This is a genomic window from Streptomyces sp. B8-7 (assembly GCF_058833805.1).
Genome location: NZ_JBYRRL010000004.1, coordinates 742,197 through 854,982, shown reverse-complemented (window position 1 = coordinate 854,982; position 112,786 = coordinate 742,197). Strand labels below are relative to the sequence as shown.

Genomic DNA, 112,786 nt, shown 5'->3' with positions numbered 1-112,786 from the left:
GGGCCTGGTGCCGGACGGCGCCGCCACGGCCGCGGACCCCGAAGGTCAGCCGCCGGTTGGCGGCCGTGTTGGCGATCGCGGACACCAGCAGGGCGAACGCGTTGGCGGTCTGGGAGCCGGTGAAGGCACGGAATCCGGTGTAGAGCAGCAGGTAGAAGAGCGTGGACAGACCGCCCACGACGCAGAAGCCGACCAGCTGGCGGGCCAGCCCCCTGGGCACGTCGGGCAGTTCGCGGTCGCGGGGGTCGTCGCCGAACGGCCGGACGAGCCGGTCCAGCGGCAGCGAACCGGTCGCCAGGGCCCGGCCGACCCGCCAGACGCCCCTGAGGTCCTCGGTCGCCGTACGGACGATGTGGACCGTGGAGTCGGGGTCGTCGACCCAGTCCACGGGAACCTCGTGGATGCGCAGCCCGGCGCGTTCGGCGAGCACCAGCATCTCGGTGTCGAAGAACCAGCCGCTGTCCTCCACCAGCGGCAGCAGCACCCGGGCGACGTCCCGGCGGATCGCCTTGAACCCGCACTGGGCGTCGGAGAAGCGGGCCTGCAGCGAGCCGCGCAGGATGAGGTTGTACGAGCGGCTGATGAACTCCCGCTTCGCCCCCCGCACCACGCGCGCGCTGCGGCTGAGCCGGGAGCCGATGGCGAGGTCGGAGTGGCCGGAGATCAGCGGCGCCACCAGCGGCAGCAGCGCGTTCAGGTCGGTGGACAGGTCCACGTCCATGTAGGCCAGCACCGGGGCCTCGGACTCGGACCACACCTGCCGCAGCGCCCGGCCGCGGCCCTTCTGCTCCAGCCGCACCGAGCGCACCTGGGGCAGGCGGGCCGCCAGCCCGGCCGCGACGTGCGGGGTGCCGTCCGTCGAGGCGTTGTCCGCGACGGTGATGCGGAAGGGGTAGGGGAAGGTGCGGGCCAGGTGCTCGTGCAGCCGCGCCACGCACGGCTGGAGGTCCTTCTCCTCGTTGTAGACGGGGATCACTACGTCCAGGACTGGCGTACCGGCGGTGACGGCCGGGAGGTGCTCCCGCGCCGGCAGGGTGCCGGGAGAAGAGTCGGTTCGCATGGATCCGACTCTCGTCAGGCGCCCTGTTCCACCCATGTGGTGAGGCTGTGGCCGGCCTGTGAGTGAGGCCCGGGTCCGTTCCCGGCCGGGGCGGGCGCGGGCAGAGTGCCCGCCCCGGCGGCGGTGACCGGCGCGAACGCGGGCGGCAACGGATGTGCGGCCGCGGGCAGATGCACGGTGAAGACGGTCCGGCCGGGCGCGCTGTCCACGGTCACGGAGCCGCCGTGCGCGGTCGCCACGGCGTCCACGATGGCGAGGCCGAGACCGGTCGAGCCGGAGGCGCGGGAGCGGGAGGAGTCGCCGCGCGCGAACCGCTCGAACACGTGCGGCAGCAGCGCGGGCGGGATGCCCGGCCCGTCGTCCCGCACGTCCACGCACAGCCATGGTCCGGAGCGCCGCACGGCCGTCGTGACGGTGGTGCCGGGCGGGGTGTGGGTGCGGGCGTTGGCCAGCAGGTTGACCAGGACCTGCTGGAGCCGGGCGGCGTCGGCGGTCACCACGGCCGGCTCGTCGGGCAGCTCCAGCCGCCAGCGGTGGCCGGGACCGGCGGCGCGCGCGTCGCTGACGGTGTCCACGACCAGCGGCACGAGGTCGGTCTCCTCGAACTGCAGCGGCCGGCCCGCGTCGAGGCGGGCGAGCAGCAGCAGGTCCTCGACCAGCAGCGTCATCCGGCTCGCCTCGGACTCGATGCGGCCGAGTGCGTGCCGGGTGTCGGGGCCGACCTCTTCCCGGCCGCGCCGGGTGAGTTCGGCGTACCCGCGGATGGAGGCGAGCGGGGTGCGCAGTTCGTGGCTGGCGTCGGCGACGAACTGTCTGACCCGGGTCTCGCTCTCCTGCCGGGCGTGCAGCGCGCCGTGGACGTGGTCGAGCATGCGGTTGAGGGCCACGCCGACCTGGCCGACCTCGGTGTGCGGGTCGCACTCCCGCGCCGGCACCCGTTCGTCGAGGTTCACCTCGCCGGTGTGCAGGGGCAGTTCGGAGACGCGGGTGGCGGTTGCGGCGACCCTGCGCAGCGGGCGGGTGGCCACGCCGACCATGACGGTTCCGGCGATGCCCGCGGCGACCAGCGCGGCCGCCGTGACGCTGGCCTCGATGATCACCAGGGTGCCGAGGGTGCTGCTGACCTCCTCCGTGGGCACGGCGAGGTAGTAGCCGCGCGTGCCGTCGGCGCTCACCCGGAACTCGGCCCGGTACTCGCCGAGTCCGGGCAGCTCGACCGTGTGCGTCCGGCCGTCGCGCGGAACGGAGTCGAGCGCGGCCCGCTGGGTGCCGTCGAGGACGCTGGAGGTCATGCCGCTGAGGTCGGTGCTGTCGGGCGACAGCTCGCTGACCCTGGCGTCGGTGATGCCGCTCTCCCCGCGGACCAGGGCGATGACCGAGCCGCTGGGCTGGGGGCCGCGGGTGACGAACTCGGCCAGGTCGCTCTGCTGCTGCAGGGCGCCCTTGGGGCCGCGGTCGGCGGGCGGCTTGCCGAAGCCGGTGGCCCGCGCGGCGAACTCGTCGAGCTGCCCGTCGAGCTGCTCGTAGAGGTGGGACCGCAGGGCGAGCGTGGTGACCGTGCCGATCACCGCGCTGATCACGGCGATCAGCAGCAGTGAGGCGACGACGAGCCGGGTGCGCAGAGTGCGCGGCCGTCTGGTCCCGCGCCCCGCCGGACGGGGCAGCCGCCGTCCTCCGGCCGGACCGGAGCGCCGTCCGGCCGGGCCGGGCAGCCCGACGGTCATGAGGCGGCGGGCTTGATCAGGTAGCCGGCGCCGCGCCGGGTGTGGATCATCGGCTCGCGCCCGGCGTCGATCTTGCGCCGCAGGTAGGAGATGTACAGCTCGACGACGTTGGCCTGGCCGCCGAAGTCGTAGGACCAGACCCGGTCGAGGATCTGGGCCTTGCTGAGCACGCGCCGCGGGTTGCGCATGAGGAAGCGCAGCAGCTCGAACTCGGTGGCCGTGAGGTGGATACCGGTGCCGGCCCGGGTCACCTCGTGGCTGTCCTCGTCCAGGGTGAGGTCGCCGACGACGAGCACGGAGTCCGAGCGCCGGTCGGCGGCACCGGAACGGCGGATCAGCCCGCGCAGCCGGGCCACCACCTCCTCCAGCGAGAACGGTTTGGTGACGTAGTCGTCCCCGCCCGCGGTGAGTCCGGCGATACGGTCCTCCACCGCGTCCTTGGCGGTGAGGAACAGCACCGGGACGTCCGGCTGCTCCCGGCGCAGCCGGCCGAGCACGCTGAGCCCGTCCATGTCGGGCAGCATCATGTCCAGCACGACGGCGTCGGGCCGGAACTCGCGCGCCGTACGGACGGCGCCCTGGCCGTCCGCCGCGCTCCTGATCTGCCATCCCTCGTAGCGCAGGGCCATGGACAGCAGCTCGGTGATCGACTGCTCGTCGTCCACCACCAGCACGCGGACGGGGCTCCCGTCCGGCCTCAGCAGTTCGGTGCGCCCCTGGGGCGAGGTCGTGGTCATGCTGACCACGATGTCGGCGGCCGCTGAGAGGATTCTTTTCGGAACCTGTGATTCTCCTTAGAAGCTCACAGCGGGCTCTCAGGCACCTCGGGGGCCTCGGAGGGGGCCTCGGAGGGGCCTCGGAGGGGGGCCTCGCGCGGGGCGGCTCGGGGGCTTGGGCGGGGGGCTTGGGCGGGGGGCTTGGGCCCTCCGCAGGGTGCGGGCGCCGTGTCCGCGCCGTGTGCGGGCCGCCGCTCAGAACAGCCCGTCCTGCCGGTGCGCCGGATGTGTCCCGAACTCCCGTACCGGGAAGGTGAGTACCGCTCCTCCGGCGGCCGGGCGCAGCTCCCACCCCGTCATCAGGCGGGTGTCGAGGACCACCACACCGCGCCCGGTGGACAGGTGCAGGTCGGGTCCGGCGGCGGCGAGCAGCGTGCCGTCCAGCGCGCCGCCGGGGACCAGCTCGGTGATCTCGCCGGCCGGGGCGGCCGCCCGGGCGAGGCCGAACACCCGCACATGGTCCACGGGGCGGAACGGTTCGCGCGCGAGGGACTCCGGCCAGCCCGGCAGGGCCTGCGCGCGGGCGTGCAGTTGCCCGACCTCGACGGCCCGCTCGGCCTCGGTCGCCGGGAGGGCGGCCCGGACGGCCCGCTTGTCGGCGTACGGTACCCGGTCCGGCACGCGCAGTGCGGCCCGCAGCAGTTCCTCGGTCCGGCGGGCCGCCATGAGCGGGCCCGTGCCGAGCCAGCTGAAGCAGACCGCACCCTGCTCCAGCAGGCGGGCCGCACCGCGCTCCCGTGCGGTGATCCCGGCCTTCACCATGCCGGGGCCGAACCACGCCAGGTACACCCGGTACGGCCGGGGGTCGTCCGCGAGGGTGTCCGCGGCCACGGAGTGCGCCCGGTCCAGCCGCGCGCACTCCTCGCACCGCGCGCCCGTGCCGCGCGCGGCCACGCCGGCCCGCACGGGGCACGCGTGCCCCCGGGCCCCGGCACACTCGCGCCCGCCGTCCCGGCCGACCGCGAAGGCGATGCGCCCGCCCCGGCTCAGGGGGCTGCGGCGCCCGCCGTCCCACGCCAGCACGGGGCCGTCGGCCGCCCACCGCAGCCCCGTGCACCTCCAGGTCCGTCCCATCGCCCACGAGCGTAGAGGCCGCCGCCGACAACGCCCCGGCGGCGGCGGTGCGCCCCTGCACACGCCGTGGCCCTGCGCGGCCGGCTCGGGCCGGGTCCGTACGCGGGCCGGGTCCGTACGCCCCCTCGTCAGCCGGCCGGCGCGGTCAGGGCGCGGATGTCGCGGTACGGCGACAGGTTGCCGGCCGCGTCGTAGGTGGCGGCCCGGCACTCGCGGGTGCGTCCGTCGGCGGGAAGCGCGTCGCAGACGGAGGCGGTGGCGACGGTGGGGCGGGGGTCGAAGGACTGGTGCAGGACGACCGACCAGGTGCCGGTGCCCGCCTCGCGGCGCTCGATCCCGAGACCGGTGAAGTCGCGGAGGCGGGCCGGGGAGTGGTCGGTGGCCGTCGCCCGGACGCCGCCCGTGCAGGTGCCGAGCTTCTGGCTCACGGGGACCCTTCACACGGTTCACCGACGTGCGGGCGGCACGTACGGCAGCAAGACCCGTGAGAGAAGGGGAAGGTTGCCCCCGCGGCGGCGCGGGCCGCGGCGGGGGTCAGTTCGTGCCGATGCGGGCCAGCAGGTCGACGATACGGGCCTGCACCTCGCCGCTGGTGGAACGTTCGGCGAGGAAGAGGACCGTCTCGCCGGAGGCCAGCCGCGGCAGGTCGGCGGGGTCGACGGCGGCGGTGTACACCACCAGCGGGGTGCGGTTGAGGCGTCCGTTCGCCCGCAGCCAGTCGACGATGCCGGCCTGGCGGCGGTGCACCTGCATCAGGTCCATCACCACGAGGTTCGGATGGAACTGGCCCGCCAGGGCGACCGCGTCGGCGTCGCTCGCGGCCCGCGCCACCTGCATGCCGCGCCGCTCCAGCGTGGCCGTCAGCGCCAGCGCGATCTCGGCGTGCTCCTCGATCAGCAGCACCCGCGAGGGATGCTGCTCGCTGTCCCGGGGCGCCAGCGCCTTCAGCAGCACGGCGGGATCGGCGCCGTACGCCGCCTCGCGCGTCGCCTGCCCCAGCCCGGCGGTCACCATCACCGGCACCTCGGCGGCCACCGCCGCCTGTCGCAGCGACTGCAGCGCGGTGCGGGTGATCGGGCCGGTCAGCGGATCGACGAACAGCGCGGCCGGGAACGCCGCGATCTGCGCGTCGACCTCCTCCCGCGAGTGCACGACGACCGGCCGGTAGCCCCGGTCGCTCAGCGCCTGCTGCGTCGTCACGTCCGGCGCGGGCCACACCAGCAGCCGTCGCGGGTTGTCCAGCGGTTCCGGCGGGAGTTCGTCGTCCAGCGGCTGCGGGCGCGGGGTGTCCGCGACCTCCACCGCGCCGCCCGGACCGTCCAGCGGCTCCGGTCCCTCGGCGGCGTTCTCGTCCGGTGCGCCTATGGCGTACGACCGTCCCGCGCCCTCGGACGGCTGCCCGGCGGGGCGGGGCGGGGCGGCCGCCTGGACAGGCTGGGTGGGGGGAACGGGCTGCGCGGCGGGCTGCCCTGCCGTCGGCTGGTCGGCCGGCGGGTGCGGGCGGGCCGACTGTTCCGGGCGGGCCCCCGGGTCCGGTGGGGTGCCCAGCTTGCGGCGCCGCCCCGAGCCGCCCGGGTGGTGCGGGGCGGGGGTCGCCGTCGGGCCGGGCTGGGGGGCGGTCCGGGCGGACGGGGCGGGCGCGGGCGGGGGCTGGTGTGCGGCCGGGGGCTGGTGTGCGGCCGGGGGCTGGTGTGCGGCCGGCTGGTGGGCCTGCGGGGGTTGCTGCACCTGTTCCGCCTGCCGGGTGAACGGCACGCCCTGGCCCAGCGTGCGCACGCTGATGGCACGGCCCTGGGTGGAGTCGGGGTCGAAGGCCGCCGCTGCCGCGGAGGACTCCGCGGGGAGGGGCTGAGCGCCCCCGGTGGGCCAGGGGGGCGGTGTGGGAGTGCCGGCGGCGACGTCGGCGGGGGTTCCCGACGGGGTTCCGGTGGCGGCCGTCCCCGGCAGGGGGGTGCCCGGGGCCGGGGTGCCGGCGGCTGGCCGCGGCCCGGGGGCCGGGGTGCCCGCCGCGGGGGTGGCCTGCGCGGCAGGGGCCTCGGCGGGGAGAGGCGCGGCGGCCGGGAGCGGCTGGGCGGGGGCCGGCTGGGCCGCGGGGGCCCCGGTGGGCGGGGCGGCCGGGGCGACCGGGGTCCCGGGGGCGGGAGTGCCCGGTGCGGGGAGCGGCTGGGCCGCCGGAGGCAGAGGGGTGCCCTGGCCGGGGGTGGGGTGACCCGGCTGAGGTGCCGGGACGTGGCCCGGGACGCTCTGGGCGTCGTGTCCGGTGGGGCCCGCGGCCGGGGTGCTCTGCGGGGGCGGCACCGGTCCGGCGACGGCCCCGCCGGAGCCGCCCTGGGCAGATACGGCGGCCTGCCCCGCGGGGCTGCCGGGCCGGGCGGGCGTGCCCTCGGCGGCCGAAGGGGCCGCGGCCCGGCGGCGGCGCCCCGTGGGCGCGGTCGTGGGGTGCGGCTGGGGCGGGGTGTGGTCGTCGGCCTGGTCGTGCGGGACGGCGTCGTGGCGGCCCGGGTGGTCGTCGTCCGGCGCGGCCGCGCCCGGCAGCCCCCGCGCGGGCACCGGAACCGGCCCGGGGACCTGCCCCGGGACGGGTGCCGTCGGCGCGTGCCCCGCGACGGCGGGAGCCTGAGCCGCGGGGGCCGGGAGCGCGGGGGCCTGAGCCGCGGGGGCCGCGGGGGCCTGGCCGCTCTGCGCGTCCGTGGCGCCGGCGGGCCGGTCCGCGCCGACGGGCGGCAGCGCGAACACCGTACGGGGGGCCGCCTCCTGCGCGACGGCGCGTTCCTGCGCGGCGGCGAGGGCACGCCGGCGGCGGCCGGTGGGCTGCGGGGACCCGGCGAGTTCCAGGGCGGCCGCCTCGGACGGCCCCGGGGAGGGGGCCGCCGGCAGGGCGGGCGGCAGCGCGTGCTGCTCGGCGGAGTGGCGGGACCGGTGCCCGGCGGGCTGCGCGCTCCCGGCGGGTACGCCCTGCGGGGGCACGGTGCCGCCGAGACCGTTGCCGATGGCCGCGGTGCCCGCGGCGTGCTCGGCGGCGGTCATGACGGCGCCGTCGACGGGGGCGGCGTTCGCGACGAGGCCGTTCGCCGCGGGGGCGTTCGCCGCGGGGGCGTTCGCCGCGGGGGCGGCGTTCGCGGGGGCGGCGTTCGCGGGGGCGGTGTTCGCGGCGGGCTCCGCGGGACGGCCGCGGCGGCGGCCCGTACCGCCGGAGACCTCCGCCGCCTCGGCCGGAGCCTGCGGATTCGGGGACGCCTGCGGAGTCGGGGACGCCTGCGGGCTCGGCTGCGCCGCCTGATGGGGCAGGGGCTGCTGGTTCGGCTGCGGTGGTGCGCCCTCGGCGGCCGCGCGGCGGCGCCGCCGGCCGGTGGGAGCGCCCGCCTCGGCCTCGGCGCCGGGGCCCGCCTCGGGTCCGGCCGGCTCACCCTCGCCCGGGGTCCCGCTGTCCAGGAACGCGTCCACGGAGGCGCGCCGGGCCCGGCGCCGTCCGCCCGGGCCCTGCGGGGCCGCGGCCCGGGCGGGCGGCTGCTCCGCCTGCGGCGCCGGGGCGGCGACGGCACCCGCACCGCTGCCGATCGGCACCTCCAGGACGTAGGCGCTGCCGCTCATGCCGGGCACCTCGTGGGTCTGCAGGACGCCCCCGTGGGCGCGCACGATCCCGCGGACCACCGGCTCGTGCACCGGGTCTCCCCCGGGGTACGGTCCGCGCACCTCGATACGGACGACGTCGCCGCGCTGGGCGGCGGCCACGACGACCGTGTTGTCCAGGTAGCCGCCCGCGGAGACCGGCGTGTTGCCGGTGGCGTCGACCCCGGCCACGTCGGCGATCAGGTGCGCCAGCGCGGTGGCCAGCAGGGCCGGGTCGGCCTCGGCCTCGATGGGCGGCGCGTGCACCGCGAACTGCACCCGGCCCGGACCGATCAGCTCGACCGCGCCGTCGACGCCGGAGGCCACGACCGAGTCGAGCATCACCTTCGTACGGGAGATCCCGCCGCCGGCGGCGTCGAGGCGCTGGTAGCCGAGGACGTTGTCGATGAGGGTGGTGATGCGGGAGTAGCCCGCCGACAGGTGGTGGAGGACCTGGTTGGCCTCGGGCCACAGCTGCCCGGCGTCGTCGGCGGCGAGCGCGGCGAGCTCGTGGCGGAGCTGGTCCAGCGGGCCGCGCAGCGACTGCCCGAGCAGGGTCAGCAGCTGTTCGTGCCGGGCGGCGAGCGCCTCGTGGCGGTCCTTCTCGCGCTCGGCGAGAGCGGCGTAGCGGTCCTCGCCGGCCGCCAGTTCCTCCCGGTGTGCCTCGCGCAGTTCCTCCAGCTCGGTGACGTGCTGCTGGCGCAGCGCGGTCAGGTCGGAGGCGTGCTCCTCGGACAGCCGCTCCAGTTCGGCGGCGTGGGCCTGGTCGGCGGCGGCCTTCTCCTCGGCGAGGAGGTCGTAGGGGCGGCGGTCGGTGAAGGTCATCACCGCGCCGACGAGCTGGTCGCCGTCGCGCACGGGCGCGGTCGTCAGATCGACCGAGACCTTCTCCTCCGACTTGGACCACAGCACCTGGCCGCGCACGCGGTGCTTGCGCCCGGAGCGCAGGGTGTCGGCCAGCGGGGACTCGTCGTACGGGAACGGGGAGCCGTCCCCGCGCGAGTGCAGGACGAGGGTGTGCAGCTCCTTGCCGCCGAGGTCGCTGGCCCGGAAGCCGAGGATCTGCGCGGCCGCCGGGTTGACCAGCACGATCCGCCCGTCGGTGTCGGTGCCGACGACCCCCTCGGAGGCGGCGCGCAGGATCATCTCGGTCTGCCGCTGCGAGCGCGCCAGCTCGGCCTCGGTGTCGATGGTGCCGGTCAGGTCGCGGACGACGAGCATCAGCAGCTCGTCGGCGGCGTAGCCGTAGCCGTCGTAGGCCTGCTGGCCGTTCTCCAGGTTCGCGCTGGTGACCTCGACCGGGAACTCGGAGCCGTCGGTGCGGCGCGCCACCATGCGGGTGGGCCGGGTGCGGGCGCGCGGGTCGACGTGGTCGGGGCGGCGCATGGAGCCGGGGATCAGCTTGGAGTCGAACTCCGGGAGGAGATCGAGCAGCCCGCGCCCGACGAGCGCCGTACCCGGCGCCTCGAACGCCTCCAGCGCGATGGTGTTCGCGTTGACGACGGTCCCGTTCGCGTTGACCAGGACCAACGCGTCGGGCAGGGCGTCGAGTATGGCTGCGAGGCGAGCAGCGCCCCGGGATGGCCTGCTGCTCACGAGACGCTTCCTCCCTGTCACCGCACCTTGCCGACCGCTCGGGCCATCTTGCCAACCGGCCCGCGGTGTGTCACGCGAGGGAGTCTAAGGGCTGCGGTTGCGCTCGCGACGCCCGATGCGAGAGACGTCGCACTCCCCGGCGAACCGCGGGTACGGCGCCGTCACCGGCCCCGCACGGGACCTCCACGGGGAGGCGTGCACCGGGTCGGGGTGCCGCCCGTGCGGGCGGGCCGGGAGCGGACGGGTCAGAAGCGGGCGGCCGGCAGAAGCGGGACGAAGCGGTCCCACCGCTCGATCTCGCAGCCGTTGCTGCGGTCGAACCGCGCATCGACCGGCCGGCCCGCCCAGACCCCCGTGACGTGGGCGGTGGCGGGTCCGCCGTACCGCATGGTGCAGATGCTGTCGCCGGGCACGGGCGCGAAGGGGTCCCTCCCCCACCGTGTGGTGCGGTCCACCGCCCGGCAGGCGGCCCCGGGGTCGGGGTGACGGCCGCCGTCGGGCCGGCAGTGCACCTCGTACGTCCCGTCCGCACCGCCGCCGGCCTCGCGCACGGTGACGGTGAGGTGGTCGCCGGCCCCCTCCCGGAGCGCGACCGGCGGCGGCTTCGGAGCCGGCACGACGAAGGCGCCGGCGGGGGCGGGCGCGGAGGCGGCAGACACGGAAGCGGCAGACACGGAAGCGGCAGGCGCGGAAGCGGCAGGCGCGGAAGCGGCAGGCGCGGAAGCGGCAGGCGCGGCAGGGACGACCACGGGGGTTGCGGAGACCATGGAGACCACGGAGACCGCGGGTGCGGTGGGGGCGACCGCGGAGGCCGCGGGCGTTCCGGCGGCGAGCGAGGCGACCCCGGCGAGCGCCGCCCCCGCGGCGGCGGCGACCCGCCGCACGGCCCGCGCGGACGGACGGAGAGCCCCGGGGGCCACGCGGGCGGCGACGGCCCCCTTCACGCGGCGCGGATCGGGCGCGGAGTCCCCGCGACACGGGGACGAGGACGGGGAGAGGTGCGACATGCCCTGCCCAACGCGCCGCGGCCCCGGACGTTGCGCCCGCCCGGCGCGCCCCTGACCGGGCCCGAGCCGGCCGCGCCGACCGGGAAGCCCTTTGCCCTGCGCCCCGCCCGCCTAGTACCGTGGGTGCCGATTGGTGGCACGACGCTCGCCTGTGTCATCATCTGCACGCACCATTCGCGCTCGCGCGGACGGTTGTGCTGGAGGCGTCGCCTAGTCCGGTCTATGGCGCCGCACTGCTAATGCGGTTTGGGGCTTACCCCCCATCGAGGGTTCAAATCCCTCCGCCTCCGCACTCTCCTCAGGGAGTTCAGCCCGCGGCTGGACTCCCTGAGCCGCTTCCGGCCTCCCGTCCGCCGTCACCGGGCACCTCGGCCGCAGGGCCACCCCGGCAGCGGGGCCGGCCGCAGCAGCAGTCCCGGAAGCCTCGGCACCCCGACCCGCGACGGGCAGCCTGCCTCCCCCCGGACCGTCTGCCCACGACCGCCCGCGGCCCGGGTCACGACCGCCCGCCCACCGCCTCACCCACCGTCGCCCGGCGGCCCGCGACACACCCCCCGGATTGGACGTTTCCGCAGCTCAGGCCGGGTACACCTAATGGATTTCACATGTCGGCGGCAGTCATGTAATGTTCTTCCTGTCGCCGCGAGCGGGCCGAAAGGACCGGGAGCGGAGACAGAAAACAGAACAAGCACTCGTAGCTTAACGGATAGAGCATCTGACTACGGATCAGAAGGTTGCAGGTTCGAATCCTGCCGAGTGCACAGCATGCCAGGGGCCCTGTGGAGTGATCCACAGGGCCCCTGGCTTTTGGCTTGACGGCTGTCTTTGACGGCAACGGCTGTGCAAGCAGGGCGAGGGCGAGGGCGTCAGCCTGCGGTGCGGACGGCCGCTGCGCCGCCGTCATCGTCACCTGTGTTGCCGTCACCCCTCGGCGCCTTTCCGGCCTCGTCCTTCCGCGATGCCTCGCTGTCCGACGCGCAGAAGGGCACCGGCCGTGCGCGGATCGGCGGGCGTCAGTCGGCGCCGCAGGCCGTGCGCGAGGGCGGTCGGCGGTCCATGAACCGGCCGTCGTCCGGCAGGCCGGCAGGCGGCCGCGAAGGCTCCGGCAAGGGCGAGACGGAACCGCGGTCTTGGCGCGGTCCAGTGCCCGGAGCCCCCTGGCCCGGAGGGATCGCCGTTCGTATCCCCGCACGACGGATGGGGGCCCTACGCAGCGCATCGCGGTGCAGCATCCGGCCGTCGGACTCTCTCCGTCAGAGGGGAGTCCGGCGGCCGGCAGTCCGGAGTCCTCGTCGGCGGAGGCGGACGGGCCCCCGGGAGGGGCGTGCGGCCTGTGCCGCAGGCCCGTGGCGGCGACGCCGTGCCGCGGCCGCTGCGCACCTCGGTGTGCGGGCGCGCGGCGGCCCCGGAGCGGACCGGGCGGGTAGCGGATGCGGGTCAGGTGAGGTTCGTGACGTCCAGGGAGCCGTCGGCGTACCGGCGGCGGATGACCTTCTTGTCGAACTTGCCGACGGAGGTCTTGGGGACGGCCTCGATGAGCGTCCAGCGCTCGGGGAGCTGCCACTTGGCGACGCCGCGCTGGTCGGCGAGGAAGGTGCGCAGGGACTCGAAGTCGGCGGTGGCGCCCTCCTTGAGGACGACCGTGGCCAGGGGGCGCTCGCCCCACCGGTCGTCGGGGACCGCGACGACCGCGGCCTCGGCGACCTCGGGGTGGGCCATGAGGGCGTTCTCCAGCTCGACGGAGGAGATCCACTCGCCGCCGGACTTGATGACGTCCTTGGCGCGGTCGGTGAGAGTGAGGAAGCCGTCGGGGGAGATGGTGCCGACGTCGCCGGTCTTCAGCCAGCCGTCCTCGCTGAACTTGTCGGCGGGACGCAGGGGTTCGGCGTCGGGGCCGTTGTAGTAGGCGCCGGCGATCCACGGGCCGCGGACCTCCAGTTCGCCCGCGGCCTCGCCGTCCCAGGGCAGCCGTTCGCCGCCGGGGCCGGTGAGGCGGGCCTCGACGCTCGCCGGGAAGCGGCCCTGGGTGAGGCGGTAGCCGAACTCGTCCTCGGTGCCGACCGCGTGGGCGGGCGGCCGGGCCACGGTGCCCAGCGGGGAGGTCTCCGTCATGCCCCAGGCGTGGCAGACCCGCATGCCGAGCCTGTCGAAGGCCTCCATCAGGGCGGGCGGGCAGGCCGAGCCGCCGATGGTGACCTGGCCGAGGTGGCCGACCTCGCGCGGCCGGGCGGTCAGTTCCGCGAGCAGGCCCTGCCAGATGGTGGGGACGGCCGCGGCGTGGGTCGGCTTCTCCGTCTCGATCATCTCCGCCAGCGGGGCCGGCTGCAGGAAGCGGTCCGGCATGAGCAGGTTGACGCCGGTCATGAACGTGGCGTGCGGCAGCCCCCAGGCGTTGACGTGGAACTGCGGGACCACCACCAGGGAGGTGTCCTGGTCGGTCAGGCCCATCGACTGGGTCATGTTGACCTGCATGGAGTGCAGGTAGATCGAGCGGTGGCTGTACACCACGCCCTTGGGGTCGCCGGTCGTGCCGGAGGTGTAGCACATGGCGGCGGCCTGGCGCTCGTCCAGCTCCGGCCAGTCGTAGGAGACCGGCTTGCCGGCGATCAGGTCCTCGTACTCGTGCACCCGCACCTGTGCCCCCTCCAGCAGGGAGCGGTCGCCCGGACCCGAGACCACCACGTGCTCGACCGGCTTCAGGTGCGGCAGCAGCGGCGCCAGCAGCGGCAGCAGGGAGCCGTCGACCAGCACGACCCGGTCGGCGGCGTGGTTGACGATCCAGGCCAGCTGCTCGGCGGGCAGCCGCAGGTTGAGGGTGTGCAGCACGGCGCCCATGCAGGGGATGGCGAAGTACGCCTCGACGTGCTCGGCGTTGTTCCACATCAGGGTCGCGACCCGCTCGTCGCCCTCGACCCCCAGATCCTCGCGGAGGGCGTGCGCCAGCTGCGCCGCGCGGGCGCCGATCTCCGCGAAGCTGCGGCGGTGCGGTTCCGCCTCACCGGTCCAGGTGGTCACCTGTGAGGTGCCGTGGACCGTGGATCCATGGGCCAGGATCCTGGAGATCAGCAGCGGTACGTCCTGCATCGTGCTCAGCACGGCGTCCTCCCGGGGGCGACATTGCCTACGCGGCGGTACGGGTTGCGCTGATTCTGCTCACATACCGCGCGGTATGTCACTAGGGAGAGATGATCGATCAGGTGACATCGGGCACGCGGAGCCGGTGACACCCGGCACCTCGGCACGCCGTCAGGCCATGTCAGCGTACGAAGCCCAGCTCCGGATCCTCGCGCAGTTTGCCCAGCGCCCGCGAGACCGCCGACTTCACCGTGCCCACCGAGACCCCCAGCACCTGGGCGGTCTGGGCCTCGCTGAGATCCTCGTAGTACCGCAGCACGACCATCGCCCGCTGGCGGTCCGGCAGCTTCGTCACCGCCCGCCACATCGCGTCGTGCAGCGCCTGCCGCTCGGCGGTGTCGGCCTCGGCGGACAGCGGCTCCGGCTCGGGCAGCTCGTCGCAGGAGAACTCGTCCACCCTGCGCTTGCGCCACTGCGAGGTGCGGGTGTTCACCAGCGCCCGGCGGACGTAGCCGTCCAGCGCGCGGTGGTCCTCGATCCGCTCCCACGCGACGTACGTCTTCGCCAGCGCGGTCTGCAGCAGGTCCTCGGCGTCGCACGGGTTCGCCGTCAGCGACCGGGCGGTGCGCAGCAGCACGGGGCGGCGTGCCATGACGTACGAGGAGAAGGACGGGTAGGCCGCGTACGGCAGCGCCCGCCTCGCCGGTCGGGCGGTGTCCGCGGCGCTGGTGCAGACGAGTGTGGTCATGGGCTCCACGCTAGGAGCGGAGCCGGGCGCGCGGATCGCCCGCAGGTCGCGAAGCGTGGTCCCCCTCAGGTTGTAGGGGCGGGGCGGGCCGGACCTCCTGTAGGTGGAGCGGACGCCAGAGGGTATCCGGGGTCGCCTCGGGGTGAAGCAGGGGTGGAGTGGGGGTGGCCCGTGCCCCTGGGAGGGCCCCACCCGTCCGGTGCGCGGCGCGCCCCGGAGCCCTGCGGCGGTACCGCCAGGGCATGTGGCCCCCTACAGGTGTCCGCCGGTACGGCCGGGGCACGCGGCCCGCCTCAGGTGTCCGCCGCCAGCACCAGCCCCGACGTCGGCACCCCCGTGCCCGCGGTGACCAGGACCCGCTCGGCACCGGCCACCTGGTTCACCGCGGTGCCGCGCACCTGGCGGACGCCTTCCGCGATGCCGTTCATACCGTGCAGGTACGCCTCGCCGAGCTGGCCCCCGTGCGTGTTCAGCGGCAACCGCTCCTCGGCGACGTACGCGGCGCCCTCGCCGGGCCCGCAGAAGCCGTACGCCTCCAGCTGCATGAGGACGTACGGGCTGAAGTGGTCGTAGAGGATGCCGACGTCCACGGCGTCCGGCCCGTGCCCGGCGGCGCGCCACAGCTGCCGGGCGACGACCCGCGCCTCCTCGGACACGGCGGGGTCGCCCCGGTGGAAGCCGGTCATCTGCTCCTGCCCCCGGCCGGCCCCCTGCGCCGAGGCGGCGATCACGGCCGGCGGGCGGGGCAGGTCACGGGCGCGCTCCAGGGACGTGACCACCAGGGCCTGGCCGCCGTCCGTCTCCTGGCAGCAGTCGAGGAGCCGCAGCGGCTCGGCGATCCAGCGGGACGCGGCGTGGTCGGCCAGGGTGATGGGGCGGCCGTGGAAGTGCGCGGCCGGGTTGACGGCCGCGTGACGGCGGGCCGTGACGGCCACGTGGCCGAGCACGTCGGGGGTGAGCCCGTGCACATGCAGGTAGCGCCGTGCCGCCATCGCCGCCCAGGACGCCGGGGTGAGCAGCCCGGACGGCATCACCCAGCCGAGTGCCACCCCCTCCGCGGTCGGCTCGCGGTGCCGGACACCGGAACCGAAGCGGCGCCCCGAACGTTCGTTGAAGGCGCGGTAGCAGACCACCACCTCCGCCGCGCCCGACGCGACCGCGAGCGCCGCCTGCTGCACCGTCGCGCAGGCCGCGCCACCGCCGTAGTGGACCCGGGAGAAGAAGGACAGCTCGCCGATACCGCAGGCCTGGGCCACGGTGATCTCGGGGCTGGTGTCCATGGTGAAGGTGACCATGCCGTCCACGTCGGCGGGCGTGAGCCCCGCGTCGGCGAGCGCGGCCCGCACCGCCTCGGCGGCCAGCCGCAGCTCGCTGCGCCCGGAGTCCTTGGAGAAGTCCGTGGCGCCCGTCCCGGCGATCGCGGCGGTCCGGCCGACGGGGACGGCGGAGGGGACGAGGGCGGTCGACGTCCCGTGCGGCGGACCGCTCACCAGGTCACCTCCACCGTGGCCGTGACGTGCCGGCCGTGCGCGTTGTCGCCGGTCACGCGGATCACGGCCCGGCCGCCGTCGCTCTCCTCGACCGTGCCGGACAGCAGCAGGGTGTCGCCGGGATGGTTCGGGGCGCCGAGGCGCAGGGCGAGAGCGCGCAGCACGGAGGTGGGGCCGAGGTGGTCGGTGACGTAGCGGCCGACCAGGCCGTTCGTGGTCAGGATGTTCATGAAGACGTCCGGGGCGCCGCCGCGCCGGGCCGCCTCCGGGTCGTGATGGACGTCCTGGTAGTCGCGTGAGGCGATCGCCCCGGCGACGATGAGCGTGCGGGTCACCTCGATCTCCAGCGGCGCCAGCCGGTCCCCGGCCCGCACCCCCCGCGGACGGCGCCCGGCGCGGGGCCCGTCCGCGTCCCCCTCCGCACGCCGCCCGGTCGTGGCCTCCTGGCCGAGGGGTCCGTCGGCGTCCCCCTCGGCGCGGCGGCCGTCCGCGTCCCCGTCCACAGCCCCGTCCGCACGGCGCTCGTCCGCGTCCCCCTCCGCACGGCGGCCATCCGCTGCCCCGTCCGCACGCCGCCCGGTCGTGGCCTGCTGGCCGAGGGGTCCCGCCGCGTCCCCCTCGGCGCGGCCGCCGTCCGCGTCCCCGTCCACAGCCCCGTTCACACGGCGCTCGTCCGCGTCCCCCTCCGCACGGCGGCCGTCCGCAGCCCCGTCCGCACGCCGCCTGGTTGTGGCCTCCTGGCCGAGGGGTCCCGCCGCGTCCCCCTCGGCGCGGCGGCCGGCGGCGACCCCGTCGGCACGGCGCCCGGTCGTGGCCTGCTGGCCGAGGGGTCCGTCCGCCGACGGCCCGTCGTGCTCGCGCCCGCTCCGCCCCGCGCTCACGCTGCCGCCTCCCCGGCCCGGAACACGGGCACGGTGAGCTCCTCGTCGCAGCGCAGGAACTCCAGCCGTACCGGCATGCCGACGCGGACCTTGTCGTACGGCACTCCGACCACGTTCGCGACGATCCGCACACCCTCGGCCAGTTCGATCAGGCCGACCGTGTACGGCGCCGGCCTCCCGTCGGGGCCGGTCTCGGTGAAGGCGGGGAAGGGCGGATGGTGCATCACGACGTACGAGAAGACGGTGCCGCGGCCGCCCGCCCGGACCGTGTCCCAGTCGGGCGAGCCGCAGTCCGGACAGCCCGGCAGCCAGGGGAGGCGGAGCCTGCGGCACCGCGCGCACCGCTGGACGAGCAGTTCGTGCCGGTCGACGCCCTGCCAGTACCCGGCGTTGTCGCGGTTGGCGACCGGGCGGGGCCGGCGTTCGCGCGGGGCGGGGCGGCGGCGGGCCGGGGCGTACTTCAGGACGCGCAGGCGGTGGATGCCGGCGAGGTGTCCGTCCACGCGGACGTCGGTCCGGGTGGTGACGAACCAGCCCCGCCCCAGGCGCGTCGACTTGGGCCCTGCGACGGACTCGACGACCGTGTCGAAGGTGACGGCGTCCCCGACGCGCAGCGGACGCAGGTACTCCTGCGCGCAGTCGGTGGCGACGACGGCGGTGCAGCCGGCCGCGTCGAGCAGGGCGAGCAGGTCCCGGTAGGCGTCGGTGCGCCGGTCGTGGCCGCTGAGGCCGCCCATCGTCCACACCTGGAGCATCGCGGGCGGGGCGACGGCGTCCGGTCCGATGTAGGCGGGGTGGGTGTCGTCGAGGGCCTCGCACCAGTGGCGGATCATGGCCGCGTTCACGGCGTCCTTGCCGGCCGTCACGGTCATGGCGGGCAGACCCTCGTACGACGCGAGCCGCGCGGCCAGGTCGTCGTCGGCCACGGAATCCTCCTGCCGGGGAAGGGAGCGGGTCGGACCGGACATCTTTCTGACTGTCCGTCAGATCTGATGTGCCGTCAAGGCCGCGGCGCGGCAAGGCGTCCGCGCGCACGAGGCCCCGGGCCGACATCGCCGCTGCCGTGCTCCCGTACGGCGGCCGGCCTGCCGACGGGCGCCGCACGCAGCGCGCTCCCGTACCGGCGGCCGGTCCGCCGGCAGCCGCCACCGCGCCGCACGGGGCCTGGACCGGGGCCCGCCTGGACCACACCCGCACGAGCCGGGCCACTTGTGCACGACCCGGGTGCCGCACGTGCACGACCCCGGGCCGCGTCTGCACGGCTCCGGGCCGCGTCTGCGCGACCCGGGTCGGACCGGCACGACGCGGGCCGCGCCCGCGCACCCCTGGACCGGCTCCGCTCCGCACCGCACGCGACCGCGCGGCGGCGCCGGAAGCACCGCCGCGCGGTCGGGTCACACCCCACGGAGAGCACGCCACGAGGGAGTCGGCGGTGGCGCGCGAGGCGCGGGCGCCGCCCCCTCTCAGGTCACCACCACATCGGGGGGAAGGTGACGGCCACGTTCTCGTTGCCCTGGTTGACGGCGGTGAAGGCCGAGCCGTCGACCTGTGCGGTGTTGGACTGGTTCGAGGCGCCGGAGCCGACCGCCTGCTGCTGCGTGGTGGACGAGTTGCCGCTGTTGTTGCCGCCGACACCGCTGCCGACGATGCCCTGGAACCCGTTGCTCACCGCCGCGCTGGATCCGTTGTCCGCGAAGGCGCCGTTGTCCGCCGCCGCGACACCGCCGAAGAGGGCGGCCGCGAGCGGCAGGGCGGAGACGGCGGCGATGACGCGGGCGGTACGGATGCTTGCCATGTGTCTGTTCCTCCAGAAGCAGGTACGCACGGGCCTTCCGGCCGAGTGTGCGGGAAGTACGGGAAGTTCGGCTTTCGCCGGGGCGGTTGGCCGACCGCCCCGGCGCTGTACTCGACGTCGCGAGTCCAGACTTGCCCAGCGGACACCCCGCGAACCAGGCCGAACGTGACGATTCGCCCTCAAGCGTGATGACAAGTCGATAAACCCCTTTCAGCATCTTCCTCGGACGGGAAGCCGCGGGCCAGGGACGTTCGGGGGCCATCCGCCCAAGGGGCGCAAGAGGTGAAGCGTTCCGGCACTTTTCGGCCGGACGGGGCCCGGCCGGGCGTGGCGTCCCCGGACCCCCTTCCCTTGCTCGAACATTCGTACGAAAATGGAGCCATGGCCACCACCGACCGGCAGGCCACCGCGCTGGCCCTCGCCCACGCGCTGTCGGCCGCGGAGCACGGGCTGTCCGTCCTGCCCCTGTCCCGCGGCAAGCTCCCGGCGCTGCGCTCCCCCCACCGGACCGACCCGCCGGGCATCCCGCCCTGCCGCGGAGAGTGCGGCCGCTTCGGACACGGCGTGTACGACGCCACGACCGATCCGGCGCGCATCCGCGCGATGTTCGCCGCCGCCCCCTGGTCGACCGGCTACGGGATCGCCTGCGGCCTGCCCCCGTACCACCTCATCGGCGTCGACCTGGACACCAAGTCCGGTGCCGACGCGCCGGCGGCCCTGCGCGAACTGGCCCTGCGGCACCTGTTCACCATCCCGCCGACCGTGGTCGTCGTGACGCCGTCCGGCGGGCGCCACCTGTGGCTGACGGGGCCGCCTGACGTCGTCGTGCCCAACTCCGCCGGGCGGCTGGCCCCCGGCATCGACATCCGCGGCGCCGGCGGCTACCTGGTCGGCCCCGGCTCCCGGACCGACCACGGCGTCTACAGCACGGATCCGAAAAGCGCGCACCTGCCGCCGGCGCCCTGCCCCGAGGCACTGCTGCGCCTGCTGCTGCCGCCTCCGCGCCCGGCCGCCCCGGCGTCCGCGGCCGGGGGGCACGGGCAGGGCCTGATCCAGTTCGTCCTCGCCGCGCACCGCGGACAGCGCAACACCCGGCTGTTCTGGGCCGCTTGCCGGGCCTGCGAGAACGGTCTGGGAGGCCGGTTCACCGACGCCCTCGTGGAGGCCGCCTGCGCGACGGGGCTCAGTGAGCGCGAGGCGCGGGCGACGATCGCGTCGGCGGAGCGGATGACGGGCACCCGCGGAGGCTGAGCGGGCCGCACGAGCAGCAGCCGAACGCGCCTGCCGCCGGGCGCCGCCCGAGGTGGAGGGCGACCCGGGTCACCCGGCGCGGTCGAGCTGTGCGCGCACCCAGCCGGGATCGGGGTTCACCTGGGACCGGCCCGCGACCAGGACGGTCGGCACGGTCTCGTCCCCGCCGTTGGCCTCCCGCACCGCCGCCGCGCCCTCGGGGTCGCGCCAGATGTCGACCCAGTACGCCCGGCGGGCTCCGCGGCCCAGCCGGAGGCGCAGCCGCAGGCAGTACACGCAGCCCGGCCGCCAGTACACGACCGGCCTGCCGTCCACCGCGCTGCGCCGCCGCGCCTCCACAGCGCCGACGGACCTCGGGAACACCAGCGGCGAGTTCATCGCCGCCAGCGCCCCGAACACCAGGAACACCACGACGGCCGACCCGGCGTCCCCGCCGAGACCCATCACCACCGCGGCAGCGGCCCCGGAGCACACCAGCAGCAGGGGCCGGGCCCAGACACGCGTCATGGAACCGAGGGTAGCCCGCCGCAGCGACGACACGGCCCGCTCAGGAAGCCGTGCGGATGACGGGCCCCGGCTGACAGCGATATCTGACAGCGACGGGCACGAGCGACCGAAGCCGACCATGCTGAGCTGCCCCGTGTTTCGTAGAGTCCGATCTTGATTGGTTCAGGCGGACTGCGGGGTTTGCTCCTGGCTGTGCCAGGAGGCTTCCTCGTACTCGGCCGGCGGTACGTAGTCGAGTGCGGAGTGAAGGCGTTCTTCGTTGTACCAGGTGATCCACTGGAAGATCGCCCGTTCGACCTGGTCGACGTCCTTCCAGGGGCCCTGCATCTCGATCAGCTCGGCCTTGAAGGTCCCGTTCAGGGCCTCGGCCATCGCGTTGTCGTACGAGTCCGCGACGGAGCCGACGGAGGCGGAGGCGCCGATGTCGGCGAGCCGGTCGGTATACCGAATTGATACGTATTGCGACCCGCGATCGCTGTGGTGTATCAGTCCGGAGTCCTTCTTGATCCGACGCCGCCAGAGCGCCATCTCCAGGGCGTCCAGCGGGAGTTCGGTCCGCATGTGGTTCGCGACCTGCCAGCCGACGATCATCCGCGAGTACACGTCCAGGACGAACGCCACATACGCCCACCCCGACCAGGTCCGGACATACGTCATGTCCGCCACCCACAGCTGATCGGGCCGGGAGGCGGTGAAGTCGCGGTCTACCAGGTCCGGCGGACGCGGCGCCGACGGCTCCGGAACGGTCGTGCGGCGGCGCCGGCCACGGATGACGCCCTCCAGGCCCAGCTCGGCCATCAGCCTCTCGACGGTGCAGCGGGCCACCGCGTGGCCCTTGCGCCGAAGCGCGCGGGTGATCCGGCGGGCGCCATAGGTGCCGCCCGACTCCGCATGGACCTGCTCGATCAGCGGGATCAGCGTCTCGTCCCGGAGCCGGCGGGCCGACTTCGGCCGCTTCTTGCGGGCGAAGTACGTCGACGGCGACAGCTCCAGCACCCGGCAGACGGGATCGACCCCGAGACCTCTGTCACGCAGGTGGTCGATCACCTGCTCGGCCTCGTCCGGGGACGGTCGGTCTCCTGGGCAAAAAACACCGAGGCGGCTTTCAGGATCTCGTTCGCCCGCCTCAACTCCGCTACTTCTTTGCGGAGTTGCCTGAGCTCATCCTGCTCGGCGGTGGTGAGCCGGTCGTCCCGCTCGCCGCGGTCGGCCTCGGCCTGGCGGACCCAGCCTCGCAGGGCCTCCTTGTGGATGCCCAGATCCTTCGCCACGTGGGCGATCGGGCGGCCGGTGGTGCGGACCTCGCGGATCGCGCGCTCGCGCAGTTCGTCCGGACATTTACGGGGTGCCGCCACGGTGCTGGTGGTTCTCCTTCGCCAGGACCGTAACCCTGGCATCAGGGACTCCACAAATCGCAGTACAGCTCAGCCCCTCTCACCATCCGGCTCTCGTCTCGTCCCCGCGTCTGCGGCAGGAGTACGAGCTGTGGCAGACAGCCAGGTGGTGTCACCAGAGGGCCTCTGTGCAACCAGGCGCATCTCGTCAGATTGACGCGAAAGAGCCGAACGAGCCTCCCTCTCCCGATCAATCTGAGATCCTGGAGACCGATCGAGAGGGGCCGCAGGTATGGAGTGGAAGACCCACGGTGAGCGACAGATCTACACCAACAAGTGGGTGAATCTGTGTCTGGTCGACGTCCAACAGCCTGACGGACGCAGGTGGGAGTACCACGTCGTTCGGCTCCGCCACCTGGCCGTGGCCGCCGTGGTCAACGACCGGCAAGAGGTCCTGATGATGTGGCGGCACCGCTTCATCACGGACTCCTGGGCATGGGAGCTGCCCATGGGCCTGGTCGAGGAGGGCGAGACCCCGGAAGAGGCGGCGGCACGCGAAGTGCTGGAGGAAACGGGCTGGCGTCCTGGCCCCATCAAGCCCCTGATCTACGCCGAGCCGGCCAACGGCATCACGGACTCTCAGCATCACGTCTTTCGCGTGGACGGTGCGACCTACGCCGGGCCGCCCACGGAGAAGAACGAGTCCGACCGCATCGAGTGGATCCCGCTCTCTGAGGTGCGCGGCATGATCGACCGCCGGGAGATCGTGAGCAGCGGTTCGCTCGTGGGTCTGCTCTACCTGCTCATGGACGAAGCGATCCGCTGACCAGTGGCAGGGACTCCCGTAGTCGGGCCTCGAACGCCAGGGCTACGAGTTCCTGCCTGTGCGGGGACAACTGCTCGTAGAACTCCCTGAGGTGACCGGACACCCTCTCGGATGCCACTGCCGACGCGGGCTCCAGGGCCTCCGTAGCGGTGTGACATGCCTGGTCGAGCTTGCCTTGGTCCAGCTGCGTACGGGCCAGCCAGAACGTGTGAAACGCGCGGCCTCGCTGGTTGGTCCGGTCCTCCCGCCTCAGCGCGTCCGCGATCAGGGGTTCGGCGGTCGCCGCCTCACCCAGCCGACCGTGGGCAATGCCGGTATCGACGATGAGCTTCGGCTCGTCGAAGTAGGTCACCCAGGACGGGTCCGGGTCGCCCGAACTGATCCGCTCGAACTGGTGGTGTGCCTCCCCGATCGCCCGGTGAGTGGCGTCCCGGTTCCCCAGGGTGGCGTGGGCGAACGCCTCGCGCATGGACAGCATCGACAGGACGCGCGGCGTCGTGCCGTGGTCGGAGCGCGCTTGGTCCTGGGCGGCGGTCACCAGGGCGAGAGAGTCCGCGGGCTTGTCCTGGTACGTCGCCTGCAAGCTCATACAGGCGAGAACGTTGGCCATGAACTGCCGGTCATCGATCTCCTTGGCCAGTTGCAGGGCCTCGGTGAAGTACGCGCGGGCCTGGTTGTACTGGCGGGCGTCGAAGTAGGTCCATCCGGTGAGGCGTGCCAGCTCAGCCGCGATTCCGTACAGGCCGTTCTGGATGGAGGGCGGTCGGTTCTCCTTCAGGAGTCCGACGACGTACCGGAGCTGCCCGACGATGGCCGGCCTCAGTGCCTCGCCGCCGTGCTGGTCGTCCCGTCGCCAGTAGTCCTCGATGGAGGAGCGGAAGGCTTGCAGCGTCGCTGCGCTGAGGCTCGTTCGCGTGGCCAAGGCCAGGATGCTGTCCACGTCAGGGCCCGGCAGAGATACAGGGGCCTGCTGCTCGGGTTCTGGTACTTGCGGCGCCTCTCGCTCGGTGACGGCAAGAGCCTGCGGGGTCTCCCACGCACGGCGCGCGAGTCCAAGCATGTGCCCTGGGATGCGTAAGCCGTCCGCGATGCGCTCGATCACATCCATGTGCTGCAACTGGCGTCGACCAGCCATGACTTCGCCGACCCGGCTAGGCGTCAACTCACAACGCCTGGCAATCATGGACGGGTAGATGCCCGCCCTGGTCTTCACCAACCGGAAGACTCGGGCAAAGTCCCGCACCCGGCACGCCTGGATCATCTCGGGATCGGTCAGCAGCCTGGCGGGCAGTTCCTGCGGCCGGTCGGCGTCGGGCATTGGGCAGGCTCCCCACTGCGAGGGCTACGCAACGTCGCTGGATCTCTACTTCCGGCGATGTTACCCAAGTTGGGTAATCAGCCTGACCTTTTGGCGGCCCCCCACGGATCGCGATGCTCATCTGCATGGCGAGCAACCAGCAGACCAGACCGGGCATCGGTGAACTGGCGAAGGACAGCGCCAAAGGATGTATCGGCGTCGTCATGGGTGAGGTCGGCGGCCGCGTGCAGATACGGCCGATCGGTGGCGGCAGGGAGTGGGATGCCCTGCCGGAGAGCGTGGAGCCGCCGAGCGCACGGGAAGAGCTGAGCGCGCGCCTGGCTATTCAGGACGGCAACAGCCGGGTCGGGCCGTGATGCGCGCCATCGGCCGGTATGCGGGTGTCCTGTTCATCATCGTGATCAGCGGGTCGTGCGGCCTGGTGATCGGCATGGGTCTCGCTCTCGGCCAGTAGACGGGCCGCCCCGGACGGGTGTCAGTTCCCTGGCTCCCCCCGCCCCCGTCCGGGGCGGCCATCCAAGCCCGCCTCCTGGTCGCCCATGGTCGGACTCGGCGACCGGTGCGGGCGGTAAGTGCCCTGTACCGCCACAACAAGGAGCTTTCGCATGACGGCAACGGCCAACGCTCAGAGGAACGGTCGCTCGGTAGCCGGTGAGGAGCTGTTCAGGAGCCTCACGCGCTTCGTGGTCACCCACAACGGTCAGTCGCGCGAGCGCGCCGAGCGCATCGCCGACCAGGCGGTCGCCTTCGTGGCCACCGCAGCCACCGCCACCGTGCCCATGGTCCCGTCGGACGACGTGGATCTCGGCCTGCACGCGCTCATCCTGCACACGAAGGACTACGCCTCGCTGTGCGAGGAGTACGCGGGCCGCTTCCTGCACCACAACCCGAAGCCGGGCGGCGGCGCCCGCGACCCGGAGAAGGTCGCTGCCTCGGCACGGGCCATGAAGGCTGCCGGGTTCGTGGTCTTCGACGACCTGTGGACCGTGGACGGCACGAACCTCGCGCAGTGCGACGCCGACTGCGGCCGTCCGTACGGTCAGGCGTAACCCCCGCAACAGCGTTCGCGGCCGGCCTCGGCTCATGGGGTCGGCCGCGTGCGCCCGGAAGGAGAAGAGACGTTGTCCGGGTCGCCCCCTGAACTGCCGATCGTGGTGCTCGACACGCTCATGCCCACGAATCAGCGCCTGGTCGTGAACCGCCGGGGCTCGACGATGTGGGAGACAGAGGGCCCTCGCGGCCACTACGCCGTGAAGATCGGGTATCCGATCGAGGCAACGGCCGACTGGCCCGCCCAGCCGTGGACCGCGCTCGCCCCTGCACGAGAAGGAGCCGTGCTTCACCGCCTCGGCTTCGACGACTTCGCGTACGGCGAGTGGGAGCGCGGGACGTGGAACTTCCAGCCGTGGCATGAAGGGCCTGACCTGTATCAAGTATGGGAGCCCTGCCGCGCGTCTGCCTCATCCGTCCAACCGCACATCAGCGTTGCTCTGGGCTGCGTCGAAGCGCTGGCCGAACTCCACGCCAAAGGCTGGGCGCATGGTGATGTGCAGCCTGCCCACTTCATCGTCCGGCTCGAGCGAACTCATCTCATCGACCTCGCCCTCGCCCGAGGCGGGCATGTGCCCGAGTGGTACGACTTCCCCTTCCGCGGCTGCCTTGTCCACTACGAAGCACCTGAGATCTCGCGCAGCGTGCTCGACACGGGGCAGGCTGAACCCACACAAGCGAGCGACATCTACGCGCTCGGCGCCTCGCTGCTCATCTCCGCTACCGGCTGGCGGGCTGTCGAATACTCGGACGATGCTCCACGTCCCGTGCAGAGAGAGGCTGTGGCGAGCGGACGGCGGCGGCCTGTGAAGGCACCGGGCGAGCTGGGGGAGCTGATCGACGCAATGCTCAGCCACGCTCCCGAGGATCGGCCGACCATCTACGAGGTCGGTAAGGCATTGAGCTGCCTCTGACGCCTCGGTTGCCCCACTGCCCATTTGAAGGCAGGCCAACAGCAAAGACCGGACCACCCTCAGCCTGGACAGCATTCCGGGTGGTCCGGTCGTGGAAGCCCTGATCAGGACCCCGGTGCCGATGGTACCGGGGTGGTTGGCGTGCTCGGATGCGGGTGCTCCGTCAACCCCGTTAGTTCGTTTTCGAGTTAGGGGTTCTGAGCTGAGCCACCGAACGTCAGCCACGGCGGCGAGTGCGCCGACCGAACACCCGCCACGTGTATCTCCAGCAACCATCCGCCGGCCTCGGCCACGCTTCTTCCGTGCGTCACGGCCTCGGCCCTGTTCCGCCCTGGGCGTTGAAGGCGCGGCTGCCGCACGCATGGGCTGTGCATGCGGCATCGAGGCTGTTCCGGCTTCGGCAGTGGTTGGTCGGGGCGCGGCCGTGCTTGGTCGGGGTCGGCCTGGTCCTGGTGGTCGGGCTGGTGGGTTGCTTCCTGGTCTGGTCGTCCGCCTTGGCGGTGTTGCGCGCTGAGCGGGTGGGGGCCGCCGGAGCGGGGCGGCAGACAGGAGCGGCGGCGGCCCGTGGCCGCCAGCGCGCGCGGGCCGCCGTAGGCGGGCCGCCTTGATCCAGTAAAGAAACTCTGAACAGCTCCGCCGCGCTGGGCATGTGGCCAGTCACCCGGGCATGCGCAGCCATGCCTCCCTGACCGCGCCAACGGTTCGATGCCGGTATGGACTCTGTTGCCACATTTATACTCATTCGTTCCGCAGGTCGCCGTTCTTTATCCACAGGTCGGGGATTGCAGGATTCGGCTGCGGCCTGGTCGGGGCATACCGAGCCATTACGTGACTTTCCCGTGACCGTGGTCGGGCCCTCGTGGCCGGCTTCCTGGTCTGGGGCGAGTGCTGAGCTGATTTCTGCCCGGCGACTGTCACACGGACCGACTCTCCGTCACCTGTAGCAGTCGAGGGAGGGACCTCGGTCGGACTTCTACAGCGAACGGATGAGTGCAGTGGATCACAGCAATGGAGTGTCACACCGCCACGGATTCCGACACCTCTATAGGCGGTCCGCGATGATCGCGCGGCGCAAGATAGCCGCAAACTGCCGGTTAGCCAAACCGGCGATCCTCCGGACCATTGACATTCCTGGCCGACGACCGGACGGACGAGTGTGGTGAGTTCGCCGAAGATGCCCGCCCAGCGGGACGCGAAAGAAGGAGTCACCCCGCCCGGCGGGAGCACAGCACCTCCCACCCCGAAGGTGTCCGGTCTCGCCGGTAGACCTACCTCAACAGCCGCAATGACGGCTTGCCCAGCAACACGGGCAAGCCCTGTCGCGACCACTGGTGACCGCCGGGCAAGCCTTCGGGCACGCCCCCTTCTTAAAGCACCCGATCGGGAAGATCGCGCTTCGATACGCTGACGTTTCTGGGTTTTGCAGCCTCACCCCGCCTCGACGGGGCGGGGCTGTTGCGTTTCTCAGTGCGACTCCGACTTGCCTCATAGGCCCGTTGTCACGTCTCTGTCACTTGAGACGGTGCAACCCCGGTCCACGCCTGGTCCACACGCAGTGATCCACAACGCGACAGAGCGGGGTCAAGGTGAGACAAGCCCCACCCAGAAGGGGTGTCTCTCTTGAGAGACACCCCTTCTGAACTGCATGCTTACGACCTCGGCGGAGGCGGTGGGATTTGAACCCACGGTGACATCGCTGCCACGACGGTTTTCAAGACCTTTCGGGGGTCGGGTGCCTTTCCGGCTCCCCCGCAGGTCAGACGGGTGCCGAGGCCCTGCCGGAGCCGCCGACGTCACGGGCGTGCCCCCTGCGTGCCCCAGCATCTCGACGCTGCTGATAGGGGCTGGGGCGTGGTACGACGTCCCCGCGAGCGACTCCACCCGCGCCGAGCTGAAAGGAAGCCCCCGTGTCCCATCCGGCGATCGAGAGACTGTCCAGCCTTCTCCCTGCACCCGAAGGCGGGGGTGATGCGGTGGACTGGGACCGGATCGCCGAGGCGCAGAAGCTGCGCCTCCCGGACGACTACCGGGAGTTCGTCACGCTCTATGGGGGCGGTGAGGTCGACGAGTACCTCTCGGTGAGTACTCCGCCCGTAGCTGGCTCCCCCTACGGCGATCTACTCGACCGGCTGAGCCCTCGCGTGCCGACACACCTGACCGATGAACTCGCTGCAATGTTGGAAAGCGGGACGTCACCGCACCTGCTGCCGTTCGCCGACACGGCGAGTGGTGACGTGGCGTTCTGGCTTCGATCGGGAGACCCCGGCACGTGGACGGTGGCGGTGTTCAGACGACAGTCGCTGTACGGAGGGAGTTCCTGGTCTCTGTTCGACGGCGGCATGGCCGACTTCCTTGTCGCCGTTCTGGAAGGGACCTGCCAGCCGTTCAGCCAACAGATACCGACGGCAGAGCCACATGTATTCGACAGCTGGCGCTGAACTACACCCCTGAGGCAGAAGTACGCCGTGGGCCATCAGTTCGCGATCGAGGTACGGATGCGTTGAATGGCGCGCAAGACCTCGTTTCGGTTCTTGGCACTCTTGATCCACGACGGCAGTCTGGAGGTGAGCGTCATCTTCCGACCCGTCGTGTACCAAGGATCTCTTTCGCGCAGGGGCGCCTGAACGAATCGCCGGATCAGATCCAAATGCTCCAAGTCGTAAGCCCACAGCCAGCCGTGGCGCGTCTCGGCCTGCAACCACAGGGGCAGACCGAAGTACGGGTCTACGGCCTCCCCTGTGCCCCGGAAGAGTCGGAGACCCTCGGCTGCATTACGCGTCAGGCCACAGCCCCGGCAGACGAGGCGGCGTTGCGCGAACATCGAGGGGCGTGCGTCCCCGGTCACCGACGCGGCCGGGGCCACGTGGGCGATGCCGGCGCACTTCGGGCAGCGCACGAGCACGTGATCAACGAAGTCGTACTTCGTGTGCCCGGAGTCCCGGAAGCGCTGTGGCGTGAGCATGAAGGAAGTATGCGCGTCCTGGCCGTTGTGGTGGCGGCCGGAACGCACACGCTGAAAGCCTCCGACCGGTCTCGCTGGTCGGAGGCTTTCCCTCACTGCGGAGGCGGCGGGATTCGAACCCACGCTCAGGCGTCTACGAGCACCTCGGCGGAGCCGTCGTCATCGTTGTCGGGCCCGTTGAGCCAGGAGTCCGCCGCCACCGCCACCTGGTCGTCGCGACCGGCGACCGGCCGGGCGTAGTGCCGGGTGGTGACGCTCGCGTTCGAGTGGCCCAGCCGATGCGCGGCGGTCATCACCCCGTACCGGTCGGCGACCCAAGTACCGTGCGAGGCACGGAGATCGTGCGGGGTGACGTCGGTGAGCCCGGCGGCGGACACGGCAGGGTCGAAGTACGCCTTGCGCCACTGGTTGTAGCGGAGGGGCTTCCCCGCGGGGGTGGTGAACAGGAGCGCGTCATCCCCGCCGGACAGGGTCTCCAGGTGCCGGCCGAGCCGCTTCGCGAGGGACGGGCCGATCCGAAGGAGCCGCTTCTGATGCGTCTTCGGGGTGTCGAAGACCAAGGTCCCGTTCGCTTCGGCCAGGTTCTCGTCGACCAGGACGAGCCCGCCGGACACGTCGATGTCCACCCGGCGGAGGGCGAACGCCTCACCGACCCGCAGCCCCGCGTACGCGAGCAGCGCGATCAGCAGGTCATGCGGCTTGGCCGCGCTCCGCACGATCCGTGAGGCTTCGAGCGGCGTGAGGATGTGCGGTTCGGTCTGCGGCATCCGAGGCAGCTTCACGCCCCGGCACGGCGTCTGCGGGATCATGTCGTTGTCGACAGCCGCCCGCATGACCTGCGACAGCACCCGGTACGCCTGCCTGATCCGGGACGCGCTGAGCCCCCTGGACTTCATCCCGCCGACCCACTCGGCGACGGTGATCGGCCGAAGGCTCGACAGCTCACGATCACCGAGCGCCGGAACGATAAGCGAGTTGATCAGAGACCGGTACGAGGCCTGCGTCTTGTGCTTGAGCTGGGGCGAGACGGCGGCGAGCCACCGCGCCGACCAGCCCCGCACCGTCGTCTGCCCCTCAGCCGGGTCGAGCCACCTCCCATCCTCGATCTCGATCCGCTTCTTCATGAGCCAGCGGTCCGCGTCCGTCGACGTGGCGAAGGTCCGGTCAGCGGCGCGCAGCACGCCGTCAGGCCCCGGGTACCGGGCCTGGAACCGCCCAGAGGGCAGCTTGCGGACCCGGCCGAAGTTCCGGCGGGACTTACGCTTACCGGGCATCAGGCAGCCCTCCGCAGTCCGCCGCCGACGGCACGGCGCAGCACGACCGGTGCCACCGTGTTGGCGTCGACGTATGCCTGAACCGCGCTCTCGGGGATGCGGACATGCCGGCCGACCTTCACGAAGGTGATCCGACGTTCCTCGATGAGCCGACGAGGGAAACGGACACCCGTGCCGAGCCGTTCGGCCACCTGATCCAGGGTGAGGAGTCGCTCCACGGTCACCACTCCCTCTCGTCGACGGGCAGCGCGGCCAGGGCCTCACGGGCGGTCTCGCGGTTGAGCCGGATGCCACGGGCGATGGTGGCGGCGAGGGCGGATTCGCCGGGGGTGTGGCCGTGCCCCGCGTACTGCCAGTCCGCCAGGACGAGGACGCTGTCCGGCGCCCGGTCGGACAGGTCGAGGAGAACGGCGGAATCCTGGGCAGCGCGGTAGTCGGCACGGGCCTGTCGGAGAGCTCCGAGAGTGACGGAGTAGCCGCGGGACTTCGAGGAGAAGTGGCCGCGGAAGCCGAGCATGTGGGCCCACGCCCAGAGGCGCCGGTCCGGGTACACCCGGTCCAGGTCCCGGCACGCGGTGATGAGCCGCCGGGTGTGGTCGGGCACCTGGTGGCGGTCGAGTTCGGCGAGTTCCCCGATACGGCGGTCAAGCGTGCCGGTGTTCTCGGCCGCCTTGGTGGAGTACTTGGCGACGTACGAGGCGACGGCCTGTTCGGTGATGTCGGACCCGTCCCCGAACGCCTTCACCGGCCGGACGTCGAGCTGCGTCCCCCAGCGGAAGGACCGCGCGGGTTGGTCACCGGCAGCCGGGATCGAGGCCGACGTGTACGAGTGCGCCGCAGCCGCGTGAATCGCATCGGTGAGCAGACCGACCGTGGCCCAGCCAGGCGGCGGTGACCCGGCCCCGTCCGGCCCGTCGAGCCGGATCACGGCATGGAAGTGCAGGGCCCCGCGCTTCTGGAACTCCGCGACCTTGCCGTACGAGACGCGCAACCGGTCGGCGAGTTCCCGGCGGGAGAGGCCGGCGCGGGCGGCGATCTCACGGCGCAGCCGGGTCGTGAAGCGCTGCCAGAGCTGACCGGCATGGTTGTTGAACAGCACGGCGCCCGCGTAGTCGTACGCCGCCGGGTCCAGGGCCGTGCCCAGTTCGGGGGCGTCCGGGGCGTGGCGGGTGCCGCAGCGGCAACCCCCACGATCGGGCCGGTTGTGAACCGAGCCGAAGGACGGAGCCGTAAGCGTGGCGAACACGCGCGGGTGATCCCGAACGGTCACAGGAACATCCCGCCGGTCGTCACCGGCCAGGCCCGCGCGGATGAGCTGATACGTATCGCCCGCGTAGGTGAAGGCGCAGGACGGGCAGCGCGAGGCCCGGCGGTTGCCGCAGGCGAGGCGGAGCCGTCCCCCGGGCTCAGCGGCGGTGGAGTAGTGGTGCAGGGTCTCGCCGGTGGTCCGGTCCTTGTGGAGGGTCCAGCCCGTCAGATGGACGGGGTCCGAGCAGCCGCCGGTACGGCGGACCTGGTCCTCCCAACGGTCGTAGTCCGAGGCCGAGGCCACCCGCAGCAAGTCGCGGAGGGTGAGGGGGTCGAGCGGGGTTTCCGTAGCGGGAGTGGCGCGATGCGCCATGCTGGGTACTTCCTTCCGGTTGCGAGATCGGAGAGGGACGGCTCCCGGGCGGCGGATGCTTGGCGGTATCGAGGCCGCCCGGGGGCCGGTCAGCGGCGTTTGGCGTCGGCGTTGACGAGCGAGCGGATCACCAGGGCGCAGACGGCGACCGAGGCGCCCGTGATGGCGACCGCGAGGAGCAGGGAGACCAGGACGGCGCCGACGACCAGGACGACCGCTGTGCCACCGCCGACGAGGGCGAGGGCCGTACCGGGCGTGAGCTGGATCGTGGGCCGGTTCGGGGCCGGGACGAGCGTGACGGCCGGGTCACCCGGCGACGGAACCGGGGCCGAGCCCGAGACCCAGGCGCCGGGCGCGATCGTGGTCGTGGTCGGCTCGACATCGACGGGTCGCATGCCCAGGCCGGAAGGCTGAGGCATGGTCGGAAGCTTGGGCCGGAACATGAACATGAACAGTCCTCCTTCGCCGCTCACTTGACGGCGGTGTCGATGACGGGGGCCATGAGGCTGTCGGCGAGGAGGTAACCGCCGAGGAGAAGCACGGCGATCAGCCACCACGGCGGGCGGACGAGCTTGACGCCGAGAACCCCGACGCAGAGCAGGGCGAACCAGAGCGGAACGTCCATGGCGATGACCTCCTAGCGGACCTTGCAGCGGTGGGTACGGGCGGCGAGCTGGGCGGCGGAACGGCTGGAGTAGTCGGCGGACCAACCGCAGCCGTCGGAGCCGCACACGGCCGCGTGCTTGGTACGACCGCCACGGTCGCGGTGGGTGCCGATCTGCACCGGCCCGATGCGCATCACGGAGTGGAAGAAGTCGCGGGCGGGCATGTCAGTCGGTCTCCTCTCGGTTCGTGGTCGGGTCGGGGAAGGAGGCGCGGATACCGGCGGCGGTGGCCGGGTCAGCGGTGAGGCGGGCGGCTTCCTCGGCGAGCAGGTGGGCGAGGAACGGCCGGCCCGCGGCGGCCATCTCGCGGGCACCGGCGAGGTGGTCGGCGGCGGTCAGGTCGGTGGGGTCGATCGGCACAGCAGCGGTTTCCTTCCGATCAGGCAGGTCAGGTGAGTCGATCGGCGATGGCGGCAGCCAACTGCGGCGGGACGCCGAGGCGGACGCGAAGGGCGTCGGCGCCGATCCGTGCGCCGGTACGGGCGTGGTGCTCGTCGGCGATCTTCCGCGCGTGGTCGACCAGCGCGGCCGGCACGGCTACGGCGGGAGGCGTCTCGGCTGTCGCCACGGCGGGGACCGGTACCGGCAGCGGAGCCGCGGCGGGTTCGGGAGCCGGGTCCGGCTCGGCCGGGGAGACCGGTACGGACTCCCCGTCAGCAGCGGGCCCCAAGGGCACATCCACAGGGGCCGGCGGCACCGGGGCCACCGAAGGCTGCTCGGCAGGTGAATGGGCCAGCAGCGTGCCGCCCATGAAGGCCAGCGCGGGCCAGGCGGCGACGAGGATGCGCAGCCAGTCGGGTACGTCGTCGAGGTCGAGGAGCCCGGCGGTGGCGACGTTGGCACCGAGGGACGCGACCAGGGCGACGACGAACCAGCACCAAGCCAGCCGGGACGGCCCACCGGTACGCAGCCGTCGCCAGGCGGCGACCAGGAGCAGGTCGACACTGACCGGGTAGGCCCAGGCCTTCCAGCCGTCCTGCCCGGCGGCGGACGCGAGGTCGTGCAGGTGGGCGAAGGACAGCGCCCCGGCGATGACAGCCTGAACAAGCACGGCGTCGACGCGGAGAGCGGGGCGAACCATCACGGACTCCTTCCTGTGATCCCTTTGATCCCTGTGATCAGGCATGGCGGGGGTAGGGACATGGCGCGAGGGACGGTCGCGTCGACCGAGGGAGGGGGTTGGTTCAGGTGGCCGCGGGCGCTGTCTTGGACAGCGGCAAACGCGCCGAGGGCAACGGGGCCACCAAGGGCCGGAAGGCGGCCAGGACCGGCAGTTCGGGAGTCCGATCCGCGTACTTGTTGCAGATGTTCACGGCCTGGCGCAGGGAGGTGTGCGGGGCCCGGATGCGGCACCAACCGCCCGTGGAGTCACCGGCGATGGCCAGCCCGCGCGTCTCGGCCGGAATCTGGATCGCGGCCAGGACGGCATCCGGAGCGATGTCACCGAAGGCCATGTTCGCGCTGGTCTCGTCGTTGACGCGGTGGGCGGTACGGCCCGTGAGCTGGGCGCGAAGCATGGTGATGCCCTTGCCGAGTTCGGACCCGAAGCGCTGCCCGCAGATCTCCAGGTAGATGCCGGCGGCCCGGCCGAGCTGGGCGAGGCGGACGAGGGCGGTGATGATCCGGTCCCGCCGCTTCTCCTCCTCCTTGTTCGCGAAGAGAGCCAGCTCAGCAACCTCATCCACCAGGACGACGACCGGCACCGGCCGCAGAGGCTCGGGCAGATCCCAGATATCGGCGGCGATCTCAGCGTCCGGCACCCCCACGCTGATCCGCTGCTCGGCCCGGATGAGCTGATATACGTCCCCCATGTAGGACACCAGCGCTTCCAACACCTCAAGCGCCGTGTCCTGATTGTCGGCAAGCGCGGAGAAGCGGCTAGCCAGCGGGAACAGCTCAACACCCTGCTTGCAGTCGATGCCGACCAGGGCGACGCGCTGAGCCGCGAGCCCGGCGACGAGGTTGCGCTGATAGACGGACTTGCCGGACTCCGTGGCGCCGAGGGTGAGCGCGTGCGGTACGGCCCGATAGTCGCGGTAGTGGACGGCCCCGTCCTCCCGCAGCGCGACCGGAACGCGCATCGGCCGGCTATCCGCACGCACCGGCATCTGCACGCGCTTGAGAACGTCGTAGCCGGTCATCCGGATCTCGACCACACCCGAGCGCAGCTCCCGCGACGTGACGCCGTACATCCCGAAGGAGTGGCGCAGCCGGTCAGTGGCGGCGGCGACGTCGAAGGCGTCCTGCCCGGGGCGGAGCTTGACCCGGAGAACCAGCCCCGTACGGCTCGGTCGCAGCCGCAGGATGCGCGGCGCGCGGGGTTCCGGCACCGGACGGTTGGCCATCCGAGCCAGGGCGAGCCGCCAGCGCGAGGGCGGGACGGTCAGGCCGCAGGCGTCCATGACGGAGGCGTAGCGGACGAGGACCCGCAGGACGGCGAAGGTGACCCCGAAGGTCAGCCAGTACCAGGCGGGACGCCGCCACCGCAGAAGGCCCGCGGCGACGACGACCACAACCAGCAGCAGTAAGACCGTCGGCCAGTTCATGGCTCAGGCCGCCTGAGCCGCGGGGCCCGCAACGGCCAGCGAGGTGACGGCGACCGCGCGGAAGGCGATGCCGTGCCGCCTCTGGCCGTTGAACTCGTTCTCCCACGGCCGGGCGATCAGCCCGGTCAGCGCGACCGGCGTACCCATGGCCAGCTCACCGGAGATGCCGGTCTCCGGCACGGTGACGGACAGGATCTCGACCTCTTCGTTCGCCGCGAACATCACGTCCACGGTCATGAGCTTGGCTCCGGTCTCGGCGTCGACGGCGATCTCACCGGTACGGCGGTCCCGGACCTTGAGCTGCGGGGTCTTGGCGACCATCACGGTCGCGGCGGAGGTGTCGACAGGGATCTGACGCATGGAGAGATTACTCCTCTACAGGGGTTGCACTTCGTCACTCATGTACATGAGTGACATGAAGAAGAGTGCACCACTCCTATACATGAGTCAACCCGCCGCGGCTCAGAAGTCGCGACGGGCTGTGAGGAGTTGAGCGAGCGTCAGTCGTCGGCAGGAATCCGGTACTCGAAAACGAACTGGTCAGCGGCCATGAGCGTGTCGCAGACCTCCACCACGAGCCCCGCCGTCGTACGAGCCTCCCGGACGAGATGAACCACCGGCGCACCAGGACTCAGCGCCAGCTCCGACGCCTCCCCCTTGCTGGCAGGCCGCGCTTGCAGTGTCTCGACGAACTCGGCGAACTCATGCCCGTGGTCTTCGAGTCGGGCGTAGATGCCACCGCCGCCGGGGTTCTCGGCGAACAGCTCCGGAATCTCCTTCACGACGTCCCACGGGAGGTACGAGGTCGCGGTCTCGACCGGGGTGCCGTTACGGAAGTAGAGGCGCCGCCGCGCGAGCACCTGCGCACCGACCGGGACGCCCAGCCGCCCGGCGACATCCTCCGGGGCCTCCACGGGCCCGACGTAGAGGACGCTCACCTTGGCCGTGGCACCGGACTGGGCCGACTCGGCGAGGTAGGCCGCCTTGCCGCCCTGCCGCAGGGAGCGCCGGAACCGATCGGAGGAACGATGCCGCACCGGAGGCCGATCCTTCACGATCGAGCCCTTCCCGTGCCGGGTCTCGACCAGCCCGCTCGCCCGCACCTCAACCATGGCTTTCCGAATGGTCCCGCCGGACACGCCGTAGCGCTCCACCAGCTCCGACTCACTCGGCACCATGTCGCCGGCCTTGAGCACACCGGCCCTGATCTGCCGCACGATCTCGTCGGCGATCTGCACGTACCGAGGCCCGGACCGGTCCCCTCCCACCGCAGTTCCCATAGTCCTTCTCCGCCTCCTATGCTCCTGTACATGAGTCAATCACAGGAAGCGACCCCGACACCGCTGCACTCCGTATCCGTCGCGGGGGTCGTGGTGCGCGAGGACGGCCGCCTCCTGGCGATCCGCCGAGCCGACAACGGCACCTGGGAGCTCCCCGGCGGCGTACTCGAACTCCAGGAGACCCCGGAAGCCGGCGTAGCCCGCGAGGTCCTGGAGGAGACCGGCATCCACGTCGAGGTGGACCAACTCACGGGCGTCTACAAGAACACCACCCGAGGCATCGTCGCCCTGGTCTTCCGCTGCAAGCCGTCCGGTGGCACGGAACGCACGTCAACCGAGTCGACCGCGGTCTCCTGGCTCACGCCGGCCGAGGTCAGCGAGCGCATGACCGAGGTCTTCGCGGTCCGTCTCCTAGACGCCCTGAACGACAACGGCCCCCACGTACGCAGCCACGACGGCAAGCGACTCATCCCAGCGGGATAAGACTTTCCCTACTCCATCAAGTGCGGCTCGCTCCGCTCCCCGCGCACGGCCCGGCCCCCGTCCGGGCCTGCGCTCCTGTCTCCGCCCCGCTCCAGCCCGGCCGGCGCCCGCGCCGCGCTCGCAGCAGCCTAGATCCATCCCACCAACCTCTGCACAGCGTCAACCGCGCTTGGCAGCCACGCATCCGCAACAGGTAAGGGGATGACGCATGGGCCAGAATTTGGCGCTTATCAAGAAATTGAAGCGACAGGTAACTTGACGTAGCAAGCGTAACGGAGTGCATCTTTTGACACCCGGCGACCAGGGAAGCAGAATAGAAACAAGATCACATCTCAGCGCCGGTCAGCCCAATCCGACAGGAAGAGGGCCACTGCCGCTCACTGATGCCATTCCCCCGTGGCAGGCACACCCGATCTCGTCACGCAGTTTCCCGCTTTCCTATCTGGAGCTGATCCAGATGCCTCTCAGTGATTTCGCAAATCACGTTCAAGATCTCGCAATTCGAGCAGACGTCCGACTCTTTGAAGTGCGAGACGGCGGAGCTAAGGCAAAGTTTACGTTTGGCGACGTAACGCAAACCCTATACATCATCCCTTTCTCGGGGCTATGGGAATTCTCGTGCGCGACAGCGTTTTATTACGCCAATACCGAGGATTTCCCTCAGTCGCTCCTCGCCTACGCGCTCATGAAGAACGCCCGAGCCAAAATGGGATTCTGGTGCCTCGAAGAAGTGGGAAGTAAATACGCGCTTTCGTACATGCACAACGTGGATGCAGGAGAACTCTCTCCTGCGAGGTTCAAAGACTACTGCTGGTCAGTCCCAAGACAAGTCAATGAGCTGGAGCTGCAATTCCGGGCTGCAATTCACTGAAGCGTGAAGGAAACGGGGAATCAGGCGATTCACCGGACGCCTCTCAGATAGAGGGAACCCCCGCCACAACGATGAATGACAAGGCGCCCAACACAGTGCCTAGACTGTAGACGGCGCCACGGTCGGAATGCGGTTCGCTCTGCATCGAAAAGAACGCAAGGGCAGAGAATGCGGCGGAGGTGGCAAGCTCAGCCAGCGGCGCCTCAGCGGAAACCGTCAACAGAGCCATTGCAGCGACAGACACAATAACGGAAACTACAAAGAATACCCAGTTCGGCGTTCCGGGGGCAAATATTCTTCGTTGGCCTACCGATGAGTGTGGCACTTGGCCCGCCACGGAGCTAGGCCGATTCACCACTTTTGCCAAAAATGCCAAGACGACGAGAGGTAGCGCTACAGCCGCGAAGCTGCGAATTCCATCTCCGAAACCATGAGTAAATCCCCTGATCACAAAGAACACCATGAGAGCGAGCAGAGCGGCAGGCGCCAAGAATGAAGCCGTGGGAAAGATGACTCCCTCTACCAGTACAGTGCCCCAATCCTTTGTTTTGTGATTATTATCCATCGCAACTCCCCAAAGATGGTTACCGCAAAACAGAGTTAAGAGACTCGATGTTCACGCTAGCGTGAACATCGGCAGCCGACGATTTCAGTTAGCCCGGAGTAGTGGTTCGCCCGCCCTGTCAACTGATCATTCAGACAGCTACCGAAGTACCTTCACGGCCCTGCCGACGCCGCTTGCTGTTGTCGACAGCATGGCAGTGTGGCTGAGGCCGGTGGGGGTACAGGGAGGCATACACGTGCGTGGTCGTTCGACGCACCCGCCCTCGTGGCTGACTGTCGTCGGCTGAGGTTCGTGCCACAGCCGTGCCAGATTCAGGGGCCAGCCACGGTCAACGGGGTTGTGTCGCGGTCGAGTTCTCGGCAGCCTGCCCAGTACTACAGCCTCAGATCATGTGACTGGTGATCGGTGCTGATCGTTGTCCGGTCATGCTGATGGATGTGAGTACGGAACACGTCGGGAACTGGGCCGAGGGACTGGCTGTCCTGACTGGCGGGTTGGGGCATCTGTTCGCCCGGCCGGAGCCGCGGGAGGTGTTCGCCGATCTCGTCGAGGGGCTGTTGTCGGACCTGGGCCGAAAGAACGGCTGGACGATGGCGGGGAGGGCCGGGCATGCCACCCCGCACCGGATTCAGAAGTTCCTTGGTGAGGCGTCCTGGAGCGCGGACGCGCTGCTGAGCGAGGTGCAGGCGTATGTGGCGCGGGAGTTGGGGGATCCGGACGCGACGCTGGTCCTGGACGACACCCAGGTGATCAAGAAGGGGGACAAGTCTGTCGGGGTCGCCCACCAGCACTGCGGGACGACCGGTGACGTCCGCAACTGCCAGGTCATGGTGATGCTCACCTACGCCGCCGCGAGCGGCCACACCTTCTGCGACCGGCGCCTGTACCTGCCGCAGTCCTGGACGAAGGACCGTGAGCGGTGCCGGGCGGCCGGGGTGCCCGACGAGGTCGTCTTCACCACCAAGCCGCACCTGGGCATCGCCATGCTCCAGGGCGCGGCGGCCGGCGGCCTGCCGTTCTCCTGGGTGGCCGCAGACGCGGACTACGGCAAGGACCCCGCCCTCAGGTCCTGGCTGCACGAGCAGAAGATCCGCTACGTGCTCGCAGTGCCGGTCTCCCTGCCGGTTCAGGGCCCGCCGGGCAAGCTGCGCCTGCCGAAGGTCGCGGCGGCCGGTGATCTGCTGCACTACGCCACGGTGCGTGAGCAGTGGGAGCGCCGCAGCCAGGGCGAGGGCTCCAAGGGCCGGCGCGCCTACGACTGGGCCTGGTTCGAGGTCACTCTGCCCGGACAGATGCCGGCCGACGGCTTCGCCCACCAGCTGCTGATCCGCCGCAGTACCGAGAAGAAGCAACTGGCCGGCGGCTTCGTGGACTTCGAGTACGCGTACTTCCTCGTTCATGCCCCCGCCGGCGACCCGGTCACCGAGGCGATCGTGAGGGCCGGGGTCCGCTGGAAGATCGAGGAGAACAACGAGCTTGCCAAACAGATCACCGGCCTCGGCCAGTACCAGGTCCGCCGCTGGACCTCCTGGCACCGGCACGTGACCTGCGCGATGCTCGCCCTGGCCTTCCTGACCGTCCAGCGCGCCCGCCACCCCGACCCGGAACCAGAGCCTGCGGCTGGGCCCACTGGTCCAGACCCGGCAGTCGGGGGAAAAGCGCAGGCAACAGCGGGAAGGAACACCTTCCCCTGATCCGGCTGACCGTCCCGGCCCTCGCCTGTCTCCTCGCCGCCACCGCCCTGACCGCCCACCACAGCGACGCCTACCACCTCCAGCAGCATCACTGGCGAGCCCTGCACCAGACCCGGGCCACCGTCAGCCACTACAAACGGCGCGGCGACCCCCTGCCCGCCCGCCTCCGTCCCTGGCGACAACCCGAACAGAATCGATCACAAACTCAAGATCTGAGGCTGTAGTACCAGGCACCGAAGCTCCAGGTCAGCGGCCCCACTTCCCTGCCTCTCTCCTAACAGCGGGTGTCGCAGGTTCGAATCCTGGCGGGGCACGAGGTGAAGGGTCCCGGACCGATCATGGTCTGGGGCCTCTGACATCTACTTTCGACATCAACGGTGGTGGTAGGTCGCGACAGGGCGCCTATTCCTGAGGATCTCCATGACGACTCGGGATGCGGCTCCGGCGGCCGTGAGGGGGTGGCCGTGCCGCGGCGGGCGTCGTGCAGCCAGATGACGCGGAGGCCAGCGGATTGGGCGGCGCGGCTGGTCGTCGCGGCCGGAGGAAGGTGCGACGCAGTCACCTTCGTGACACTCGGCTCCGTTTCGTACGGCCACGACGACCGAGTGGTCGATGCAATGCAGGCCCCAGAGAACCGAAACTTCTGACACATTCAGCCACGGTCACGGGCGGTCCGACCGGTTCGGGACCTCACCGCTCTTCAGTCGGTAGCCTGTCCAGCAACGCGCGTCGTCTGCGCTGCGGCCATTCAGGCGCCGCGTCACGTGATGCGGGCATCCTCACCGTAGACGCGCTGGGCGATCGGGCGCAGCACCCAATCGTCAGCAGCGTGGCTGAGGTCGGTGGGGGTACAGCGAGGCATACGCGTGCGTGGTCGGCCGGCGCACCCACCGTCGTGGCTGACTGTCGTCGGCTGAGGCACAGGCGGAGAGAAGGTCCTCCCGCCGTCGATGCGTGGCGTATACGCCCCAGGCGGGACAGCTTGACGGGGAGGGGAGGCCCCGGTGGCATTGGGCTCCCCTCCCCACTTTCAAGGGACGGTCGACATCGGCGGGTGCCGTTCGTGGCGCCTTCAGGCGCCGTCAGGTTCATTCGCCGCCAGGAGGCAGCCGCGGCTGGTCGCGACGCGGAGAACATCCCTCAGAGCCCCGGTCAGTTCCTTCGCCAGCAGTCGTACCTTTTCCGGGCCCGTGTCCCGGTTGTCGAGGGTCGCGGAGGCCTCTTCCAGCAGTTCGGCCGCCGTCCCGAGCTGCACGGATTCGATGTTGTCTGCCAGGCGGGACATGTAGCCGTCCCGGTCGTCGGTGCTGAGGTAGCAGGGCTTGCCGTCTGGCCCGGACCAGGGGAGGAGGCGCAGGCCGCTTTCGGGGGTCATCGTTGAGTCGGCCTCTCGTCGGTCACGTGGTGGGTGGTGAAAACCGCGTCGGCGCGGTCGCCGGGGAACACCAGGAGTGCGGCCTCAACGACACGCGTGGCGTTGTCCGTTGCGGTGCGCGTCACGGTGAGGACGGCCGTTCCCGGATGGATCTGAAGGGCCGATGCTTCGTCCGCCGTCGGGAGACGGGCGCTCACCGTCTCCCGGATCTCTGTCGGCAGTGGCGCCAGCACGGCGAATCTCGTGAGGGTGCGGCCAGCGAGGTCGCTGTCCTGGATCATGTCGGGGAGTGCCAGGGCACTGGGCACGTAGATGCGGGCCAGGCTGTGCGGTGCGTCCCGATCATGGCTGACGCAGGTGAGTTCGGTGAGCAGGGTGTCCGGTGGCACGTTCAGCATGGCCAGCAGGTCGCCGTGAGCGCGAACCGCAGTGGTGCGCACCGTGATGCGGAGTGCCGTTTCGGCTGCTTTCCACGGGTCGAGGGTGCCCCAGCCGCCGACGTACGTGAGTTTGCGGAGCGGGCGGCGGACGAAGTTGCCCTTGCCGTGGATCTTCTCTACGAGGCCTTCGCGTTGGAGTAGCGCGAGTGCGTTGCGGAGCGTTGCTGTGCTCACCCGGTATTGAGACGCCAAGTCGGTTTCCGATGGAAGGCGTTCGCCGGGGCCGAAGTCGCTGGCTGTGATCCGGTTGCGTAGGTCGTCGGCGATGCCGCGGTGGCGGGAGGTCGCAGACACGGTCACCGCCTTCTCTGGAACCGTACGGCCATCAGGCGAGTCCGGCTGTTGATCGTGAGCAGTTCTCCCGAGTCGAAGAGGAGTTGCTTGTTGCCGTGGGGGAGTTGAAAGAGGTTGGCCACCCGGCAGGCCCGACCGCCCATGTGGATGACGTCGCCGCGCCGCACTGTCGCCGCCGTGATCTCGACGTTGTCCGCCAGCACTCCGGCAGGTGCTTGTTCTCTCACCGTCCCGCCTCCCAGGGCTCAGGCCCGCTGAACGCCGTGTGACAGGCGCAGTCGCACGCTTCGTAGACCACCGGGATGTCCACCGGCCCGGAGGCGGGAGAAGACTCCGCGCAAGCCTTGTGCGTTCCGATCCGGCAGGCCGTCGAGCGGTAGGAGGGTTCGGCGGCGGGCGGGATGTGGGGTTGGTGGTCCGCGGTTGGCATCAGCGGGCCCCCGCCAGGGGCACCCAGGCCTCGGGCCCGGTCGGCAGGTACGGCGCCATGATCACCGAGCGCCGACGGGTGCGCCGCTCCCAGGCCACCACGTACGGGCGGACGAGTGCGACCTCCTCCCCGCGCAGCAGCGCCGTGTGATCGGAGTGGTCGCTGTGCTCCAGGTGGAAAGCGGGCGCTGCCGTCGGCCGGCCCGGGTGCGGTACGGCAGCGACCGGCGGGCGGTCGGGCGTTAACGGGCGGCGGTGCCTGCCCCTGCTGGAGTGCCGCAGCCCTCTGGCTCGGGAGAGGGCGCGGCGGATACGGTCGAGCATGCTGGTCAGCTCCTATCGCTGATGGCTCGGTCCCCCGGCATCGCCCGCCGTGGGGGCCGTTTTGTGTGCGACGACCGCCCAGAGGGTTCGGTCGTTCAGGCTCGTGGCGAGGAGGCCGAAGCGGTCGGCGTCGGCCACGGCGGCCAGGACCTCACGCCAGGACTCGGCGGTGAGTGATGCCGGGACGTCCGCCTCGACCGTCGCGTGTCGGGGGTGTTCCTCCACGCGCGCGGTGAGCCCGAGGGCGGACAGCCGGGCGGCGATAGCCGCCGCACGGACTTCCGAATCGGGCACAGGGCAGCCTCCGCCACCGGCGATCACTTTAAGTGAAGCTGGTTAACTAGATTAAGGCTAGTGGACTAGATTTTCCATATGTCTGAGCAGCCGCCCTATCTCCGCATCGCCGACGAACTCCGGCGGCGGATCGCGGAGCACGTGTGGGAGCCGGGCGACCGGCTGCCCTCCCGCGCCCAGATCGGCCAGGAGTACGGCGTCGGCGACAACGTCGTCCGTCGCGCTCAGGAACTCCTGATCTCCCAAGGTGTGTTGGAAGGCCGTGCCGGTTCGGGGACGTATGTCGCAGAGCCGCGGCAGCGGGTGCGCATGGTGCGGTCAGCCGCGCGTGAGCGGCCCGACGGGTCGCCGTTCCGGGCGGACATGAAGGCCCTCAACAAGCAAGGCGGTTGGGAGAGTCGGACCGACGCCAAGGTTCCGGCACCGGCGGAGATCGCCGTCCGACTCGGCATCGGCGAAGGCGATCTGTGCGTCCGGACCACGTACGAGTTCCTGGCCGACGGCAAGCCCGTCCAACTGTCCACGAGTTGGGAGCCCTACGACCTCACCGCCGGCACCCTCGTCGTCCTCCCCGAGGGCGGGCCCCACTCCGGGGCAGGTGTCGTGAACCGGATGGCCGTCATCGGCGTCACCGTCAGCCATGCCGTCGAGCAGCCCGAGCCGCGGCAAGCCACCGCCGAGGAAGCGTCGTTGCTCGGCATCCAGAAGGCCGCGCTCGTGACGCACATCCGGCGGACCTACTACAGCGACCAGGGGCGGCCCGTGGAGACCGCGGACATCATCGTCCCCGCCGCCCTCTGCGAGATCGTCTACGAGGTTCCCGTCACCCGCTGACAGGCCCTCGCGCGTGCCCCTTCCGTGCCCCTCGCGTGCCCCATCGGGCGGGAAACCCCGGGGAGCACCGGGCAGCCACGGCGCCCGGCCGCCCCGGACACGGCAACGGCCCCCGACCCAGTTCCCCAGGTCAGGGGCCGTTCCTACTGCTCAGCGAGCGGAGGCGGTGGGATTTGAACCCACGGTGACATCGCTGCCACGACGGTTTTCAAGACCGTTCCCTTCGGCCGCTCGGGCACGCCTCCCCGCGTCGCCCCCGGACGGGCGGGCGGCGCGGGGACAAGAGTAACGGGTTGGCCGGGCGGGGCGGGGGTCAGCTGTCTCCGGTGCGGGAGCCCAGGGTCAGTTCGACGGTGTCGGTGCGGCTGCCGCGCTCGTAGGTGACGGTGACCTTGTCGCCGGGCTGGTGGGTCCAGATCTCGCCGATGAGGGTCGGGCCGGAGTCGATGACCCTGTCGTCGAGCTTGGTGATCACGTCGCCGGGCTTGAGGCCGGCCTCGGCGGCGGGGCCGCCGGGCTCGACGGCCGCGGAGCCGCCCGCGCCGGTGTCGGTGATCTTCGCCCCGTCGGTGGTGTCCTCCAGGGAGACCGAGGCGCCGATCTTGGCGTAGACGGGCTTGCCGGTCTTGATCAGCTGCTGGGCGACGTACTTGGCCTGGTTGATCGGGATCGCGAAGCCCAGGCCGATCGAACCGGACTGGCCCGAGCCGCCGAAGCCGCCGTTGCTCGTGGACTGGATCGCGGAGTTGATGCCGATCACGTTGCCCTTGGCGTCGAGCAGCGGGCCGCCGGAGTTGCCCGGGTTGATGGAGGCGTCGGTCTGCAGCGCGCTCATGTAGGAGGCCTGGCTGCCGGAGCCGTCGCTGGAGGCGACCGGACGGTTCTTGGCGCTGATGATGCCGGTGGTGACCGTGTTGGAGAGGCCGAAGGGGGCGCCGATGGCGATCGTGGAGTCGCCGACCGCGACGTCGTCGGAGTTGCCGAGGGTGAGCGGCTTCAGGTCCGACGGCGCGTTCTTGAGCTTGATCACGGCCACGTCGTAGCCCTGGGCGTGGCCCACCACCTCGGCGTCGTACTTCTTGCCGTCCGGGAAGGTCGCCGACAGCCGGCCGCCGTCCACGGCGTCCGCCACCACGTGGTTGTTGGTGACGATGTGGCCCTCCGTGTCGAACACGAAGCCCGTGCCGGTGCCGCCCTCGCCGCTCCTCGACTCGGCCTGGATGGTGACCGTGCTGGGCAGCGCCCGCTGCGCCACCCCCGCGACCGTGCCCGGGTCGCGCTTGAGGTCGCCGCCGCTGTCGGCGGCGGAGACGGTGGTGGAGCTGCTTGCGCTGTCGTCGTTCTTCGCCAGGACGTAGCCGAGGCCGCCGCCGACGCCGCCCGCGACCAGCGCGGCCGCCAGCACCGCCGCGACCAGGCCGCCCCGTCCGCGCCTGCCCGGCTTCGGTGCGCCGGGCTGGTACGAGGCGCCCCAGACGGTGCCCGAGCCACCGCCGCCGTACCCCGGGACCGGCCCGGCGGCGTGCGGGCCGGGCGGCGGCGGGGGCGGCCACGCGCCCTCGGGGGCCGGGCCGGCCTGATGCGGGTACGAGGCGTCCGGCGCCGGGGCGGCCGCGTACGGCGGGGGCTGCGGCGCGCTGGGGTGCGCGGTGGGATGCGCGGCGGTGGGGTATGCCGCGGTGGTGTCCGACCCCTCCCGCGGCTGCGGCGCCGGAGCGTCGTGGGCCGCGGGCTGGTGCGGTGCCGGGGCGGGCTCCCCGTGCGGGGCCTGCGGGGGCATCGGGGCGGCGCCCTCCGGCGCCTGCGGGGAGGACGCGGGCGTGTCCACCGGCACGGGAGGTGCGGACGGGGCCGGGGGAACCGCGGTGCCCTCGTTCTCGGTGCTCACAGCTTCTCTCCTCGTTCCACGGCTGTGGTCGCCGCGCAGCTTAGTTGTTTGTATGCCGTCAGCTTTTCCCACGGGCCGTCAGAGCACCATAAGCCGTGCCTGTGCGTCCGGGGGCATCCTTTATAGGGGCATCCTTTATATAGGACCTTTTTCACTTAACGGCCACGTTGCGGAGGCCGGACCGACGCCACTCGGACGTCTCGCCCACCCCCGGACGGTGGCACCATGACGCGGTGACCCACGCACGACAGCACCACACCCAGATCGTCGCCCACCGCGGCGCCTCCGAGGATGCCCCGGAGCACACCCTGGCCGCCTACAGGAAGGCGATCGAGGACGGCGCCGACGCGCTGGAGTGCGACGTGAGGCTGACCGCGGACGGGCACCTCGTGTGCGTGCACGACCGTCGCGTCAACCGTACGTCCAACGGCCGCGGCGCCGTGTCCGCCCTGGAGCTCTCCGAACTCGCCGCGCTCGACTTCGGCTCCTGGAAGCGGGGCGGCCAGGAGGAGCCCGACTGGGAGTCCCGGCCCGAGGACCCGGCCGAGACCTCCGTCCTCACCCTGGAACGCCTGCTGGAGCTGGTCGCCGACGCCGGGCGCCGCGTCGAACTGGCCGTCGAGACCAAGCACCCCACGCGCTGGGCGGGCCAGGTCGAGGAACGCCTGCTGCACCTGCTGAAGCGGTTCGGCCTGGACGCCCCGGCCTCGCCCGAGGACTCCCAGGTCCGCGTCATGAGCTTCTCGGCCCGTTCCCTGCACCGCGTGCGGGCCGCGGCACCGACCCTGCCGACGGTGTACCTCGTGCAGTTCCTCTCGCCCCGGCTGCGCGACGGACGGCTGCCCGCCGGGGTGCGGATCGCCGGGCCCTCGATCCGGATCGTGCGCAACCACCCCGGCTACGTGGAGCGGCTCAAGCAGGCCGGCCACCAGGTGCACGTGTGGACCGTGAACGAGCCCGAGGACGTCGACCTCTGCCTCGAACTGGGCATCGACGCCATCATCACCAACCGACCGCGCGCCGTCGCGGACCAGCTCGGCCGCTGAACCGGACCGCTGAACCGGGCCGGGGCACCACCGCGGCAGGCCCTCGGCGCGGCCTCCTCTGCGCGGCCCCGCGGTGCGCCCCCGCGATGATCACGGGGTGTGCACCGGCGCGTTCGCCGCGTGTCCGGTCGTGCCGAATGCGTCACCGGAACGTGCCTGGCCGGTTTCCGGTACAGGCCAATGGGGCATCCACACCGTGGCGTGGGGCGAAGGAGGTCTCGGGGGTGGCGTTGGTGGTGGCACAGGAGGTGCCCACGTCGTCGAGCATGGCCGTGCCCCATGGCCCTGCGGGCGTGGGCGAGGCACGGCACCGGATGCGTGCCCAGCTGCGCACGGGCGGGGTCGCGGAGACGGTCATCGACGACGCCGTACTGATCCTTTCCGAACTGCTGAGCAACGCGTGCAAACACGGGCGGCCGCTCGACGGCGCCCTGGCCGGGGACGGCGACGTACGGGCCGCCTGGCGGGTCGACGCGGACGGCCGGCTCCTGGTGGAGGTCACCGACGGCGGCGGTCCCACCCGCCCCGCTCCGGCGACCCCCTCCGTCACGGCGCACGGCGGCCGCGGGCTGAACATCATCACCGCGCTCGCCGACGACTGGGGGGTGCGGGACGACGCCCGCGGCGAGGTCACCGTATGGGTGGTGGTCCACGACGACGTGCACGATCCCGATGCCGGGCGGCGCCGCGACGACTTCGCTACGCGCGTCATCGCTCCGTCCGTCCCGGTCATCACCGACCTGGACTTCGCGGACGCCTTCGACGATCTCGACTGACCGGACCGGCGGAGCCACCTGACCGACCGGCCCGACCGGACCGGTGGGCCGGGCCGGGCCCACCTGCCGGCCCCGCCGGGCCGACCGGCCGGCCCCGCCGGAGCGAGCCGTGGTCGCCTCAGGGTCCGGCCGCCTCCGGGACGACCGGGTGGGGTGACGGGGCCGTGCACAACGCTCCCGTCGTCCACAGGGTCCCGTCGCCGTCGGCGTGAGCGGCTAGGCTCCCGCCCGTACGACAAGAGCCGTAACCGGGAGACCTCACGATGGCCAAGAAGCGCCCCCAGACGAAGGCCGCGCAGCCTCAGATCACCGACGGGGAGATCCCGGTCGTCGGTGCCCGCGAGCCCTGCCCGTGCGGCAGTGGCCGCCGCTACAAGGCGTGCCACGGCCGGGCCGCCGCGCACGCCGCGACCGAGCTGGTGCAGCGCCCGTTCGAGGGCCTGCCGGGCGAGTGCGACTGGGTGGCGCTGCGCGAACTGGTGCCGGCCGCCACGGTCGAGCTGCCGCTCAAGGAGGGCCTGCCCGAAGGCGTCCCCTCGGTCGGTCTCGCCACGGTGCTGCCGATGGCGTGGCCCGCGCTGCGCCGCGAGGACGGCTCGGTGCTGCTCGCCCTGCAGAACGACACGGCGTCCGGCGACCTCAGCCGCGACCTGGCCGACACCCTGCAGCGGGCGCTCGAGACGGAGCCCGGCAACCCGGTGCAGGGCCGCCGGGCACCCGCCGACGGGCCGCGGCTGCAGGACCTGCTCGACGCGGAGGGCGCTTTCGAGCCGGTCGTGCACAGCGGGTTCGAGTTCTGGGTGCCGGACGCGGAGAACGCCACCCCGGACGTGGCCGCCTCCCTGGAGCGGGCCAACGCCGCCGCCATCCCGACCGTGAAGCTGACCGGCGTGGACGCCGCCTACTGGTGCCGGACCCCGGAGAAGAACCACCTGCGGTGGGTCATGCCGCATCCGGAGGAGCGGCTTCTGGACGCCCTGGCCCGGCTGCACGCGGCCGGCGGCTCCGGCCTGGGCGAGGGCACCCGGCTGGTGGGCTCCTTCCGTGCTCACGGGCTCACGGTGCCGGTGTGGGACCTGCCGAGCGAGATCGGCGCGGACGACATCGAGAAGCCGGCCGCGGGGTTCGCCGAGCGCCTCGCCGCCGCCCTCGCCCTGGACACGCCGCTCACCCCGGAGGAGCGCCGGGCCCGCGGCGGGCTCACCAACCGACAGGTCACACTGAGCTGATGCCGCGTCCGCGCATCCGGGTGGCTGACCGGTCGGTCCGTCGCCCGGACCGCCCCCGCGCGGCCGCCGGCAGCGTCAACTCCCCTGCGGCGCAGGCCTGATCGGTTGTCCGAATAGCCGACGGAAAACCGGGATCGAATTTGCGAACAGCCGATCTCTTGTTACCGTTCCAGTAGCCCGGTTGCTGGTGCATCCCCCGTCGCCAGCAACCGGGTCTCTCTGTCCCGGGCCCCGGGCGCGCACCGCGGGCGCGGCTCGACAAGGTGCGCCCGGAGGCTGTTCGAGCCGGGCCCGGCGGGCCGGTCAGCGGGGGTCGCTGCCCGTCCGCAGCAGCAGCGGCGCGTCCGTCCCGGTCCCCGCGAACTCCGCGACGGCGGTGTACCGGTCCGGTCCGGCAGAACCCGGCTCGCCCCGGTCCTGCGGGGAACGGCCCCACCCGCCCCCGTCGGCCCCGCCGCCCCCGTCGCTCCGGTCTGTCCGGCCGTTCCCCTCGATGCGATCGTTCCGGCCGTTCCCCTCGCTCCCCTCGCCCCGGCCGCCCCGGGCGTCCCGGTCGCGGGGCGTGTCGCAGGACGCCGGCTCGTCCCCGGCACTCACCGCGCAGCGCATCCGCACCGTGCGGCCCTTCGGCCCCATCAGACTCAGTACGGCCTGGAGCGCCCGGCCCGTCGCGTTGCGGTAGTAGGTCCGCGCCCAGACCTCCTCCCCCCGGGCCAGCACACAGGTCTGCGCCTCCACGCCCTCGGGCGCGGTGAGTTCGGGCCCGCAGCGGGCGGCCGCGCCGGCCCCCGGACGGCCCGGCAGCGACGGAACCGGCACCTGACCCGACCGCTGCGGCCTCGACCGCCCCGCAGGTCCCGTCGTCCGGGCGTGGCCGGGGAAGGACGCGGCCGCCGGCCCCTTCGCGTCGGCGTCCGGGCGCTCGGTGTCCGGGCGCTCGGTGTCCGGGCGCTCGGTCTCCGGGCGGGACGTGGCCCTCGGGGCGCGCGCGGGCAGCCGTACGGTCGTCCGCTCGCCGTCGCCCGCCGGGCCCGCGGACGCCACGGCCAGCGGCAGCGCGATCGCGCCCGCCGCGACGCCCGTGAGGGCGAGCAGGCGAAGGTTCATGGCAGGGACGATAACCAGCGCGAACGGACGCCCGGCTGCGCCCGCGCCCGACACCCCTACAACTCGGGCGCGCTCACACCCGTACGAGTGAGGGCGTCGACGACCGCGTCGACCACGGCCTCCACGTCGGGCACCCACGGCGAGGCGGACCCGGGCAGCGGAGCGCGCTCCCAGCGGATGTCGCCCTGGCCGGTGGTGGACGGCGGCAGGGCGAGGTAGCCGCCCTCGCTGTGGAAGCGCAGCGAGCCGGGGACGAAGTCCTTGGCGTACAGCAGCTCGCCCAACTGCTCCATGGTGTAAGGCCGTACGAGGATCGCCCAGCGGGTGGGCGAGGCGACCACCGGGCCGAGGCGCATGCCGGTGCGGTCCAGGGCGTCGAGAGCGCGGGCGGCGGCCGGGGCGGGCAGGCTCACCGCGCAGGGCGCCGGCCCGCCGGTGGCCAGGACGACCGGGGCGGACGGCCGGTTGGCCCACCACCAGCGGACCATGCGTTCGTCGGTGGTGGCGGCGAGCAGGCCGGGGTCGAAGGGGTGGGCGCCGGGCACCGTGCACTCGGGGTCGGGGCAGCCGCAGCGGGAGCGGGCCTGCGGGTCGGCCGCCGCGCCGGGCAGAACCGGCCACTGCCATTGGGTGGCGAACGTCAGGGCCGCGCCGATCAGCTCAGGGCTCCCGCCGGCACGCCGGGACAGGAGCCTGCGTCGCCTTCCGAGGATCTCGCGCATGAGCGCTCGTTCCTTTCCGTTGCACGCCTGGCAACACCGTGGGCCACATACACCGCGTCTCGATGAACACCGTGTGTCGTTCACTGCACTGTGCGTACCTGCTGGCGCATCACACCCCTGCGAAAACGCGAGGTTCCCCTGCGGGCCGGGGTACGGCCGGGCCTCGGTCCGGGCCGGTTCCGGCGGGACCCGGACCGACCCGTTCCCGGGCCGGACCCGGCCGGGGCGACGGCCGGAACGCCCGCCGTCGCGGCCGGGGCCGACCGTTCTGTCCGTACTCGTCTGCGTCCGTACTCGTCTACCAGAAGCACGGGCATGGCGTGGGGTGGCGAAGTCTGGCGTTTTGCCGGTCCCTCGTGTTTCTCCGCCTCCGCCACGGGAGGATGGGGCACGGTCGTCGGTGGCTATGACGCTCGGGTCCGTCGCCAGGTTCCGGGTGGCCCCCAACCACCCCTGGCCTTCTCCGAGTACGTACCCATCACGACCGGTGTGACGCTCCTGCGAGCAAGCCCAGTCGACCTCAACAAGACGTCGCCCGAGTCAGTTTTAAGCCAACTTTGCCTTTCCGCAAGAGGAGCGGCCACCTCTCCCGAAAGCCTCATGGACACCAGGAATCCCAGCAGGACAATGCTGGACATCCCCTCACGAGTGCGTGTACATGTGGAGACACTGCTAGCGGCGCAGAATGACCTGGGGGTTTTCCATGCTTTTGAGCAAAACGCACCGGTCGGAAAGCCGGACACCGTGAGCGCCCCGCACCCTCCTAAAGTGGCCGGAATCGATTCAACGGTTCCCGCACCCGCACACACTGGCGCGCCCGCGCAGACCGCCGCACCGGACGTCCCCCCGGCCTCCACGGGCGCCGGAGCCCTGCTCCAGGACCGCCTCGCCGGCTGGGTCTCGGACCTCACCACCCTCCACGAACTCACCGAACGCCTGGTCCGCACGGACACACTGACCGACGCCCTGCAGGAACTGCTGCGCGCCGGAGCCGCCCTCGTGGGTGCCCGGCGCGGTCTCGTCGTGCTGGAACCCGGCGACGGCCTCGGCCCCCGCACCACCCTCGGCCTGGGCCTCGGACCCGCGGATCTCGGCCATATCGAGACCGTGCCGCGCGGCTCGCTGCCGTACGGCGAACTCCTCGACACCCCGGCCGGACTGCCCGGCGGCGTGGCCGAGATCGTACGGTCCGACCTGCTCGGTGAGGACGCCCTCGACCCCCGTCACCGCGAGGTGGCCGCCCGCCTCGGTTTCGCCGCCAGCTACGCCCTCCCGCTGTCCACCGAGCCCGCCGGCCGCCTCGGCGCGGCGGTGTGGCTGTACGACGAGCCCGCCGAGCCGCTGGAGCGCCAGCGCCACCTGGCCGGGCTCTACGCCCGCTACGCCACCGAGCACCTCGCCCGGCTGCTGGAGGTCGAGCGCACCCGCGCGTGCATGGCGACCATGTCGGAGGAGCTGCTGCCGTCCCGGCTGCCCCGGGTCGCCGGGGTCCAGCTCGCCGCCCGGCACCGCACCTCGGCGCAGGGCGGCGGCGACTGGTACGACGCGCTGCCGCTGCCCGACGCGGCGCTCGGCCTGGCCGTCGGCTCGGTCACCGGGTCGGGGCCGAGCGCGGTCGCCGCGATGGGCCGGCTGCGGGCGTCCCTGCGCGCGTACGCGGTGATGGAGGGCGAGGACCCGGTCGCCGTGCTGTCCGACCTGGAGCTGCTGCTGAGGCTGACCGAGCCCGCGCGCTCGGCCACCGCCCTGTTCGCCTACTGCGAGCCGGCCGCGCGCAAGCTCACCCTCGCCGGGGCCGGGCACTGCCCGCCGCTGGTGACCGGCGAGCGGCGCACCGAGTTCGCGGAGACCTCGGTGTCGGCCCCGCTGGGCATGCTCGCCTGCTGGGAGGCGCCCAGCGTGGAGATCGACGCCGAAGCAGGAGAGACGGTTCTTCTCTACACCGACGGGCTGCTGCACCGTACCGGCGACCCCGTCGACCGCGCCTTCGCCCGGCTGCACGCGGCCGCCGGCGGGGTGCCCCGGGCGCTGCGCCGGGACCCCGACGCGGTCGCCGACCACGTGCTGCGCGCGATGCTGCCCGACGGGGCGGACACGGCCGACAGCACGGAGGACGTGGTGCTGCTCGCGGCCCGCTTCGAGTGAGGGCCCGCTTCGAGTGAGGGCCCGCTTCGAGTGAGGGCCCGCTTCGAGTGAGGGCCCGCTTCGAGTGAGGGCCGGCTTCGAGTGAGGACGGCCGGCCGCCGCGGGACCCCCGGGCCCACGCCCTCCGCCCGCACCCGGGGGCCCCGCGGCCGGACCCCGGCCGGGTTCCCGCCGGCCGGCCGGGGCCGTGCCGGACCCCTGGTGCGGCTCCTGCCCGTGACCTCCCCGAGCCGGTGCGTGACGGGGCTCACGGCCCTGGGCCCCGGGCCGTACGACCGTACGATGGAGGAGGTCCAGCGCCGTATCGAGGAGGATGACCGTGGCCGAAGATCTCCCGGAGACCCCGGAAGAGACCGAAGAGCCGATCAAGCAGCGCAAGAACGGCCTGTACCCGGGCGTGTCCGACGAGCTGGCCGAGAACATGCAGTCCGGCTGGGCGGACACCGAGCTGCACGACCTGCAGCCGATCCCGCAGGCCGGCCGGACCGCCGAGCGCCGGGCCGCGCTGTCGGCGCGCTTCCCCGGCGAGCGCCTGGTGGTCCCCGCGGGCAACCTCAAGACCCGGTCGAACGACACCGAGTACCCCTTCCGCGCGTCCGTGGAGTACGCGTACCTCACCGGCAACCAGACCGAGGACGGCGTCCTGGTCCTGGAGCCGTCCGGTGACGGCCACACCGCGACGATCTACCTGCTGCCGCGCTCCGACCGCGAGAACGGCGAGTTCTGGCTGTCCGGGCAGGGCGAGCTGTGGGTCGGCCGACGGCACTCGCTGACCGAGGCGGAGAAGCTGTACGGCATCCCCGCGTCGGACGTGCGCGAGCTGCCCGGCGCGCTGCGCGAGGCGGCCGGCCCGGTCCGCGTGGTGCGCGGCCACGACGCCGGCATCGAGGCGGCCCTGACCGACAAGGTCACCGCCGAGCGCGACGAGGAACTGCGGGTCTTCCTGTCCGAGGCCCGGCTGGTCAAGGACGAGTTCGAGGTCGCCGAGCTGCAGAAGGCCGTCGACTCGACCGTGCGCGGCTTCGAGGACGTGGTGCGCGTGCTCGACAAGGCCGAGGCGACGTCCGAACGGTACATCGAGGGCACGTTCTTCCTCCGCGCGCGCGTGGAGGGCAACGACGTCGGCTACGGCTCCATCTGCGCCTCCGGCCCGCACGCCTGCACACTGCACTGGGTGCGCAACGACGGCCCGGTGCGCTCCGGCGACCTGCTGCTGCTGGACGCGGGCGTCGAGACGCACACCTACTACACCGCCGACGTCACGCGGACGCTGCCGGTCGACGGCCGCTACTCGGAGATCCAGCGGAAGATCTACGACGCCGTGTACGACGCCCAGGAGGCGGGCATCGCGGCCGTACGCCCCGGGGCGAAGTACCGGGACTTCCACGACGCGGCCCAGCGGGTGCTGACCGAGCGGCTGGTGGAGTGGGGGCTCGTCGAGGGCCCGGTCGAGCGGGTGCTGGAGCTGGGTCTCCAGCGGCGCTGGACGCTGCACGGCACCGGGCACATGCTCGGCATGGACGTGCACGACTGCGCGGCCGCCCGCACCGAGACCTACGTCGACGGCGTCCTGGAGCCGGGCATGTGCCTGACGGTGGAGCCCGGCCTGTACTTCCAGGCCGACGACCTGACGGTGCCCGAGGAGTACCGGGGGATCGGCGTGCGCATCGAGGACGACATCCTGGTGACCGAGGACGGCAACCGCAACCTCTCCGCCGGACTGCCGCGCCGCTCCGACGAGGTCGAGTCCTGGATGGCGGACCTGAAGGCCGGCCAGGCCTGAGTCCCGAAGGCCTGAGTCCCGAAGGCCTGTGCCCCGAAGGCCTGAGTCCCGTCCGCGCGGACCCCGCGGACCGTCCGCCCGGCACGCGCCCGAGGCCTCGGCGCCCCGTCCGGCGCCCGTCCGGCGCCCGTCCGGCGCCCGTCCGACGTCCGCCGCCCTGTCCCGGGGCGGCGGGCGTCGCCGTGCTGCGGGCCGCCGGCTCAGGCCGTCATCAAAGGGGCGTCGTCGCGCCATTTGAGCAGCTTGTGGAAGCTCACGACCGTGCCCCCGCGAACGGGCTCCCTGCCGATGTGGACGTGGTCGGCGAGCTCCTGGATGAGGCAGAGCCCGCGGCCGTGCTCGGCGTCGGGGCGGATGCTGCGGACGGCCGGGGCCGGGGTGAAGCCCGGTCCCGAGTCGGCGACCTCGATCCGGCACATCTCGCCGTCGAGGTAGGCGGTCACGCTGTACGCCTCCGAGGACGTGCCCTCGGGCAGCAGCCCGCCGTGCTCGACGGCGTTGGCGCAGGCTTCGGTGAGAGCGACGGACAGGTCGAAGGAGATGTCCGGGTCCACGCCTGCGGTCTCCATCGTGCCGATCAGCAGGCGCCGCGCGAGCGGCACGCTCGCGGCCTCACGCCGCAGATGGAGTGACCACCAGATGCTCATGCTCCAGCCTCCCGGCCACGGCTCGACGTATCGATACGTATTGCCACGGGTTCCCGAACGTAAGCGTTCAATCAGCGTGATGCCGCCCATATGGGGGATGCGTCGGGCGTGCCACTCGGTGTATGTGGGACGGGATGCGCGGCAGCGGTTCCCGCACCGGAAGCGCACGGTCCGCCGCGGGGCGCCCGCAGGGGCCTGCCGCGGGGCGACCCGGCGAGGCGAACGAGTGGAGTGACCGGGCGAGGCGAACGACCGGAGCGACCGGACGAGGTGGCCGGACGGGGCGACCGGGCGAGGTGACCGGACGGAGTGACCGGCCGGAGTGACCGGACGGGGCGACCCGGCGAGGCGAACGAGTGGAGTGGCCGGGCGAGGTGAACGACCGGAGTGACCGGACGAGGTGGCCGGCCGGAGTGGCCGGGGAGGTGTGCCGGGGCGTGCCGGGGGGTGCCGGGGGTGTCGGGCGGGCCAGGGTGCCGGGCGTGCCGGGGGGTGTGCCGGCCTGCGCCGTGCCCGCGCGGTCAACCGGGCCCGCCGCGCGAAGTGGTGCCGATCGGGCCGCAGGGCGCGGATGCGCCCGTAGGAGGTCACTCCGGGCGGTACGGCTCGTTCCGGTCCGTACGCCATCTTGCGGACCTGCCGTACGACAGGCGTGGGGCCGGTGCGATGATAAGGCCGCCATGTCTGCCCCCCACTCCTGCACGACGTCGTCCGGAGCCCGGCTCCGGATGCTGCGGGCCGCGGTGTTCGCCGCGGTCTGCGTCGTGCTGTCCGGGGCCGGGCACGCCGTGGCCTCCTGTGCCGCGGTGCCGTTCTGGGCACTCGGCGCCGGGTTCCTGGCCGTCCTCGCGGCGACGGCCCCGCTCGCCGGACGGGAACGCTCGCTGCCGGGCATCGTCGCCCTGCTGGCGGCCGGGCAGGCGGTGCTGCACACCCTGTTCGGGCTGGGGCAGCACGGCACCACGGTCGTGACACAGGGCACGGGTGACGCGGCCGTGGTGGCACGCGCCGCACGGCTGCTGTGCGGGACGACCGCCGCGGCCCTCAGTCCGGCGCAGGCACACCGGATCCTCAGCGACGCCCGGCTGCTGCCCGCCGGCGGTTCGGGCACCGGCTCGCTCCCCGCGCACGGCCCGGCGGGCACCCTGGCCGGTCCGGGCGGTCTCCTGCCGTCCTCGCCGGCCCTGCTGCTGCCGTCGCTGCCGATGCTGCTCGGCCACGTCCTCGCGGCGCTCGCCGCCGGCTGGTTGCTGCGCCACGGCGACCTGGCCCTGCTGCGGCTGGTCCGGCTGTCGGCGCACGGCGTCGCCGAGGGAGCGCTGATGCGTTCCCTGCGCGGGGCTCTCGCGCTGGTGCGCACCCTGTACTCGGGGCTCGGCAACACCCCGGAGGTGCGTCCGCGGACGTCCCGCGCGGCGCTGCTCACCCCGCCCGGACCGCGTACCGCCGCACTTCAGCACTCGGTGATCCGGCGCGGGCCCCCGGCGGCCGCGCACCGCCTCGCCGCCTGACGCGCCGGCCCCCGCACCCGGGATCCCCCGGGGCCCGGTGACGGTCGCCGTTCCGCGGCACGCGCGCGTGCACCGCGCTCTCGTCCTCCGCCGCCACTCCTCCCGCCGGTGCTTCCGGCCGGAGCCGGCCCGGCCGCTGTCCGCGGCCCGTGCCGCGGGCACGCCGAGGGCGTACGCCGCCCGGGCACCGGCGCGCCTCCCGTCCGCCACCGCAACCCGCCGGGACCGTCCCGAGGGTGCCTGAGACCGCCTCAGGCCGCCCCGAGGCCGGTCGGAGCCCGGCCGGACCACCGGGGCCGACGGGACCGACCGAACAACCGGAACCACCCGGACGACCGGGCCACCGGAACCGCCGGGTTCCCCCTCGAAGTGGAGTGCTTTCCCCCATGCAGCCTTCCCGTATCGCCGCCGCCGCTGCCGTCGCCGGCACCGCCGTCCTCGCCCTGTCCTCCCCCGCGCTGGCGCATGTCAGCGTCCAGCCGGAGGGCACCGCCGCCAAGGGCGGCTACGCGGTCATCGACTTCAAGGTGCCCAACGAGCGCGACAACGCCGGCACCACCAAGCTGGAGGTCAGCTTCCCCGCCGACCACCCGCTCGCCTCCGTGATGCCGCAGCCCGTTCCGGGCTGGGACGCCAAGGTCACCCGGAGCAAGCTCGACAAGCCGCTGGAGATGCACGGCCGCCAGATCACCGAGGCCGTCACCAAGGTGACCTGGACCGCCACCGGCGACGGCATCGAGCCCGGCTTCTTCCAGAAGTTCCCGGTCTCGGTCGGCGCGCTCCCCGAGGACGCCGACACCATGGTCTTCAAGGCGATCCAGACGTACTCCAACAAGGAGGTCGTGCGCTGGATCGAAGTCCAGGAGGGCGAGGAGGAGCCGGAGAACCCGGCGCCGGTCCTGACCCTGTCCGCCGCCGCGGAGGACGGCCACCACGGCTCCGGCGCCTCCGACGAGGCCTCCGAGGAGCACTCCGACGACGCCAGCCCGGCCGCCGCCGACACCTCCTCCAGCGCCTCCGGCGAGACGGCCTCGGCGGACGGCACCGACAACACCGCCCGCGTCCTCGGTGTCGCGGGCATCGTCGTCGGCGCCGCCGGTGTCGCCTACGGTGTCCTCGCCGGACGCCGCCGCTCCGCCTGACGCAACCGACCGGTCGGCGGGCCCGCCGCCCGCCGACCGGGCACGCCCTCGGTGCGCGCCGGACCGCTCACGGCCCCGGCGCGCACCCGCGCACCTCACCTCTGGGACATCTCTCCATGCTCTCCAAACCCTCCCCATCCACCGGGTCCGCCGGGTCCGCCGGCCGCTCCTGGTCCGCCGGCCTCTCCGGGCGCACCGCCCCGCGCCCCGCCCCGTCGCGCACCCGCCGCCGCGGGCAGCTCACGGCGGCCGCACTGCTCGCCGCGGCCTGCCTGACCCTGTCGGCGTGCGGCAGCGGCGACGACGGCGACTCGCCGGTCACCGTGGTCTCCGAGGAGACCGGCCCGGCCAAGGCCGCCACGGTTCTCGACAAGCCGTTCGAGAAGCCGGACATGGTCCTGACCGACACCCGTGGCAAGACCTACGACTTCCGCAAGGAGACCGAGGGCAGGCCCACGCTGGTCTACTTCGGGTACACCAACTGCCCCGACGTCTGCCCGCTCACCATGAACAACATCGCCGTCGCGAAGAAGTCGCTGACCCGGGCCCAGCAGGACGCGCTGCGGATCGTGTTCGTCACCACCGACCCCGAACGCGACACGCCCGAGGCCCTCGGCGCATGGCTCAAGGGCATCGACCCGCAGGTGGTCGGCCTGAGCGGAGACTTCGCCACCATCCAGGCGGGCGCCCGCACCCTGGGCATCTCCATCGAGGCGCCGACGAAGGAGAACGGCAAGGTCGTGTCCATGCACGGCACGCAGGTCATCGCCTTCTCCCCGAAGACCGACGCCGGTTACGTGATCTACGGCGAGGACGCCACCGTCGACGACTACACCCGGGACCTCCCGAAGCTGATCGAGGGGGAGAACCCGTGAAGCACTCCGTCCGGGCCATGCACCACGCGACCCGCAGCAGCCGCGGCAGCCGCGGCAGCCGCGGCACCCATCCGACCCGCGCCGCCCGCGCGACCGGCCTGCCGGCCCTCGCCCTGGCCGGCGCGCTCGCCCTGGCCGGGTGCGGGGGCGGCGACTCCGCCGGCGCCGACCTGTCCGTGAGCGGCGCGTACATGCCGCAGCCGGTGTCCATGATGGCGGCGGGCTTCCTCACCATCACCAACGACGGTGACGAGGACGTCGAACTGACCTCCGTCACCAGCGACATCGGCGAGGTCACCCTGCACCGCACGACGGGGCAGTCCATGCAGGAGGCGTCCGCCCTGGACGTGCCCGCGCACGGCAGGCTCGTACTGAAGAGCGGCGGCAGCCACCTGATGTTCGAGGGGCTGAAGCAGAAGCCGGAGGAAGGCCGGACCGTCTCCGTGACCCTGCACTTCACCGGCCACGACCCGGTCCGGGCGGACCTTCCGGTCAAGCCGTCGACCTACCGCCCCGCGTCCGCGAACTGAGGGAGGGACCACCGTGGCGCACACCGTCACCCTGCGCGTCCGCACACTGGTGCTGCTGCTCCTGGCCGTGGCCGGTGCGCTGCTGGCCGGTGCCGCGCCGGCCTCGGCGCACGCCGCGGTCACCGGCAGCGCACCCCAGCAGGGGACGGTGCTCGACACGGCTCCCGAACAGGTCTCGCTGACCTTCTCCGAGACCGTCTCCCTGTCCGACGACTCGCTGCGCGTGCTCGACCCGCAGGGCGAGCGGGCCGACACCGGCGAGGCGGCGGGCGTCGGCGGCACGACGTACGCGGTGAAGCTGCACTCGGGGCTGCCCGACGGCACGTACACGGTGGCGTACCAGGTCGTCTCCGCCGACAGCCACCCCGTCTCCGGCGCGTACACCTTCTCCGTCGGCGCCCCGTCGGCCACGTCCGTGCCGGTCGACGTGCCGGCCGCGGGCGGCGGTGTGGTCGGCCGGCTGTACGAGCTGGGGCGCTACCTGTCCTACGCGGGGTTCCTCGTGATGGTCGGCGGCGCCGCCTTCGTGCTGGCCTGCTGGCCGCGCGGCGCCGGGGTGCGGGCGGTGCAGCGGTTCGTCGTCTCCGGCTGGGTCGCGCTGACCGCCGCCACGCTGGCGCTGCTGCTGCTGCGCGGCTCCTACACCACCTCGGCCGCGGTCGGCGACGTGTTCGACCTCGGCCTGCTCGGACAGGTGCTGCAGACCAAGACCGGTGCCGCGCTGGTCTCCCGGCTGCTGCTGCTCGCGGCCGGGGCGCTGTTCATCGCCGTGCTGTTCGGCGCCTACGACAAGCGGGAGGGCCCGGAGAAGCGGGACCTGGCGTGGGGGCTGGGCATCGGCGGGTCCGTCGTGGCCGGCGGGCTCGCCGCGAGCTGGGCGATGTCCGAGCACGCCTCCACCGGTCTGCAGCCCGGCGTCGCCATGCCGGTCGACATCGTCCATCTGCTGGCGGTGGCCCTGTGGCTGGGCGGGCTGGGCGCGCTGCTGGTGTCGCTGTACCGGGCGCCGCTGGAGGTGCCGTTGGACACCGGGGCCGTGCGGCGCTTCTCCCGGGTCGCCCTCGGCTCGGTGCTCGCCCTGGTCGCCACCGGCGGCTACCAGGCGTGGCGCCAGGTCGGCACCTGGTCGGCGCTGACCGGCACCCGCTACGGGCAGCTGCTGCTGGTCAAGATCGGGTTCGTGGCGCTGCTGGTCGGCGTCGCCTGGATCTCCCGGCGCTGGACGGCGCAGCTGGCCGACCTGCCGGTACGGAAACCCGCGGCACCGCGAAGAAGCGGTGCGCCGGGCGGGGCCGCACCGTCGCGCAGGTCCGCCGCGGCACGGAAGGCCGCCGAGCCGCGGAAGGAGACCACGCGGGCGGGCCACGGCCCGGGCGCCTCCGCAGGGGCCTCGGACGGCGAGAGAGCCGACGGGGTCGAGGGGCCCGCGAGGCCCGAGGGGCCCGAGGAGGCCGGTGCCTCCGGGGGCGGCGGGGCCGGGGCGGGCTCCGCCCGTGCCGCGCAGCTCGCCCGGCAGCGCGCGGCAGCCGACACGGCGCGGCGCAAGAAGGCCCGGGACGCCGACCCGCACCGGCTCGGGCTGCGCCGCTCGGCGCTCACCGAGGCGGGCGTGGCCGCCGTGCTCCTCGCGGTCACCACGCTGCTCACGTCCACCGAGCCCGGCCGCACCGAGGAGGAGGCGAGGGCGTCGGCCGCCGGATCCGCCGCGCTGTTCCCCGACTCCGGCACGGTCACCCTCGACATGCCGTTCGACACGGGGGGCGACCGGGGCGAGGGCCTGGTCCGGATCGAACTCGACCCCGCCCAGGTCGGCGAGAACGACGTGCACGTCTACGCCGAACGACCCGACGGCAGCCCCTTCGACCTCCCCGAGATCAAGGTCTCCTTCTCCCTGGAGTCCCAGGACCTCGGCCCGCTGCCCGTCGTCCCCGACCGCATCAGCACCGGACACTGGTCCGCGAGCGGGGTGCAGATCCCGGTGGCCGGCGACTGGAGGGTCGCCGCGACCGTGCGGACCTCCGACATCGACCAGGTGACCGTCGACAAGAACGCAAGGATCGGCTGAACGACCATGCCCGAACAGTCCCTTCCCGAGGCCCGCACCTCCGCGGAGACGCACGCGTCCGCGGAGCCCCGCACGTCCGCGGAGAGCCGCGCCGGCGCCCGGACCGCCGCGGACTCCGCCCCCGGCACCGGCGACGCCCCCGCGTCGCCGGGTGGCGACGGCGTCTCGCGGCGCACCCTGCTCGCCACCACCGCCGCCACCGGCCTCGCGCTGGGCGCGGCGGGCGCGGCCGTCGGCCACGCCGCCGCCCCGGACGCGGACACACCGCTCACCGCGCTCGGCACGGGCCGGGCGATGTTTCACGGGAAACATCAGCCCGGCATCACCGAGGCGCTCCAGGCCCGCGGCCACCTCGTCGCCTTCGACCTGGTTCCCGGCGCCGGGCGCAGGGAGGCGGCCGCGCTGCTGCGCCGCTGGTCGGACACCGCCCGGCGGCTGATGGCGGGCGATCCCGCCGCCCACGGCGACACCGGCGTCGCACGGGACGCGGGGCCCTCGTCGCTGACGGTCACCTTCGGCTTCGGACACAGCTTCTTCGGCCGCACGGGTCTCCAGAAGCAGCGCCCGGTGTCCCTGGACCCGCTGCCCGACTTCTCCTCCGACCGGTTGGACAAGGCGCGCAGCAACGGCGACCTCTGGGTGCAGATCGGCGCGGACGACGCCCTGGTCGCCTTCCACGCGCTGCGCGCGATCCAGCGGGACGCGGGGACGGCGGCGCGGGTGCGCTGGCAGATGAACGGGTTCAACCGGTCCCCGGGCGCCACCGCGCACCCGATGACGGCCCGCAACCTGATGGGCCAGGTCGACGGCACGCGCAATCCCCGTCCGGCCGAGTCCGACTTCGACGCACGTGTCTTCGTGCCCGCCGACGGCTCCGGGGACCCCGCCTGGATGGCGAACGGCTCCTATGCCGTCGTACGGCGTATCCGCATGCTGCTGGACGACTGGGAGCAGTTGTCCACCGCGGACCAGGAGCGGGTCATCGGGCGGCGCAAGTCCGACGGGGCGCCGCTGTCGGGGGGCTCGGAGACCACCGAGACCACCGAGATGGACCTGGAGAAGACCGACGCGGACGGGAACCTGGTCGTACCGGTCAACGCCCACGCGCGGATCAGCCGCCCGGACCAGAACGGCGGCGCGGCGATGCTGCGGCGGCCCTTCTCGTTCCACGACGGCATCGGCCCGGACGGGGTGCCGGACGCGGGGCTGCTGTTCGTCTGCTGGCAGGCCGACCCGCTGCGCGGCTTCGTACCGGTGCAGCGCAAGCTCGACCGGGGCGACGCCCTGTCCCGGTTCGTCCGGCACGAGGCGAGCGGTCTGTTCGCGGTGCCGGGTGGGGCGGCGGAGGGGGAGTACGTGGGGCAGCGGCTGCTGGAGGGGTGAGCGGGCCCGCGGCGAGGTGGAGGGGCCGCGCCGGGCGGGCTCTCCCTCCAGCCGTGCGGCGGGGCCGCCCCGCGCGGCCCGGCCGGTGAGCCCCGCCCCGGACGGCGCCCCCGAGGGGGCTCGGTGCGTGTGCCGGGGGCAAGTGCGGGCAGGCGCCGCGGCCCGGCGTGCCGGCAGCGTCGCGTGTTCACGCGTTCACGCGTCCACGCGTTCATGCGTTTCAAACCACCCGCACGGGTGGTCGTGGTGAGACGCGGGCGCCGGGATTCCGCGCGGCCGTTAGGGTGAGGAACATGCCAGCGAGCTACGCGTATCTCGGCCCCGAGGGGACTTTCACCGAAGTCGCCCTGCGCACGCTCCCGGAGACGGCGACCCGGGAGCTGGTCCCCTATGTGTCGGTGCAGTCCGCGCTGGACGCGGTCCGCACGGGGGAGGCCGAGGCCGCGTTCGTGCCGATCGAGAACTCCGTCGAGGGCGGGATCACCACCACTCTGGACGAACTGGTCGCGGGCGCACCGCTGATGATCTACCGCGAGGTGCTGCTGTCGATCACCTTCGCGCTGCTGGTCCGGCCCGGGACGAAGCTGTCGGAGATCAAGACGGTCTCCGCACACCCGGCCGCCCAGCCGCAGGTGCGCAACTGGCTGCGGAAGAACCTCCCGGACGCGCAGTGGGAGTCGGCCGCCTCCAACGCGGACGCGGCCCGGCTGGTGCAGGAGGGCCGCTACGACGCGGCGTTCGCCGGCGAGTTCGCGGCCGCCCGGTACGGCCTGGAGGCGCTGGAGACGTCCATCCACGACGCGGAGAACGCGCAGACGCGTTTCGTGCTGGTGGGGCGGCCGGCCCGGCCCGCCGCACCGACGGGGGCCGACAAGACGTCCGTGGTGCTGTGGCAGCGCGACGACCATCCCGGTGGGCTGCGCGACCTGCTCGGCGAGTTCGCCACCCGCGGCATCAACCTGATGCTGCTCCAGTCCCGGCCGACCGGAGCCGGCATCGGCAACTACTGCTTCTGCATCGACGCCGAGGGTCACATCTTCGACCGGCGGGTGTCGGAGGCGCTGATGGGGCTGAAGCGGATCTGTCTGGAGGTGCGCTACCTCGGCTCGTACCCGCGGGCCGACGTCGGCGCCGCCGAGGTGAGCACGCCGCCGAAGGGGACGTCGGACGAGGAGTTCGTCGCGGCGTCGGACTGGGTGGCCCGCTGCCAGGACGGGCGCTTCTAGGGCGGTGACCAGGGCCGGCGCATCCGCGGGGTCTTCGTGAGGGCTCCTGTCCTCCCGCCGGTTTTCAGCCGATCACACGGGTCGTACCTGCGGACTTTCGTTGTCCACAGGAGTTATCCACAGGTCCGCTTCTCGACCTGTGCACAAGTCGACAGCGAAGGGCCACGCAGTCGACATATCGCTCTGGAGGCACGGAGTGTGCCCGCCGGGACGTCAGCCGCCCTTCGTCCACCCGTTCCCTCTGATCAATCCGTTGGGGCGACGTGATTCCACTCGAAAGTGGGCTTAAGGGTGATTTCTCCAGGGAATCGCAGGGGCGCCGACAGTCTTCGCCAACTTTCCGGAGCGATCAATTCCGCAATCCACAGATCTTTCACACAGCCTGTGGATAACTTCCGGTGACCATGGACCCCTGTGGACAACAGCGGTACCCCGACATCCCAAGTCCCCCTCGCCGCAAGGAAATCCGGTCAACAGGACATCCGCCGCATGCCCCTTCCCGGGGAGCAGAGGCCCTTTCCCTTGACTTTCACCTCACCCCGGACGGTCGCTCTCACCACATACGGCAATTACCCCATAACGGTAAGTAAGCCGCACTCCGGAATAGGATGCGTGGGCCCTGCGCCCGCACCGGTAGCCTTGGCCCCGTGATTGACCTTCGCCTGCTCCGTGAGGACCCCGACCGTGTGCGCGCGTCCCAGCGCGCCCGTGGAGAGGACGTCGCGCTCGTCGACGCTCTCCTGTCTGCCGACGAGCGGCGCAGGTCGTCCGGCGTCCGCTTCGACGAGCTGCGCTCCGAGCAGAAGAGCCTCGGCAAGCTCATCCCGCGGGCCACCCCCGAGGAGCGCGCGGAGCTGCTGCGAAAGGCCGAGCAGCTGAAGGCCGACGTGAAGGCCGCCGAGGCCGCGCAGAGCGAGGCCGACGAGGAGACCAAGCGGCTCGCCCTCCGGCTCGGCAACCTGGTGCACCCCGACGTCCCGGTCGGCGGCGAGGAGGACTTCGCCGTCCTGGAGACGCACGGCACCCTCCGCGACTTCGCCGCCGAGGGCTTCGAGCCCAAGGACCACCTGGAGCTCGGCGAGGCCCTCGGCGCGATCGACGTCGAGCGGGGCGCCAAGGTGTCCGGCTCGCGCTTCTACTACCTCACCGGCGTCGGCGCCCTGCTGGAGCTGGCCCTGGTCAACGCGGCGATCGCGCAGGCCACCGAGGCAGGGTTCGTCCCGATGCTGACCCCGGCGCTGGTCCGGCCCCGCGCGATGGAGGGCACCGGCTTCCTCGGCCAGGCCGCGGAGAACGTGTACCACCTGGAGAAGGACGACTACTACCTGGTCGGCACCTCCGAGGTCCCGCTCGCGGCGTACCACATGGACGAGATCCTCGACGCCGGCCGGCTGCCGCTGCGCTACGCGGGCTTCTCGCCGTGCTTCCGCCGCGAGGCCGGCACCTACGGCAAGGACACCCGCGGCATCTTCCGGGTGCACCAGTTCGACAAGGTCGAGATGTTCTCCTACGTCGCCCCCGAGGACGCGGAGAACGAGCACCAGCGGCTGCTGGCCTGGGAGAAGCAGTGGCTGACCGGCCTCGAACTGCCCTTCCAGGTCATCGACGTGGCCTCCGGCGACCTCGGCGCCTCCGCCTCCCGCAAGTACGACTGCGAGGCCTGGATCCCGACCCAGGGCAAGTACCGCGAACTGACCTCCGCCTCGAACTGCGACGGCTTCCAGGCCCGCCGCCTGTCCGTGCGCATGCGCGACGGCAAGCAGGTCAAGCCGCTCGCCACGCTGAACGGCACGCTCTGCGCGGTGCCGCGCACCATCGTGGCGCTGCTGGAGAACCACCAGCAGGCCGACGGTTCGGTGCGGGTGCCCGAGATGCTGCGGCCCTACCTCGGCGGCCGTGAGCTCCTGGAGCCGGTGGCCGAGTGACCACCGGCTTCCCCTACCGGCTGATCGCCACCGACCTCGACGGGACGCTGCTGCGGTCCGACGACTCGGTGTCCGCCCGTACGCGTACGGCGCTCGCCGCGGCCACCGCGGCGGGCTCCGCGCACATCGTGGTGACCGGGCGCTCGGTCCCCTGGACCCGGCACGTCCTGGACGACCTCGGCTACCGGGGCCTGGCCGTCTGCGGTCAGGGCGCTCAGGTGTACCACGCCGGCGAGCACCGGCTGCTGACCTCGGTGACGCTGGACCGCCAGCTGGCGGGGGTCGCCCTGGCCAAGATCGAGGCCGAGGTGGGCCCGCTGTTCCTGGCCGCCAGCCGGGACGGCCTGGACGGGCAGGTGCTCGTCGGGCCGGGGTACGCCCTCACCGGCGACCTGCCCGCGGTCCCGTTCTCGGACGCGTCCGAGCTGTGGTCCGCGCCGCTGAACAAGATCTACATACAGCATCCGGAGCTGTCCGACGACGAGCTGGCCGAAGCCGCGCGACGGGCCGCGGGCGGCTTCGTCACGGTCGCGATGGCCGGGGCCGGCATCGTCGAACTGCTGCCGCTGGGGCTGTCGAAGGCGACGGGGCTGTCGCTGGCCGCGCGCCGGCTCGGCCTGCGGGCCGCGGACACCGTCGCCTTCGGCGACATGCCCAACGACGTGCCGATGTTCGCCTGGTCCGCGCGGGGCGTGGCGATGGCCAACGCGCACGCGGAACTGAAGGCGGTCGCCGACGAGGTGACCGCCGCGAACGACGACGACGGCATCGCGGTCGTCCTGGAGCGCCTGCTCGGCTGAACCGGCTCCTCGGCGGACCCGCTCCGGGGCCGGCCGGGCGCTCGGCGCTCCGCTGGAAGGGCCGCGGCAGGACGTCGCCCGACCGCGGCGCCGTCGTGGCCCGCCGCACAGCTCCCCGCGCCCTTTCAGGGCCCTTCAGGAACCTTCAGAGCGCCGCCGGACCGGGCGGGTATCGGACAGGCCGGCGGCCCGGTGGTTGTCAGCGACCGCGTGGCCGCTGCATGATCTTGACCATGTCTGAACTGCCTTCTCGTCTGTCCGTGGTGACGCTCGGTGCCCGAGAGTTGCCCACGCTGCGCCGGTTCTACCGCGGTCTGGGGTGGAAGGAGCTCTCGTCCAGCCACGACGGCTGGGCGGGCTTCATGCTCGGCGGCGTCCTGCTCGCGTTGTATCCCGCAGACGGGCTCGCCGAGGAGGCGGCGGACGGTGCCCTGCCCCCGACGGGGTGGTCGGGTGTCACGCTCGCCTGCAACGTGGACAGCGCCCAGCAGGTGGACACCGCCTTCGGGGCCGCGGTGGCGGCGGGCGCCACGGCCGTGGCCGAGCCGGTGGACCGTCCCTGGGGCGGCCGGTCCGCGTACATCGCGGACCCGGAGGGCAACCGCTGGGAGATCGCGTGGGCGGACGGCGCAACGTTCGACGAGCGCGGTTCGCTGACCGGCTTCGGCGACTGACGGTCCGCTCGCGTCACCCGCTCGCGTCACCCGCACGCGTCGACGGCTGCGACGAGGACGGTCTCCCGGTGGCCGGCCGCGGACTTGTCGTGACCGCGCCTCGCGGCCACGGCCCGGTGCCTCTGGAGGCTGTCGATACCGCACGCGACCACGTGCCGGGCCGCGCCTTCCTGCTGCTGCGGGCCGCCCGGCCGTGTGCTGCTTCCCCATCCGGGGCCCGCCCAGCCCAGTGGCGGACGCCCGGCTGCCGGACGCCGGACGTCGTCCGCCCGGCGGTAACGGCGGTTCCGCGGCGGTTCCGCGGCGGTTCGGCGGCCGCGGCTCCGTACGGCGGCCGTGCGGTGCGGCAAGCCGTGCGGTACGACAGGTCCTGCGGTACGGCACGTCGTGCGGTACGACAGGGATTGCGATGGGTCAGATCGTGCGGAGGATGCACGGATCGAACGTGCGCGGGGTCTCCCCCGACCACGGCTCAGCGAGCCGGTGCCTTGCCTCTCGGCCAATCCTCCGGGAGGGCGGCCTCACGCGACGTGGGCATCGCGTGCTCGAAGCGGCCGCCCCGGGCAGCTCCCGCGCGGCGGGCTCGACGGAGGGTGACTACTCCGGAGCCTGCCGCGGGCTGCCCTGCGGGGAGCTCGACGTACTGCCGTGCATGGACATCGCCGTGCCCCTCCCCAGATCGTGGTGCCGGTGACGCGCGGTCGCGCCCGGCGCGGACACCGTCCACTGTGCCGGTACGGCAGACCGGGCGCCACCGAATTACCGCGGAGCCGTCATGGCCACGGGACCGTCATGGCCGCGGGACCGTGATGGCCGCGGGACCGTCACTCCTCGCCCGCCAGCGTCAGCGAGCGCAGCTTGTGACCGGCGCACCAGGTGGCCAGCACCGTCACCGCGACCAGCAGCACCGTCGCCGTGGTGAGGCCGACGTCCGAGGTGATCAGCTCGCCGCCGGACACCTTCTGGGCGACCGCCAGCGACCACTGCTGGACGCTGAGCGTCCGCGCACCGGGCACCAGGGAGCCGAAGAGGGCCTCCCAGACCAGCGCGTAGACCAGACCGAACACCACCGCGTGCCGGGAGACCGTGCCGAGCAGCAGGAACAGGGCGGCGTAGGCGATGGAGGAGACCAGCGCCGCGACCGTGTAGGCGACGGCGATCTGCTGGCCGTTGCCGTTCAGGACGAAGCCGGCGACGAACGTGGGCAGCGCCGAGAACACCATGGTCACCGCGATCGCCACGATCAGCTTGGTGAAGATGATCGTGGACCGCTTCAGCGGCTTGGACAGCAGGTAGACGACGGAGCCGTCGTCGATCTCCGGGCCGATCGCGCCGGTGCCGGCGATGACGCCGATGATCGGCACCATCGTGGCCAGGCCCAGCCCGCCCAGCAGATCCGACGCGGTCTGGTCGTCCGCTCCGCCGAGCGCGCGCACCACCACGGACAGGACCACGAGCAGCAGCGGCAGCGCGCCGAGGATGAGGGCCCGGCGGCGGCCGAGCAGGGCCCGGTAGGTGAGCCGGGCGACTGTGGGGTCGTACATCTTTCGGCCTCCTACGCCGCGACCAGGTACGAGAACACGGACTCTAGGGACTCGTCGGACGGCGAGACCGTCAGCAGGCGGATGCCATGGTCCCGGGCGACCCGCGGGAGCAGGGTCGTGAAGCGGGCGAAGTCGACGGCCTGGATCCGCAGCACGCCCTCGGTGACGTCGACCTCGATGCCGGACGTCGACGGATCGGCGATCAGCGCGGCCGCGAGGGCGCGGTCGTCGCTGGAGCGCACCAGGTACAGGTGCGGGCGGTCGGTCATCAGGCGCCGGATGCGGCGGAAGTCGCCGCCGGCCGCGTGCCGGCCGGCCACCACGACCTCGATGTGCCAGGCGAGTTGCTCGACCTCCTCCAGGATGTGGGAGGAGAACAGCACCGTGCGGCCCTCGTCGCCCATGCGGCGCAGCAGGTCCATCAACTGCATCCGCTGGCGCGGGTCCATGCCGTTGAACGGCTCGTCCAGCAGCAGCAGCGACGGGTCGTGGACGAGCGCGCTCGCCATCTTCACGCGCTGCCGCATGCCCTTGGAGTAGGTGGAGATCTTCCGGTCCTGGGCGTACTCCATCTCGACCGTGGCGAGCGCCCGCTGCGCGGCCGTGGCGCCCAGGCCGTGCAGTTCGGCGTTGGCGAGGACGAACTCGCGCCCGGTGAGGAAGTCGTACATGGCCTCGCGCTCGGGCACGATGCCGATGTCCCGGTACACCGACTCGTTGCGCCACACCGGGCGTCCGTCCAGGGTGACCGTGCCGGTGGAGGGGGCGAGGAAGCCGGCCATCATGTTGATCAGGGTGGACTTGCCGGCTCCGTTGGGTCCGAGGAGGCCGGTGACGCCGGGGCCGATCGTCATGGTGATGTCGTTGACGGCGACCACGTTGCCGAACCAGCGGGAGACGTGGTCGATGCTGAGGGTCGTCACAGTCCCACCTTCTGGTAGCGGCGGATCAGCAGGCCGTAGCTCGCGGCGATCAGGCCGAGGGTCGTCAGGACGTAGACCGCGCCCTCCCCGGCGGAGGGTCCGACGCCTCCGGGGAAGGCCGAGGTGGCGCCGAGATAGGCGGACTGCACCCCGTCGATCAGGGTGACCGGCGAGAACAGGCCGATCCAGGCGATGGCGCCGGTGCTGTCCTGGAGATGGGCGATGCCCTGCAGGGCGGAGACGGCCCCGTAGGAGATGGTGAACACCGCGATGACGGCGGCGATGCCGAACCCGCGGCGCGGGGTGACGGAGGCGATGACCAGGCTCAGCCCGGCGAACAGCAGCGAGAGCAGTGTCACGGACACGAGTCCCTGCGCGAATCCCTTGGTCTGGTCGGCGAAGTCGAGCTTGGCCAGCAGCGCGCCGACGTACAGCACCAGCAGCGGGGCGGCGGTGAGCACGAACAGCGCGGAGGCCAGGGCGGCGTACTTGGCGCGGACGTAGTCGGCGGTCTCGATGGGCCGCGAGAAGTACAGCGGGACCGTCTTGAAGCGCAGGTCGCGGGAGACGGCCTGGGGCGCCTGGGAGGCGACGTACAGGCTGATCACGGCCTGGAGGAAGACTGCGTACTCGGTGTAGTCGACGGGCAGGCTGCGGGCCTTGGTGGCGACGGCGACGGCCACCATGATGGCGGCGGGCACGCACATCACCACGAACAGCAGCATCGGCAGCACCTTGGACTTCACCGAGCGGCCGAGGCCGTAGGCGCCGCGCAGGGACTGCGCGTACAGCGAGCGGGTGGCGTAGGCACGGCCCAGGCGGGGGCCGTCGTAGCTGCGGTAGCCGATGTTGTGGATACGCGTCTGGTCGCCCGGGGCGGCGACGGGGTGCTCAACGGCCATGGCCGACGGCCTCCTTCCTCTCCTCGTCCCGCTGGTCGTCGCCGGCGTCCGCCGGCCGCTCCCGCCCCTCGTCGCCGTCCTTGAAGACCTCGGCGATGTGGTGCCGGCGCTGCTCCATGCGCACCAGGCCGAGACCGAGGTCGGCGACGGTGTCGCGGACCAGGTCGTACGTGCCCTCGCCCTGCGCGGTCAGCAGCAGGACGTGGCCGGCGCCGGGCAGGCCGCTGCCGTCCTCGACGGTGAGGCCGCGGGTGTGGAGCGCCTCGCGCAGGGCGCGGGTGCCGTCGGGGTGCGTGTCGGTGTCGGTGACCTCGACGGCGAGGGTGGTGGTGGTCTGGGTGAAGTCCGTGGTGGAGCTGGAGCGCAGCAGGGTGCCGCCGTCGACGACGACGACGTGGTCGCAGGTGCGCTCCAGTTCGCCCAGCAGGTGCGAGGTGACCAGGACCGAGATGCCGAAGTCGGTGTGGATACGGCGGATCAGGCCGAGCATGTCGTCGCGGCCGACCGGGTCCAGGCCGTTCGTCGGCTCGTCGAGGAAGACCAGCCGGGGGTCGTGCACCAGCGCCTGGGCGAGTTTGACGCGCTGCTTCATGCCGGTGGAGTAGCCGCCGATGGGGCGGTAGCGCTCCTCGTACAGGCCGACGTGGCGCAGGGTGTCCGCGGTGCGTTCGCGGGCCGCGGACGGCGGCAGGCCGGACATGCGGGCCATGTGCACGACGAACTCGGTGGCCGAGACGTCGGGCGGCAGGCAGTCGTGCTCCGGCATGTAGCCGACCTGCTCGCGGATGGCGGCGCCCTCGGTGGCGACGTCCAGTCCGAGCACCTCGGCGCGGCCCTCGCTGGCGGGGGACAGCCCCAGGAGGATCTTGATCAGGGTGGACTTGCCGGCCCCGTTGGCACCGACGAGTCCGGTCACACCGGCTCCGATGTCCACGGAGAGCCGGTCGAGAGCGGTCACCCGGGGGAACCGCTTGCTCAGGCTTTCGGTCGCGATCACAGTCACGTCCTCGACAGTAGTGACGCGGGCCACGCCGGTCGTCAGACTCCAGAGCCGTATCGGTGTCAGCCTCCAGTCGTACGGGGGACCCGGTGTCACCCTGAGGTCGGCCGGGGGTACCCCCCAGGGGGCCCGGGGAGCGGCGGGCCCGGAGTCTGTGACGCACGGCCCGCGACCGCCCTATTGACGTCAGCTCTAACAAGGTGCGAGATTCGGCGGAGTCAGGTTACGGACACGTACCGCAGTCGGTGACCGGTGCCTGCTTGCCACGTGGGCAGCCGTGCACCGCGTCGAGAGCCGTGGACCACGCCGAGTGCCGTGCACCGCGTGGCCGTGGACCGGGCGAGGAGCGGTGGACCGCGGGGAAGCGGTGGACCGGCAAGACGGGCGGACCGGGTGGGACGGGGCGACATGGCGACGGCGGTGGCAGAGGGGATCTCCGCGGAACTGCGCGGATTCAGGACGGTGCAGCGGCTGGCCTACGCGTGCGCCGAGGCGGTGGCGGCCCGGCTGGAGCCGGGGGTCACCGAGCGGGAGGCGGCGCGCATGCAGCGGGTGTGGCTGCGCGAACGGGGGGTGCGCGACTGGTTCCACCTCCCCTTCGCCTGGTTCGGCGACCGCACCGCGTTCACCGGCTTCCGCGTTCCGCTGCAGTTCTTCCCGACCAACCGGGCCCTGGAGCCGGGGATGCCGTTCATCCTCGACATGGCCCCGGTCCACGAGGGCTTCACCGCGGACATCGGCTACTCGGGCTCGCTCGGCCCCAACCCGGTGCAGGAGCGCCTGATGGACGATCTGCGGGCGCACCGGGAACTGATCCTGCGCGAGGTGCGCGAGCGCCGCCCGCTGCGGGAGATCTACGCGGACGTGGACCGCCTCATGGTCCGCCAGGGCTACGCCAACCGGCACCGCGCCTACCCCTTCGGCGTGATCGCGCACAAGGTCGACCGGGTGCCCGAGCGGCGCTTCTCCCCGACCCTGTTCGGGTTCGGCACGCAGTCCCTGAAGGGGCTCGCCTCCGACGCGGTCCACGGGCACCGCGAGGGCTGGTCCCCGCTCTGGTCCCCGTACCGCTTCTCCGGCCATCCGCCGCAGCCGGGGCTGTGGGCGGTCGAGCCGCATCTCGGGTTCCGGGGCACCGGCGCGAAGTTCGAGGAGATCCTGGTCGTCACCGACTCCCGGGACCCCGGGGAGAGCGCCTTCTGGCTGGACGACGACCTGCCGCACGTGCGGCGCTGGGCGGAGGAGGAGTGAGCGGAGTGGGCATGCTGGAGGGTGCGCGGGAGCGAAGGGTGAGGACCGGCGGGGTCGAGCTGTGCGTGGCCGAGCTGGGCGACGCAGGGCGGCCCACGGTGCTGCTGGTGCACGGCTATCCGGACAGCAAGGAGGTGTGGTCCGAGGTCGCGCCGAGACTGGCCGGACACTTCCACGTCGTGCTCTACGACGTGCGCGGCCACGGCCGTTCCAGCGCTCCCGTGCCGCTGCGCGGGGGCTTCACCCTGGAGAAGCTGACCGACGACTTCCTCGCCGTCGCCGACGCGGTGAGCCCGGACCGGCCCGTGCACCTGGTCGGCCACGACTGGGGCTCGGTGCAGGGCTGGGAGTTCGCGACCGTCCCCCGCACCGAGGGCAGGATCGCCTCCTTCACGTCGGTGTCCGGGCCCAGCCTCGACCACTTCGGGCACTGGATCGGCAGCCGCGTCAAACGGCCCACCCCGCGCCGGGTCGGCCAGCTCCTGGGCCAGGGAGCCAGGTCCTGGTACGTCTACCTGCTGCACACCCCGCGACTGCCCGAGCTCGCCTGGCGCGGACCGCTCGGCAGGCGCTGGCCCGGGATCCTGGAGCGGATCGAGAAGGTGCCCGGCGGCGACTACCCGACGGCGTCCCTGCCCGGCGACGCCGCCAACGGAGCCTGGCTGTACCGGGACAACGTCCGCGCGCGGCTGCGCCGGCCGCGCACCGACGCCTGTGCACACGCCCCCGTGCAGCTGATCACGCCGCTGGGCGACTCCTTCCTCTCCGAGCGGCTCTACGACGACCTGGAGCAGTGGGCCCCCCGGCTCACCCGCCGCACCCTGCCCGCCGGGCACTGGGTCCCCCGCACCCGTCCCGATCAACTGGCCGCGTGGATCACCGAGTTCGTGCACCGTGCCGAGCAGGCGGGAGGAAGCCCCGCCGCCGCCCAGGCGACCGGCCGCTCCGGCGAGCGGTTCGCCGGGCAGCTCGTGCTCGTCACCGGGGCAGGCAGCGGCATCGGCCGGGCCACCGCCTTCGCCTTCGCCGAAGCGGGCGCACGCGTGATCGCCGTCGACCGGGACGCCGACAGCGCCCTGCGCACCGCCGAGTTGGCCCGTCTGGTCGGTGCGCCCGAGGCCTGGGCCGAGACGGTCGACGTCTCCGACGCGCAGGCGATGGAGAAGCTCGCCGAGAAGGTCGCGCTCGAACACGGCGTCGTCGACGTGCTCGTGAACAACGCCGGGATCGGATTGTCCGGCTCCTTCTTCGACACCTCGCCGGAGGACTGGAAGAAGGTGCTCGACGTCAACGTGTGGGGGGTGATCCACAGTTGCCGCCTCTTCGGCCGGCAGATGGCCGAGCGCGGCCAGGGCGGGCACATCGTGAACACCGCGTCCGCCGCCGCGTTCCAGCCCTCGCGCGCGCTGCCCGCCTACAGCACCTCCAAGGCGGCCGTGCTGATGCTCAGCGAGTGCCTGCGCGCCGAACTCGCCTCGCAGGACATCGGGGTGAGCGCGATCTGCCCGGGGGTGGTGAACACGGGCATCACATCCGCAACCCGGTTCGTCGGGGTCGACGAGGAGGAGGAGAAGCGCCGCCGGCACAGTTCCTCCCGCCTGTACCGCAGGCGCAACTACCCTCCGGAGAAGGTCGCTCAGGCCATCCTGCGGGCGGTGCTGCGCAACGAGGCGGTCGTACCCGTGACACCCGAGGCACACGGAATGCGCGCCTTGTCCCGTTTCGCCCCTGGGGTGTTGCGCCGCCTGGCCCGCATCCAGCCGCGCCTGTGAGGCCAACCGGGTCGGCAGACAGCCTGATGAGCCAACAGGCGGGTGACGCAGACGTTTTACCCAAGTGACTTTCCTGCGAACGCTCTTGGCGAACTGCGCCATCAGCAAAGGCGGTTGTCCACATCCCGGCCATCTCCACTGTGGATAACCGCTGTTGCTTGTGGATCAAACATCCGCCGGGAAACCAGGTGCGTGATCTCCGTCTCGCTCGGCATGCTGGGCGTATGGACGAACGACGCGCCGTGAGGATCTCGAAGTACCTCTCCAGACACCTGCGCCACCAGCCGGAGCGGATCGGGCTCACCCTGGACGACGGCGGGTGGACGGAGATCGACGCCCTGCTCTCGGCGGCGGCCGCCCACGGGTTCCGCATCACCCGTGAGGAGCTCGACCGCGTCGTCGCCGGGAACGACAAGCAGCGCTTCGCCGTCGACGGCACCCGCGTCCGCGCCAGCCAGGGCCACACCGTCGCCGTCGACCTGGGCCTGCCGCCGGCGACCCCGCCGCCGCGGCTGTACCACGGCACCGCGGCGCGCTCGCTGGACGCGATCCGCGTGGAGGGACTGCGGCCGATGGGCCGGCACCACGTCCACCTCTCCGCGGACCGGGAGACCGCCGCACGGGTCGGCGCCCGCCACGGCCGCCCGGTCGTGCTCACCGTGGACGCCGGCGCCCTGCACCGCGACGGCCACACCTTCCGGGTCAGCGCCAACGGGGTCTGGCTGACCGAAGCCGTCCCGCCCCACCGCCTGCGCGTCGAAGCGGGGTGACGGAGGGGACGGGGCGCCCGGGACAGATGTGCGGACCGCCGCACACCCGTGCAGGCATATGCGCGAGAATGACCGGGTGACCTCAGCGACGCGACAGCCCGAGCCCCCGGCCTCCTCCCCGCTCCCGAGCTCGCTCGACGCCCTTGAGCCAGGTCAGAAGCGCGAGGGCGGCCCGGCCCGGCGCGCCCGGCTGATCGCCACCGACCTCGACGGCACCCTGCTGCGCGACGACAAGTCCGTCTCCCCGCGCACGGTCGCCGCCCTGGCCGCCGCGGAGGAGGCCGGCATCGAGGTCTTCTTCGTCACCGGCCGCCCGGCCCGCTGGATGGACGTCGTCAGCGACCACGTGCACGGCCACGGCCTCGCCATCTGCGGCAACGGCGCCGCCGTGGTCGACCTGCACGGCGGCCCCGGCGCACACCGGTTCGTCAAGGTGCGTGAGCTGGCCCGGGAGAACGCGCAGGACGCCGTACGCCTGCTGCGGGACGCCGCCCCCGGCACCCTGTTCGCGATCGAGCAGACCTACGGCTTCCACCAGGAGCCCGACTACCCCAAGCTGCACATGGAGATCCCCGACCACCGCGCACCCGCCGAGGAGCTCCTGGCTCCGGACGCGCCCGCCGCCGGCGAGCCCGTGCTGAAGATCCTCGCCCACCACCCCACGCTCGACCCCGACGCCTTCCTCACCCTGGCCCGCCTCGCCGTCGGCGACCGCGCGAACGTCACCCGCTCCAGCCCCAGCGCCCTGCTGGAGATCAGCGGCCCCGACGTCTCCAAGGCCAGCACACTCGCCCTGTGCTGCGCCGAGCGCGGCATCTCCCACGAGGAGGTCGTCGCCTTCGGCGACATGCCCAACGACATCGAGATGCTCACCTGGGCCGGGCACTCCTACGCCATGGGCAACGCCCACCCGGACGTCCTCGCCGCCGCCTCGGGCCGCACCACCGCCAACAACGAGGACGGCGTCGCCGTGGTGATCGAGCACCTCCTGGCCCAGGCGTAGCCGCCCGGACGCCGGGGCCCGGCACGGCCTCCGCTGCCGTCCAGGAGCCCGGGCGGCACCGGAGGCCGTGCGAGGGCACCGGAGGGCGTGGGAGGCCGTGGGGAGCCGTGGGGAGCCGTGGAAGGGCGTGGCAGACATGGCAGGCATGGCAGGGAGTGGGGAGCCGGGCGCCGTCAGCCCAGCGGCACCCCACGCGCCGCCAGCCACGGCACCGGGTCCACCCCCGACCCCAGTTCAGGGGTGACCCGGACCTCGAAGTGCAGGTGGGGGCCGGTGGAGTTGCCGGTCGTGCCCGACTGGCCGATCCACTGTCCGGCGACCACCCGCTCGCCCTGGTCCACCGCGATCGACGCCAGGTGCGCGTACTGCGTGAAGTAGCCGTCCGGGTGCTCGACGAGGATCTGCACCCCGAACGCGCCACCGCACGACACGGCGGCCACCCGGCCGTCGCCGACCGACCTGACGGGCGTGCCGATCGGCACGGCGAAGTCCTGCCCGGTGTGCCGGTTCGCCCAGCGCGTGCCGCCGCTGCCGAAGCCCGCCGACAGCTCGTACGTCTCCACCGGCGCGACCCAGCCCTGGGCCGGCGACGGCGGCGGCCGGTCGAGCCGCGCCGCGCCCCGGCAGCTGCCCGCCAGAGCCGACGCGTCCGCCTCCCCCTGGAGCCGGGACCGCGCCTCCTCCAGCCGGCTCTCGATGCCCTGCTTCAGCACGGCGAGTCCGGCGGTGCGCCGGTCCAGGTCCCGCCGGGCCGCCGCGGCCTTCGCCTCCGCGGCCGCCAGCCGCTCCTGCGCCCGGCGGTTCTTGTCGATCGCGTTGTCCAGCAGCAGCCCGGCCTGGGAGAACACCCGCTGACCGCGCATCATCTCCTCCGGGCTGTCCGCCAGGACGATCTGCGCGGCGACCGGCAGCCCGCCGCCCTCACGGTACTGGGCCCGCGCGATGCGGCCCAGGTCCTCGTGCAGCGCGGCGGTCTCCTTCCGCCGGCTGTCCAGCAGCTCCTCGTAGTGCCGGGCCCGCTGCCGCTGCTCCTCGGCCCTGCGCCGCCCGTCCTCGTACCGCCGGGTGGCCACCGCCGCCTCCTCGTACAGCCGCGCCACCTCCGTCGCCGTGCCCCCGGCGCCGCCGGTGCCCGAGTCCGAGGCCGCGGTGGGACGGGCCGCGAGCACGGCGCCCGCGATCAGCAGCACCGGAACGAGCAGGGGGCGACGACGAGGTGAGGACATGTCAGCGATCGTGGCCCGCGCGAGCGCCCCGAGTCCTGTTCAGGTCGTACGGCCGGGGGACGCGTTGCTGCAAAAGAGGTGCGCGCGACGGGAGAGGAGGCCGCGCACCGGCGTGTCAGCGGGGTGCCTGCCACACCACCGTAGTACCGCCGTCGCCCTCGCCGATGCCGGGCCCGTACCAGCTGGCGCCGCCGAGGGACTCCGCCCGCCGCCTCAGGTTCCGCAGCCCGCTGCGGCGGCCCCCCTCGGGGATGCCGACCCCGTCGTCCGCGACCGTCAGCCGGACGCCCGGCACCCCGTCCGGCAGGGTCACCGTCGCGTCCACGACGACGTCGATCCTGGACGCCCCGGCATGCCGGAACGCGTTCGACAGCGCCTCCCGCAGGGCCGCGATCAGGTTCTTGCCGGTGAGGTCGCCGACCGCCGCGTCCACCGGTCCCACGCACCGGCAGGACGGCTTGAAGCCCAGCGGCACCGCCGCCATGGCGATCTCCCGCAGCACCCTCGTCCACAACCCCGACGGCGCCTCGGCCGGCCCCTGCTGCAAGGCGAAGATCGCGGTACGGATCTCCTGGATGGTCACGTCCAGTTCGCCGACGGCCCTGGCCACCCCGTCCCGGACCTCCGGCACCACGGACCGCCGCTGGGCGCCCTCCAGCATCGTCCCGGTCGCGAACAGCCGCTGGATGACGAGATCGTGCAGGTCCCGGGCGATCCGGTCGCGGTCCTCGAACACCACCAGCCGTTCCCGGTCGCGCTGTGTCTCGGCCATCTTCAGCGCCAGTGCCGCCTGCGAGGCGAACTGCACCGCGAGGGTGCGCTCGGTGTCGGTGAACGGCCGCGCTCCGGACGCCCGGGGGGTGACCAGCGCGCCCAGCACCCGGCCGTCGCTCCGCAACGGCACCAGCATGGCCGGCCCGTAGGCCCGGGCGAGCCCGGTCACGATCCGCGGGTCGCTCGCCGCGTCCTCGACGAACACGGCCCGCCCGGCCAGCAGCTCGGCGCCGATGGCGCTCCCGGGCGGGATGACGGTGCCCAGCCCGGTCCGGCCCCGGTCCGCCGCGACGGCCACCACCTCCAGACCGCCCTCCTCGGTGGGCAGCAGCACGAACCCGGCCGCCGAACCGGACAGCCTGCGCGCCTGCTCCGCCACGACCTGCAGGGCCTCGTCCGCGTCGCCGCCCGACAGCAGCGCGGTGGTCACCGCGACCGACCCGTCGATCCAGTGCTCCCGCTGTTCGGCCGCCTCGTACAGCCGCGCGTTGCCGACCGCGATACCGGCCTCGGTGGCCAGCACCCGCACCATGCCGAGATCCTCGTCGTCGAAGGGCCGGCCGCCCCGCTTCTCGGTGAGGTACAGGTTCCCGAACACCTCCCCCTGCACGTGGATCGGCACCCCCAGGAAGGTCCGCATCCGCGGATGGCCCGCCGGGAAGCCGTACGCGCGCGGATCGCTGCCGAGGTCCTCCAGCAGCAGCGGCTCCGGGTCGTGGATGAGCGCGCCCAGCAGCCCGCGATGCCCGTCCGGGAGCCGGCCGATGCGACGGGCCGTCGGCTCGTCCACGCCGTGGTACACGAAGTCGGCCAGGCCCTCCCGGTCCTCGTCGACCACGCCGATCGCCGCGTACCGGGCGCCGGTCAGGGAGGTCGCCGTCTCGCAGATGCGGCGCAGGGTGGAGCGCAGTTCGAGCCCGCTGCCGACGGCTCGCATCGCCTCCAGCAGGCGGGTGAGCCGGTCGTCGGGGTTCTCGGCGTCGCGGTTCTCGGGGTCGTCGCGGTTCTCGGGGTCGTCGACGTCGCCGGGGGCGTCGGAGTCGCCGGGGGCGTCGGGATCGCCGGGTGTGCCAGGGGTGTCGGGGGCGTCCGTGGCGTCGGAGGCCGGCGCGGCCTCCGGGTCATCCGGGTCTGCGACGGGGCCCGGGGCGGCCCTCTCTGCGGGCTCCGGTGTGACCGGGGCGCCCGCGGCCGCCGGCTCGCACGGCTCCTCCGGCCCCTCCGGCCCCTCCGGCTGGTCTGGCCCCTCCGGCTGGTCCGGCTGGTCCGGGGGCGGGCCCGGAAGCGGGGCGACAGGCATGGGGCGAGCCTAGCCAGTGTGCCGCCCGGGACCCGGAACCCGGCGCCGATCCGTACCAGCGTGGCGCCGGGCGGGCGCAGGGCGCCGCAGGGCGGGCGCGAGGCGGGCGCGAGGCGGGCGCCGGGCGGCGCGAGGCGGGCGCCAGGCGGCGCGAGGCGGGCGCCGGGCGGCGCGAGGCGGGCGCCGGGCGGATGCCTGACGGATGCCTGGCGGGCACGAGGCGGCGCGAGGCGGGCGCCGGTCCGTTCCCTTGCCGCGGGAACCGCCGGAACACGCTCACCGCGCGACGGACGCCGGCACCTCGCCGGCCCGTTCCGCCGGGTCGTCGAGTTCCGCCGCACCCGTCCGGCCGTGCACGGCCTCGTCCGCCTCAGCCGGCGCCTCGGGCGGGCGCCCGCTTCCCGTCCCGGCCTCGGCCGTGCACGCCGTCGCGTACGCGGCCGCCTCCGCCTCCCGCGCCGCCATCTCGCGCAGCGGCCCCCGTGCGGTGACCAGTTCCGCGAACCCGCCTCGCTGGGCCACCTCCCCGTCGGCGAGCACGATCACCTCGTCCGTGTCCCGCAGCCCGGCCAGCCGGTGCGTGATCAGCAGCGTCGTACGGTCCTCGGTCGCGGCCAGCAGGTCCGCGGTGAGCGCGTCGGCCGTGGGCAGGTCGAGGTGCTCGGCCGGCTCGTCGAGGACGAGGACGGGGAAGTCGGCGAGCAGAGCCCGCGCGAGCGCCAGTCGCTGCCGCTGACCGCCGGACAGCCGGGCGCCGTGCTCCCCGACGAGCGTGTCGAGCCCGTCGGGCAGACCCCGCGCCCAGTCGATCAGTCGGACCCGGGCCAGTACGGCCCACAGATCTGCGTCGCTCGCCTCCCGCCGTGCGAGCAGCAGGTTCTCCCGCACGGAGCTGTCGAAGAGATGCGCGTCCTGCGCACACAGCCCCACCAGCCGCCGCACGTCGTCACCGTCCAGCGCCCTCGCGCTCACACCGCCCAGCGTGTAGGAGCCCGCGTCCGGGTCCAGGAACCGCAGCAGCACCTGCGCCAGGGTCGTCTTGCCGGACCCGGACGGGCCGACCACCGCCACCCGGCGGCCCTCCTCCAGCCGCAGGTCCAGCCCGCTGAGCGCGGCCCGGTCCTGCCCGGCGTACCGGGCGGACAGCCCCTCGACGACGAGCGGGAACACCGAGGCGGGCGCCGGGGCCGGCCGCTCCGGCTCCCGCACCGGTTCGGGCGCGTCCAGCACCTCGTACACGCGCTCGGCACTCTTGCGCACCCGCTGCCGGAACTGCACCGCCGACGGCAGCCCGAGCACGGCTTCGAACGCGGCCAGCGGGGTCAGCACGACCACCGCCGCCGCCACGCCCTCGAGCCGCCCGTCCGCGACCGCCCGCGCGGCTGCCGCCGCGGCGGCAGCGACGGTCAGTCCGCAGACGAGCGCGGTGAGTCCGGCGCCGAGCGCCGTCGCGGCGGCCGTGCGGGACGCGATCCGGGTGAGTTCCGCGTCCGCCTTCCGCGCGGCCGCCGTGCGGCGGGGCAGCGCACCGGCGACGGTCAGTTCGGCGGTGCCGGACAGCAGGTCGGCCACCCGGGTGGCGAGCGCGCCCCGTGCGGGGGCCGTACGGCGCTCGGCGCGCCGTGCCACCGCGCCCGTGACCAGGGGCACCCCGGCACCCGCCGTGAGCAGTCCGGCCGCGAGGATCGCGCCCGCCTCCGGCAGCAGCCAGGCCGTGAAGGCGACGGACCCGGCCGACACCAGCACGGCCGCGCCCGCGGGCAGCAGCCAGCGCAGCCAGTAGTCCTGGAGGGCGTCCACATCGGTGACGAGACGGCTCAGCAGATCGCCCCGGCGGGTGTGGCGCAGCCCGGCCGGCGCCAGCCGCTCCAGCCTGCGGTACACCGCGACGCGGGTGTCGGCCAGCATGCGCAGCACCGCGTCGTGTGCGACGAGCCGCTCGGCGTACCGGAACACGGCCCGGCCGATTCCGAAGGCGCGCGTCGCCGTCACCGCCACCATCAGGTACAGCACGGGCGGTTGCTGCGAGGCCCGGGAGATGAGCCATCCGGAGGTGGCCATGAGCCCGACCGCGCTGCCCAGCGCGAGGCTGCCGAGCAGCAGCGCGAGCACCAGTCGGCCGCGCCGGGCACCGGCCAGGGCACGGACCCGGGCGAGGGGGTGTGTGACGGTCCCCGTGGTGGGCGTGTCGGCGGCGCCGGGGCGCACCTCCGGGGCGGCGGTGGACACCTCGGGCACGGCGGGAGGCGCGTCGGGGCCGTCGGGGCCGTCGGGGCGGGCATCGCGGGCGGCACGGCCGGCCGGCTGCGCCGGGGCCGGAGGCGCCGCGGTGGCGGGCGGGGGGCCGTCCACCGCAGCCAGGTCGCTGCGCTCTGCTCCCGTGCCGGCGTCCGCCTGCCGGGCGGGCCCCGGCACCCGCCCGGGCGGTGACTGCGGCTCGGGCGGTTCCAGCCGGACCACGCGGTCCGCGAGCGCGAGCAGTGCGGGCCGGTGCGCGACGACGAGCACGGTGCGGCCGGCGGCCAGACGCCGGACCGCCGCGACGACCTCCGCCTCGGTCCGTCCGTCGAGGGCGGCCGTCGGCTCGTCGAGCAGCAGGACGGGACGGTCGGCGAGGAAGGCCCGTGCGAGGGCGAGCCGTTGCCGCTGGCCGGCCGAGAGTCCGGCGCCGTCCTCGCCGAGCAGGGTGTCCACTCCCCGGGGCAGCGCGTCCACGAACTCCAGCGCGCCCGCCTCCCGCAGTGCGCGGCGTACCGCGTCGGCGTCGGCGTCGGGCCGGGCGAGCCGGACGTTGTCCCCGATGCTGCCCGCGTACAGGTGCGGCCGCTGCGGCACCCATGCGATCTCGGACCGCCACTGCTCCAGGTCGGTGCGGGCGAGGTCCGCCCCGCCGACCCGGACCCGGCCCGCCGTGGGCGCCACGAACCCCAGCAGGGCGTGCAGCAGCGTCGACTTGCCCGCGCCGCTGGGGCCGACGAGAGCGACGGTCTCGCCGGGCCGCACGGTGAAGGAGACCTCACGGACGGCGTCCACCGACCGTCCGGGGTAGCGGACCGTGACACCGTCGACGTCGAGCGGACGCGCTCCGGCGGGCAGCGGGGCGGTCCCCCGGTCCGGCAGGGGCGTCTCCAGCACCGCGAAGATCTCCTCGGCGGCCGCGAGCCCCTCGGCCGCCGCGTGGTACTGCGCACCCACCTGCCGCAGCGGCAGATACGCCTCCGGGGCGAGGACCAGGACGACCAGGCCGGTGTAGAGGTCCATCTCACCGTGCACGAGGCGCATGCCGATGGTCACGGCGACCAGGGCCACCGAGAGCGTGGCGAGCAGTTCCAGCGCGAAGGAGGACAGGAAGGCGATCCGCAGGGTCTTCATGGTGGCCCGGCGGTACTCGCCGGTGATCCGCCGGATCGACTCGGCCTGCGCCTTGGCGCGGCCGAACACCTTCAGCGTGGGCAGGCCCGCCACGACGTCCAGGAAGTGGCCGGACAGCCGGGACAGCAGCCGCCACTGCCGTTCGGTCCGGGCCTGTGTGGCCCAGCCGATCAGCACCATGAAGAGCGGGATGAGCGGCAGGGTGGCGACGATGATCGCAGCGGACACCCAGTCCTCGGTGACGACCCGGGCCAGCACCGCCGCCGGCACCACCACGGCGAGTCCCAGCTGTGGCAGATAGCGGGAGAAGTAGTCGTCGAGAGCGTCGACGCCGCGCGTGGCGAGGGCCACGAGCGACCCCGTGCGCTGTCCGCTCAGCCAGCCCGGTCCGAGGTGTACGGCCCGGTCCAGCAGCCGCCCGCGCAGCTCCGACTTCACAGCCGCGCTGGCGCGGTGCGCGGCGAGCTCGGTGAGCCAGGCCACGGCCGACCGGCCCAGGGCGACGGCCGCGAGCAGCAGCAGGGGGGTGCGCAGGTCGCCCACCGAGAGCCCGCGCTGGAAGGCGCCGACCACGACCTCGGCGACGAGCATCGCCTGACCGACGACGAGGGCCGCTCCGACGGCGCCCAGGGCGACGACCGCCGCCAGGAAGAACCGCGTGGCCCGAGCGTGGCGGATGAGGCGTGGGTCGATCGGTTTCACGTGAAACATGCCCTTCGGTACGAAGCGTCCGAGTGGCCGGAGGAGGGCGCTTGACGGTGTTTCACGTGAAACACCCTCCGTCCGGGCTCAGTGCGAGGCCTCGACAGCGATGTGCCGGGTGCCGATCCGCTTGCGGAACACCCAGTACGTCCATCCCTGGTAGAGCAGGACGATCGGCGTGGCCACGGCCGCGCACCAGGTCATGATCTTCAGGGTGTACGGACTCGACGAGGCGTTGGTGACCGTCAGGCTCCAGTCCTCGTTGAGCGAGGACGGCATGACGTTCGGGAAGAGGGACAGGAAGAGCATCGCCACGGCGGCCACGATGGTGACGCCGGACAGGGCGAAGGCCCAGCCCTCCCGGCCGGCCTGGTTCGCCGCGAGGGCGGCGACGAGTGAGGCGACCGCCACGACCAGCGCGACCAGGCTCTTGCCGTCCCCGCTGTCGACCTGGGTCCACAGCAGGAAGATCAGGGCGGCCGCGGCGGTGGTGAGACCGACCTTCAGAGCCAGCGCCCGGGCCCGTTCACGGATGTCCCCGACGGTCTTGAGCGCCGTGAACACCGTGCCGTGGAAGGTGAACAGCGTCAGCGTCACCACGCCGCCGAGCAGGGCATAGGGGTTGAGCAGGTCCCAGAAGCCGCCGACGTACTCCAGGTCGGCGTCGATCTTGACGCCCCGCACGATGTTGCCGAAGGCGACACCCCACAGGAAGGCGGGGACCAGCGAGGACCAGAAGATCGCCGTCTCCCAGTTGCGCTGCCAGTTCTCCTCCGGCCGCTTGGCCCGGTACTCGAAGGCGACCCCCCGGACGATCAGACAGACCAGGATGATCAGCAGGGGCAGGTAGAAGCCGGAGAAGAGGGTGGCGTACCACTCCGGGAAGGCGGCGAAGGTGGCTCCGCCCGCCGTGAGCAGCCAGACCTCGTTGCCGTCCCAGACGGGGCCGATCGTGTTGATCAGCACCCGCTTCTCCAGCCGGTCCCGGGCCAGCAGCCGGGTGAGGATGCCGACTCCGAAGTCGAAGCCCTCCAGGAAGAAGTAGCCGGTCCACAGGACCGCGATCAGGACGAACCAGACGTCGTGCAGTTCCATGACTGTGCAGCTCCCTCGGCCTAGTACGAGAAGGCCATCGGCTTGTCGGCGTCACGGGAGTCGCCGCCGATCTTCGTGGGCGGGTTGAGGTCGGACTCGGTGAGCTCGGGCGGACCGGCCTTGACGTACTTCGCCAGCAGCTTGACCTCGATCACGGCGAGGACGGCGTACAGGGCGGTGAAGATGATCATCGAGGTGAGCACCTCCGCCTGGGAGACACCCGGCGAGACCGCATCGCGGGTCCGGAGCACGCCGTAGACCACCCACGGCTGCCGGCCCATCTCGGTGAAGATCCAGCCCCAGGAGTTGGCGATCAGGGGAAAGGCCAGGGTCCAGACCGCGATGCGCCAGGACCACCGGGTGAGCTTCGGGCCGAAGGCCTTCCCGCGGAAGAGAACCAGATGGGGCACCTCGTCCTCACCGGCCCTGAGAGCCTGCGGCAGCAGGAACTTCTTGCGGGTCAGCCACAGTCCGGCCACGCCGACGGCGAACGACGCCATGCCGAAGCCGATCATCCAGCGGAAGCCCCAGTACGCCACGGGGATGTTGGGCCGGTAGTCGCCGGGCCCGAACTGCTCCTGCTCGGCGCGGTTGACGTCGTTGATGCCGGGGACGTACGAGTCGAAGTCGTCGTTGGCCAGGAAGGACAGCAGGCCGGGAATCTCTATGGCGACCTTGTTGTGGCCGGCGTCGACGTCGCCGTAGGCGAAGACCGAGAAGGGTGCGGGGGCCTCACCGTCCCACAGCGCCTCGGCGGCCGCCATCTTCATGGGCTGCTGCTCGAACATGACCTTGCCGAGGAGGTCACCGCTGACGGCGGTGAGCAGTCCGCCGACGGCCACGGTGACCAGGCCGAGCCGCAGGGAGGTCTTCATCTCACGGATGTGCCGCTTGCGCAGCAGATGGAAGGCGGAGATGCCGACCATGAACGCGCCGCCGGTCAGGAAGGCCGCGCTGAGGGTGTGGAAGACCTGGGTGAGCGTGGTGTTCTGGGTGAGCACCAGCCAGAAGTCGGTGAGCTCGGCACGCCCCTTCTCCTCGTTGATCCGGTAGCCGACCGGGTGCTGCATCCACGAGTTCGCGGCGAGGATGAAGTACGCCGACAGGATCGTGCCGATCGAGACCATCCACATGCAGGCGAGGTGGATCTTCTTCGGCAGCCGGTCCCATCCGAAGATCCACAGGCCGATGAAGGTCGACTCGAAGAAGAAGGCGATCAACGCCTCGAAGGCGAGCGGGGCACCGAAGATGTCACCGACGAAGCGCGAGTAGTCCGACCAGTTCATGCCGAACTGGAACTCCTGCACGATGCCGGTGACCACACCCATCGCGATGTTGATCAAGAAGAGCTTGCCCCAGAACTTGGTCGCTCTGAGGTACTTCTCGTTCTCCGTGCGCACCCACGCGGTCTGGAGGCCGGCCGTGAGGGCCGCCAGCGAGATCGTGAGAGGGACGAACAGAAAGTGGTAGACGGTGGTGATGCCGAACTGCCAACGCGCCAGAGTCTCCGGCGCCAAAGCCAACTCCACGTCGTCTCTCCTTACTCGCCGTGGACACAGCGGCAGTTTGCCCCTTTTGTCTCACACATCACTGGAGCAACCGGGACACGCTTGTGAACGCGTTCACATTCACAAGAAATTATGACGCACTGATTTTCGACACGGGAAGGGGGGTCCCTCTAGGGCCATCAGGGCACTCTCCTGACAGGAACTTCAACATATTGTTGAATGGCTGGCCCTGCAGGCGCGGCACACGCCGGCGCGCATACGGATCTCCCGGCCGGCGGGCGACATCACCGCGACGCTCGACGCGCTCCCGGCCGCTCCTGACCTGGTGAAGGCAGTGCCGATCGCCGCCACCGCCCGCACCTGGGGCGAGGAGGTCACTTCGACACAGGTGTCACGGTTTCACGTGAAACCGACGCCCGACAGGTCGTCGAGCCGGACACGGTCGCCTTCCGGACGGACGGCGACGCCTTGACTCTCCTCCCCCTACGGCCTCACTCCGATCTCGCGGGGCGAGGAGTGCCGCCTGGCCGGCCCCCGCAACATCCTCGGGCGTCTCGACGACGACCCCGCCTGCTCGCGACGGTCCGCGACGGCGACCCGCTCGGCGTGGAACACGCCGGGCCGTGAGCCCGCCCGGCAGCGCAGCCGAGGACGGGGGCACGCGGCGGCGGACGGCGCCAGGGGAGATGGGGCTGAGGCTGGGGCCCGGGGTGCTGCTGAGGCGCCTCGGGCTGTGGGGGGTGCGGCGCCCTGGGCAGTGGGGTGCGGGGTGGCGGGAGATGCGGGGGCGAGGCCTCGCCGGGGTGGCCCGGCACCGGTGCGGCCTCGGCGGCGTGCCCAGCGGGAGCGGCACCACCACGGCGCCGTCGGCGCAGCCGCCGATGGGCGGCCTCCCCTGTCGCCCGACTGGCACCGGTCGGGGGCTCGGCTCGGTGGCGCCGCCCCGGCGATGCACCGTCCCGGCTCCCTCAGAACTCCTTGCGGAACGCCTCCGCGGTCTTCAGGAGGATGTCGTTGGCCTCGGTCTCGCCCACGGTGACCCGCACGCCCTCACCGGGGAACGGCCGGACCACGACCCCCGCATGCTCGCACGCAGCGGCGAAGGCCGCCGTACGCTCCCCGAGCCGCAGCCACACGAAGTTGGCCTGCGTGTCGGGCACCGTCCAGCCCTGGCCGCGCAGCGTGTCGACCACCCGGGTGCGCTCGCAGACCAGCGAACCGACCCGGCCGAGCAGCTCGTCCTCGGCGCGCAGCGAGGCGACCGCCGCGTCCTGCGCGAGCTGGCTGACCCCGAAGGGGACGGCGGTCTTGCGCAGCGCCGCCGCCACCGGCTCGTGGGCGATCGCGAACCCGACCCGGAGCCCGGCCAGGCCGTAGGCCTTGGAGAAGGTCCGCAGCACGCAGACGTTGGGCCGGTCCCGGTACAGCTCCACGCCGTCGGGCACGTCCGCGTCCCGGACGAACTCCCGGTAGGCCTCGTCCAGCACCACCAGCACATCGCCGGGCACCCGGTCCAGGAACCCCTCCAGCTCGGCCCGGCGGACGGCCGTGCCGGTCGGGTTGTTGGGGTTGCAGACGAAGACCAGCCGGGTCCGGTCGGTGATCGCGTCCGCCATCGCGTCCAGATCGTGCACGTCCCCGGACGTCAGCGGCACCTGGACCGCGGTCGCACCGCTGATCCGCGTGATGATCGGGTACGCCTCGAAGGACCGCCAGGCGTAGATCACCTCGTCGCCGGGGCCCGACGTGGCCTGGAGCAGCTGCTGGGCCACGCCGACCGAACCGGTGCCGGTGGCCAGATGCCCCACCGGCACGCCGAACCGCTCGGCCAGCTCCTCCATCAGGCCCGTGCAGGCCATGTCCGGGTAACGGTTGAACACCCCGGCCGCCGCGGTCACGCTCTCCATCACCCCGGGCAGCGGGGGATAGGGGTTCTCGTTGGAGGACAGCTTGTACGCCACAGGCCCTCCGGCCGCGGCCGGCTTGCCCGGCTTGTAGGTGGGGATACCCTCCAGCTCGGCGCGCAGCTTCGGGCTCGTCTCGCTCACCGCAGTCCTCCTCGCGATCACCGGCGGACCGTCAGCACCGCCGGCTTCCAATGCTTCTCACCTTAAGAGGATTCGGCCCTGCTGCGTATGGGTCCGGGCCCACCTCCTGGACCTCGTCGGTCCCGGGTGGACGAGGAAGGGCCGGATGGCGCGCTCGGTGCCCGACATCGGAGACATCACCGCATGAAGAGCCACGAATCAGGGGGCGCACCCTACATATATCTATGCGCCGGTAGCTTGCGCCGTGGCGCGCATCCCTCGTGAAGGTGAGTTGAGACCTCTTCGAAACATCGGACACTCGCCAGGCGGGTGTGCCCCAATAGGCCACGTACCACTGAAGAAACCGTTAACTCCCTTGCATTCCAAGGCACTTAACCCCTGGCAGCCTTGCAGAAACGTGCCTGTCAATGGGTGCATATGCGTCCGCACTACCCCACCGCCTGAGCCCTACTATCGGCTCGCCATGACAGCAGCAGGGAAGCACCAGGTGAGCCGCGCGGAAACCTCACGTCGAGGCAGCAGACCGGGACGAGCGGGCATCAGAGACGTGGCCGCCGCGGCCGGCGTCTCCATCACAACCGTCTCCGACGCCCTCAACGGCAAGGGCCGGCTCCCCGATGCCACCCGCCGCCATGTCCGCGAGGTCGCCGACCGGCTGGGCTACCGGCCCTCGGCCGCCGCCCGGACCCTCCGTACCGGCAAATCGGGGCTCATCGGCCTGACGGTGACGACCTACGGGGATGAACCTTTCACCTTCACCGAGTTCGCGTACTTCGCCGAGATGGCCCGCGCCGCCACCTCCGCCGCGCTGGCCCGCGGGTACGCCCTCGTCATCCTCCCCGCGACGTCCCGCCACGACGTGTGGTCCAACGTGGCGCTGGACGGCACGGTCGTCATCGACCCCTCCGACCAGGACCCGGTCGTCAGCGAGCTGGTGCGGCAGGGCTTACCCGTGGTCTCCGACGGCCGCCCGGCCGGCTCGCTGCCCGTCACCGCCTGGGTCGACAACGACCACGAGGCCGCCGTCCTCGGCATCCTCGACCATCTCGCCGACGCGGGCGCCCGCCGGATCGGCCTGCTCACCGGCACGACCACGGACACCTACACCCACCTCTCCACCACCGCCTACCTGCGCTGGTGCGAGCGCGTCGGCCAGACCCCCGTCTACGAGGCGTACCCCGCGCACGACCCCTGCGCCGGCGCGGTGGCCGCCGACCGGCTGCTCGCCCGCCCCGACCGGCCCGACGCCGTCTACGGGCTGTTCGACCCCAACGGCACCGACCTCCTGGCCGCCGCCCGCCGCTACGGCCTGCGTGTGCCCGAGGACCTCCTCGTGGTCTGCTGCAGCGAGTCCGCGGTCTACGCCAACACCGATCCGCCCCTCACCACCCTCTCCCTCAAGCCCCGCCGGATCGGCACCGCGGTGGTGTCGCTGCTCATCGACGCCATCGAGGGCGTCGAGTCGGACCAGCCGGTCGAGCAGGTGATACCGACCGAACTGATGGTGCGCACCTCCTCCATGCGCCGTCCGCCCCGGCACACCGTCAGCCCGCCCCGCTCCCCGGACGGGAGCTAACAGCCCGACGGGGCCACGGCAGGCGTCCGCCCGGCCGGACGCCGTCGGCTCCCGGGTGCCGTCCGTCCCCGCAGGCTCCGCCGGACGCTCCGCCCACCGGGTGCCGTGGTACCCGGTGGGCGGAGCCCCGCCGTGGGCCGTGGCGCGCTCTCGTCCTTCCGCCGGGCCCAACGGGTGTGCTGAGCGGCGCGCCGGAGCGGACGCGTCCGCGATGCGGGCGTCACCGCCGGCGTGCTCCCGATGCCCCTGGGGCGGGGCCGGCTCTCGCACGAAGGGCTGCCCAATCGGGGCGAAAGCCGCAATGAAGCGGAGTCCCGCTCCGATTCACCACCCCTGGGTCATCACACGGAACGATCCGCATTCCTATGATGGGCCCACGGCACCGTGGGCCGCTGCGACCAGGCAGTCCGAACCGGTGCAGATGCGGCGCGATGGTGGAGGGGTCGATGACTCAGGGGGCCGGTCAGGGACCCGAGGCGGAGCGGACAGCAACGTTGCGCGACTTCCGGGTGCCCGCGTACGTCCACGAGACCGGCCCGTATCCCGCCCCCGGCGCCCCCTCCGGTGAGGCCGAACCGGCCGGCCTTCCCGAGGGGTACACCCCCACACAGCGCGACCTGCCGGTCATCCGTCGGGGTGACACGCTCCAGGTCTCCGTCGACCCCGCCTCCGTGCCGACGGACGGGCCCGGCCCGCTGTTCGTGGTGGGCGACGTGCACGGGTACCTCGACGAGCTGGTCGCCGCCCTCCGGGACAAGGGCCTGATCGACACCGCGGGCCAGTGGTGCGCGGGGACCGCGCGGCTGTGGTTCCTCGGCGACTTCACCGACCGCGGCCCGGACGGCATCGGCGTGATCGACCTCGTGATGCGGCTGTCCGCCGAGGCGGCCGCGGCCGGCGGCTACTGCAAGGCGCTGATGGGCAACCACGAGCTGCTGCTCATCGGCGCGAAACGGTTCGGCGACACCCCCGTCAACTCCGGCGCGGGCACCGCCACCTTCCAGGCCGCCTGGCTGCTCAACGGCGGCCAGAAGACCGACATGGACCGCCTGCAGGACCACCACCTCCAGTGGATGTCCCGTCTCGACGCCGTCGAGGAGGTCGACGGCCATCTGCTGGTCCACTCCGACACCACCGCCTACCTCGACTACGGCGACTCCATCGAGGCCGTCAACGACAACGTCCGCGAGACCCTGACCCGCAACGACGCGGAGGAGGTCTGGGACCTGTTCCGCAAGTTCACCCGGCGTTTCTCCTTCCGCGACGAGGGCGGCTCCGATGCCGTCCGCTCCCTGCTGGCCGTCTACGGCGGCACGCGGATCGTGCACGGCCACAGCCCGATTCCCTACCTTCTGGGCGAAGTCGGCTCCGAGGACGGCGAGGACGGCAGCGGCCCGGCGGTGGACGGACCCCATGTGTACGCAGACGGCCTCGCCATCGCCATGGACGGCGGGGTGACCATGGCGGGAAAGCTGCTGGTGCAGCAGCTCCCCCTGGAGAAGTAGGCGCTCGCTGCGGGGGCACGGCACGGTCGTGCGGCCGTGCCGTGACCGCACCGGTCGGGACCCAATTTCTGCAAACCCCCTGTCACCGCCCACGGTCGCCGCTCTACCATCGCCTTATCCGTAGCAGGCTCCCCTCCGTTTCTGCCCGACGGCTCGTCAGCATGCGAGCCCCGCCCTACGGAGCATCGGGGGATGCACATGAACAGCGTTCCGCAGCACCTGCTGAGCGAGGACCGCCAGGAATACGAGCGGATCCTCGACGAAGCGCTGCGTTCCGCCTCCACCCGCCCGGAACTGGCCGCTGTCGGTCAGCGGCTCAACCCCGAACAACTGCGCACCATGGCGCTCAACGCCACCGCACTGGTCACGGCCGCCGCGGCGACCGAGTACCAGCACTATGTGAAGGTCCGCGAGGAACTGCGCCGGCCGTCCGCCTCCGGACCGCCCTCCGCACGCGAGTCCGGCTCCTCCGATGCGGGGACGGGCACGGTGGGGCTGGCCTCCTCCATGGGAGAGGCCGCCGAAGCCGCGGGGGCGGGGGCCGTCGCCGTCGTCGCGGTGCTGGCTCCCGTCCTCGCCGGTACCGCTGCCGTGATCTTTCTGCTCGTCGGTTACCTCCTCAAAGTGCTGGATCCGGACCGTGCGTTCGCCGAGACCATCCTCACCACCGGGTGGGTGTTCGGGGCGGTCACGGCCGCCGGCATACTCGCCGCCGCGGCCGGTCTGCTGCTGACCGCGCTGCGCAACAGGCCCTCGCTGGAGACAGGGCCGTACGGTGAGCCCGGCGGCGAGGTGGAGCGGGCCAGGCAGGCCTGGCGCGAGGCGCTCCTGGAGCGCGGCATCCTGCCGTTCCTCCAGGACGCGCTCCGCACGCCCGGCCCCGTCCCGATGTCCCGGACCACGCCGCCGGCGGCCGCCAACCGCATCCCGCAGCTCGGCTACGACCGGCCGGGCTTCACCAGCCCCGGTGACGGCACCGCCGCCTCGCGTCCGAGCTTCTCGAGCCCGGACTTCTCCAGCCCCGAGTTCGGCGGCCCCGAGCACCGACCGGACTGACGGCGGCCGACTCAGGCGGCACGGCAGGCGGGTCGATCACCGTCCGGAAGGGCAGGCCTCACCCCGCCACGACGGACACCGGCATCACCTGCGTGACACCGCCTCCGTCCTGCACTCCGGCGCCGCACTGACCGTCGTTCTGCGCAGCGCCGGAGCGGCAGAGCCCGGCACCGGCCGAGGCGGACGCCGACGCCGACGCCGACGCCGACGGTGACGGTGACGGTGACGGTGACGGTGACGGTGACGGCATACAGCCCGGTCGTCGCCCCGGGCCGTCGGCCGCAATCGTTTTGCCCGGGGGCGCCGGCCCGGGAGCTCAGTCCGCGATCGGCAGGTACACGCGGTGGCCCGCCTCTGCGAACTCCTTCGACTTGCGCATCATGCCCTCGGCGACCTCGTCCTCGGAGGCACCGTCGGCGACGTCTCCGCCGAACCGCTCGTTGATGCTCTGGCTGATCTTCATCGAGCAGAACTTCGGCCCGCACATGGAGCAGAAGTGGGCGGTCTTGGCCGGCTCGGCCGGGAGCGTCTCGTCGTGGAACTCCCGTGCGGTGTCCGGGTCGAGAGCCAGGTTGAACTGGTCCTCCCACCGGAACTCGAAGCGGGCGTCCGACAGTGCGTCGTCCCACTCCTGGGCGCCCGGGTGTCCCTTGGCGAGGTCGGCCGCGTGTGCGGCGATCTTGTAGGTGATGACGCCGGTCTTGACGTCGTCCCGGTTGGGCAGGCCGAGGTGCTCCTTGGGGGTGACGTAGCAGAGCATGGCCGTGCCCCACCAGGCGATCATCGCGGCACCGATGCCGGAGGTGATGTGGTCGTACGCCGGGGCGATGTCCGTGGTCAGCGGGCCGAGGGTATAGAACGGTGCTTCATCGCAGATCTCCTGCTGAAGGTCGATGTTCTCCTTGATCTTGTGCATCGGGACGTGACCGGGGCCCTCGATCATCGTCTGTACGTTGCAACGCTTCGCGATCCGGTTGAGTTCCCCGAGGGTCCTCAACTCCGCGAACTGGGCGGCGTCGTTGGCGTCCGCGATCGAACCCGGCCGCAGGCCGTCGCCGAGCGAGTAGGTGATGTCGTAGGCCGCGAGGATCTCGCAGAGTTCCTCGAAGTTCTCGTACAGGAAGCTCTCCTTGTGGTGCGCCAGGCACCACGCCGCCATGATCGAGCCGCCGCGGGAGACGATGCCGGTCTTGCGGTTGGCGGTCAGCGGCACGAACGGGAGGCGGACACCCGCGTGGACCGTCATGTAGTCCACGCCCTGTTCAGCCTGCTCGATCACCGTGTCCTTGTAGATGTCCCAGGTCAGTTCCTCGGCCCTGCCGTCGACCTTCTCCAGCGCCTGGTAGAGCGGCACCGTGCCGATGGGAACGGGGGAGTTGCGCAGCACCCACTCGCGGGTGGTGTGGATGTTGCGGCCGGTGGACAGGTCCATGACCGTGTCGGCGCCCCAGCGCGTCGCCCACGTCATCTTCTCGACCTCCTCCTCGATGGAGGAGGTCACGGCGGAGTTGCCGATGTTGGCGTTGACCTTCACCAGGAACCGCTTGCCGATGATCATCGGCTCGATCTCCGGGTGGTTGACGTTGGCCGGCAGCACCGCCCGCCCCGCAGCGATCTCCTCGCGCACCACTTCAGGAGAAACATTCTCCCGGATGGCCACGAACTCCATCTCGGGCGTGATCTCCCCGCGGCGCGCATAGGCGAGCTGGGTGACGGCCTGTCCGTCCCGGCCTCGGCGCGGCAGCCGCGGGCGGCCCGGGAAGACCGCGTCCAGGTTGCGCAGCCCGCCTCGCGGCGAGGTGTGCCGGAGGCCGTCGTCCTCCGGGCGGACCGGGCGGCCCGCGTACTCCTCGGTGTCGCCACGCGCGATGATCCAGTTCTCCCGCAGCGGCGGCAGGCCCCTGCGGACGTCCGTCGCCGCGGAGGAATCGGTGTACGGGCCGGAGGTGTCGTACAGCGTGACCGAACGGCCGTTGGTGAGGTGCACCTGACGTACCGGCACACGCAGATCGGGGCGCGAGCCCTCGACATACGCCTTGTGCCAGCCGATGGACTTCCCGCCTTCGCCGCTCTCGCCGTCCTCGGAGACGGCGGCGATCTGCGCGGAGGCAGGCGTGCGTACGTCCTTGCTGGTCATGAGACCTACTCCCTACGCCGGCATTACCCGGTAACAGGTTCGGCGGTCGACGCAGCGGTCACCGTCTGCCGGTGTTTCCCGGGAACGCCGTGTGTTCCACGTGAAACATCGCGTAGACGGAGGTCAGCGCCCTCTCAGCCCGGTGCTCCGAGCTCCCGCGTGTACAAAAAGGTGCCTCCACGCTAGCGCCAGTTCGGGCGCGGTGAACAGGGGGCCCCCGCCGTTCTTGCGATGATCGGTCGGTGACCACACCTCAGCAGCCCCCGTTCCCGCCGCCCGAACCCCGCCGTCACAGCCCAGTGGCCCGCCCGGGCAACGGCCGCTACGGAGAGGCCGCCACCGGCGGCGCGAGCGCAGCGGGCCAGGGGTACGGTCCCGGCGCCGCGGCGCCCGGGCAGGTACGCGCAGACCGTGGTGAGGGCCCGCCCGACGGTGTCGGCAGCGGTTCCGGTCCAGGGAGGGGCGGCGGTCCCGGTGGCGCACCCGGCCCCGGCCGCGGAGCCGGCCACCAAGGCGGAGCCGGCCGAGGGAGCGGCAGGGGTGGTCAGGAAGGCGGGGCCGGGCAAGGCAGCGGCAGCGGACACGACGGCCAAGGCCCGGACGGGCACGACAGCAGGGGTGGACGCGGTGATGAAGGGGGCCACGGTCACGGGCACTCGCACAGCCACGCCCATGGGCCGGCCGCACCCGTCTCCCGGCACCTGCGGCGGGTGATCGCGGCGATCCTCGTCCCGTTCGCCGCCGCGGTCGTGGTGGGACTCGCCGTGCTGTGGCCCGGGGGCGCGCCCTCGCACGAGCGCACCGGAGTGGGCTTCGACCGGCAGACGCAGCAAGCCACGGTGACCAGGATCGACCAGGTGGACTGCGCGTCCGTCAACGCCTCGGGGCCCACCCCGACCGGCGACACCTCGACGGCCGAGGGCTCCTCGGCCGTGCAGCAGGCGAACGGCGACTGCAAGCGGGCGACGATCCGGGTCGACACGGGCAAGGACAAGGGGCGGACGTTCACCGAGATCGTCCAGCCCGACCAGTCACGGCAGCTGCACCAGGGCCAGAAGGTCGTGGTCGCCTACGAGCCCTCCGCGCCCGAGGACCTGCAGTACTCCGTCGCCGACGTGAACCGGCGGCTGCCGCTGGCCGTACTCGCCGGGTTCTTCGCGCTCGCCGTGGTGCTCGTCGGCCGGCTGCGCGGCCTGATGGCGCTGATCTCGCTCGCCATCAGCTTCCTGGTGCTCACCTTCTTCATCCTGCCGGCGATCCTCCAGGGCTCGCCGCCGCTGCTCGTGGCGGTGGTCGGATCGAGCGCCATCATGCTGATCGCGCTGTACCTCTGCCACGGCCTGTCCGCCCGGACCTCGGTGGCCGTGCTCGGCACGTTGATCTCGCTGGTACTGATCGGCGTGCTCGGCTCGTGGTTCGTCGACTGGGCCGCGCTGACCGGCAACACCGACGACAACACCGGCCTCATCCACGGGTTGTACCCGTCGATCGACATGAGCGGTCTGCTGCTGGCGGGGATCATCATCGGCTCGCTCGGTGTGCTGGACGACGTCACGGTCACCCAGACCTCGGCGGTCTGGGAGCTGCACGAGGCCAACCCCACCATGGGCTGGCGCGGCCTGTACCGCGCCGGTATCCGGATCGGCCGCGACCACATCGCGTCGGTGGTCAACACGCTCGTTCTCGCCTACGCGGGCGCCGCGCTGCCGCTGCTGCTGCTGTTCTCCATCGCGCAGAGCAGCGTGGGCACGGTCGCCAACAGCGAGCTGGTGGCCCAGGAGATCGTGCGGACTCTGGTCGGTTCGATCGGGCTGGTGGCGTCCGTACCGGTGACGACCGCGCTGGCCGCGGTGATGGTCTCCGCCGACCGGCCGGCCCCGTCCGCCGGCGACGGCGCCGCGGGCACCGCGCCCGCCGCACCCCGTCCGGGAGGCCGGGGACGCCGCCGCAAGCGCTGAGGCCGGGTGCACGGGCCGAGCCGGGGTCGCAGTGGCACGGCGGGGCGTGACGGGCGGCAGGCCCCGCGGGAGGCCGTCCGCGGTGCCCCGCTCGGGCACGCCCCCCTGCCGGGCCTGCGCTCCTCTGCCACGTCCGGATCCGGTGCCGCGTACCTCTCCCGCCTGCGGTTCCGCTCCCCCCGGGCAGCTGATGAAGCGTTACGGCAACTCGGTGGTGCCGGGGTTCATCCCGCGCTCTGCTCCTCGGCCAGGATGCGGTCCAGCGCCTCCTCGAGGTGGGCGTCGAACTCCGCGAGCGACGTCTCCTGGCCCAGCGGAACCAGCCTGTCCGTACGGTCGAGGAACGCGACGAGCGGCGCCGTCGAGGACCGGAAGACCGCCTGGTCGCTGCCCACCTGAAGCCGGATCAGCACCTCTGCGACCGTCTCCGCTTCCACGGGAGCGATCCGCACATCGCCCTCGCCGCTCGGCCGGGCCACCCCGTCGATCAGCAGTTCCCGCCCGAACGCCCAGGTCACCGGGGCGTCACCGGGCAGGTGAAAGGTCAGCCGGACCGCATACGGATCGCAGGTCTCGTAGCCCAGTTCCACCGGGATCCGGAAGGAGAGCTCCTCGGAGACGAGAAAGCTCATCATGACCTCTGCCTGCACCGACTCGCGCATCGCCTGCCCTTTGCCGTCGAATGGCGGGGAACGAACTCCTGATCCTGCTGGCATCTTGCTCAACGTACGCGTGAGATCACAAGGAGTGAGTTTTCAGATACTGATAGAGAGCGACAGCGCCCCCAGCAGGCGCCCGGCCTCGCTCTGCAGCTGTCGCACCGCCGGGAGCAGCCGGTCGGCCTGCCGCGTGGGCAGGGAGATCGCCACCGAGGCCGCCGTACTGCCCACCGTGAGCGGGAACGCCGCGCAGACGGCGCCCAGCGCGTACTCCTGGCGTTCGACCACCGGGTCCATCCGCCCGATCCGGTCCAGCCGTCGCAGCAGGGCACCCTGGTCACGCACCGTGTACGGAGTGATGGACCGCACCGGGTGGCGGTCGAGGTGATCGCGGCGGGCCTCGGCGTCCAGCTGGGACAGCAGGCATTGACCGATAGCGTGCGCATGGGCCGTCTCGCGGAAGTCGGCCCACTCCTCCACGGCCGGCCGGGCCGGGGTGTCGGAGACGCAGACGACGTCGATCTCGCCGTTGCGGTACACCGCGTAGTACACCGGCGCACCGATGGAATCGCGCCATTGCGCGAGGGCCGCGGCCATGGTGCTGCGACGTTTCTGCTGGGCGCCGCTGCTGCTCAGACGCTCGGCCGCGTCCCCGAGGAAGAACAGGCCCCGGTCGCGGCGCAGGTAGCCCTCGTGCACAAGGGTGCGCAGCAGGTGGTAGGCCGTGGGAAGGGCCAGGCCGGCTTCCCGGGCGAGTTGTTTGGCGGGCGCGCCGTACGCGTGTCCGGCGGCGCACTCCAGCAGACGCATCGCACGCTGCACGGAGCCGATGAGCGTGGTGGCCGGCAGCGGGTCGCGCGGCCGGTCGGGGGCGGGCTGCGCGGGCGGCCTGGCGAGGGCGGTACGGGCCGGCGGGCCGGCCGGCCTCGCGGGGGCACCGGCCGGAGCCGGGGGTGCGTGGGGTTCGGCGGGGGCGGTGTCAACCGTGGCCAAGGGGCGCTCCCGGGGCGCGAGGATGCTGCCCGTGCGCGGACACGGGGCGAGGTGGGTGGGTGGGTGGAGGGGTACGCCGGTCGCGGGGCGTGCCTGCGTGGAGTTCCGGACTTTAACGGCCTGTCGTCGCCCCGTGACGCCCTGCCCGGAAAACTTCCCTCGCCCGAGGGAACCGGTGGTCTCGCCTTGCCGCCCACCGGCTCCCGCAGCTTCACCAGTCGCCGCGTGAGGAGGAGCTGGAGGTGAACTTCCGTACGACGTAGATGAGGCCGCCGACGAGGGCCACGAAGACCAGCACCTTGAACAGCAGGGCGATCACGAACCCGACGACGCTGGCTATCAGCCCGCCGAACACCACCAGGGCGATGACCGGCACCGCGACCCACTTCACCCACCACGGCAGCCCCGCGAAGATCTCTCGCATCGCCCTTGCCCTTCTCTCCTGTCCCGCCGGGCCTGTCCGCCCAGCGGGTGCTTCGGATGTCCTGCCCTTGATGCTAGGACGGGCGAGGGGTCCGGTGGGACGCCCGCACCCCTTGTCCTCCCCTGACCGGTCCCCTAGGGAATCCTGGGGTCCGGACTCGGGGGATCAGCGCTCGGGCGGTGCGAACACGACGAGAACCCGCAGGTCCTCGCTGATGTGATGGAACTTGTGGGGCACCCCGGCCGGGACGTAGACGACGCTGCCGCGTGCCACCTGGGTGGTCTCCGCGCCCACGGTGATCGAGGCGCGGCCGCTGACGACGAAGTACACCTCGTCCTGCCGGTGCGGAGACTGCGGATCGTGCCGGCCGGCGTCGAGTGCGTACAGCCCGACCGACATGTTCCGTTCCCGGAGGAACTGCAGGTAGGCGCCGTCGTTGGCGGCGCGCTCCGCCTCCAGCTCGTCCAGCCGGAATGCCTTCATCGCTTTGTTGCCCCCATGCCCCTGCTCGTAACGGATCCCGTCTGCCACGATCAGACACATGATGAATTTCGTAGTCAAGACGATCGCCAACGCGGGTGCCCTGGCAGTAGCCGTGTGGCTGCTCGGCAAAATCACTCTCACCGGTGACAGCACCGGCGCGAAGATCGGCACCCTGCTGCTCGTGGCACTGCTCTTCGGTCTGGTGAACTTCCTGGTCAAGCCGGTGGTGAGCCTGTTGAGCCTGCCGCTGGTGATTCTCACGCTCGGCCTGTTCACCCTGGTGGTGAACGCGCTGATGCTGCTGCTGACGTCATGGCTGGCCGACAAGCTCGACCTCGGCTTCCATGTGGACGGCTTCTGGACGGCCGTTCTGGGCGGCCTGATCATCTCGATCGTCTCGTGGGCGCTCAACGTCGTCCTGCCCGACGGGGACTGAGCGCCATGGCCTACCGCGTCTGCTTCGTCTGCACCGGCAACATCTGCCGCTCCCCGATGGCCGAGTCCGTGTTCCGCGCGCAGGTGGCGGAGGCGGGCCTGGCCGGTGAGGTCGTGGTCGACAGTGCCGGCACGGGCGGCTGGCACGAGGGGGACCCCGCTGATCCACGGACGGTGGCGGTCCTCGACGAGCGCGGCTATGACAGCGATCACACGGCACGTCAGTTCCGGGCCTCCTGGTTCTCCCGGCTGGACCTGGTGATCGCGCTCGACTCCGGGCACGTCAAGGCTCTGCGCCGGCTGGCGCCCACCGAGCAGGACGCGCGGAAGGTGCGCCTGCTGCGCTCCTACGCCCTGCCCTCCGGTCCGGGCGGCTCCCGCGACGCGGCCGGTGCCGGAGGCGCGGACCTCGACGTCCCCGACCCGTACTACGGGGACCTGGACGGCTTCGAGGAGTGCCTCGCGCTGGTGGAGGAGGCGAGCGCGGCGCTCCTCACCAGCGTGCGCGAGCACCTGGGGGGCGAGGCCGCGTGAACGCTTCGGGGAACGGGCCGGAGGGGGACGGCACGCGCGTGGTGCGTGCGGGTCTGCCCGAGCCGGTCAAGTACGAACCGTCCCTGCCGGGACCGGTGTTCGCCGCGCACTTCCATCTGCCGGGCGAGCCGACGGGCCCCTACACCTACGGCCGCGACGAGAACCCGACCTGGGTCCGCCTGGAGCAGGCGATCGGGGAGCTGGAGGCACCGGGCGAGGCGGGCGTGGAGACGCTCGTCCTCGCGTCCGGCATGGCGGCCGTGTCCGCGGTGCTCTTCTCCCAGCTGCGGGCCGGCGATGTCGCCGTGCTGCCCTCCGACGGCTACCAGGCGCTGCCCCTCGTCCGCGCGCAGCTGGAGGCGTACGGGGTCGAGGTGCGCACCGCGCCGACCGGTGGGGACGCCCAGCTCGATGTCCTGGACGGGGCGCGACTGCTGTGGATCGAGACGCCGTCCAACCCGGGGCTCGACGTGTGCGACGTGCGACGGCTCGCGGAGGCGGCGCATGCCCGTGGCGCCCTGGTGGCCGTCGACAACACCCTGGCCACGCCGCTCGGGCAGCGCCCGCTGGAGCTGGGGGCGGACTTCGCGGTGGCCAGCGGCACCAAGCAGCTCACCGGACACGGAGACGTCCTGCTCGGCTATGTCAGCGGGCGTGCGGGCGAGGCGATGACGGCCGTCCGGCGCTGGCGGAAGATCGTCGGGGCGATCCCGGGTCCGATGGAGGCGTGGCTCGCGCACCGCTCGATCGCCACCCTGGCACTGCGCGCCGAACGGCAGAGCGCCACGGCTCTCGCGGTCGCCGAAGCATTGCGTGACTGGCCCGAGGACCTCGGCGTCCGCTATCCGGGGCTGCCGAAGGACCCGTCGTACCCGGTTGCCGCGCGCCAGATGCGCCGCTACGGCTGTGTGGTGTCCTTCACACTGCCCACGCGGGTGCGGGCGGACCGCTTCCTGGAAGCACTGAGGCTGGTCGACGACGCGACGAGTTTCGGCGGCGTGCGGTCCACGGCGGAGCGGCGGGGCCGGTGGGGCGGCGACGCGGTGGCGGAGGGGTTCGTGCGGCTGTCGGTCGGCGCGGAGGACCCGGAGGATCTCGTGGCGGACGTGCTGCGGGCGCTGGAGGAATCGGCGCGGTAGCCGCTCGCGGGGCACGGGTGCCGGCGCGCCGGCCGGGCCGGGCGGTCCCGTGCCGGGCGGTCCCCGGAACGCCGCCGACCGCGGTCCCGGAACGCTGCCGGCCGGATGTTCTCGGTCAGCAGTCACGGTCGGGACGGTTCCGGCCGGGCGGACGGTCCGAGCCTCCCCCCTCGTGGCTCGGACCGTCCTCGGTTCTGCGCGCGAAGAACCGCGCGCACAAGGCTAGTTGACTCTGTGTCAGTGTCCAATCACAGCAGCGACAGCAACCTATCGACTTATTTATAGTGGGGCCCTGCCCAAGGCTGGAGGAGGGCGGAGAAGGGGAGGGTGCGCCATGGACCTGGCCTTGCTGCGCACGTTCGTCACCGTGCACCGGGCCGGTTCCTTCACCCGCGCCGCGGCCCTCCTGGGCCTGTCCCAGCCGGCCGTCACCTCTCAGATCCGTACGCTGGAGCGGCAGCTGGGTCGCCCCCTGTTCCTCAGGCAGGCCCGCGGGGTGACCCCGACCACCATCGGCGACGAGCTTGCGCACAAGGCGGCGCCGCACCTCGACGCGCTCGTCGGAATCGCCGAGAGCGGGCTGGACGAGACGTCGTCGCTGCGGACCCTGCACCTGGCCGGTCCGCCCGAGTTCACGGCCGAACGGGTGCTTCCCACGCTGATGGAGCTGACGGGTGAGTCCGGGCAGGCCTTAGCCCTGCGCGTCTCGTTCGGACATGCCGACGGCACGCTCGACGGGCTTGCGGCCGGACACCACGATCTCGTCATCAGCACGGTGCGGCCGCGCGGCTCGCTGCTCACGGCGACCGCGCTCTGCGACGAGGAGCATGTCCTGGTCGCCGCCCCCTCCTGGGCGGAACAGACCGGGCACGGCCCGCTGCCCGGCAAGGACGCCTCCGCACTCGAGGGCGTGCCGGTCCTGGAGGTGCACGACTCGCTGCCGTTCGTCTCCCGCTACTGGGCCTCCGTCTTCGACTGCCGTCCCACCACCTCGGGCACGGTCGTCGTCCCCGATCTGCGGGCCGTCCTCGCCTGCGCCCGCGCGGGGGCGGGGCTCGCCGTGCTGCCTCGCTATCTGTGCGCGCCCGCCCTGGCGACGGGGGACCTCGTCGCTCTGCACGACCCCGCCGTTCCGCCGCTGCGGACGTACTTCCTGGTCGTCCGCACGGGAACGCTGGCGATGCCGCACATTGCCCGCGCCTATGAGCGGCTGCTGCACACGGCAGCCGGCTGGAGCTGACCAGGCGCCGGGCACCCGTCACGCGACAGGACGGATTGGTCACGTTCTGCGATGTTTCACGTGGAACCAGCGGGGCCACATTTCTCCCATGACCGTCCGACCCGTGGTCAAGCGCACAGCCCGTGCCGTCCTGCTGGACGGCGACGACCTGATCCTGATCAAGCGCACCAAGCCGGGCATGGATCCCTACTGGCTCACCCCGGGTGGCGGGGTGGAGCCGGACGACCCGACCGTCGTCGACGCGCTGCACCGTGAGGTGTACGAGGAACTGGGCGCCAAGATCACCGACGTGGTGCCCTGCTTCGTCGACACCGTCGAGCACATCGGCGAGGACGGCGGCGCGACCGGCGTGAAGGTGCAGCACTTCTTCGTCTGCCGTCTGGAGTCGATGGACCCCAGGCTGCGCCACGGGCCCGAGGTCGACGAGCCCATCGGCGAGTACGAGATCGTCCGAGTGCCCTTCACGCGCGTCGGCATCGCCTCCGTACACCTCGTACCGCTGTCGCTGCGTCACTTCCTGGACGGAAACATCGAGGGAGTCCGCGCCATGCACGCACCCGATCTGGGCTGACCGGAGGCCGAGCCCGCGGGCGTCCGCCACCACCGGTTTCCGGCGTGCCGACGGCCCCGCGGCGGAGACGACGTGCCGACGCTCTCCGGTCCGGCTCCGGGACGACCCCGAACACCGTGTGACGGCGCGTCACGGCCGGGGAGGAGTCGGCCGGGATCTCCCCCGCAGCGTCTCCAGGAGCGCGCAGCCGCCGGCCGACTCGGCGTCGGCCGGTGTTCGCCGATGTTTCACGTGAAACACCGCGTATCCGCTGACCTGGCGTGCCTGTGTCGTCGGGTGGCCAAAAGCGCCCACGTGCCCTCCGAAACAGGTGGACGTCAAGGGTGCCGGTCGGACAGCCTAAGCGGCGTGCCGACACCTTCCCTCTCCGCTCTGCCCATTCGTCGCCTGACGCTGCGTGACCTCGCCGCCTGCGCCGACCTCTCCGAGAACAGGGGGTGGCCGCGTGAGGAGCACAAGTGGGGTCTCCTGCTGACGGCCGGGAGGGGGTACGGCATCGACGCCCCCGGGGGCGGGCTGCTCAGCGCCTGCGTCGTCACCGTGTACGGCCCGCAGGACCGTCCCGCTCTCGCGGCGGTGGGCATGGTCCTGGTCGCGGAGCGGTATGCCCGCCGGGGCGTCGGACGGCGCATGATGCGGCACGTGATGGCGTCCATGGGCACCACGCCCCTGACCCTGCATGCAACCCCGAACGGGCTCCCGCTGTACGAGGAGCTCGGCTTCAAGGTCACGGGACGCGCCGAGATGCTCCGTGGCTCCTTCCGGCCCGGACTCCCTGTGGACCCTCTGAACCGGGTGACCCCGGTGGGCCCTGAGCACACGGCGTCCGGCGTCGCGACCCGGCCGGCCACCGCAGAGGACGTTCCGGCACTGGTCCGGCTGGACGAGCCCGTGTTCGGCTGCGACCGCACGCACATGGTGACCCGGCTGCCGGCCTTCGCGGACCTGCTGCACGTCGCCGAGGAGGACGGCCGGATCACCGGCTACGCCGCCGCCTGGCCCAACATGGAGACCCATGTCGTGGGCCCGCTCGTCGCCCGGGACACCGCCACGGCCAAGGCGCTCGTCACCTCGCTCGCCGCATGCACGGACCGGCCCCTGCGCACCGACATCGACGTACGGCACACCGAACTCATCGACTGGGCCAAGGACCACGGGCTCGTCTCCGTCGCCTTCAACGCAGTGATGACTCATGGCATCGGGGATCTGCCCGGCGACTGGCGGCGCCGGTTCGCCCCCTTGACCGTGGCGGCGGGCTGACACCCCGGCAGAGCGCCCGGGGCCGGGCGCACAGGTGCTTCGGGATCTGCCCTGGCTCTCACGCCGGGCCTGGGCGCCTCCCGGACGGACTCCGCTGTTCACTCCGCAGGGCAGAGGCCGTCACGGAGCGCGGCACCGCTTCTCCGCGCGCGCGGACCGGCGACCACGGTGCCGGGCGCGCCACCCGTACGGTGCCCGGAGCGCGCCGCCGCCCTGCACCCCGAACCGGCCCTGCCCGCACACATCATGGAGACCTCCGGGCGCGCGTAGGGTGCGGGCATGGCAGATCTTGAGATACGGCCCGCGCTGGCGGGCGACATCCCCGCGATCGTCGCACTGCTCGCCGACGACCCGCTGGGTGCCGGGCGAGAGTCCCTGGACGACCTGGCCCCGTATCGGAAGGCCTTCGAGCGGCTCGCGGCCGACCCGAACCAGCACCAGGCCGTGGCCGTACGCGAGAACCGCGTCGTGGGCACCCTTCAGCTCACCGTCATCCCCGGGCTGTCCCGCAGGGGCGCCTCCCGGGCCGTCATCGAGGCCGTACGCGTCCACGCGGACGAGCGCGGCAGCGGACTGGGCACGCAGTTCATCGAGTGGGCGATCGAGGAATCGCGGCGGCTGGGCTGCCAGTTGGTCCAGCTGACCTCGGACGTGTCCCGCACCGACGCCCACCGGTTCTATCAGCGGCTCGGCTTCAGCGCCTCACACGTGGGCTTCAAGCTCCAGCTCTGACCCGGGGGCGGGGTGTTTCACGTGAAACACCCCCTCACAGCCTCGACGTCCCACTCGCCCGGCCCCCCCCCGAGGCAGCGCACCTGGTGCTGTGACCGGAAGGGTCCACCCGCTCGGCGGGCTCTTCCGGTCACAGCACTACCCGATACCCCGCCAGCCGCCGGGGTCCACACCGCCGGGTACCTCGGTGCCGGACTCGTAGGGCGTGCGGGTGAAGTGGAAGGAGCCGAGGTCCAGATGGCTCACGCTGCCGTCGGACCGGCGCACGGCGCGCAGCGTCTCGCCTGCGAAGTAGCCCTCCAGACCCGTCCACGTCCCGTCCCCGTCGCGGCGGAAGCGGGAGCGGCGTCCGGCGGACGACAGCGGCTCCAGGGAGAGCAGTCCGTCGGCGGTCAGCCGCAGTGCGAAGGCGTTCGTTCCCCAGTACCAGGCGCCTGCCAGTTCGAGCACGGCCGGATCGGCCTCCCGCAGGGGCCGCCAGGGTGCGGGGACACGGGGTTCTGCGTCGGCGACGATCCCGACGAGTTCGGCGCCCAGTACCGAGAGCTGGGGTCCTGAGGTGCAGTTCGCCAGAACGACCGCCGCGACGTCGTCGGCGACGCAGAGGGTGAGGTTGGCGAGGAATCCGGGCAGCGAGCCAGAGTGGCCGACGAGCAACCGGCCGTCCCGGTGCTGGAGCTGCAGTCCGAGCCCGTAGGCGAGGTCGGTGGCCTCCGCGGGGGCGGCGGGGGACCGCATCTCCCGCAGGCTCTCCGCCCCCAGCACACGGGTGTCGCCGCGGGCCAGGAAGGCCGCGAACCGGGCAAGATCCCCGGTGGTGGACCAGAGCTGGCCGGCCGGCGCCATGCGTCCCAGATCCTCCGCTGGCTCCGGCATCAGCACGTCGGCCCACGGATGCACCGCCCAGCCGGCTGCGTACGGGGGCTGCGGCCGGCCGCTGGTGCGCGTCAGGCCGAGTGGGTCGAGCACCTCTCGCCGCAGCACGCCTTCCCAGGGCGCCCCGCGCAGCTTCTCGACGAGGGCGCCGAGCACGGTGTAACCGGGATTGGAGTAGTGGAAGCGCCGCCCCGGGGGGTGCAGGAGAGGGCGTTCGCCGAGGACGTCGGACAGCTCCGGGCGCAGGGAGCCGGGGGTGCGCTCCCACCACGGAGCAGGGGACTCCGCGGCCAGTCCACCGGTGTGGGCGAGCAGCTCACGGATCGTGGCCTGTCCGGCGCCGGTGCCCGGCAGGTGCTTCTCCAGCGGGTCACCGAGGTCGAGTACCCCCTCGTCGCGCAGGCGCAGGACGAGCACCGCGGTGAACGTCTTGGTGATCGAACCGATCCGGTACTGCACGTCCTCGCCCGCCTCGGGCCCGTCGGCCGGCGTCCTCGCCCCGTGCCAGACCGCCGTGCCGTCACGGACCACGGCCGCCACCAGCGACGGGGCGCGTCCCTCGGTCTGGGCGGTGGCGAGGCGGTGCAGCAGTGCCCGGCGGGTGGCGGGCAGCAGCTCTTGCTGTGGTGGTGTCATGGGCCCAGTCCACCCGCTCGGAGCGTTCTCCGTCGAGCCGGATTTCCCCTGGACGGCGGCGGGAGCCGCGCTGTGGGCCGACTCGGCGTCATGGGCTGCGCCGGGTGGCGTCGGCGGGGCCCCGGGGGGGGGCCGGCCCGCCCGCCCGGCGAGGTGGCGGTAGGGCGGGCCGGCCGGCGGTGAGGGAGGGGCGGCGTTCCACCCCGGCGTTCCACCCCGGCGAGGGCACCGGCAGGCACTGCATCGGGCGAATCGGCGGGCTTCTTCCAGGTACGGCCCCTTCCCCTCAGGGCAGTGAGGGCCGGCAGCACTGCTCGACGAGCCGCCAGACCTCTTCGGGCGTTCCGCGGGTGCGGGCGACGGCGGCCAGGGAGGCGCAGGTGGCGTGGTGCAGCCGGCGGATGCGTGCGCGGACCTCGTCGAGGGCGGCGGGGCCGACCGAGAGGCTGTCGCAGCCGAGGCCGATGAGGAGGGGGGTCACGAGGGGGTGTGCGGCGGCATCACCGCAGACCGAGACCTGGCGGCCGTGGCGGTGGGCCGCGGTGACGACGCGTGAGATGGCGTCGAGCACGGCGGGGTGTGCCGCCATGGCGGGGGTGGCGGCGGGGTCGCGCCGGTCCAGGCCGAGTATCTGGCAGGTGAGGTCGTTGCTGCCGATGGAGAGGAAGGAGGCTTCGCGGGCGAGGTCGTCGGCCGCGGCGACCGCTTCCGGGAGTTCCACCATGATGCCCAGGGGTGGCACCGGTACGCCGGCCTCGGTGGCCGCCGCCTCCAGGAGGCGGCGGCAGGCACGCAGTTCGTCGACGCTCGCGACCATGGGGATCATGATGCGCAGGTCGGTGTCGGCTCCGGAGCCGAGCAGGCTGCGGAACTGGTCCGCGAAGGCGTCCGGTTGGGCGAGCATGAGAGGGAGGCCGCGCCCGATCCGCGCACCCTGGACGCGGGAGAGGAACGGCGGCAGCTTGTCGTCGGCGAAGTCGAGCGTGCGGGCCGTGACGACCTGACCGGTGAGAGCGCGCAGGACGGGGACGAGCGTGGCCGCGTGCTGTGCGCGGGTCGGCCAGGCGGGATGGTTGAGGAAGGGCAGCTCGGTGCGGAGCAGACCCACGCCTTCCGCGCCGGTGGTCATGGCCGCCCGGGCCTCGGCGGGCGTGGCCACGTTGGCCCGCAGCACGACGCGGTGCCGGTCGAGTGTCTCGGCGGGCAGGTGACGCTCTTCGGCGAGGGCGAGCCGGCGCGCTCGGGCGGCTTCCATCGCGTGCAGGGCCCTGGCGCGTTCCCCGTCGTCGGGGCGGGCCACCGCGGCGGCCTGGTCCGCGTCGAGCAGGATCTCCTGCCCGTCCGACAGTTCCAGCAGCTGGGGGTCGACGCCCAGCAGGAACGGGACGCCCAGCGAGCGGGCGACGATCGCGGCGTGGGAGTTCGGGCCGCCCGTCACGGAGATGGCGGCTGTCACGGTCAGTCCGGGTTCCAGCAGGTCGGCGGCGCCGATCTCGTGGGCGACCAGGACGAGGGGCTGGTCGGGGGCGGGGCCGGTCCCGCCGTGGAGGTGCGCAAGGACGCGGCGGCCGACCTGCCGGACGTCCGCGGCGCGTTCGGCGAGGGTGGGGTCGTCCAGGGCGGCGATGGTTCCGGCGTAGGCGTCGATGGCCTGGCGGACGGCGACGGGCACCGGCCGGCCGTCGTCCGCCCTCTTGAGGACCTGGTCGCGCAGATCCTGGTCCTGCGCGATGTAGCTGTTGACTTCCAGGATGTCGGCCTGTTCGTCCTTGCCCTGCTCGCGCAGCGAGGCGGACAGGTCGAGCAGGCGGGCGGCGACGGTGTCGAAGGCCTCGGTGATCTGCTGCGCGGGGTCCCCGCCGGTGCGGTGCGGCAGCACCGCTCTGGCCGGGGGCCGGTCGGTGCGGTGGACGACGCCGAGGGCGGTGCCGGGTGCGGCAGCGCGCCCGGTGTAGATGTGGCGGCCGGTCATCGGGTCCCCAGTGTCTCGGCGAGGTCCCCGAGTGTCTCGGCGAGGGCACGGAAGACGAGGGCGGTGGAGGTGGCGCCCGGGTCCTGGTGGCCGATGCTGCGGGCGCCGAGGTAGGAGGCGCGGCCCTTGCGGGCCTGCATCGGGGTGGTGGCGCGCATGCCCTCTTCGGCGGCGTCGGCGGCGGCCACGGCCGCCGCGGCCGAGTCGTCCCCGGCATCGGCCCGTTGCCGGAAGGCGGCCAGTGCGGGAGCGTAGGCATCGATCATGGTCTTGTCGCCGGGTGCGGCCGCACCGAGCTTCTGGATGCTCGCGAGGCCCGCCGCCAGCGCGGCGGCGATCTGCTGTGTGTCGGCGGTGGACGTGTCCAGGGCCTTGCCGATGGCGCGGAAGGCGCCGCCGTAGAGCGGTCCGGAGGCGCCGCCGACGGTGGAGATGAGGGTGGTGCCGGTCTTGACGAGTACGGCCCCGACGGTGTCCGGGCGGTAGTCGGCCAGGGCCGTGACGGCGGCGGAGAAGCCGCGGTGCATGTTGGTGCCGTGGTCGGCGTCGCCGATGGCCGAGTCGAGCTGGGTGAGGTGGTCCTTGTGCTGGTCCACGGCGGCTGCGATGGCCTGCACCCAGGTGCGGGCGAGGTCGGTGTCCACGGGGTCTCCGTTCATGGTCGGTACGGGGCTGGCAGGCGGTGGGGTGAGCCGGGGGCGGGGCGGACGCGGAGGGTGCGGTCCGGGCGGGCGGACAGCGGGAAGGACCCGGCCCGGCCCTGGCGTCGCACGTGGCCCGCCCCCGGCTCGGTTCAGATGCCCCAGCGCAGGGCCGAGGTGTTCACAGGCGCGTCCCACAGAGACAGCATGTCGGCATCGGCCCTGCACACGGTGAGGGAAACACCCGCCATGTCCAGGCTGGTCACGTAGTTGCCGACGAGGCTGCGGGCGACGGTCACGCCCTTGTCCGCGAGGGCGGCGGCGACCTCGCTGAAGACCACGTACAGCTCGATGAGCGGGGTGCCGCCCAGGCCGTTGACCATGACGACGGTCTCGTCCCCGGCGTCGAGGGGCTGGTCGGCGAGGATCGCGTCCAGGGCCACGGCCGCGATGTCCCTGGCCGGACGGAGCTTCTCGCGGCGCCGGCCGGGCTCCCCGTGGATGCCCACGCCGACCTCCATCTCGTCCTCGGGCAGGTCGAAGCCGGGCTTGCCGGAGGCGGGCGTGGTGCAGGCGGTCAGCGCGACGGCGAAGGACCGGGAAGCGGAGTTGACCCGCTTGCCCATGTCGGCGACCTCGGTGAGGCTGCCGCCCTGCTCGGCGAGGGCTCCGGCGATCTTCTCGACGAAGACGGTGGCGCCGGTGCCGCGGCGCCCCGCGGTCCAGGTGGAGTCCTGGACGGCCACGTCGTCGTCGACCAGGACGGTCTCCACCGTGATGCCCTCCTCGGCGGCCAGTTCGGCGGCCATCTGGAAGTTGAGGACGTCGCCGGTGTAGTTCTTCACGATGAACAGCACGCCCGCGCCGCCGTCGACGGCCTGGGCCGCCGCCAGCATCTGGCCGGGGACGGGAGAGGTGAACACCTCGCCGGGGCAGGCGGCGTCCAGCATGCCCCGGCCCACGAAGCCGCCGTGCAGCGGCTCGTGCCCCGAACCACCGCCGGAGACGAGGGCGACCTTGCCCGGTCTGGTCTGTGCGGCGCGGGCGATCACCTTGTTCTCAGCGTCGACCCTCAGGCCGGGGTGGGCTGCGGCGATCCCGGCCAGCGCCTCGGTCAGCACCGCTTCGGGGGCGTTGATCAGCTTCTTCACGACAGGGCTCCTTCAGTGGCTGCGACCGGCCTGGTCGCTGTCTCGGTGACGGCGGTGACGGCGCGGCGGGTGTTCAGGGCGACGTAGAGGAGACCGGCGGCAACCGCGCCGACGACTTCGGCGGCCAGGTAGACGGGCAGTTGTCCCCAGTGGACCGTGCCGCCGAAGAGCTCGCCGGTGATCATCGGGCCCAGCGTCCTGGCCGGGTTGATCGACGCCGCGGTGGCGGGCGCCACCGGGATGATGATCGCGAACACGCCGAGCCCGATCGCCAGTCCGGCGAAGCCGCCGGCCGCGCGGCGGTCGATGGCGCCGAAGACGATGAAGGCGAGGATGAAGGTGCCCACGGCTTCGGCGAAGAACGCCTGGCCGGGGCCGACTCCGGGGCCGTAGGCGGCGATGCCGAGACCGACGTCGACCGCCTTCTTCCCCAGCACGCCGACGATCGCGAGCGCTCCGAGGACCGCCCCGGCCACCTGGGCCGCGATGTAGCCGGGTACGTCTCGCCAGGGCATCTTCCTCGTCGCGGCCAGCGCCAGGGTGATGGCCGGGTTGATCTGGCAGCCGGAGACATGGCCGATCGCGTAGACCATGGCGATGACGGCGGTGGCGAACGCCAGCGAGATCATGCCCAGTTGCGCCATGGTGAACGGGGCGTCGCCGCCGACGATGAGCGCGGCGGGGACCGAGCCGACGCCGATGAACACCAGCACCGAGGTGCCCAGCATCTCGGCGACGAGCTTCTGTGGGTAGGTGTTTTCTTCCATGGAAGGCGCCCGGCGCCGAGCGACGGCTCGGGCGTCTCACCTCCTCCGCGTGGAGCGGGCTGTGAAGGGAGGTGGCCGCCAGGTGGTCGGGGTCGGGCAACCTGGCGGCCGCTCAGGGGAAAGTCGGCGGCTTGATATCTCCGACTGCAGAGCGTTCACTATGGATGAACGTTGTTCCGGAAATTAACTCCACGTTTCCGGCCTGTCAAGAGGTTCGGCAGCCCTCGCACTCCGGCGGCACGGGAAAGGCCCCTCGGCAGGTGCCGAGGGGCCGGGGCCGACGGGCGGGACGGGTGCGGACGACCGCGGCCGGACCGCGGGCCGGATCAGGTCATCGCGCTGCGCGCGGCCGCTCCACGGGGGGCGCCCAGGTCGCGGGAAAGGTTCCGGGCGGTCTCCCGGACCGCGACCGCAAGCTCCTGACGTGCGGATTCGGCGAGCAGCCGCTCGACGGGGCCGACGATGCCGAGGGCGCCGACCACCTCGCCGGAGCGGTCGAAGACGGGAGAGGCGATCCCCGCGTCCCCGATGGCGGACTCCTGGTCCTCGACCGCGTATCCCGTCCTGTGGACCTCCTTCAGCTGGCCGGCCAGCTCCTGGGGGTCGGTGATGCTGGCGCCGGTGAGCACCGCCGGTTCGCCCGCGAGGAGCCGCTCACGCTCGCCGGACGGGAGGAAGGCCACGACGGCCTTGCCCAGGGCGCAGGTGCTCCACGGGATGCTGGCGCCCACCTCGAGGATCTGCACAGCCCCCTCGGGACGGAACGCATGGTGCACCACCAGGACGTGGTCGCCGGTGAGCACGGCCACCCAGACCGCCTCGTTCGCCCGGTTCGCGAGCTGGTCCGCCCAGGTCAGCGACCGGGTCCGCAGCTCCTGGGTGTCCAGGTAGGCGTTGCCCAGCTGCACCAGGTCGGGTCCGAGCTGGTACTTCGAGCTGTCCCGGTCCTGCACCACCAGCCCCTCGGCCTCCAGCGTGCGCAGCAGCGCGTGAACGGTCGGCTTGGCCACGCCCAGGCGGTCTGCCAGCTCGGTCACTCCGAGCCGGGGACCGGTGGACGCGAGCTCCCGCAGGATCTGCACCGCCCGTTGCACCGCCTGCACCATCGAAAGTTCTCCTTGGTTCGCTATTGCTGAACGACGTTCCGAGATTTACGATAACTGTTCATGAGCACATCTGTCGGCATCGTACTCGTGTCCCACAGCGCGGAGCTCGCCGCAGGCCTTCGCCTGCTGGTGGAGCAGATCGGCTCCGACACGGTTCCCCTCGCCACCGCCGGAGGCACCGACGACGGCCGCATCGGCACCAGCTACGACCTCGTCCTCGACGCCCTGCGCAGCGTCGACCGCGGCGCGGGCGTCGTCCTCCTGCCCGACCTCGGCAGCTCCGTC

At 72.5% G+C, this 112,786-nt stretch carries 100 protein-coding genes, 4 tRNA genes and 1 pseudogene (2 of these 105 only partly in view); 44 read left to right on the top strand and 61 right to left on the bottom strand.

The window, feature by feature from the left end; genetic code table 11:
• From AC5K6T_RS23750 to AC5K6T_RS23720, 7 genes are all read right to left on the bottom strand, one after another.
• Positions 1–1,060 carry the 5' portion of a bifunctional glycosyltransferase family 2/GtrA family protein gene (locus tag AC5K6T_RS23750; RefSeq protein WP_493211986.1) on the bottom strand. The gene continues 614 nt to the left of window position 1, outside the view, so the window shows 1,060 of its 1,674 coding nt (coding positions 1–1,060); the start codon lies at positions 1,058–1,060; its stop codon lies off the left edge, out of view.
• A 14-nt stretch (positions 1,061–1,074) separates the two neighbouring features.
• Entirely contained in the window at positions 1,075–2,784 is a 1,710-nt protein-coding gene (locus AC5K6T_RS23745; protein ID WP_493211985.1) for a sensor histidine kinase, read from the bottom strand.
• A complete protein-coding gene (locus tag AC5K6T_RS23740; protein WP_493211983.1) occupies positions 2,781–3,521 on the bottom strand; it encodes a response regulator transcription factor in 741 nt (246 codons plus the stop codon). The genes AC5K6T_RS23745 and AC5K6T_RS23740 overlap by 4 nt, the downstream gene beginning before the upstream one ends.
• Positions 3,522–3,755: 234 nt before the next feature.
• Positions 3,756–4,634, bottom strand: coding sequence for a DUF2797 domain-containing protein (locus AC5K6T_RS23735; protein WP_493211982.1), 879 nt, complete (start codon positions 4,632–4,634; stop codon positions 3,756–3,758).
• Positions 4,635–4,762: 128 nt separating this feature from the next.
• Positions 4,763–5,062 carry a fibronectin type III domain-containing protein gene (locus AC5K6T_RS23730; RefSeq protein ID WP_493211980.1) on the bottom strand — a complete coding sequence of 100 codons (300 nt, stop codon included), beginning with the start codon at positions 5,060–5,062 and terminating at the stop codon, positions 4,763–4,765.
• Between the two features lie 106 nt (positions 5,063–5,168).
• Complete coding sequence (locus tag AC5K6T_RS23725; protein ID WP_493211978.1) at positions 5,169–9,839, bottom strand: PAS domain-containing protein; 4,671 nt, start codon at positions 9,837–9,839, stop codon at positions 5,169–5,171.
• A 245-nt stretch (positions 9,840–10,084) separates the two neighbouring features.
• Positions 10,085–10,498 (bottom strand): SSI family serine proteinase inhibitor, encoded by a 414-nt coding sequence (locus AC5K6T_RS23720; protein WP_493211976.1) that lies wholly within the window; start codon positions 10,496–10,498, stop codon positions 10,085–10,087.
• Positions 10,499–11,045: 547 nt separating this feature from the next.
• Here AC5K6T_RS23720 and AC5K6T_RS23715 point away from each other — a divergent pair.
• Both AC5K6T_RS23715 and AC5K6T_RS23710 read left to right on the top strand, forming a co-directional pair.
• Positions 11,046–11,136 (top strand) — tRNA-Ser (locus tag AC5K6T_RS23715).
• Positions 11,137–11,534: 398 nt separating this feature from the next.
• Positions 11,535–11,607 (top strand) — tRNA-Arg (locus AC5K6T_RS23710).
• 676 nt (positions 11,608–12,283) lie between these two features.
• Here AC5K6T_RS23710 and AC5K6T_RS23705 read toward each other — a convergent pair.
• The 6 genes from AC5K6T_RS23705 to AC5K6T_RS23680 all read right to left on the bottom strand — a co-directional run bounded on the left by AC5K6T_RS23705 (position 12,284) and on the right by AC5K6T_RS23680 (position 18,835).
• Positions 12,284–13,930 (bottom strand): long-chain fatty acid--CoA ligase, encoded by a 1,647-nt coding sequence (locus tag AC5K6T_RS23705; RefSeq protein WP_493212205.1) that lies wholly within the window; start codon positions 13,928–13,930, stop codon positions 12,284–12,286.
• Positions 13,931–14,102: 172 nt separating this feature from the next.
• Positions 14,103–14,669, bottom strand: a complete 567-nt coding sequence (locus tag AC5K6T_RS23700) for a SigE family RNA polymerase sigma factor (RefSeq protein ID WP_493211975.1) — start codon at positions 14,667–14,669, stop codon at positions 14,103–14,105.
• Positions 14,670–14,962: 293 nt separating this feature from the next.
• Positions 14,963–16,159 (bottom strand): lipid-transfer protein, encoded by a 1,197-nt coding sequence (locus AC5K6T_RS23695; protein WP_493211973.1) that lies wholly within the window; start codon positions 16,157–16,159, stop codon positions 14,963–14,965.
• On the bottom strand, positions 16,156–16,533 hold the full coding sequence (locus AC5K6T_RS23690; protein ID WP_493212204.1) for a MaoC/PaaZ C-terminal domain-containing protein: 378 nt from the start codon (positions 16,531–16,533) through the stop codon (positions 16,156–16,158). The genes AC5K6T_RS23695 and AC5K6T_RS23690 overlap by 4 nt, the downstream gene beginning before the upstream one ends.
• 503 nt (positions 16,534–17,036) lie before the next feature.
• Positions 17,037–18,008 (bottom strand): bifunctional MaoC family dehydratase N-terminal/OB-fold nucleic acid binding domain-containing protein, encoded by a 972-nt coding sequence (locus tag AC5K6T_RS23685; RefSeq protein WP_493211972.1) that lies wholly within the window; start codon positions 18,006–18,008, stop codon positions 17,037–17,039.
• Between the two features lie 500 nt (positions 18,009–18,508).
• Positions 18,509–18,835, bottom strand: coding sequence for a hypothetical protein (locus tag AC5K6T_RS23680; RefSeq protein WP_493211970.1), 327 nt, complete (start codon positions 18,833–18,835; stop codon positions 18,509–18,511).
• 381 nt (positions 18,836–19,216) lie between these two features.
• On the opposite strand from AC5K6T_RS23680, the gene AC5K6T_RS23675 reads away from it, so the two are divergent.
• A complete protein-coding gene (locus tag AC5K6T_RS23675) occupies positions 19,217–20,086 on the top strand; it encodes a bifunctional DNA primase/polymerase (RefSeq protein WP_493211969.1) in 870 nt (289 codons plus the stop codon).
• Positions 20,087–20,155: 69 nt separating this feature from the next.
• Here AC5K6T_RS23675 and AC5K6T_RS23670 read toward each other — a convergent pair whose 3' ends face one another.
• Together AC5K6T_RS23670 and AC5K6T_RS23665 are read right to left on the bottom strand one after the other, a co-directional pair.
• Positions 20,156–20,593, bottom strand: a complete 438-nt coding sequence (locus AC5K6T_RS23670; RefSeq protein ID WP_493211968.1) for a glutaredoxin domain-containing protein — start codon at positions 20,591–20,593, stop codon at positions 20,156–20,158.
• Positions 20,594–20,755: 162 nt separating this feature from the next.
• A protein-coding gene (locus AC5K6T_RS23665; RefSeq protein WP_493212202.1) for an IS3 family transposase occupies positions 20,756–21,990 on the bottom strand; the annotation gives its coding sequence in 2 pieces (ribosomal slippage) (positions 20,756–21,684 and positions 21,684–21,990; 1,236 coding nt in all).
• A gap of 229 nt (positions 21,991–22,219) precedes the next feature.
• Here AC5K6T_RS23665 and AC5K6T_RS23660 point away from each other — a divergent pair.
• Positions 22,220–22,753: an NUDIX hydrolase gene (locus AC5K6T_RS23660; protein ID WP_493211966.1), complete on the top strand. Its 534-nt coding sequence runs from the start codon at positions 22,220–22,222 to the stop codon at positions 22,751–22,753.
• On the opposite strand, the gene AC5K6T_RS23655 is transcribed toward AC5K6T_RS23660, so the two are convergent.
• Positions 22,731–24,071, bottom strand: a complete 1,341-nt coding sequence (locus tag AC5K6T_RS23655; RefSeq protein WP_493211965.1) for a helix-turn-helix domain-containing protein — start codon at positions 24,069–24,071, stop codon at positions 22,731–22,733. The two genes, AC5K6T_RS23660 and AC5K6T_RS23655, sit on opposite strands and share 23 nt — an antisense overlap.
• Positions 24,072–24,184: 113 nt before the next feature.
• Here AC5K6T_RS23655 and AC5K6T_RS23650 point away from each other — a divergent pair, with 113 nt between their 5' ends.
• From AC5K6T_RS23650 to AC5K6T_RS23635, 4 genes are all read left to right on the top strand, one after another.
• Positions 24,185–24,427: a hypothetical protein gene (locus AC5K6T_RS23650; protein ID WP_493211963.1), complete on the top strand. Its 243-nt coding sequence runs from the start codon at positions 24,185–24,187 to the stop codon at positions 24,425–24,427.
• Positions 24,428–24,676: 249 nt separating this feature from the next.
• A complete protein-coding gene (locus tag AC5K6T_RS23645; RefSeq protein WP_493211961.1) occupies positions 24,677–25,120 on the top strand; it encodes a UCP032817 domain-containing protein in 444 nt (147 codons plus the stop codon).
• A 72-nt stretch (positions 25,121–25,192) separates the two neighbouring features.
• Entirely contained in the window at positions 25,193–26,035 is an 843-nt protein-coding gene (locus AC5K6T_RS23640; RefSeq protein ID WP_493211960.1) for a protein kinase family protein, read from the top strand.
• Between the two features lie 1,907 nt (positions 26,036–27,942).
• The gene (locus AC5K6T_RS23635) at positions 27,943–28,473 is read left to right on the top strand and encodes an SMI1/KNR4 family protein (protein WP_493211959.1); all 531 of its coding nucleotides are present in this window, start codon (positions 27,943–27,945) and stop codon (positions 28,471–28,473) included.
• A gap of 35 nt (positions 28,474–28,508) precedes the next feature.
• Here the strand turns inward: AC5K6T_RS23635 and AC5K6T_RS23630 are convergent, their stop codons facing one another.
• From AC5K6T_RS23630 to AC5K6T_RS23575, 12 genes are all read right to left on the bottom strand, one after another.
• Complete coding sequence (locus AC5K6T_RS23630) at positions 28,509–28,997, bottom strand: hypothetical protein (RefSeq protein WP_493211958.1); 489 nt, start codon at positions 28,995–28,997, stop codon at positions 28,509–28,511.
• 125 nt (positions 28,998–29,122) lie between these two features.
• Positions 29,123–30,271, bottom strand: coding sequence for a tyrosine-type recombinase/integrase (locus AC5K6T_RS23625; RefSeq protein WP_493211957.1), 1,149 nt, complete (start codon positions 30,269–30,271; stop codon positions 29,123–29,125).
• A complete protein-coding gene (locus AC5K6T_RS23620) occupies positions 30,271–30,498 on the bottom strand; it encodes an excisionase family DNA-binding protein (RefSeq protein WP_493211956.1) in 228 nt (75 codons plus the stop codon). The genes AC5K6T_RS23625 and AC5K6T_RS23620 overlap by 1 nt, the downstream gene beginning before the upstream one ends.
• Positions 30,492–31,892 (bottom strand): replication initiator protein RepSA, encoded by a 1,401-nt coding sequence (gene repSA, locus AC5K6T_RS23615; protein ID WP_493211954.1) that lies wholly within the window; start codon positions 31,890–31,892, stop codon positions 30,492–30,494. Before repSA ends, AC5K6T_RS23620 begins: the two co-directional genes overlap by 7 nt.
• An 89-nt stretch (positions 31,893–31,981) precedes the next feature.
• Entirely contained in the window at positions 31,982–32,335 is a 354-nt protein-coding gene (locus AC5K6T_RS23610) for a SpdD-like protein (protein WP_493212200.1), read from the bottom strand.
• Positions 32,336–32,361: 26 nt separating this feature from the next.
• Positions 32,362–32,517, bottom strand: a complete 156-nt coding sequence (locus AC5K6T_RS23605) for a hypothetical protein (protein WP_493211953.1) — start codon at positions 32,515–32,517, stop codon at positions 32,362–32,364.
• Positions 32,518–32,529: 12 nt separating this feature from the next.
• Positions 32,530–32,721 carry a mobile element transfer protein gene (locus AC5K6T_RS23600; RefSeq protein ID WP_493211952.1) on the bottom strand — a complete coding sequence of 64 codons (192 nt, stop codon included), beginning with the start codon at positions 32,719–32,721 and terminating at the stop codon, positions 32,530–32,532.
• 1 nt (position 32,722) lies between these two features.
• Positions 32,723–32,917, bottom strand: a complete 195-nt coding sequence (locus AC5K6T_RS23595) for a hypothetical protein (RefSeq protein ID WP_493211951.1) — start codon at positions 32,915–32,917, stop codon at positions 32,723–32,725.
• A gap of 28 nt (positions 32,918–32,945) precedes the next feature.
• Positions 32,946–33,638, bottom strand: a complete 693-nt coding sequence (locus tag AC5K6T_RS23590) for a DUF2637 domain-containing protein (protein WP_493211949.1) — start codon at positions 33,636–33,638, stop codon at positions 32,946–32,948.
• 103 nt (positions 33,639–33,741) lie between these two features.
• The gene (locus AC5K6T_RS23585; protein ID WP_493211948.1) at positions 33,742–35,103 is read right to left on the bottom strand and encodes an FtsK/SpoIIIE domain-containing protein; all 1,362 of its coding nucleotides are present in this window, start codon (positions 35,101–35,103) and stop codon (positions 33,742–33,744) included.
• Between the two features lie 3 nt (positions 35,104–35,106).
• On the bottom strand, positions 35,107–35,463 hold the full coding sequence (locus AC5K6T_RS23580) for an SCO3933 family regulatory protein (RefSeq protein WP_493211947.1): 357 nt from the start codon (positions 35,461–35,463) through the stop codon (positions 35,107–35,109).
• Positions 35,464–35,603: 140 nt separating this feature from the next.
• The gene (locus AC5K6T_RS23575) at positions 35,604–36,383 is read right to left on the bottom strand and encodes a GntR family transcriptional regulator (RefSeq protein ID WP_493211945.1); all 780 of its coding nucleotides are present in this window, start codon (positions 36,381–36,383) and stop codon (positions 35,604–35,606) included.
• An 18-nt stretch (positions 36,384–36,401) separates the two neighbouring features.
• Between AC5K6T_RS23575 and AC5K6T_RS23570 the strand changes: the two genes are divergently transcribed.
• Together AC5K6T_RS23570 and AC5K6T_RS23565 are read left to right on the top strand one after the other, a co-directional pair.
• Positions 36,402–36,866, top strand: coding sequence for an NUDIX hydrolase (locus AC5K6T_RS23570; RefSeq protein WP_493211944.1), 465 nt, complete (start codon positions 36,402–36,404; stop codon positions 36,864–36,866).
• A 277-nt stretch (positions 36,867–37,143) separates the two neighbouring features.
• The gene (locus AC5K6T_RS23565) at positions 37,144–37,737 is read left to right on the top strand and encodes a hypothetical protein (protein WP_493211943.1); all 594 of its coding nucleotides are present in this window, start codon (positions 37,144–37,146) and stop codon (positions 37,735–37,737) included.
• A 43-nt stretch (positions 37,738–37,780) separates the two neighbouring features.
• Here the strand turns inward: AC5K6T_RS23565 and AC5K6T_RS23560 are convergent, their stop codons facing one another.
• Entirely contained in the window at positions 37,781–38,302 is a 522-nt protein-coding gene (locus tag AC5K6T_RS23560) for a hypothetical protein (RefSeq protein WP_493211942.1), read from the bottom strand.
• 425 nt (positions 38,303–38,727) lie between these two features.
• Here AC5K6T_RS23560 and AC5K6T_RS23555 point away from each other — a divergent pair, with 425 nt between their 5' ends.
• Positions 38,728–39,996 carry an IS701 family transposase gene (locus AC5K6T_RS23555; protein ID WP_493210994.1) on the top strand — a complete coding sequence of 423 codons (1,269 nt, stop codon included), beginning with the start codon at positions 38,728–38,730 and terminating at the stop codon, positions 39,994–39,996.
• 1,072 nt (positions 39,997–41,068) lie between these two features.
• Here AC5K6T_RS23555 and AC5K6T_RS23550 read toward each other — a convergent pair.
• The 5 genes from AC5K6T_RS23550 to AC5K6T_RS23530 all read right to left on the bottom strand — a co-directional run bounded on the left by AC5K6T_RS23550 (position 41,069) and on the right by AC5K6T_RS23530 (position 43,152).
• The gene (locus AC5K6T_RS23550) at positions 41,069–41,371 is read right to left on the bottom strand and encodes a hypothetical protein (RefSeq protein WP_493211940.1); all 303 of its coding nucleotides are present in this window, start codon (positions 41,369–41,371) and stop codon (positions 41,069–41,071) included.
• Positions 41,368–42,111, bottom strand: coding sequence for a GntR family transcriptional regulator (locus AC5K6T_RS23545; protein ID WP_493211939.1), 744 nt, complete (start codon positions 42,109–42,111; stop codon positions 41,368–41,370). Before AC5K6T_RS23545 ends, AC5K6T_RS23550 begins: the two co-directional genes overlap by 4 nt.
• The gene (locus AC5K6T_RS23540) at positions 42,108–42,332 is read right to left on the bottom strand and encodes a hypothetical protein (RefSeq protein WP_493211938.1); all 225 of its coding nucleotides are present in this window, start codon (positions 42,330–42,332) and stop codon (positions 42,108–42,110) included. Before AC5K6T_RS23540 ends, AC5K6T_RS23545 begins: the two co-directional genes overlap by 4 nt.
• Before the next feature lie 202 nt (positions 42,333–42,534).
• Complete coding sequence (locus AC5K6T_RS23535) at positions 42,535–42,858, bottom strand: hypothetical protein (RefSeq protein ID WP_493211937.1); 324 nt, start codon at positions 42,856–42,858, stop codon at positions 42,535–42,537.
• A 12-nt stretch (positions 42,859–42,870) separates the two neighbouring features.
• Positions 42,871–43,152: a hypothetical protein gene (locus AC5K6T_RS23530; protein ID WP_493211935.1), complete on the bottom strand. Its 282-nt coding sequence runs from the start codon at positions 43,150–43,152 to the stop codon at positions 42,871–42,873.
• A 78-nt stretch (positions 43,153–43,230) separates the two neighbouring features.
• On the opposite strand from AC5K6T_RS23530, the gene AC5K6T_RS23525 reads away from it, so the two are divergent.
• Positions 43,231–43,986, top strand: coding sequence for a GntR family transcriptional regulator (locus AC5K6T_RS23525; protein WP_493211934.1), 756 nt, complete (start codon positions 43,231–43,233; stop codon positions 43,984–43,986).
• A gap of 158 nt (positions 43,987–44,144) precedes the next feature.
• Here the strand turns inward: AC5K6T_RS23525 and AC5K6T_RS23520 are convergent.
• Both AC5K6T_RS23520 and AC5K6T_RS23515 read right to left on the bottom strand, forming a co-directional pair.
• A tRNA-Ser gene (locus AC5K6T_RS23520) sits at positions 44,145–44,231 on the bottom strand.
• Between the two features lie 68 nt (positions 44,232–44,299).
• On the bottom strand, positions 44,300–45,874 hold the full coding sequence (locus AC5K6T_RS23515; RefSeq protein WP_493211933.1) for a S1C family serine protease: 1,575 nt from the start codon (positions 45,872–45,874) through the stop codon (positions 44,300–44,302).
• A 233-nt stretch (positions 45,875–46,107) separates the two neighbouring features.
• Between AC5K6T_RS23515 and AC5K6T_RS23510 the strand changes: the two genes are divergently transcribed.
• The 3 genes from AC5K6T_RS23510 (at position 46,108) to AC5K6T_RS23500 (ending at position 48,925) form a co-directional block, all read left to right on the top strand.
• A complete protein-coding gene (locus AC5K6T_RS23510; RefSeq protein ID WP_493211931.1) occupies positions 46,108–46,920 on the top strand; it encodes a glycerophosphodiester phosphodiesterase in 813 nt (270 codons plus the stop codon).
• A gap of 137 nt (positions 46,921–47,057) precedes the next feature.
• Positions 47,058–47,696 (top strand): ATP-binding protein, encoded by a 639-nt coding sequence (locus AC5K6T_RS23505; RefSeq protein WP_493211930.1) that lies wholly within the window; start codon positions 47,058–47,060, stop codon positions 47,694–47,696.
• A gap of 263 nt (positions 47,697–47,959) precedes the next feature.
• A complete protein-coding gene (locus tag AC5K6T_RS23500) occupies positions 47,960–48,925 on the top strand; it encodes a DUF5926 family protein (RefSeq protein ID WP_493211929.1) in 966 nt (321 codons plus the stop codon).
• A 303-nt stretch (positions 48,926–49,228) separates the two neighbouring features.
• Here the strand turns inward: AC5K6T_RS23500 and AC5K6T_RS23495 are convergent, their stop codons facing one another.
• Positions 49,229–50,032: a hypothetical protein gene (locus AC5K6T_RS23495; protein WP_493211928.1), complete on the bottom strand. Its 804-nt coding sequence runs from the start codon at positions 50,030–50,032 to the stop codon at positions 49,229–49,231.
• 56 nt (positions 50,033–50,088) lie between these two features.
• Entirely contained in the window at positions 50,089–50,754 is a 666-nt protein-coding gene (locus AC5K6T_RS23490) for a bifunctional DNA primase/polymerase (protein WP_493211927.1), read from the bottom strand.
• 627 nt (positions 50,755–51,381) lie between these two features.
• Between AC5K6T_RS23490 and AC5K6T_RS23485 the strand changes: the two genes are divergently transcribed.
• Together AC5K6T_RS23485 and AC5K6T_RS23480 are read left to right on the top strand one after the other, a co-directional pair.
• A complete protein-coding gene (locus AC5K6T_RS23485; RefSeq protein ID WP_493212199.1) occupies positions 51,382–52,899 on the top strand; it encodes a PP2C family protein-serine/threonine phosphatase in 1,518 nt (505 codons plus the stop codon).
• A gap of 313 nt (positions 52,900–53,212) precedes the next feature.
• The gene (locus AC5K6T_RS23480; RefSeq protein ID WP_493211925.1) at positions 53,213–54,682 is read left to right on the top strand and encodes an aminopeptidase P family protein; all 1,470 of its coding nucleotides are present in this window, start codon (positions 53,213–53,215) and stop codon (positions 54,680–54,682) included.
• Positions 54,683–54,882: 200 nt separating this feature from the next.
• Here the strand turns inward: AC5K6T_RS23480 and AC5K6T_RS23475 are convergent, their stop codons facing one another.
• The gene (locus tag AC5K6T_RS23475; RefSeq protein WP_493211923.1) at positions 54,883–55,329 is read right to left on the bottom strand and encodes an ATP-binding protein; all 447 of its coding nucleotides are present in this window, start codon (positions 55,327–55,329) and stop codon (positions 54,883–54,885) included.
• A gap of 680 nt (positions 55,330–56,009) precedes the next feature.
• On the opposite strand from AC5K6T_RS23475, the gene AC5K6T_RS23470 reads away from it, so the two are divergent.
• From AC5K6T_RS23470 to AC5K6T_RS23425, 10 genes are all read left to right on the top strand, one after another.
• Positions 56,010–56,840, top strand: a complete 831-nt coding sequence (locus tag AC5K6T_RS23470; protein WP_493211922.1) for a hypothetical protein — start codon at positions 56,010–56,012, stop codon at positions 56,838–56,840.
• A gap of 386 nt (positions 56,841–57,226) precedes the next feature.
• Positions 57,227–57,982: a YcnI family copper-binding membrane protein gene (locus tag AC5K6T_RS23465; protein WP_493211920.1), complete on the top strand. Its 756-nt coding sequence runs from the start codon at positions 57,227–57,229 to the stop codon at positions 57,980–57,982.
• A gap of 116 nt (positions 57,983–58,098) precedes the next feature.
• Positions 58,099–58,857 carry an SCO family protein gene (locus AC5K6T_RS23460; RefSeq protein ID WP_493211919.1) on the top strand — a complete coding sequence of 253 codons (759 nt, stop codon included), beginning with the start codon at positions 58,099–58,101 and terminating at the stop codon, positions 58,855–58,857.
• Positions 58,854–59,387, top strand: a complete 534-nt coding sequence (locus AC5K6T_RS23455) for a copper chaperone PCu(A)C (protein ID WP_493211918.1) — start codon at positions 58,854–58,856, stop codon at positions 59,385–59,387. Before AC5K6T_RS23460 ends, AC5K6T_RS23455 begins: the two co-directional genes overlap by 4 nt.
• Before the next feature lie 13 nt (positions 59,388–59,400).
• Positions 59,401–61,452, top strand: a complete 2,052-nt coding sequence (locus AC5K6T_RS23450; protein ID WP_493211917.1) for a copper resistance CopC/CopD family protein — start codon at positions 59,401–59,403, stop codon at positions 61,450–61,452.
• Between the two features lie 6 nt (positions 61,453–61,458).
• The gene (gene efeB / locus AC5K6T_RS23445) at positions 61,459–62,835 is read left to right on the top strand and encodes an iron uptake transporter deferrochelatase/peroxidase subunit (RefSeq protein ID WP_493211915.1); all 1,377 of its coding nucleotides are present in this window, start codon (positions 61,459–61,461) and stop codon (positions 62,833–62,835) included.
• Positions 62,836–63,128: 293 nt separating this feature from the next.
• Positions 63,129–64,061 (top strand): prephenate dehydratase, encoded by a 933-nt coding sequence (gene pheA / locus AC5K6T_RS23440; RefSeq protein ID WP_493211914.1) that lies wholly within the window; start codon positions 63,129–63,131, stop codon positions 64,059–64,061.
• 647 nt (positions 64,062–64,708) lie between these two features.
• Positions 64,709–65,986, top strand: coding sequence for a serine--tRNA ligase (serS, locus tag AC5K6T_RS23435; protein ID WP_493211912.1), 1,278 nt, complete (start codon positions 64,709–64,711; stop codon positions 65,984–65,986).
• Positions 65,983–66,786 (top strand): HAD family hydrolase, encoded by an 804-nt coding sequence (locus tag AC5K6T_RS23430; protein ID WP_493211910.1) that lies wholly within the window; start codon positions 65,983–65,985, stop codon positions 66,784–66,786. The genes serS and AC5K6T_RS23430 overlap by 4 nt, the downstream gene beginning before the upstream one ends.
• A 233-nt stretch (positions 66,787–67,019) precedes the next feature.
• Positions 67,020–67,460 (top strand): VOC family protein, encoded by a 441-nt coding sequence (locus AC5K6T_RS23425; RefSeq protein WP_493211909.1) that lies wholly within the window; start codon positions 67,020–67,022, stop codon positions 67,458–67,460.
• Positions 67,461–67,884: 424 nt separating this feature from the next.
• On the opposite strand, the gene AC5K6T_RS23420 is transcribed toward AC5K6T_RS23425, so the two are convergent.
• From AC5K6T_RS23420 to AC5K6T_RS23400, 5 genes are all read right to left on the bottom strand, one after another.
• Positions 67,885–67,969 (bottom strand) — tRNA-Ser (locus AC5K6T_RS23420).
• A gap of 315 nt (positions 67,970–68,284) precedes the next feature.
• Entirely contained in the window at positions 68,285–69,004 is a 720-nt protein-coding gene (locus AC5K6T_RS23415; protein ID WP_493211908.1) for an ABC transporter permease subunit, read from the bottom strand.
• A gap of 11 nt (positions 69,005–69,015) precedes the next feature.
• The gene (locus tag AC5K6T_RS23410; RefSeq protein WP_493211906.1) at positions 69,016–69,927 is read right to left on the bottom strand and encodes an ABC transporter ATP-binding protein; all 912 of its coding nucleotides are present in this window, start codon (positions 69,925–69,927) and stop codon (positions 69,016–69,018) included.
• Complete coding sequence (locus AC5K6T_RS23405) at positions 69,924–70,829, bottom strand: ABC transporter permease (RefSeq protein WP_493211905.1); 906 nt, start codon at positions 70,827–70,829, stop codon at positions 69,924–69,926. Before AC5K6T_RS23405 ends, AC5K6T_RS23410 begins: the two co-directional genes overlap by 4 nt.
• The gene (locus AC5K6T_RS23400) at positions 70,819–71,871 is read right to left on the bottom strand and encodes an ABC transporter ATP-binding protein (RefSeq protein ID WP_493212197.1); all 1,053 of its coding nucleotides are present in this window, start codon (positions 71,869–71,871) and stop codon (positions 70,819–70,821) included. Before AC5K6T_RS23400 ends, AC5K6T_RS23405 begins: the two co-directional genes overlap by 11 nt.
• A gap of 366 nt (positions 71,872–72,237) precedes the next feature.
• Between AC5K6T_RS23400 and AC5K6T_RS23395 the strand changes: the two genes are divergently transcribed.
• The 4 genes from AC5K6T_RS23395 (at position 72,238) to AC5K6T_RS23380 (ending at position 76,625) form a co-directional block, all read left to right on the top strand.
• Entirely contained in the window at positions 72,238–73,080 is an 843-nt protein-coding gene (locus tag AC5K6T_RS23395; protein WP_493211903.1) for a M24 family metallopeptidase, read from the top strand.
• 11 nt (positions 73,081–73,091) lie between these two features.
• Positions 73,092–74,852, top strand: coding sequence for an SDR family oxidoreductase (locus tag AC5K6T_RS23390; RefSeq protein WP_493212195.1), 1,761 nt, complete (start codon positions 73,092–73,094; stop codon positions 74,850–74,852).
• A 224-nt stretch (positions 74,853–75,076) separates the two neighbouring features.
• Positions 75,077–75,622, top strand: a complete 546-nt coding sequence (locus tag AC5K6T_RS23385; RefSeq protein ID WP_493211901.1) for an RNA 2'-phosphotransferase — start codon at positions 75,077–75,079, stop codon at positions 75,620–75,622.
• A gap of 76 nt (positions 75,623–75,698) precedes the next feature.
• A complete protein-coding gene (locus AC5K6T_RS23380) occupies positions 75,699–76,625 on the top strand; it encodes a Cof-type HAD-IIB family hydrolase (RefSeq protein WP_493211900.1) in 927 nt (308 codons plus the stop codon).
• 173 nt (positions 76,626–76,798) lie between these two features.
• Here the strand turns inward: AC5K6T_RS23380 and AC5K6T_RS23375 are convergent, their stop codons facing one another.
• From AC5K6T_RS23375 to AC5K6T_RS23355, 5 genes are all read right to left on the bottom strand, one after another.
• Complete coding sequence (locus AC5K6T_RS23375; RefSeq protein ID WP_493211898.1) at positions 76,799–77,851, bottom strand: M23 family metallopeptidase; 1,053 nt, start codon at positions 77,849–77,851, stop codon at positions 76,799–76,801.
• A gap of 115 nt (positions 77,852–77,966) precedes the next feature.
• The gene (locus AC5K6T_RS23370) at positions 77,967–79,925 is read right to left on the bottom strand and encodes a sensor histidine kinase (protein ID WP_493211897.1); all 1,959 of its coding nucleotides are present in this window, start codon (positions 79,923–79,925) and stop codon (positions 77,967–77,969) included.
• 276 nt (positions 79,926–80,201) lie between these two features.
• The gene (cydD, locus tag AC5K6T_RS23365; RefSeq protein WP_493211895.1) at positions 80,202–84,008 is read right to left on the bottom strand and encodes a thiol reductant ABC exporter subunit CydD; all 3,807 of its coding nucleotides are present in this window, start codon (positions 84,006–84,008) and stop codon (positions 80,202–80,204) included.
• Positions 84,009–84,086: 78 nt separating this feature from the next.
• Complete coding sequence (gene cydB / locus AC5K6T_RS23360) at positions 84,087–85,094, bottom strand: cytochrome d ubiquinol oxidase subunit II (RefSeq protein WP_493211893.1); 1,008 nt, start codon at positions 85,092–85,094, stop codon at positions 84,087–84,089.
• A 20-nt stretch (positions 85,095–85,114) separates the two neighbouring features.
• Positions 85,115–86,623 carry a cytochrome ubiquinol oxidase subunit I gene (locus tag AC5K6T_RS23355; protein ID WP_493211892.1) on the bottom strand — a complete coding sequence of 503 codons (1,509 nt, stop codon included), beginning with the start codon at positions 86,621–86,623 and terminating at the stop codon, positions 85,115–85,117.
• Between the two features lie 208 nt (positions 86,624–86,831).
• Here AC5K6T_RS23355 and AC5K6T_RS23350 point away from each other — a divergent pair.
• A pseudogene (locus tag AC5K6T_RS23350) lies at positions 86,832–87,229 on the top strand (cyclophilin-like family protein).
• Between the two features lie 341 nt (positions 87,230–87,570).
• Here AC5K6T_RS23350 and hisC read toward each other — a convergent pair.
• Positions 87,571–88,650, bottom strand: coding sequence for a histidinol-phosphate transaminase (gene hisC, locus AC5K6T_RS23345; RefSeq protein ID WP_493211890.1), 1,080 nt, complete (start codon positions 88,648–88,650; stop codon positions 87,571–87,573).
• Positions 88,651–89,113: 463 nt separating this feature from the next.
• Here hisC and AC5K6T_RS23340 point away from each other — a divergent pair, with 463 nt between their 5' ends.
• The 3 genes from AC5K6T_RS23340 to AC5K6T_RS23330 all read left to right on the top strand — a co-directional run bounded on the left by AC5K6T_RS23340 (position 89,114) and on the right by AC5K6T_RS23330 (position 92,787).
• Positions 89,114–90,226 carry a LacI family DNA-binding transcriptional regulator gene (locus tag AC5K6T_RS23340; RefSeq protein ID WP_493211888.1) on the top strand — a complete coding sequence of 371 codons (1,113 nt, stop codon included), beginning with the start codon at positions 89,114–89,116 and terminating at the stop codon, positions 90,224–90,226.
• 431 nt (positions 90,227–90,657) lie between these two features.
• Positions 90,658–91,731 (top strand): metallophosphoesterase, encoded by a 1,074-nt coding sequence (locus AC5K6T_RS23335; RefSeq protein WP_493211887.1) that lies wholly within the window; start codon positions 90,658–90,660, stop codon positions 91,729–91,731.
• Positions 91,732–91,923: 192 nt separating this feature from the next.
• Positions 91,924–92,787 carry a hypothetical protein gene (locus AC5K6T_RS23330; RefSeq protein WP_493211885.1) on the top strand — a complete coding sequence of 288 codons (864 nt, stop codon included), beginning with the start codon at positions 91,924–91,926 and terminating at the stop codon, positions 92,785–92,787.
• A 316-nt stretch (positions 92,788–93,103) separates the two neighbouring features.
• Here the strand turns inward: AC5K6T_RS23330 and thiC are convergent, their stop codons facing one another.
• The gene (gene thiC, locus AC5K6T_RS23325; protein WP_493211884.1) at positions 93,104–94,924 is read right to left on the bottom strand and encodes a phosphomethylpyrimidine synthase ThiC; all 1,821 of its coding nucleotides are present in this window, start codon (positions 94,922–94,924) and stop codon (positions 93,104–93,106) included.
• A gap of 242 nt (positions 94,925–95,166) precedes the next feature.
• Between thiC and AC5K6T_RS23320 the strand changes: the two genes are divergently transcribed.
• Positions 95,167–96,882, top strand: a complete 1,716-nt coding sequence (locus tag AC5K6T_RS23320; RefSeq protein ID WP_493211883.1) for a YibE/F family protein — start codon at positions 95,167–95,169, stop codon at positions 96,880–96,882.
• A 224-nt stretch (positions 96,883–97,106) separates the two neighbouring features.
• Here the strand turns inward: AC5K6T_RS23320 and AC5K6T_RS23315 are convergent, their stop codons facing one another.
• The 4 genes from AC5K6T_RS23315 to AC5K6T_RS23300 all read right to left on the bottom strand — a co-directional run bounded on the left by AC5K6T_RS23315 (position 97,107) and on the right by AC5K6T_RS23300 (position 99,441).
• On the bottom strand, positions 97,107–97,544 hold the full coding sequence (locus tag AC5K6T_RS23315; protein ID WP_493211881.1) for an SsgA family sporulation/cell division regulator: 438 nt from the start codon (positions 97,542–97,544) through the stop codon (positions 97,107–97,109).
• A gap of 93 nt (positions 97,545–97,637) precedes the next feature.
• Positions 97,638–98,534, bottom strand: coding sequence for an IclR family transcriptional regulator (locus AC5K6T_RS23310; RefSeq protein ID WP_493211879.1), 897 nt, complete (start codon positions 98,532–98,534; stop codon positions 97,638–97,640).
• A 211-nt stretch (positions 98,535–98,745) separates the two neighbouring features.
• Positions 98,746–98,958 (bottom strand): DUF5326 family protein, encoded by a 213-nt coding sequence (locus tag AC5K6T_RS23305; RefSeq protein ID WP_493211877.1) that lies wholly within the window; start codon positions 98,956–98,958, stop codon positions 98,746–98,748.
• Between the two features lie 165 nt (positions 98,959–99,123).
• Positions 99,124–99,441, bottom strand: coding sequence for a cupin domain-containing protein (locus AC5K6T_RS23300; RefSeq protein ID WP_493212193.1), 318 nt, complete (start codon positions 99,439–99,441; stop codon positions 99,124–99,126).
• 58 nt (positions 99,442–99,499) lie between these two features.
• Between AC5K6T_RS23300 and AC5K6T_RS23295 the strand changes: the two genes are divergently transcribed.
• The 7 genes from AC5K6T_RS23295 (at position 99,500) to AC5K6T_RS23265 (ending at position 105,352) form a co-directional block, all read left to right on the top strand.
• Positions 99,500–99,877: a phage holin family protein gene (locus AC5K6T_RS23295; protein ID WP_493211875.1), complete on the top strand. Its 378-nt coding sequence runs from the start codon at positions 99,500–99,502 to the stop codon at positions 99,875–99,877.
• Between the two features lie 5 nt (positions 99,878–99,882).
• Entirely contained in the window at positions 99,883–100,410 is a 528-nt protein-coding gene (locus AC5K6T_RS23290) for a low molecular weight protein-tyrosine-phosphatase (protein ID WP_493211873.1), read from the top strand.
• Positions 100,407–101,549, top strand: a complete 1,143-nt coding sequence (locus AC5K6T_RS23285; protein ID WP_493211871.1) for a cystathionine gamma-lyase — start codon at positions 100,407–100,409, stop codon at positions 101,547–101,549. Before AC5K6T_RS23290 ends, AC5K6T_RS23285 begins: the two co-directional genes overlap by 4 nt.
• A gap of 334 nt (positions 101,550–101,883) precedes the next feature.
• Complete coding sequence (locus AC5K6T_RS23280; RefSeq protein ID WP_493211869.1) at positions 101,884–102,789, top strand: LysR family transcriptional regulator; 906 nt, start codon at positions 101,884–101,886, stop codon at positions 102,787–102,789.
• Positions 102,790–102,877: 88 nt separating this feature from the next.
• Positions 102,878–103,360 (top strand): NUDIX domain-containing protein, encoded by a 483-nt coding sequence (locus AC5K6T_RS23275; RefSeq protein ID WP_493211867.1) that lies wholly within the window; start codon positions 102,878–102,880, stop codon positions 103,358–103,360.
• 348 nt (positions 103,361–103,708) lie between these two features.
• Positions 103,709–104,620 (top strand): GNAT family N-acetyltransferase, encoded by a 912-nt coding sequence (locus AC5K6T_RS23270; RefSeq protein ID WP_493211865.1) that lies wholly within the window; start codon positions 103,709–103,711, stop codon positions 104,618–104,620.
• Between the two features lie 279 nt (positions 104,621–104,899).
• Positions 104,900–105,352: a GNAT family N-acetyltransferase gene (locus AC5K6T_RS23265; protein WP_493211863.1), complete on the top strand. Its 453-nt coding sequence runs from the start codon at positions 104,900–104,902 to the stop codon at positions 105,350–105,352.
• A gap of 138 nt (positions 105,353–105,490) precedes the next feature.
• On the opposite strand, the gene AC5K6T_RS23260 is transcribed toward AC5K6T_RS23265, so the two are convergent.
• From AC5K6T_RS23260 to AC5K6T_RS23235, 6 genes are all read right to left on the bottom strand, one after another.
• Complete coding sequence (locus tag AC5K6T_RS23260; RefSeq protein ID WP_493211861.1) at positions 105,491–106,864, bottom strand: serine hydrolase domain-containing protein; 1,374 nt, start codon at positions 106,862–106,864, stop codon at positions 105,491–105,493.
• A 286-nt stretch (positions 106,865–107,150) separates the two neighbouring features.
• Positions 107,151–108,836, bottom strand: a complete 1,686-nt coding sequence (locus AC5K6T_RS23255) for a phosphoenolpyruvate--protein phosphotransferase (RefSeq protein ID WP_493211859.1) — start codon at positions 108,834–108,836, stop codon at positions 107,151–107,153.
• Positions 108,833–109,495, bottom strand: a complete 663-nt coding sequence (dhaL, locus tag AC5K6T_RS23250; protein ID WP_493211857.1) for a dihydroxyacetone kinase subunit DhaL — start codon at positions 109,493–109,495, stop codon at positions 108,833–108,835. The genes AC5K6T_RS23255 and dhaL overlap by 4 nt, the downstream gene beginning before the upstream one ends.
• 134 nt (positions 109,496–109,629) lie before the next feature.
• Positions 109,630–110,628, bottom strand: a complete 999-nt coding sequence (gene dhaK / locus AC5K6T_RS23245; RefSeq protein WP_493211856.1) for a dihydroxyacetone kinase subunit DhaK — start codon at positions 110,626–110,628, stop codon at positions 109,630–109,632.
• Positions 110,625–111,395, bottom strand: a complete 771-nt coding sequence (locus tag AC5K6T_RS23240) for an MIP/aquaporin family protein (RefSeq protein WP_493211854.1) — start codon at positions 111,393–111,395, stop codon at positions 110,625–110,627. Before AC5K6T_RS23240 ends, dhaK begins: the two co-directional genes overlap by 4 nt.
• A gap of 326 nt (positions 111,396–111,721) precedes the next feature.
• The gene (locus tag AC5K6T_RS23235) at positions 111,722–112,501 is read right to left on the bottom strand and encodes an IclR family transcriptional regulator (protein WP_493211852.1); all 780 of its coding nucleotides are present in this window, start codon (positions 112,499–112,501) and stop codon (positions 111,722–111,724) included.
• A gap of 60 nt (positions 112,502–112,561) precedes the next feature.
• Between AC5K6T_RS23235 and dhaM the strand changes: the two genes are divergently transcribed.
• Positions 112,562–112,786 carry the 5' portion of a dihydroxyacetone kinase phosphoryl donor subunit DhaM gene (dhaM, locus tag AC5K6T_RS23230; RefSeq protein ID WP_493211851.1) on the top strand. 168 nt of this gene lie beyond the right edge of the window, so 225 of the gene's 393 nt are visible here — the first part of the coding sequence; its start codon is at positions 112,562–112,564; its stop codon lies off the right edge, out of view.

Bases quoted from the DNA above. Each gene is read 5' to 3' on its own strand.
- cydB (WP_493211893.1), bottom strand. From the start codon at position 85,094: ATGGAACTGCACGACGTCTGGTTCGTCCTGATCGCGGTCCTGTGGACC.
- AC5K6T_RS23240 (WP_493211854.1), bottom strand. From the start codon at position 111,395: ATGGAAGAAAACACCTACCCACAGAAGCTCGTCGCCGAGATGCTGGGC.
- AC5K6T_RS23385 (WP_493211901.1), top strand. From the start codon at position 75,077: ATGGACGAACGACGCGCCGTGAGGATCTCGAAGTACCTCTCCAGACAC.
- AC5K6T_RS23575 (WP_493211945.1), bottom strand. From the start codon at position 36,383: ATGGGAACTGCGGTGGGAGGGGACCGGTCCGGGCCTCGGTACGTGCAG.
- AC5K6T_RS23680 (WP_493211970.1), bottom strand. From the start codon at position 18,835: ATGGCAAGCATCCGTACCGCCCGCGTCATCGCCGCCGTCTCCGCCCTG.
- AC5K6T_RS23585 (WP_493211948.1), bottom strand. From the start codon at position 35,103: ATGAACTGGCCGACGGTCTTACTGCTGCTGGTTGTGGTCGTCGTCGCC.
- AC5K6T_RS23605 (WP_493211953.1), bottom strand. From the start codon at position 32,517: ATGGACGTTCCGCTCTGGTTCGCCCTGCTCTGCGTCGGGGTTCTCGGC.
- AC5K6T_RS23580 (WP_493211947.1), bottom strand. From the start codon at position 35,463: ATGCGTCAGATCCCTGTCGACACCTCCGCCGCGACCGTGATGGTCGCC.
- pheA (WP_493211914.1), top strand. From the start codon at position 63,129: ATGCCAGCGAGCTACGCGTATCTCGGCCCCGAGGGGACTTTCACCGAA.
- AC5K6T_RS23255 (WP_493211859.1), bottom strand. From the start codon at position 108,836: ATGACCGGCCGCCACATCTACACCGGGCGCGCTGCCGCACCCGGCACC.
- AC5K6T_RS23370 (WP_493211897.1), bottom strand. From the start codon at position 79,925: ATGCCTGTCGCCCCGCTTCCGGGCCCGCCCCCGGACCAGCCGGACCAG.
- AC5K6T_RS23735 (WP_493211982.1), bottom strand. From the start codon at position 4,634: ATGGGACGGACCTGGAGGTGCACGGGGCTGCGGTGGGCGGCCGACGGC.
- AC5K6T_RS23505 (WP_493211930.1), top strand. From the start codon at position 47,058: ATGCGTCACCGGAACGTGCCTGGCCGGTTTCCGGTACAGGCCAATGGG.
- AC5K6T_RS23290 (WP_493211873.1), top strand. From the start codon at position 99,883: ATGGCCTACCGCGTCTGCTTCGTCTGCACCGGCAACATCTGCCGCTCC.
- AC5K6T_RS23485 (WP_493212199.1), top strand. From the start codon at position 51,382: ATGCTGGACATCCCCTCACGAGTGCGTGTACATGTGGAGACACTGCTA.
- AC5K6T_RS23495 (WP_493211928.1), bottom strand. From the start codon at position 50,032: ATGAACCTTCGCCTGCTCGCCCTCACGGGCGTCGCGGCGGGCGCGATC.
- AC5K6T_RS23625 (WP_493211957.1), bottom strand. From the start codon at position 30,271: ATGCCCGGTAAGCGTAAGTCCCGCCGGAACTTCGGCCGGGTCCGCAAG.
- AC5K6T_RS23405 (WP_493211905.1), bottom strand. From the start codon at position 70,829: ATGGCCGTTGAGCACCCCGTCGCCGCCCCGGGCGACCAGACGCGTATC.
- AC5K6T_RS23570 (WP_493211944.1), top strand. From the start codon at position 36,402: ATGCTCCTGTACATGAGTCAATCACAGGAAGCGACCCCGACACCGCTG.
- AC5K6T_RS23415 (WP_493211908.1), bottom strand. From the start codon at position 69,004: ATGTACGACCCCACAGTCGCCCGGCTCACCTACCGGGCCCTGCTCGGC.
- AC5K6T_RS23340 (WP_493211888.1), top strand. From the start codon at position 89,114: ATGACAGCAGCAGGGAAGCACCAGGTGAGCCGCGCGGAAACCTCACGT.
- AC5K6T_RS23655 (WP_493211965.1), bottom strand. From the start codon at position 24,071: ATGCCCGACGCCGACCGGCCGCAGGAACTGCCCGCCAGGCTGCTGACC.
- AC5K6T_RS23465 (WP_493211920.1), top strand. From the start codon at position 57,227: ATGCAGCCTTCCCGTATCGCCGCCGCCGCTGCCGTCGCCGGCACCGCC.
- AC5K6T_RS23600 (WP_493211952.1), bottom strand. From the start codon at position 32,721: ATGCCCGCCCGCGACTTCTTCCACTCCGTGATGCGCATCGGGCCGGTG.
- AC5K6T_RS23705 (WP_493212205.1), bottom strand. From the start codon at position 13,930: ATGCAGGACGTACCGCTGCTGATCTCCAGGATCCTGGCCCATGGATCC.
- AC5K6T_RS23330 (WP_493211885.1), top strand. From the start codon at position 91,924: ATGCACATGAACAGCGTTCCGCAGCACCTGCTGAGCGAGGACCGCCAG.
- AC5K6T_RS23700 (WP_493211975.1), bottom strand. From the start codon at position 14,669: ATGACCACACTCGTCTGCACCAGCGCCGCGGACACCGCCCGACCGGCG.
- AC5K6T_RS23535 (WP_493211937.1), bottom strand. From the start codon at position 42,858: ATGCTCGACCGTATCCGCCGCGCCCTCTCCCGAGCCAGAGGGCTGCGG.
- AC5K6T_RS23335 (WP_493211887.1), top strand. From the start codon at position 90,658: ATGGTGGAGGGGTCGATGACTCAGGGGGCCGGTCAGGGACCCGAGGCG.
- AC5K6T_RS23670 (WP_493211968.1), bottom strand. From the start codon at position 20,593: ATGACGCGTGTCTGGGCCCGGCCCCTGCTGCTGGTGTGCTCCGGGGCC.
- efeB (WP_493211915.1), top strand. From the start codon at position 61,459: ATGCCCGAACAGTCCCTTCCCGAGGCCCGCACCTCCGCGGAGACGCAC.
- AC5K6T_RS23460 (WP_493211919.1), top strand. From the start codon at position 58,099: ATGCTCTCCAAACCCTCCCCATCCACCGGGTCCGCCGGGTCCGCCGGC.
- AC5K6T_RS23260 (WP_493211861.1), bottom strand. From the start codon at position 106,864: ATGACACCACCACAGCAAGAGCTGCTGCCCGCCACCCGCCGGGCACTG.
- AC5K6T_RS23555 (WP_493210994.1), top strand. From the start codon at position 38,728: ATGCTGATGGATGTGAGTACGGAACACGTCGGGAACTGGGCCGAGGGA.
- AC5K6T_RS23490 (WP_493211927.1), bottom strand. From the start codon at position 50,754: ATGCGCGAGATCCTCGGAAGGCGACGCAGGCTCCTGTCCCGGCGTGCC.
- AC5K6T_RS23305 (WP_493211877.1), bottom strand. From the start codon at position 98,958: ATGCGAGAGATCTTCGCGGGGCTGCCGTGGTGGGTGAAGTGGGTCGCG.
- AC5K6T_RS23525 (WP_493211934.1), top strand. From the start codon at position 43,231: ATGTCTGAGCAGCCGCCCTATCTCCGCATCGCCGACGAACTCCGGCGG.
- AC5K6T_RS23550 (WP_493211940.1), bottom strand. From the start codon at position 41,371: ATGACCCCCGAAAGCGGCCTGCGCCTCCTCCCCTGGTCCGGGCCAGAC.
- AC5K6T_RS23265 (WP_493211863.1), top strand. From the start codon at position 104,900: ATGGCAGATCTTGAGATACGGCCCGCGCTGGCGGGCGACATCCCCGCG.
- AC5K6T_RS23675 (WP_493211969.1), top strand. From the start codon at position 19,217: ATGGCCACCACCGACCGGCAGGCCACCGCGCTGGCCCTCGCCCACGCG.
- AC5K6T_RS23650 (WP_493211963.1), top strand. From the start codon at position 24,185: ATGCTCATCTGCATGGCGAGCAACCAGCAGACCAGACCGGGCATCGGT.
- AC5K6T_RS23660 (WP_493211966.1), top strand. From the start codon at position 22,220: ATGGAGTGGAAGACCCACGGTGAGCGACAGATCTACACCAACAAGTGG.
- AC5K6T_RS23745 (WP_493211985.1), bottom strand. From the start codon at position 2,784: ATGACCGTCGGGCTGCCCGGCCCGGCCGGACGGCGCTCCGGTCCGGCC.
- AC5K6T_RS23275 (WP_493211867.1), top strand. From the start codon at position 102,878: ATGACCGTCCGACCCGTGGTCAAGCGCACAGCCCGTGCCGTCCTGCTG.
- cydD (WP_493211895.1), bottom strand. From the start codon at position 84,008: ATGTTTCACGTGAAACCGATCGACCCACGCCTCATCCGCCACGCTCGG.
- repSA (WP_493211954.1), bottom strand. From the start codon at position 31,892: ATGGCGCATCGCGCCACTCCCGCTACGGAAACCCCGCTCGACCCCCTC.
- AC5K6T_RS23480 (WP_493211925.1), top strand. From the start codon at position 53,213: ATGACCGTGGCCGAAGATCTCCCGGAGACCCCGGAAGAGACCGAAGAG.
- AC5K6T_RS23295 (WP_493211875.1), top strand. From the start codon at position 99,500: ATGATGAATTTCGTAGTCAAGACGATCGCCAACGCGGGTGCCCTGGCA.
- AC5K6T_RS23590 (WP_493211949.1), bottom strand. From the start codon at position 33,638: ATGGTTCGCCCCGCTCTCCGCGTCGACGCCGTGCTTGTTCAGGCTGTC.
- AC5K6T_RS23280 (WP_493211869.1), top strand. From the start codon at position 101,884: ATGGACCTGGCCTTGCTGCGCACGTTCGTCACCGTGCACCGGGCCGGT.
- thiC (WP_493211884.1), bottom strand. From the start codon at position 94,924: ATGACCAGCAAGGACGTACGCACGCCTGCCTCCGCGCAGATCGCCGCC.
- AC5K6T_RS23470 (WP_493211922.1), top strand. From the start codon at position 56,010: ATGTCTGCCCCCCACTCCTGCACGACGTCGTCCGGAGCCCGGCTCCGG.
- AC5K6T_RS23560 (WP_493211942.1), bottom strand. From the start codon at position 38,302: ATGGATAATAATCACAAAACAAAGGATTGGGGCACTGTACTGGTAGAG.
- AC5K6T_RS23685 (WP_493211972.1), bottom strand. From the start codon at position 18,008: ATGTCCGGTCCGACCCGCTCCCTTCCCCGGCAGGAGGATTCCGTGGCC.
- dhaL (WP_493211857.1), bottom strand. From the start codon at position 109,495: ATGAACGGAGACCCCGTGGACACCGACCTCGCCCGCACCTGGGTGCAG.
- AC5K6T_RS23645 (WP_493211961.1), top strand. From the start codon at position 24,677: ATGACGGCAACGGCCAACGCTCAGAGGAACGGTCGCTCGGTAGCCGGT.
- AC5K6T_RS23610 (WP_493212200.1), bottom strand. From the start codon at position 32,335: ATGTTCCGGCCCAAGCTTCCGACCATGCCTCAGCCTTCCGGCCTGGGC.
- AC5K6T_RS23300 (WP_493212193.1), bottom strand. From the start codon at position 99,441: ATGAAGGCATTCCGGCTGGACGAGCTGGAGGCGGAGCGCGCCGCCAAC.
- AC5K6T_RS23375 (WP_493211898.1), bottom strand. From the start codon at position 77,851: ATGTCCTCACCTCGTCGTCGCCCCCTGCTCGTTCCGGTGCTGCTGATC.
- AC5K6T_RS23395 (WP_493211903.1), top strand. From the start codon at position 72,238: ATGGCGACGGCGGTGGCAGAGGGGATCTCCGCGGAACTGCGCGGATTC.
- AC5K6T_RS23235 (WP_493211852.1), bottom strand. From the start codon at position 112,501: ATGGTGCAGGCGGTGCAACGGGCGGTGCAGATCCTGCGGGAGCTCGCG.
- AC5K6T_RS23425 (WP_493211909.1), top strand. From the start codon at position 67,020: ATGTCTGAACTGCCTTCTCGTCTGTCCGTGGTGACGCTCGGTGCCCGA.
- AC5K6T_RS23630 (WP_493211958.1), bottom strand. From the start codon at position 28,997: ATGCTCACGCCACAGCGCTTCCGGGACTCCGGGCACACGAAGTACGAC.
- AC5K6T_RS23475 (WP_493211923.1), bottom strand. From the start codon at position 55,329: ATGAGCATCTGGTGGTCACTCCATCTGCGGCGTGAGGCCGCGAGCGTG.
- AC5K6T_RS23740 (WP_493211983.1), bottom strand. From the start codon at position 3,521: ATGACCACGACCTCGCCCCAGGGGCGCACCGAACTGCTGAGGCCGGAC.
- AC5K6T_RS23500 (WP_493211929.1), top strand. From the start codon at position 47,960: ATGGCCAAGAAGCGCCCCCAGACGAAGGCCGCGCAGCCTCAGATCACC.
- AC5K6T_RS23390 (WP_493212195.1), top strand. From the start codon at position 73,092: ATGCTGGAGGGTGCGCGGGAGCGAAGGGTGAGGACCGGCGGGGTCGAG.
- AC5K6T_RS23315 (WP_493211881.1), bottom strand. From the start codon at position 97,544: ATGCGCGAGTCGGTGCAGGCAGAGGTCATGATGAGCTTTCTCGTCTCC.